Origin of the sequence: Embleya scabrispora, assembly GCF_002024165.1 — a bacterium.
Taxonomy (GTDB): Bacteria; Actinomycetota; Actinomycetes; order Streptomycetales; family Streptomycetaceae; genus Embleya; species Embleya scabrispora_A.
In genome coordinates, this window is the sequence record NZ_MWQN01000002.1 from 344,512 (window position 1) to 457,874 (window position 113,363).

Here is a 113,363-nt window from a genome sequence, read left to right on the forward strand (position 1 = left end):
TCGTGGAAGATGAACATCATCGACATATCGTTCTTGAAGGACTTGCCGGTCATGCGGTGCTCCGATTCGCGATCTGCCGATCTCGGCCGCGGTGCGCGGCGACGCGCGGTCGCGCGGCGTTGCCGCCGGGTGCCGTCGCCGGTCCGATCGGCTCGTGGTCGGCGGCTCGTTGCCGCCCGACACCTCACTGACGGATGCGAATCGACGAATGTGACCGATCGCGGCCGATCTTTTCCGGGGCTTCGGCTCGGCCGGACGAGCCGGTCGGGGCGGGTGGTGTCCGTCCTGTCGGACATCATGGGGGGATGAACACACACCGCCCACGAGGCACCTGCGGAGTGTGCGGGCGTCGGGTCGCGGTGACCGAGACGCACGCGGTCTGGCGGCACGACGATCCCGGACACGTGCGGGCCGGCGACGCGCCGATCTCCTGCCGGGGGTCCTGGACGCCCGCCGCCGAGCGGGCGCACGACCCGCTCGACGGCCACGAACAGCTCGCCCTGCTCGGCGCCGAGACGGAAATGGAAGCGGAGCGGAATCGGGAGGAGGCGGACGGCGAGCCGGCGGCCGTCTCCGCCGGGCACTTCGCCGGTCGGTGAGGCGATCCGGGCCGGTCGGCGGTCGGTGGTCGACTCTGGGTAGCCGGCTCTCGGTGGGCGGCTCTCGGCGCACCCACCGATCCGGTCCACCCGTCGTCGATCAGCCGACCGCCCCCGCTCGATTCCCGGTCACCGCGTCGGCGGTGGCCAGGAGTTCCGGGATGGTGCCGGTGAAGTCCGGGAACAACCGCAGCGCGACGATCCACGCCTCCACGTTCGTCCCCAGGTAGCGGTCGGCGAGCAGGTACGCCCGGGCACGCGGCGCGCCCGACGCCCAGCGGGCCGGCGACGTACGTCCGTCGGTGCCGGCGAGTATCGACAGCGCCACCGCCGCCGGGCGAGCGTGCTCCATCACGTCGGCGCCCGTCAGCCGGCCGGCGACCAGTGCCGTGTGCAGCCACGGTCGGTCGTCGCGGTTCGACCGCGGCAGGCCCTCGGCCAGCAGCGCGATCAGCAACTCGTTCGGACAGTCCGGCAGTTCGGCAAGCCGTGCGTGCAGCGCGGCGGGCAGCGGGGTGGTTCGGTGCGCCCGGATCAGCTCCGGCCACGGGATCGTGCCGCCGTCGTCGAGGATCCCGTCGACCCGGTCCGGCTGCTCGGAGTCGCCGCCCGAGCACAGGAACTCCACGATGTGCTCCGGGACTTCGAAGTCGGCCAGGCGCGCGCCGAGGACGGCCCGGCCGTCGCGGCGACCCAGGGCCTCCTCGATCTCGGCCCGTGCCTCGGCCGGGAAGTCGGCCTCGGCGAGCACTCGGCGCACCTCGTCCCGGCCGTGCCGCGCCCACACGCCGAGGATCAGCCGCAGTCGGCCCGCCTCCGTGCGCAGCGGCAGGCGGTTGACCACGATCCGGGCCACCTCGGCGTCGCCCGAGGCCATCCCGGCGGCGAGCCACCGGGCGCAGCGGCCCAGTTCGGCCGCCCACAGCAGGTCGGTGAGGGCCGTGGGTACCGGGCCGACCGTACCGTCGCGACGCACACCCGCGAGCAGCCGGGTGCGTTCCGTGCGGTCCAGGACCGATCCGGCGAACAGGCGCGCGTCGACGAGCGGGTCGTCCAGGTCGAGGAGCGCGTCCAGTTCCTCGGCGGTGAGGTCGGTCCGGGCGTCCGGGTCGGCGAACGCCGGCAGCGCGAACGGGCGCGCGACGGGCGGATCCAAACGCTCCCGGCGCGCCCGGACGGCCTCGACGGCCTCGAGCAGCACCGGGTCGCCCCCGGCCCGGACCGCGTCGGCCAACGGCCCCGGCACACTGGCCAACGAGCGCAGTGCCGGGCCGAGTTCGTCCCCGAGCCGGTCGACGAGTTCGGGCACGATGGCGGCGTCCGCCAGCGTGAAGACGGCCTTGACCACGGACGGGTCGATGGTGCTCACCGATGGTCCTTCCTGATCGGCGATCCGACGGTCGGGCGGTCGGGCGGGGTGGTCGGGCGGTCGGGCGGGCAGCCGGACAGTCGGCCGGCCGGCCGTTCAGACCTCTTCCCGCAGCGCCTCCAACGCGTTGCGCACGACGTCCGGATTGCGCTCGTAGTAGCCGAGTTGGCTCGACCCGTACGGCAGCTCCGCCACATACGCGGCCGCCGCCTGTTCCGGTGTGCAGCGCTCGGGGCCGACCACCTCGCGGATCACCACGATGCTCTCGGTCAGGCCGAGGGCGCGGCTGCGCAACCACCCCGCCAGTGCCGGCATCCCGCCGCGTGCCGCCTCGCGCCGACCATCCGGGAGCAGCGGCGCGAGCCACCGCAGTCGCCAGGTGTAGCCGTCGACGGCCGGGCCGTGCGCCTCCTCGGCGAAGACCGGGGCCAGCGCGGTGAGCAGGCGCCCCATGAACTCCTCGGCCGAGCCGCCGAAATGCGGGTACTCCTTGGCGAACTCGCTCCAGTCGGGATCCTGGTCGACCAGCGCGCCGGGCCCCACCCGCCGTCCGGCCCAGTGCGGTTCCGCCGCGACAAGGGTGGTGTGCAGGAGTTCGGCGCGCAGCGGCGTCGACTCGGCGAGCAGGACCGCGTCGTACAGGTCCTTGCCCTGCGGATAGGCGTCGGCGATCAGCCACAACAACTTCCACGCCAGGGACTGCTTACGCGTGGCGGCCAGGATCCGGTGCACGCCCGTGCCGTCTCGCCGGGGCACCTCGGTGTACGCGGCCGGCGAGGGCAGCGTCTCGGAGAAGACGAAGTCGAGTTGCACCGTCCCGGACGGCAGTCCGTCGGCCTGCCAGGGCAACACCAGTCGTCGGCCCGGGACGCGGTCGTAGGTCCAGATCTCGTCGTCGACCGCGCCGGCCGCGTCGATCCGTACCCCGCCCGCCGCACGCGCGTGCGCCTCGGCGGCGCGCCCGATCCCGGCCAACATCCGCTCCGTGCGCGGCTCGGCCAGTTCCCAAGTGGCCGGGACCACCACGAAATCCAGGTCGCCGGGCTCCCGGGCGGCCTCGCCGTACCAGGCGCGGAGCAGCATGCTCCCGCGCAGCACCAGGTGTTCGGCCCACCGGGAGTCCGCGATCGCCGCGAGCACGTGGTCGATCGCGCGGCGGCGCGCGGTGTGCCAGCGTTCGGCGGTCTCGGGTGTGGCGAACTGCGGTTCGCCGGCCCGCATCGCGCTGGCGTACTGCTTCAACGCCGGGTCGAACACGGCGCGTTGCACCACGCCGGGGCCGGCCGCAGCCAGGAGCGAGCGGGGCAACTCCTGTTGCTCACGGTCCTGTTCGCTCGGCGGCCCCTGCGGGAGGGTCAAGGTCTCGTCCCACGGCCCCCACCCGAGGTTGTACCAGATGTCGTCCTGGTCGCCGGTCATGTTCGCCCCCGTTCGTCGTCTCCGCCGCCGCGGCCCCGTCCGTATGCTCAGGCCGGATCGGCCGGCTCCGGCGCGCCGTCGGCGGTGAGGTCCTTCGCGTACCAGATCTCCGCGTATCGGCAGCTGTTGTGCGCCGGCACCTCGACGTAGCCGGTCCGGGTGTACAGGGTGCGCGCCTCGATCAGATCCAGCCGGGTGTCGAGCATGATGCGATCGGCGCCCAACGCCCGGGCGGCGTCGTCCACGGCGGCCATCAGACGCCGGCCGCCGCCGGTGCCGCGCAGGTCGGCGCGGACGAAGACGCGGGTGAGTTCGGCGGCGCCGTCGGCACGCAGCCGCACTCCGGCGCAGGCGGCCGGTTCGTCGCCGTACCGGCCGACCAGGAACACCCCGACGGGCGGCACGAGATCGTCGTGCGTGGTCTCGGCGAGGCCCGCCTCGATCTCGGCGGGGGTGGAGTCGCGGCCCTCGTGCAACCGGTAGTAGCGGTCGCTGACCTCGACGTAGTACGCGCGATGCAGGGCGAGTGCCTCGGGCGAGTCGACCGGGGTGGGAACGATCGTCCAGGTGCCGGTGCGGGTGGCGTGCGTCATGACAAGAGTGTCACCCGGCCGTCAATCCGTTTCGTACGGAGGGTGCTCGGCGGCGCGCTCCCGGGGCGGAGGTTCGCGCCGCCGACGGTTCACCAGCTCTCGGGCAGCGGTTTGCCCTCCGCGTAGCCCGCCGGACTCTGCACGCCCAGGAGCGCGCGCTCGTGGAACTCGGCGAGGTTGCGGGCACCCGCGTAGGTGCAGGCGCTGCGCACGCCGGCGCCGATCGAGTCCAGCAGGTCCTCGACGCCCGGGCGGACCGGGTCCAGGTACATCCGCGAGGACGAGATGCCCTCCTCGAACAGCGCCTTGCGGGCGCGGTCGAAGGCGGATTCGGTGGCGGTGCGCAGCCGGACCGCGCGGGCCGAGGCCATCCCGAAGCTCTCCTTGTACAGCCGGCCCTCGCCGTCGCGGTACGCGTCCCCGGGTGATTCGTAGGTGGCCGCGAACCACGAGCCGACCATCACGTTGGAGGCGCCGGCGGCCAACGCGAGGGCGACGTCGCGCGGGTACCGGACGCCGCCGTCGGCCCACACGTGTCGACCCGACCGGGCGGCCTCGGCGGCGCATTCGGCGACGGCGGAGAACTGTGGGCGGCCGACGCCGGTCATCATCCGGGTGGTGCACATCGCGCCGGGGCCGACGCCGACCTTGACGATGTCGGCGCCGGCGTCGATCAGGTCGCGCACGCCGGCCACGGTGACCACGTTGCCCGCGACGATCGGTACGGGCGGGTCGAGCGCCCGTACCGCGCGCAGCGCCTTGAGCATCTGCTCCTGGTGGCCGTGCGCGGTGTCCAGGACCAGCGTGTCCACGCCCGCCTCGATCAGGCTCGCCGCCTTGTGCGCCACGTCGTTGGTGATGCCGATCGCGGCGGCCACCCGCAGCCGACCCGCCGCGTCCACGGCCGGCGTGTACAACGTCGAGCGCAGGGCGCCGGTGCGGGTGAGTACGGCGACCAGTCGGCCGTCGGCGTCCACGATCGGCGCGAGCTTGTGCCGGCCCTCGTGGAGCCGGTCGAACGCCTCGCGCGGGTCGACCCCGTCGGGCAGCGTGAGCAGTTCCGTGGACATCACCCGCGCGAGCTGCGCGAAGCGGTCCACCCCCAGGCAGTCCGCCTCGGCCACGATGCCCACCGGCCGACCGTTCTCGGTCACCACGACCGCCCCATGGGCCCGCTTGGGAAGCAGGTTCATCGCCTCGCCGACGGTGTCGGTGGGCGACATCGTGATCGGGGTGTCGTAGACGAGGTGGCGTTGCTTGACCCAGGAGGTCACCTCGGCGACCACGTCGACCGGGATGTCCTGCGGAATCACCGCGAGCCCACCGCGCCGGGCAATGGTCTCGGCCATCCGCCGCCCGGCCACGGCGGTCATATTGGCCACCACGACGGGGATGGTGGTCCCGGTCCCGTCGGAGGTGGTCAGGTCCACATCGAGCCGCGACCCCACACCGGATCGCGACGGAACGAGGAAGACGTCACTGTAGGTGAGGTCATGGGGCGGAACCTGATCGTGGAGAAATCTCATGCCGCGGAACGTACCCACCCCGACGGCGGATATCGATCTTCAGAGCAAGCGGACTGCCGCCGCACACCGGGGGATTGGGCCCAGGCGCAGTCACCCCGGCCCGGCTTCGGCTGCGGACGACCGGCAACCGGCGCGGGGACGGCCCGAGCCGCCGGTCGACCGCCGCGAACGTTCGGGACTCCGAGCCGGGTGTTCCGACGAGACGGGCTGGTTGCTCACCGAGAACCGGCCGGCGACGGGGGGGCGGGGAGGGTGGTCGGGTCGAGTCCTCCGGGGCACCTTCCCGAGTGGGCGGGTGTTTCCGGCGGGCGTTGCGCCTGTGGTCGCGGGTGGCTGGTGCGGGGTTTGTCCGAGTCGATGGTGGGCCGCCGCCGGCGTTCGGGGCTCCAAGACTCGAAGCTCCCGACGAGACGGGCGCGTTGCTCACCGAAAACCGGCTGGCAGCGGAGGCAGGGTGGGTGGTCGGGTCGAGTCCTCCGGCGAGCCTTCCCGAATGGGCCGGGCGTTCCCGGCGGGCGTCGCGCCCTGGGTTGCGGGTGGCTGGTGCGGGGCTTGTCCGAGTCGGTGATGGGCCGCCGCCAGCGTTCGGGGCTCCAAGACTCGAAGCTCCCGACGAGACGGGCGCGTTGCTCACCGAAACCCGGCTGGCAACGGGGGGCAGGGGGGCGCTCGGGTCCAGTTCTCCGGCGAGCGTTCCCGAGTGGGTAGAGCGTTTCCGGCGTGTGTTGTGCTTGTGGTTGCGGGTGGCTGGTGCGGGGCTGGTCCGAGTCGGTGATGGGCCGCCGCCAGCGTTCGGGGCTCCAAGACCGAAGTTCTCGACGAGACCGGTGTGTTGCTCACCGAAAACCGGCTGGCAGCGGCGGGCAGGAGGGGGCTCGGGTTGAGTTCGCCGGGGAGCCTTCCCGGGTGGGTCGGGTGTTTCGGTGTGCGGTCGGCGTGTGGGTGGCGTGTGGGTGGCGAGGGGTGTCACGAAACCGGACGGCGTGAGGTGCCGTGGCGTCGAAGTGAGGGATAACCGCAGGTCAGCGTCAAAGAGGAGGCGTTTGAGGTGCCTCGGGATCCGGTTTCGGCTCTCGGTGGTCACTTCCGGTCCCCTCGACGACCTCCACGACGTCGCCGCGCGCGAAATCGACTGCCGACCAGGCAGTTCCGGTCTCCACACGCGCACCGAAAAGACCGGAACACCCCAAACCGGCACCCGACACCCGACTCTCCGCCACGACTGCACAAAACCGCAGGTCACAGAAACTCGAAGCCCACAACCACCCGCCGAGATCCGATTCCGAACCCCAACCCGGCCACCCCGCAACCACAAGCGCAACGCCCGCCGGAAACGCTTCACCCACTCGGGAGGGTTCCCCGGAGGACTCGACCCGACCACCCACCCTGCCCCCCGCTGCCAGCCGGTTTTCGGTGAGCAACACACCGGTCTCGTCGGGAACACCCTGTCTTGGAGCCCCGAACGCTGGCGGCGGCCCACCATCGACTCGGACCAGCCCCGCACCGGCCACCCGCAACCACAAGCACAACGCACGCCGAGAACGCCCGGCCCACTCCGGAAGGCGCCCCGGAGGACTCGACCCGACCACCCTCCCCGCCCCCCGTTGCCAGCCGGTTTTCGGTGAGCAACGCGGCCGTCTCGTCGGGAGCTTCGGGTCTCGGAGCCCCGAACGCTGGCGGCGGCCCATCACCGACTCGGACACACCCCGCACCGGCCACCCGCAACCACAAGCGCAACGCCCGCCGGAAACGCTCCACCCACTCGGGAACGCTCGCCGCAGGACTCGACCCGACCACCCACCCTGCCCCCACTGCCAGCCGGTTTTCGCCGACCAACATGCCCGTCTCGTCGAGGACTTCGAATCTCGGAGCCCCGAACGCCGGCGGCGGCCCACCACCGACTCGGACCAACCCCGCACCAGCCACCCGCAACCCAAAGCGCAACGCCCGCCGGAAACACCCGCCCACTCCGGAAGGCACCCCGGCGAACTCGGCCCGACCGCCCCCGCTCCCTCGTCGCCGGCCATCTCCGCCAAGCCACCCCCATCCCACCCCGCTCAGCCGCCACAACTCGCCGCGCGTTCCGGACGCTTGCTCGGCAGGCCGGCCGGTTCGGCTCGCGTGCACGGTGAGGGCCAACCGGCTGAGGCGGATCGGGTCGTGCCGGTTCGTCCGTGGTTCAGCTTGCCGGGACCGTCAGGTCCAGTCGGCTGAGGCGGGCCGGGTCGGCCAGGATGTCCAGGCTGACGATTCGGCGGGCCGCGAAGCCGAAGGCCAGGACCGACATCGGCCTGCCGGCGGAGATCGCCACCACCCCGGCCGTGCCGTTGACCAGTGCGGGGCGGGCGCTGTCGGCGATCTGGGCGAAGGCGAGTGCCTGTCCGGCCACCGTCGCCGCGCCGCGCACGATCGAGCCGCCGGGGCGCAGCGGGCCGCCGTCGGCGCGGGCCACCACGTCCGGGTCGAGCACCGCGACCAGCGCGTCGAAGTCGCCGCCGCGCACGGCCGCCAGGAACGCGTCGACGATCTCGCGCTGGACGGCAAGGTCGACGTCGGGGGACGGGGCCGCGCCCTGGACCCGGCGCCGGGCTCGGCTGGCGAGTTGGCGGGCCGCGGCCGGCGTGCGGTCCACGATCGGCGCGATCTCGTCGAACGGGACGGCGAACAGGTCGTGCAGGACGAAGGCCAGCCGTTCGGCGGGGGCGAGCGTCTCCAGGACCACCATGAGGGCGAGGCCGATCGAGTCGGCGATCAGGACCGATTCCTCGGGGTCGCCGGCGCCCATCCCGGTGATGATCGGGTCGGGCACGTGTACCTGCGGGTCCAGCGGCTCCTCGCCGCGGGAGCGGCGTGAGCGCAGCATGTCCAGGCAGACCCGGCCGACCACGGTGGTCAGCCAGCCGGCCAGGTTGTCCACCTCGTCCGGGTCGGACCGGCTGAGCTTGAGCCAGGTCTCCTGGAGCGCGTCGTCGGCCTCGGTCAGCGAGCCGAGCATGCGATACGCCACCGCCAGCAGGTGGCCGCGGTGCGTCTCGAAGCGCTCGGCCAGGAAGTCGTGTTCGTTCATCCGCATCACCATCGCCATCACCCCGTCCTCCGGTCGCGTCCTCGGTTCTCGTCGCGACTCTCACAGCCATGACGTTGCGACCAGGGCCGATGTGACAGCGCGGGAAGCGAGACACCCGGCCCTCGGGGTGCACGTCGGGGTGCGCGTCGAGGCGCCTCCGGGGTGTACGGGAATTGCCTTCGGCCCCGCTGTCACATTCGCCCTCGGCGATCCGTCAAGGCGGTGACGAACGAGTCCCGGCCCCCGCGGCCGGGGGCGGAACCGACGCGAACGTACGACGCGGCCGGTTCGGCGCATCCCCGCGACGACGCTCGGCGGTTTGCCTCCCGCGACCGCCCGGCGGAGGTGGGACCTGCCCTCGAACACCCGACACCGCGATCGCCACGGACGTCCGATCGCTCGATCATCCGATTCCGCATGGTTTAGGAGAAATGTGATGTCTGCCACCGATTCGGCGACGAGCCGATCCGGACCCGGCGTCGGCACCGGAGCGGTCCTGGCGTTCCTGTGCCTGGGCCAGTTCATGGTGTTCCTCGACGTGTCGATCGTGAACCTGGCGCTGCCGTCGATCAAGGCCGGCCTGGACATGTCGGAGGTGAGCCAGAACTACATCGTCACCGCGTACGGCACGGTCCTCGGCGGCTTCCTGCTGCTCGGCGGCCGACTCGCGGACACCTTCGGCCGCCGCCGCGTGCTGCAGGCGGGCTTCGTGCTGTTCGCGCTGGCCTCGCTGGTTTCGGGGCTGGCGCAGAACGGCACGATGCTGATCACCGCCCGCGGCTTCCAGGGCCTGGGCTCGTCGATGATCGCCCCCTCCGCGCTGTCCATCCTGACCAACACCTTCCCCGAGGGCGCCGAGCGCAACAAGGCGCTGGGCATCTGGGGTTCGCTCGCCGGCATCGCGTCGATCGTCGGCGTGATCATGGGCGGCCTGCTCGCGGACGGGCCCGGCTGGGAGTGGATCTTCTGGATCAACGTGCCGATCGGGCTCGGCGTCGCGTTCCTCGCCCCCAAGGTGCTGCCGGAGAGCGTGGCAGAGGAGCGTGAACACAAGTTCGACGTGGCCGGCGCGACCACCCTCACCAGCGGTCTGCTGCTGCTGATCTTCACCCTGGGCGAGGCCACCACGGTGGGCTGGGCCACCGCGCGGACCATCGGCAGCCTGAGCGGTGTGGCCGTGCTGCTCGGCGCGTTCGTGGCGATCGAGGCGCGGGCGGCGGCACCGATCCTGCCGCTGCGGGTCTTCCGGTTGAAGACGATGCGGACCGCGAACCTGTCCGCGATCCTGGTGTTCGGCATGTTCGGCGCGCTGTTCTTCTTCGCCAGCCTGTTCATGCAGGACGTGTACGACTACTCGCCGATGAAGGCCGGCTTCGCCTACGTGCCGCTGGCCGTCGCGGTCGCGGTCGGCGCGGGGGTCGCGTCGGGCCTGATCACCAAGGTCGCCGCGCGACCGGTGCTGATCGCCGGACTCGCGGTCACCACGACGGGACTGCTGCTGCTGTGGCGCGCCCCGCTGGACGGCCGGTACGCGGTCGACATCCTGCCCGCGTTCATCGCCCTCGGCCTCGGGTGCGGCATGTGCTTCGTCACCCTCCAGATCGCCGCGTTCGTCGGCATCAGCGAGGAGGAGGCGGGCATGGGCGCCGGCCTGATCAACACCAGCCAGGAGGCGGGTGGCGCGCTCGGCCTCGCCGTGATCGCCACCATCGCCTACAGCGGCTTCGCCGGCGACATGACCCGGGCGGCGGGCAACGTGCACAAGGTGCACGAGGCGCAACTGTCGGTCAATCACGACGCGTTCCTGTCCGCCGCAGTCCTGGGCGTGGTCGCGTTGCTCTTCGCGGCGCTGCTGATGCCCCGGGGCCGGGCGGCGATGAGCTCCGACCCGGCACCGGCGGCCGGTACGACTCCGGCCGGCGCGGCGGGCGGCGCGGACGTCACCCCCGCGATGACGGAGGCCGAGGTCGAGATCGAGGCCCGGAAGTAGCCCGGAAGCAGCCCTGGAGTTCCCGTCGAGGCGTCGCCCCGGGGAAGCGGCGCGGAGCGCGGCAGGCCGCTTCCGCTTCCGCTTCCACGGGAACGAATATCGTCACGCGCTAGGGTCGTGCCATGACTATTCGTAGCGCAACCGCACAGTGGCAGGGCACCATCCTCGACGGCGCCGGCACCATCCGCACCGGTAAGGGTGGCCTGGAAGGCGCCTATTCGTTCAAGTCCCGCTTCGAGGAGGGCGAGGGCACCAACCCGGAGGAGCTGATCGGCGCGGCGCTCGCGGGCTGCTTCTCGATGGCCCTGGCCAAGGGCCTGGGCGACGCCGGCTTCCCGGCCACGAGTGTGGACACCACCGCCAAGGTGCACCTGGACCGGGTCGACGGCGCCCCGACCGTGACCCGGATCGACCTGGAGAACACGGTCGTGGCCGCCGGGATCGACGAGGCCGAGTTCCTCAAGATCGCCGATGTCACGAAGCAGAACTGCCCGATCTCGCGGCTGCTGGCGCCGGGCGCGGAGATCACCCTGACCGCATCGCTGGGCTGATCGGAGCAGGATCCCCGAACCGCCGTCCGGGCTCGCGGGCCCGGACGGCGAACGACGGATGGCGGACGGCGGATGGCGGACGGCGGACGGAGGCCGGCGGAGCCGGGCTCGGCGCGACGGGATCCACCGACCCCACCGGCTCACGAAACCCGGTCCGGGCATCGACCCTGGCAGTCCAGGACACCTCGTGACCGAACGCCCCGCCCGGGCACAGCAGTTCGTCACCGGCCGAAAGGCGAGCAACAACCGACCGGCCCGGATGTACACGGCGACGATCGTGTCATAGGACGCTCGGACGGCGCGAAGGAAGCCGGGTCCATCCACGTCCACGCCGCGGCACCCCGACCGGCAAGGCGGACAACGCCGACCGACGGAAACGGCGGCGGACACACACCACCCACTCGCACCGCGAGATCGCACCGCCGGATGACGCCGCCGGATCACGTCGCCGGATCGCGAACACCTCGCCCGGTCACGGTCACATCGCCCCCTCGCCGCGCGTCAAAGAGGTACACGAGCGCGGACCTCCGGAGATCGAGGGCCGACTCCCCGCGCCACCCGAGCCGGCACAAGCGAGGAACCCCGTGCGCAACAAGGGCTTTCGACACGACATGTCGACCACATTCGCCATCCACGACGCGCTGCGCCGCGACCTGACGCGGATCGCCCACCTCGCCGCGCGCGGCGAGGACGAGGCGTGGCGCGTGTTGCGGTTCGCGGGTGGGTGGGAGATGTTCGAGCGCTACCTGCGGGTCCATCACGACGCCGAGGACGCCGCCCTGTGGCCGCTCCTGCGCCGCACGTTGGCGCACCGGCCGGACGAGTTGGCCCTGATCGCGGTGATGGAGGCGGAACACGCCACCTTCGACCCGCTCCTGGACGCGATCGACGCGGCACTTGCCGACCCGGTGTGGGGACCCGCCCGGCTCGGCGACCTCCTCGACGGGCTGGTCACCGGGCTGCGCGGACACCTGGCCCACGAGGAGGACGAGGTCCTGCCGCTCCTGGACGCGGTCGCCGGTGCCGAACAGGTGCACCGACTCGACGTGGAGCACGGCCGCCGCATCGGCTCCGGCACCTGCCGCTACCTGCCCTGGCTGCTGGACCAAGCGGATCCCGAGACGGTCACCACGATCCTCGGCCGACTCCCGGAATCCATCCGTCCGACCTACCTGAACCGGTGGCAACCGGCCTACGCCGCCCGCGACCTGTGGGGCACCCACAACCGATCGACCCTGGCCTCCTGAGCGGATCCGCCCCGAACGGGTGTGCGCTTGCGCACCACGGGCACGTTCAGTTCACTGTCCTCATGGGGAACGGGCCCGGTGTGGCGGCGACTTCGCTCGAAGGCTTCTGGCCGACGCGCCGCGTCCGCCTGTTCGACGAGTGGTGTCCGTGGGCCACGCCGCGTGTCGTCACCGCCCGCGTGGCCGCTCCGCGTCCGAACCCGCCCGGTCCCCGCGACACTTCGGGCGCCGGGATCGGGTGAGTCCCGCAACTCCCCAGCCGAAGGACCGCACATGTCCGTCACGGACGAACTCCTGGCCAACAACGTGGCCTACGTCGAGAACTTCACCGGCCCCCTCCCGCTCCCGCCCGCCCGGCACGTCGCCGTGGTGGCGTGCATGGACGCGCGGTTGAACGTGTACGCGATCCTCGGCCTCGCCGAGGGCGACGCACACGTGATCCGCAACGCCGGCGGGGTGATCACCGCCGATGAGCTGCGGTCGCTGACGATCAGTCAACGGCTGCTCGGCACCGAGGAGATCATCCTCATCCACCACACCGACTGCGGCATGCTGACCTTCGACGACGACGGGTTCAAGGCCGACATCGCGGCCGACACCGGCCTCAAGCCCGCTTGGGCGAGCGAGGCGTTCACGGACCTGGAAACCGATGTACGCCAGTCGATCGGCCGGATCAAGGCCGATCCGTTCATCGTGCACAAGGACCGTGTGCGCGGCTTCGTCTTCGACGTGGCCACCGGAAAACTCAACGAGGTCGTCTGACCCGCGACGCCGCTCCGGCCCGAGGAACGCACGCGGACCCTCGGGCCGGGGCGATCGTACGAGACGCCCGAGGGTTCGACGCGGCGTCTTCGACGCTCAGCAGGCGAACGGATCGGTCGGGTCGGTGGCGTCGCTCGGGTGGGCACGGTACGAAGGCCCGTTCGGCGGCGCCGCGCCGGGCCGGGGACCCGCACCAACGGCCGTGACCGCAGCAGGCGTCGAGGCCGTACCCGTCGCCGGACCGGCACCCGGCCCCGATCCGGTCCCGGCCGCCGGATCCCCACCGGCAGCCGACCCCGCTCCCGCGGCGACAGCCGCTTCCGTACCGCCCACCGCTCCCGCACCGCCCGCCGACCCGTCGCCGATCCCGCCTCCCACCGCCCGTGCCCCGTCCGGCTCGTCCTCGCCGCCGGCCGCGACCGCCTCGGCCTGTTCGCGCTGGGCGCGGAGCTTCGTGGCGATCGTGTCGGTGCGGGCACGCAGCGCACGGGTACGCTCGGCCGCCGCCGCGTCGTCCGCGCCGCCCGCCGCGGCGGCCTCGACCACCTCGACGCCGTGCGCCCGCGCGGTGGCCACCAGGCTCTCCGCGACGGCGGTCTGCCGAGCCAGCAGCGCGGTCGCGAACAGGCTTGCCCGCAGCGTGCGTTCCCGACCGAGCAGACCGCGGTAGGTGATCTCGCAGGCCACCGGCACCCGATCGATGCGCCGGTCGTCGGCCTGTTCCAGCGAGGCCAGGACGACGGTGAGCAACCCCTCCACGACCTTGGTAACCGCCCACTTGCGCCCCGGCAACGGCGGCAACACCTCGCGGATCCGGTCCACTTCCGTGTCCAGCGCCGCCGTGGTCATCGACTCGAACGCGTCGTGCGTGGTCAGCCGGACGACCTTCTCCCACGGGATGTCCTCCCCGTCGAAGCCGACCGTCTCGGGGCCGAACCGCACCGCGCCCAGGCCGTCGAGCAACCGCAGCGGCCGGGCGGTGATCGCGGGCACCTTCGGATGCCGACACACCAGCGCGCCGAGGGAGAACTCCCAGGCCAGGAAGGTGGGTGCGTTCGGCGCAGGCAGTGCGTCCAACGTCGCGTGCACCCAGTCGCCCGACGCTACCCGGGCCCGACCGGCCCCGATCCGACTCCCCACCGCGGCCCGCCCGGACGCCGCCGCGGAGCCCACCGCGCCGCCGATGCCCCGCAGTTGGTCCCGTATCGCCACGTCCCCGCTCCCCTCGCCGAACCACCCCGCGAACCCTTCATGATCACCTTAATCGCACCCACCCCCACCCGACCGGCTCAGGCGGCTCTCCGCTCGGCCTCGGGGCCGCCTCCAAGTCGCTTCCATGTGCCTTCCAGGACCACCCGGCGAGTGTTTTCCCCACAAGGCGACGACGGCCGGTCCCACCGGCCCGACACTCGGGAGAACACCATGAAGCTCAGGACCCTCACCACCATCCTGGCCGCCCTCGGCGGCGCCTTCATCATCTACGTCGGCCTCGCCTACCTGCTCGCCCCGCAGTCGACGGCGTCCGGCTTCGGCCTGCCCGGTTGGCCCGAGCACGAAGGCACCGGGTTCCTCGCCGTCAAGGGCGTCCGCGACATCGGCACCGGGCTGGTCATCTTCGCCCTCCTGCTGACCGGACACCGGCGGGCGCTCGGTTGGACGATGCTCGCCATGACCTTCATCCCGGCGGGCGACATGACGGTCGTGCTGAGCAACGACGGATCCGCCGGCACGGCCTTCGGCGTCCACGGCCTGACCGCCTGCCTGGTGGCACTCACCGCCGGCCTGCTGCTGCGCGAAGGCCCGACCCAGGCAGCCGCCCCCCTGCCCACCTCGACCACCCCGCGCGTGAGCGTCCCGACCACGCGTTGACCTCGCGCACGGGTGTGGGGCGCGGGACGGTCGGGCGTTCGGGTACCGGCCGACGGTGAGCGAGGCCGACCATGTGGCGTCGTCGGTGCACTGGCGGCGGGCCGATTCCCACCTTCACTCAGCGTGATCGTCCTGTTACGATTCGATGGCGCCATCGACCCCGCCCCACCCCAGAGGAGTCAGTCGACATGTACGCCAGCAAGGGCGATCGCCTCATCATCCACGGCCGGGTCGTCGGCCAACAGGACCACTCCGTCGAGATCGTCGAGGTATTGGGTCCGGACGGCACCCCGCCCTTCCGGGTCCGCGCCGCGAACGGCCACGAGACGATCATGTCCCCGGGCCCGGACTGCGTGGTCGAACACCGCCCGTCCTCCACCCAGGGGTAGCCTCGGACCCGTCGCCCGCCCCTCGTACGCGGGCGCACGATCCCGACGTCGGAGGAGCACCCGTGACCGACCCCGCGTCGCCGCCCGTCTTCGAACTCGGTACGGACGGGCCGCGCGCCGTGCTCGTCGGCGTGGACGGCAGTCGCACCTCCCTCCGCGCCGCCGACTACGCCCTCGGGCAGGCCCGCCGGGGCGACGCGGAGTTGGTCTCCGTCTACGTCCGCGCCCCGATGGGCATCGCCGCCACCACCGCCGAGGGGGCCGGCGTGATGGAGCAGGCGCACGAGTCGGCCGTGCACGAGATCGCCGACTACATCACGACACGGGCCGCCGAGTTGCGGGTACGCCACCGCTTCGTCGAGGCGTACGGCGACGTGGCGCACGAGATCGCCAAACTCGCCGACGAGGTCCGCGCGGACGCGGTGGTCGTCGGCGCCTCGGAACGATTCGGCCACCGCCTCGTCGGCTCGCTCGCGATCCGCCTGGTCCGCTCGGCCCGCTGGCCGGTCACGGTCATCCCCTGACGGCTTGGACTCCGGCCCACCCGAGGCCGGCGCCGGCGCGGTGGTTTGGTTCGACGTCCTGGGGCCCGCCCGATTCGGCGCGCTGTCCTTCCCCGAACCCGACGGCCTGTACCCGGACCGTCTGCGTGCCGCGCTGCGGGCGCTGACCGAGGCGTTCACCCTCACCGAACCGGGAATCACCGCACCCGTTCGGCACAGGCACGGGCACGGGCACGGGCACGGGCACGGGCAAGAAATCGACGCGACCGCGGTGCCCCGCCCGCACGTGCGCAGGCGGGGAACGGGTGTCCGGAGTCAGACTTGTCGAGTCCGAGCAATCCACCGTATTTGCGGCAAATCGGACCGAAGCGAGATCCGACGAAGGAGCGACATGCTCAGCACCGACTACGCGACCGGCGCACCCAACTGGCTCGACCTGGGCAGCCCCGACACCGACGCGGCGGCGCGTTTCTACACCACGATCTTCGGCTGGGACTTCCAGTCGGCCGGACCGGACGCCGGCGGCTACGGCCTCTTCCGGCAGGACGGCAAGCCGGTCGCCGGACTCGGGCCGTTGACCGAGGAGGGCGTCTCGTCCGCCTGGACCGTCTACTTCAAGAGCCCCGACGCCGACGCGACCGCCCGCGCCGTGACCGAGGGCGGCGGCCGGGTCCGGGTGGACCCGTTCGACGTGATGGAGATGGGTCGGATGTCGCCGCTCACCGACCCGGCGGGCGCCGATTTCGCGATCTGGCAGCCCGGCACCTTCCAGGGCGCCGAGCTGGTCGGCAAGCCGACCTCGTTGGCCTGGGTCGAACTGCACGGCGTCGAACTCTCCGCCGCGCTCGCCTTCTACGGGAAGCTGTTCGGCTGGCGCACGCAGCAGTTCGAGATGCCCGGCATGACGTACAACGTGCTGTCCACGGCCGAGGGCGACCAGCAGGCGACCTCCTTCGGCGGCATCGTGCCCGACCCGCACGGCCAGGACGCGCACTGGATCGTCTACTTCGAGGTCGCCGACCCCGACGACGTGATCGCCGAGGCGGAGCGCAACGGCGGCACCGTGACGATGCCCGCCGCCGACGTCCCGGACGTGGGCCGACTGGCGTGGCTGACCGACCCGTTCGGCGCACCGTTCGCCATCATCAAGAGCGTGGACCCGACCGCCTAGACCGCATGGCGCCGACGGGCGGGATCGCCCGGCCCGGCGGCGCCGCGATCGGCGTCCCGGGCCCGACGGCTCCGGGACGCCGACGGCGTTCGGCCCGGATCCCGGTACTCCTCGCGCGCCCCGCCCCCACCTCGCCGGGCCGCCCGTTCGGGTGGTCACCTGTTCGGCGGGCGCCGTGCGGGCGGCATACCACTACATTCTGGGCGACCATGGACGCACCGATGAGCAGCAGGGAGCCGCAGCCGCCCGTGGCCGGAACCGCGACACGGTCGCTGTTTCGTCAGATCGCGCTGCCCGTCGGCATCCTCGTCGTGGTCACCGTCGTGGACCTGTCGACCGGTTCGTCGATGGTGTTCTATCCGTTCCTGCTGCTTGCCCCCACGCTCGCCGCCGCCACCGCGCCGCCCCTGGCGATTCTCGTCATCGGCGCCGTGTCGCTGCCGCTGCGCTACTGGCTGGCCTCGGCGGACGGCTATCTCGGGCCCGAGTACCACGAGCTGTTCAACATCAGCACGTGGATGTACGTGATGGCCACGGCGCTGGCCATGTACCTGTCCGCCGCCCGGATACGGCACGAGCGGGCCCTGGTCGCGGTCTCGGAGGTGGCCCTGGCGGCGCAGCGCGCGATCCTGATGCCGCCGACCGACGGCCTCGGCGGCCTGCGGTTGGCGGTGCGCTACTTCGCGGTGGCCGAGGGGGCGGAGCTGGGTGGGGATCTGTACATCGCGCTCGACACCCCGTTCGGGGTGCGGCTGATCATCGGGGACGTGCTCGGCAAGGGGCTGGGGGCGGTACGGACCGCCGCGATCACGATCGGCGCGTTTCGCGAGGCGGCGTACGACGAGCCGGAACTGAGCGCGGTGGCCCGCCGGGTGGATGCCAGCGTGACCCGCAACGCGCCGGCCGACCGCTTCGTGACCGCGCTGCTCGTCGAGGTGCGGGCCGAGCAGGTGGCGTTCGTACACCGGGGCCACGAGCAGCCGGTGGCGATCCGGGCGGACGGCACCGTGCACGTGCTGGAGCCGCCCGATCCCGGCCTGCCGCTGGGTCTGGGCGAACTGGACCCGGGCACGCCGCCCGAGTGGGTGGTGCCGTTCGGCGCGGGCGATCTGCTGCTGCTGATGACCGACGGCTTCGCCGACGCCCGGGACGCGGGGGGCCTGCACTATCCGCTGGTCGAACGGATCGAGGCGCTGCTCGGCGGCGAGCGGCCGGTCGCGGCGGACCCGGTGGCCGCGGTCGAGCGGCTGGGCGACGACCTGCGGCGACACGTCGGCACGCTGCGCCTGACCGACGACGCACTGGTCCTGGCGCTGTGCCACCCGCCGGACTGCTGACCGCGTACGAGCCGCGTACCTACGACGCACTGGTCCTGGCGACTGCCGACCGCGTACAGGCCGCGTACCGGCTGCGTACCGACGACGCGCAGGCACCGGCGCCGGGCCGCCCACCGGACTGCCGACCCGGTACCGGCGGCGCACCGACCGTCGCCGGGCCCCCGCCGGCCCGCCCACCGCGTGCCGACCCGCGTGCCGGCTCCCGTGGCGCGGCGCCCCGCCGCCCTCGCCGGTCCGCCCGCGCGGGGACCGCCGTCCCTCGGTTCCCGCGCGGCGCCCTCGGCCGCTACTCCTCGATCGCGCCGCCCGTGCGGCGCAGGTGTTGCCGGAAGGTGTACGACGGATCGGCGGCGCGGCGGGACAGGTAGTCGGCGAAGGTGGTCTGCTCGCGCAGGGTGTCGCCGGAGCGGATGCGGCGGGCCTGTTCGCGTTCGGTGTCGTGGATGCGGTGGGCGGTGGCCAGGACCTCCTCGACCCGGTCGGCGGCGACGAACAGAACGCCGTCCTCGTCGCCGAACACCACGTCGTCGACGCCCACCGTGTGCGGCCCGACCCGGGCCGACGTCAGCGCCTCGGGCTCACGCTCGTCCAGCCGGGTCGGTCCCGGCGGGTATGCGCCGTAGCTGAACACCGGCAGCCCGATCTCGACCAGTTCCGGCGTATCGCGGTGCAGCCCCCACACCACCAGAGCCGCCACCCCCGCCGCCTCGGCCTCCAGCACGGCCAGGTCGCCCACACACGCCTCGTCGACCCGACCGCCGTTGTCGATCACCAGCACGTCCCCCGGCTCGGCCGCCCCGAACGCCTCCAGGAACACGTCCACGCTCCCGTAGTGCCGAACCGGCAACACCCGTCCGGCGATCCGCTGCCCGGCAACCACCGCCCGGATCCCGGGCGGGGCGATCCGCAGCGGTGCGTCGACCCGGATGCAGGCGTCGGCCACGAGGGGCGTGGACAGGTCCGCGAATGCCTTGAGCATGTGCGTTCTCCGTGACTCGGCACCGTCGGGGTCGACGGCGCGCCCGATGTCTCGCCCGGCCGCATCCGAATCCGGGGTGGGAGCCGGACGACGCGGGGCCTTCGGCGAAGGTAGCGCGGTTCACAGGGGTTGCACGAGGCGGCTTTCGTAGGCGACCACCACCGCCTGGACCCGGTCGCGGACGCCGAGTTTGGCCAGGACCCGGCTGACGTGGGTCTTGATGGTGGCGTCGGACAACTGGAGGCGGGCGGCGATCTCGGCGTTGGACAGGCCCCGGGCCATCTCGACCAGGACGCCGCGTTCGCGTTCGGTCAGGCCGCCCAGGCGCGGGTCCTCGGCGCCGGGGGCGGCGTCGTGTTCGGGCAGGCGGTGGGCGAAGGTCTCCAGGAGGCGGCGGGTGATCCGGGGCGCGACCACCGCGTCGCCGGCGGCCACCGAGCGGATCGCGGCGAGCAGTTCGGCGGGCAGCGCGTTCTTGAGCAGGAAGCCGGATGCGCCGGCGCGCAGCCCGGCGAACGCGTACTCGTCCAGGTCGAACGTGGTCAGGATGAGCACCCTGGTGTCGGGGCAGCGCTCGGCGATCAGCCGGGTGGCCTCGATGCCGTCCATGCCGGGCATCCGCACGTCCATCAACACCACGTCGGGACGGGTCAGTTCGGCCAGTCGCACGGCCTGCTCGCCGCAGTCGGCCTCGCCGGCCACGCTCATGTCGTCCTGGGCGCCCAGGACCATCGTGAACGCCATCCGCAGCAGCGGCTGGTCGTCCACCACCAGTACGTCGATGGCCACGTCAGGATCCTCCCGGGTCGGTCAGGTGCAGTACGGCCGACACGCGCCAGCCGCCGCCGGGCAGCGGCCCGGCCGCCACATCGCCACCGTAGACGGCGGCGCGCTCGCGCATGCCGGCGATGCCGCTGCCGCTGCCGGTGGTGGCCGCGGTGCCGCCGGTGCCGCCGACTGCGGCGAATGCGCGCGGGCGGCCGTCGTCGACCACGCTCAACTCCACGCGCTCGGGCGAACTCCACACCCGGATCCGGGCATTCGCTCCGGGTTGGGCATGCTTGAGCGTGTTGGTCAGGGCCTCTTGGGCGAGCCGGTACACCGCGAGCTGGGCGCCCTGCGGCACCTCGCGGGTGTCGCCCTGGATGGTCAGCGTGGTCGGCAGGCCCGCCGCGCGGACCTGTTCGGCCAGCGCGCCGAGGCGGGCCAGGTCGGGCTGCGGGTGTCGGGCGGCGTCCGGTTCGTCCTCGCGCAGCACGCCCAGGAAGCGGCGCATCTCGGTGAGCGCCTGCCGGCCGGTGCCGGAGACCTGCTCCATCGCCGTCGCGGATCGGTCGGGCGTGCTGCGCACGGTCATCGCGGCGGCGTCGGCGAGGGCGACCATCACCGACAGGTTGTGCGTGACGATGTCGTGCATCTCCCGCGCGATCCGCGCGCGTTCGGCCGCGACGGCGAGTTGCGCCTGCTGCTCCTGGTCGCGCTCCAGGCGGTGGGCACGGTCCTCCAGGGCGGCCAGGTAGTGGCGTCGGGTGCGCAGGTTCGCGCCGAGCACCACCGCCGTGACGGCCATCGCGCTCAGGCCGACGAACGCGCCGAAGCGATATCCGTCCAGGGTCCAGCGCCCGACGGCCAGCACGATGCCGAGTTCGACCACGGCCAGCGCGTACAGCGTCCGGCGCCGGTCGCGGGTGGCGGCCACCGTGTACAGCGCGATCAGCAGGCTCGCGTCGGCGCCGGTGTGCGCGTCGATGATCCACTGGACCAGGGCCACGCTCGCGATCACCGCGAACACCGCCTCCGGGGCCCGGCGGCGCAGCGCGAGCGGCAGGATCAGGGCCAGCCCGATCACCGACCAGCCGGACAGCCGCAGCAGGTGGCCGGCCTCGAAGATGAGCACCAGGCCCACCGCCACGGTGGTGTCGGCCCAGATCGGATGCCTGCGGGTGAAGGCCACCACGCGCGCCGGGACGGCGGCGAGCCCGTGCCCGCCGCCGTCCCCTCGCAGCGCCGTACCGATGCGCCGTGCCGTGCTCATGCGTCGCGCCTGCGCAACAACACCGCCGCTGCCGCGAGCGTCGCCGCGGTGTAGAGCGCGAAGACCGTGATGCCCGTGGTCGGGGAGAGCGCGTCGGCCGACGGATGCCAGCGGGTGAACGCCTGACCGGCCTCGCTGGGCAGATATCTGGTGATGTGGTCCTGCCACGCGGTCGGCAGGGCCTGCACCACCTGGGGCAGGACGAGCAGCAGGCCGAACACGATCGCGATGCCGCCGGCGGCGTTGCGGACGATGGCGCCGACGCCGAGCGCCAGGACGCCGGTGATCGCGAGGTAGAGGGCCACCCCGACCACCACGCGCGGCACGCCCGGGTCGCCCAGTGCGACGTCGATGTGCTCCTTGCTCAACACCGCCTGCCCGGCCAGGAACGCGATCAGGGAGGTGCCCAGCATCAGGACGAAGGTGACCGCGCCGAAGACCGCGGCCTTGGCCCACAACACGGGCAGGCGGTGCGGCACCGCGGACATCGTGGCCCGGATCGACCCGGTGGCGTACTCCCCGGTGATCACCAGCACCCCGAGTACGCCGATGGCCAACTGGGCGAGGTAGAGGCCGGTCAGGCTCGCGTTGGGCGCGGAGAACCGCGCGCGCTCGGCGGCGCCGGTGTCCGGCCAGCGGTCGACCGTGCCGGAGGTGACCAGCAGGCCGAGTGCGATCACCACGAAGACCGCGGCGACCAGGACCCAGAACGTCGAGCGCAGGCTGCGCAGTTTGATCCATTCGGCGCGGAGCACGCGGACGAAGGTGACTCGACCGCGCCCGGCGGCGCGGGAGGCGAAGTCGGGGGTGGGGGCGGGAGCGGGGGTGCCGGGGGTGATCGTGGTCGACATCAGGCGGCCCTGCCCCGGGTACGCGGGCCGGTGTGGGGGCGGGTGTTCGGGTCGGTGTGCGGGCCGGTGTCCGCGCCCGCGTGGGTGCCGCCGGTGCCGCTCGACGGGCCGCTCACCCGATACTCGACCGCGTCGCGCGTCGACTCCATGAACGCCTCCTCCAGGGACACCCGATGCGGGACCAGTTCGAACAGGGTGATGCCGTGCGCCGCCGCGATCCGGCCGATGTCGTCGCTGGAGACCCCGCTGACCTCCAATACGTCGCGCTCCTCGGTCGCGATCCGCACCTCGGGCCCGAACAGCAGCGCCCGCAGCCGGTCGGCGTCGGGGGTGCGGACCCGGACCTGGTCCGGCGCGGCGCCGGCGATGAAGTCCGCGACCGACGTGTCGGCGATCAGCCGGCCCCGACCGACCACGATCAGGTGCTCGGCGGTGAGCGCCATCTCGCTCATCAGGTGCGAGGAGAGGAAGACCGTACGTCCCTCGGCGGCGAGCGACTTGAGCAGGGTACGGATCCACAACACGCCCTCGGGGTCGAGGCCGTTGACCGGTTCGTCCAGGACCAGCGTCGCCGGGTCGCCGAGCAGTGCGGTGGCGATGCCGAGCCGCTGGCCCATGCCGAGCGAGAAGCCGCCGACGCGCCTGCGGGCCACGTCGTCCAGGCCGACCATCCGGATCACCTGGTGCACCCGACGGGTGGGGATGCCGGTGGTGGCGGCCATGGACAGCAGGTGGTGGTACGCCGAGCGGCCGGTGTGTACCGCCTTCGCCTCCAGGAGCGCGCCGACCTCGTGCAGCGGGGCGGAATGGTCGGCGTAGCGGCGGCCGTTGACGGTGACCGAGCCGGAGGTGGGGCGGTCCAGACCCAGGATCATCCGCATGGTGGTGGACTTGCCGGCGCCGTTGGGACCCAGGAAGCCGGTGACCACGCCGGGACGGACGGTGAAGCTCAACCCGTCCACGGCGGTCTTGGGGCCGTAGCGTTTGGTCAGTGCTTCGGCTGTGATCATCGCTGGGTCTCCGCGGCTCCGGTGCGTCGACGCCTCCCCGGGGAGGGCCGCCGGGCGGGTGCCCGGTATGCCATCGACGGTAGGGAATCGGTACGGCCGTGACGATCGCCGTGCGGACGAACCTTTCGGGCGTGGACGTGCGCCCGGAGGGTGAACGGGTCCGCCCCGGGGATGACGCGGGCCGGGTGCGCGGGTGGGGTGCGGGACGTGTGCCCGGGGCGGGTGCGGGTCCGGCGCCGCGGGTCGTCGCGCGTTCTACTCCGGCTGCGTCCGGGCGCGATGCAGGGCGAGTGCGGCCTCCGGTGGCTGCCACGCCGGATCGAGGTCGGCGATGGTGACGAAGGTGTCCATGAGCAGCATCACCAGCAGGTGGTGCACCTCCTCGCGGGTCAACTCCCGCCGGGCCAGCCAGTCCAGCGTGACCCCCTCGACGCAGTACAGCCAACCCACCAGCGCGGCGCGCGCGATCGGCGACAGGTCGACGCGGCCGTAGGCGCCGCCGGCGAGCGAGGTGAGCATCTCCTCGCGGACCCGTTCGCGGATGGTGAGCACGTCGGTGTCGAAGCCGACGCCGCCGCTGACCACGGTGCGGTAGGCGGCCTCGTTGCCCTGGGCGAAGCGCAGATAGCCGTCCAGCACCTTGCGCAGCCGGTCGGCCGCCGGTTGGTCGGCGTCGCTGCGGGCGCGGGCGACGAGGTCGGCGACCGAGTCCTCGATCACCGCGACGTAGTAGCCGCGCTTGTTCCGGAAGTAGTAGTAGAGCAGGCCCTTGGCGACGTTGGCCCGGCTCGCGATCTCGTCCACGGACAGCGCGTCGTAGGAGGTGTTCGCGAACAACTGGCGCCCGATGGCCACGAGTTCGGCACGACGGGCCTGCGAGCGCTCGGAGTCGGGCGGGGTTCGGCGACCCTCCGTGCGGGATCCTTGACTCTTGTTCAAATCGGGGCCTGGTTTCGGTCGCGGCGACGGCGGCGGGTACGCGCAGAGTATCGAAACGGGCGGGCGCTCGAAGTATTGACTTTTATTCAACACTCCCTACTGTGAGGTAACAAGACAGGTGACCAGAGAGGCAGCAAGAGTTCCCCACGAAGGAGCACCGTCATGTCCTCGGCTCCCCCCGACACACCGCTTCCCCGCCTCCCCCGCCTCGGCCGCCGATCGGCTCGAACCCCGGCCAGGGGACCGGCCGTTCGTGCCGACGAGCACCACGACCTCGCGCTCAACCCGCGAGACGTGCGCTTCGACTGGTCGCGCCTGCCGATGCACTGGGTCCCGCGGGAGCCGATGGCCACGCACACGATGAACGTGCTGCACCTGCTGCTCCCCGAGGGCGAACGCTGGTTCGTGCGCACCTTCCGGGAGGCGTTGCCGCTGGTAACCGACGAGCGGCTGCGCGAGGACGTGATCGGCTTCATCGGCCAGGAGTCCGTACACGCCGAGGCCCATCAGGGGGTGCTCGACCTGCTGCTCGCCAAGGGCCTGGACCCCGCGCCGTTCGTGCGCCAGGTCGAATGGCTCTTCCACCGCGTGCTCGCCGGCCGGGCCGACCTCACCGGCCCGGCCGGCCGCGAGCACCTGATCGAGCGGGTCGCGATCATCGCCGCGATCGAGCACTTCACCGCGTTCCTCGGCGACTGGGTGCTCAACGCGCCCGGCCTGGACCGGGCCGGGGTCGACCCGGTGATGCTGGACCTGCTCCGCTGGCACGGCGCCGAGGAGGTGGAACACCGCAGCGTGGCCTACGACTTGCTGGTCCACCTCGACCCGGGCTATCTGCGTCGGATGCGCACGATGGCGGTCACCGGACCGGTGCTCACCTGGATGTGGGTGCGCGGTGTGCGCTTCCTGATGCTGGCCGACCCCGAGCTCGAGGGCCGGGTCCGGCCCACGTGGCGCGCGTACGTACAGGCGTCGCGGCGCGGGTTGTTGCCGGGGCTGACCGGCGCGGCCCGCTCCGCCGCGCGGTACGTCAAGCCGCGCTACCACCCGACCCAGGAGGGCTCGACCGGGCAGGCCGTGGCGTATCTGGCCCGATCGCCGGCAGCTCGGGCGGCTGCCCGGTGATTCGCCGTACCCCCTTCGATCCGGACACCGAGGATGCCGAGGATGCCGATGAGCCCGTCCATACCACCGACTTCCGCGCCGTCGGGGCACTTTGGCCCGCCACCGCCCGCCGCGCCGTCGGGGCCGGTCACCCCGCCGCCGGACCTGTACGGCCGCGAGCGCGGCGACCGGATGATGCGGGCGCTGACCGTCCTCGGCCGCGTCCACACCGAGGTGGTCGCCCGTCGCGGCCGGCGTCCGGCCAGAGTGGGCGCGCCGAACGCCGCCGCCGTACGTCCCGAAGGACTCGAACTGGTGGTGCGCGAGCGGGTGGTCGAGGCCGAGGACGTGGTCTCCCTGCGGCTGACCGCGCCGGCCGGCGGCCGACTGCCCCGCTGGCAGCCGGGTGCCCACCTGCTCCTGCTGCTGCCGTCCGGACGCCGCCGGCACTACTCGCTGTGCGGCGACCCCGAGGACCGCTACACCTATCGGATCGCGGTGCGCCGACTGGCCGAGGGCGGCGGTGGATCGATCGAGATGCACGACGCGTTGCCGGTGGGTGCCACGCTGCGAACCGCCGGGCCGCGCAACGCGTTTCCGTTCGCCGCCGAACCCGCCGTGTTGTTCCTGGCCGGCGGCATCGGCATCACCCCGATCCTGCCGATGGTGCGGCGGGCCGCCCGGGTCGGATCGGACTGGCGGCTGATCCATCTCGGCCGGACTCGCGACTCGCTGCCCTTCGGCGCCGAACTGGCGGGACTGGGCGGCGCCGAGGGGCGGGTCGAGGTGCGTGCGGACGACGAGGAGGGGCCGCCCGACTGCGCCGAACTGCTCGGCCGTGCGCCCGTCGGGGCGGCGGTGTACTGCTGCGGGCCGGCGCCGATGTTGGCCGCCGTACGCACGGCCGTCGAAGCGGGTCCGGCCGGAGGTCTGCACTTCGAGCGTTTCGCGCCGGCGCCCGTGGTCGACGGCCACCCGTTCACCCTCCGCCTGCGGCGCAGCGGCATCGAGTTGCCGATACCGGCCGACCGGCCGGCGCTCGACGTGCTGCGTGAGGCCGATCCCGACACCGCCTACTCCTGCCGGCAGGGCTTTTGCGGCGTGTGTCGGGTCAATGTGGTGGCCGGCACCGTTCAGCACCGCGACCTGCGCCTGACCGACGACGAACGCGCGGCCGGCGCGATGCTGATCTGCGTCTCCCGCGCCGCCGAGGGCGAGCACCTGGTCCTCGACCTGTGACCCGCACGACCTCCCTTTCCCAAAGGCGGCGTTTGATGAGCACACGGCTACGGGTCGCGGCGGCACGCGTGCCCGGGGGCATGCCGGCGTTCCGGTACGACGAGGACGACCTGGAGCGATTCCGCGACGTGCAGCGGCTGGCGTATCGGTGCGCCGAGCGGGTCGCGGCCTGGATCGAACCGGGCGTCACCGAGCGGCAGACCGCCGCGCGACTCGGGCGGGAGTTGGCGGCGGAGGGTGTCCGGGACTGCTTCCACATCCCGTTCGTGTGGTTCGGCGACCGCACCGCGTTCCGCGACTTCCGTACTCCGCTGCAATTCTTCCCGAGCGGCCGGGTCCTGACCGAGGGCATGCCGTACGTGCTGGACTGCGCGCCGATCGTGGACGGGTACACCGGCGACATCGGCTACGCGGGCAAGGTCGGCGAAAATCCGGTCTGGGACCGGGTCGTGGCCGATCTCGGCGCCTACCGCGAGCTGATCGTGGCCGAGGTCCGCCGACGCAAGCCGCTCGACGACGTGTACCGGGCGGTGGACGCACTGACCGTCGCGCACGGCTACGACAACCGGCATCAGGTCTATCCGGGGCGGGTGATCGCCCATCAGGTCACCCGCGTCACCCTGCGCCGACCGATCGGGGTGAACGTCCTCGGCTTCGGTGTGCGCACGATTCGCACCCTCGGTCGGGAGCTGATCGCCGAGCGGCTGCACGGGCGTTCGCCGTTGTGGGCGGACGGTCGGGCATCGCGGCATGCGCCGACCCCGGGCCTGTGGGCGGTGGAACCGCACATCGCGCTGCGCGCGGTGGGCGCCAAATTCGAGGAGTTGCTGGTGGTCACCGACGACGACGCGTACTGGCTCGACGACGACGTGCCGCACGTGCGGCGGCTGCGCGAAGTGGGGTCGCGATGACGGCGGGGGCCTCCGAAGAGGTCGTGAACGAAGGCGTCGTGAAGGCCGCCCGGGCGGCGGACGAGGTCGGCAGCGTGCGCGCTCGATCCGTCGTCTCCGGTGGGGTCCGGCTCGCGGTGTACGAACAGGGGCCGGTGGACGGCCCGTTGGTACTGCTGGTGCACGGTTACCCGGACACCCACCACGTCTGGGACGACGTCGCCGCCGATCTGGCGCACGACCACCGGGTGGTGCGCTACGACGTGCGCGGCGCGGGGGCGTCGGGGGCGCCCGGGAGTCGATACGGCTATCGGCTGGAGCAGTTGGCCGCCGACCTGTTCGCCGTGCTGGACGCGGTGAGCCCGGATCGGCCGGCGCACCTGCTCGCCCACGACTGGGGTTCGATCCAGGCCTGGGAGGCGGTCACCGACCGGGCCGGGCCGCGCCGGATCGCCTCGTACACCTCGATCTCGGGGCCGTGCCTGGACCACGTCGGACACTGGGCCAGACGCCGACTGGCCCGACCCACGCCACGGCATCTGCGCCAACTCGCGGCCCAGTCGGCGCGTTCGTGGTACATCGCGGCGTTCCACCTGCCGATGCTCGCACCTGCGGCCTGGCGGTCGGGGCTCGCGGCGCGTTGGGGCGGGCTGTTGGCCCGGGCCGAGGGGGTGCGGCCGCGCGCGGGTCACCCGCAGGCCACGCTCGCCGACGACGCGGTGCGCGGCATCGCGCTGTACCGGGCCAACATGCTGCCCCGGATGCTGCTTCCGGGGCGGCGCGAGACGACCGTGCCGGTGCAGCTGATCACGCTCGCCGAAGATTCGTACGTCGGCGCTGCGTTGTCCGAGGACCTGGACCGCTGGGTGCCCCGATTGTGGCGGCGCACGATCGCGGCCGCCCACTGGTCGGCCCTCCTGGAGAAAGGCCCGACCGTGGCCCGGATGACCCGCGAATTCGCCGCACACGTCGACCACGGCACCACGACGCCCGACCTCGACGCGGCCCGGCGTCACGAACGGCCGCCGGGGAAGGACCCGTTCGCGGGCCGGCTCGCCCTGATCACCGGCGCGGGCGGTGGAATCGGCCGAGCCACCGCAGTCGCGTTCGCCGAACAGGGCGCCGACGTCGTGGTGTGCGACATCGACTCCGCCGGAGCCGAACGCACCGCCGAACTGGCCCGTCTGTACGGGCGTTCGGCGCACGTGTATCGCGTCGACGTGTCCGACGGCGCGGCCGTGGACGCCTTCGCGGCAAAGGTCGCGGCGGCACACGGCGTCCCGGACATCGTGGTCAACAACGCGGGCGTCGGCCACTACGGCACGTTCCTGGCCACCACCGACGCCGAGTGGAAGCGGGTGCTGGACGTCAACCTGTGGGGCGTCGTCCACGGCTGCCGGGCCTTCGGCACGCTGCTGGCCGAACGGGGCGAGGGCGGACACATCGTCAACATCGCCTCGGCGGCGGCGTACACCCCTTCCAAGATGCTGGCGGCCTACGCGACCACCAAGGCGGCGGTGGCCATGCTGTCGGACTGCCTACGCGCCGAACTCGCCGGATCCGGCGTGCGGGTGACCACGATCCACCCGGGCATCGTCAACACCGGAATCACCCGCAGCACCACCTTCTCCGGAATGAACACCGCCGACCAGGCCGCACACCGAGAACGAGCGTCCAGACTCTACGCCCGCCGCGACTACCCGCCGGAAAAGGTGGCGGACCGCATCGTAGGAGCCATCCGTCACCGCCAAGCCGTAGCCCCGATAACCCCGGAAGCCCGAGTCGCGTGGTGGCTGAGCCGCCTGTCCCCCACAACGATGCGACTACTGGCCCGCGCAGGCATCGCCTGACCAATCCCCGAGCATCCGGCGGCGGCCCACCCGTGAGGGCCCTGGCGGACCGACCCCACCGCCCCGCCCCGCGACGCGGGGCGGGTCTGGGCCGGCGGCCGGGGGCTTTGGTCAGATGTGTTCGGTGGGCTTGGGGACTCGCTGGGGGTCGGGTTCGTGGTGACGGTGGCGGGTTGTTGCCGCCACTGTCAGGGCCAGGAGTGTCAGGGCTGCGCTGGTTGCGAGGGGGGCTCGGTAGCCGAGGTCGGCGTTGATGGTCAGGCCGCCGAGCCAGGGGCCCAGGGTGCCGCCGATGTTGAAGGCGGAGGTGGCCAGGGCGCCGGATAGGCCGGAGGTGTCCTGGGAGAGGCGAAGTACGCGGGCGATCAAGGCCGTTCCGGTTGCGAAGGCGAGCATGCCCTGGATCGCGACCAGGGTGATTGCCGCCCACGGGGTGCCCGCCGTGTACGCGAACAGGGCCCAGCCGACGGCCGAGGCCACCATCCCCCACCCGATCACCCGGGTCGGATGCCGGTCGACGATCCGGCCCGCGATGGTGACGCCGACGAACGAGCCGACTCCGAACAGGGCGAGGGCGATCGGGACCCAGCCGTCGCCCAGGCCGGTGACCTCGGTGATCACCGGCTCGAAGTAGGAGAACGCGCAGAAGGTGGCGCCCTGGACGAGGGCCATCACCGACAGCGTCAGCAGCAGCGGCCGGGTGAGCAGGGCACGAAGTTCCCGACGGGTGTCGGCCGACGGGGCCGGCTGCGCCGGTGGCGCGTGGTCGGGGATGGTTCGGGCGATGGCGAGTACGGCCGGCAGCGACACCAGGGCCACCGCCCAGAACGCCGCGCGCCAGCCCCACCGGTCACCCAGGAGCGCGCCGGCCGGTACGCCGACCACGCAGGCGACGGTGACGCCGCCGACCACCACCGAGGTGGCGCGGGCCCGCTGTTCGGGTCGGACCAGGTCGATCGCGGTCACCAGGGCGACCGCCCAGAAGCCGGCGTTGGCCAGTGCGCCGACTACGCGGGTGGCCAGCAGGACCGGGTAGTTCGGGGTGAGCGCGCCCACCACGTGCGCGGCGATGAACAGGCACAGGAAGAACAGCAGTGCGCGGCGGCGTGGTTGCCGGCGACCGACCAGCGCCATCGCGGGCGCGCCCACCACCATCCCGACGGCGAATGCCGAGGTCAGCAGTCCGGCGGTGGGAATGGACACGTGCAGATCGTCGGCGATGCCCGAGAGCAGGCCGGAGAGCATGAACTCCGAGGTGCCCTGGGCAAAAACCGCGAGCCCGAGCACATATACGGCGAATGGCATGACGAAACCCCATGGACGTCCGATGGATTAACTCACGGCTCGACACCGGCGACTCCGGTGGCGGCCATGTCCGAGGACGCCCGCGGCCATTGCGGCCACGCGGCTTCAGCTCAGCGACAGGGGATCGGCCACCGGCTCACCGGCGGCCGTCGTCTGTCCGACTCGGGGTTGCACACGGGAGCGAAGCTACCAGTTCCGAGCACGGCGCCTCCACCGGGATTTCGCGCCACGCTCCGAGTGGCGTGTCCCGAAGAGAAGAATGGGCCGCTGTTCTCGGCCTCGATCGTGCAGGGAGCGGGTGCCGGTACCGGCGGGGCGCGATATCGCGTTGATCCTTCTCAAGCCCTCGTGCCGTACCCGGGTCTCGTTCGTCGTCGCGGCGACGCGGTCCGGTGCGCATCCGGAGACCTACCCGTCACATACGTCGGCGACGGCCGCAACAACGTGGCCCGGACCCTGGCCGTCGCCGCCGTCGAGCTCGGGCTCGACCTGCGTGTCCTGGCCCCGGAGCCGCTGCATCCGGATCCCGCGTCGATCGCCGAACTGCTCGCCGGGGCCGGGTCGTCGCGGGCCGCGATCACCGTCACCGCGGCGCCGGCGGAGGCGCCGGCCGGCTCGGCCGCGATGTTGGGCGACGTATGGGTGTCCATGGGCGAGGAGGAGACCGACCGTCGTATCGAGCTGCTGCGCGACCTGAAGGTCACACCCGAGCTGATGGCCCGCACCGGCCGCGCCGACACCGTCCACCTGCGCTGCCTGCCCGCCTTCCACGACCTGGAGACCGAGACCGCGCGGGCCCGTCCCGACCTCCGCGAGATGGCGGACGAGGTCTTCGAGGGCCCGCGCGGTCGGGTGTTCGACCAGTCGGAAAACCGCATGCACACCGCCAAGGCCCTGATGCAACTCACCATCGCGGGCTGAACGGTCGCGCACGCCCCAAGGAGTCCACCCCGATCGAACCGGCCCGACCGGGCCAACCGGCCCGGCCGTTCCCACCGACCACGCGGGCCCCACGAATCGCGCGGTCGTGCCCGACGACGGCGCCCACGAACACCGGGCCCCGGCGGGTGGCACCGCCGGGGCCCGTGATCGACTCGCCTCCCCCGGCGATGTCGATCAGATCCGCTGCCACAGAGCCGGCACGTTCGGCGGCTCCCATCCCGAAATTGCCGTATGCCCCTGGAGGCAGCGGTAGTTCTGGCCGCCATAGGACACCGTGGCACCGGCGGCGTAGTTGGTGCCCGCCCGCCAGGTACCGCCGGGCGGGTTGGTCGGCGGCTCGCTCGTGGGCGGCTGGCTGGTCGGCGGCTGGCTCGTCGGCGGGACTCCGGCGATGTTGAGGACGAAGTCGAAGGTCGCCTCCTTGCCGGGGTTGCCGTTGCGTACGTTCATCAACAGCCGCGCGTCGAAGATCGTGTCGGTGTTGTTGCGCGGCTCACCCGGGAAGTAGGTCTGCGTGGTCAGGATCCCGCGGTTGGGCGCCTGGACCTTCATGTGCAGGTGCCGAGTGCGGCCCGGGTACAGGCCCGGTACCACCGTGGTCAGCTTGTACGCACCCTGCGCGTTGGTGAACTGGTGGCCGCGGAAGGTGTATCCGACGTTGTCGTACTCGCCGTTGGTGTCCGCCTGCCAGAAGTCCAGCAGCACGTTGGCCAGTGGCTGACACGCGCGGTTGAACACGTAGCCGGACACCACCAGTGGCGTTCCGGCTCCGGTGAGCACCGACCGCTCCGGGGAGTTGGGCTTGAAGTACGGCCCTTCAGTCTGGTCGATGGTGGGCGCGTCGCCGTCGTGGCAGAACGGCGTCGGGGCCAACGGGCCGCCGCTGCTGCGCTGCGCCCGGGCCAGCGCGGGCACGCCGCCGATCAGCAGCGGCAGCGGAGCGGCGATCAGCGCCGCCTTGAGCAGATTCTTGCGGGTGATGCCGCGCCCGGCGGGCTCGTCCTGATCGGTGATCTCGGGGTCCATGGCGACCTCCTCGGCGAGGGGACGGGCGGGCAGCGTCGACGAATCGATCCGCCCGCTCGCGATTGGTCTGAACCTATGCTCGCCGGTCGCGGGCGTCGATGGACAAAGCACGGCTCTCGTGGTGCTTCGCGTTGATCTCGCGGCGATACTCCCCCGGGGTGCTCCCGGTCTCGCGACGAAAGAACCGGCAGAAGTACGCGGGGTCCGCGAAACCCACCCTGTCCGCGACCTGACGCACTGTCAGGTCACTGCCGGCGAGCAGCCGTTTGGCCTCCACCACCTGCGCCTGGCGAATGATCCGGCCGGGGGTGCGCCCGGTGGCGGTCTTCACCGCGTGGTTGAGATGGCCCACCGAGACGCCGAGGCGGTCGGCGTAGGCACCGACCGTACGCTCGACCGGATCCGGATCCGGCGGGCCGTCCAGGAGCCGGGCGAAGCGCTGGGCGAGCGCCGCGGTCGGCCCCGGATCGGGTTGTCCCGGATCCGAACGCCTCGCGTCCTGCCGGGAGTCGGGGCCGTCCCACACCGCCAGTCGGGCCGCACGCAGGATCAGCACATGCAGATACGCCTGGAGCACCGGGATGAATCCCACACCCTGTTCGGCGTATTCGCGACGCAACTCGGCCACCACGCCCAGTAGTCCGGGTGCCGCCTCCGGCGTGGGCCGCAGCCGCGCACAACCGGACAGGTCGCGGACGGTGTCCCGGTCCTCGGGGTGCGCGAACAGGAAGTCGTCGTTGAACAGCACGACCCAGCCCGTGAGATCCTGCATGCGATGCCAGAAGTGCACCTGGCCGGGGGCGATGAAGAACAACTGCGGCGGAGACACCGACCGGGGCACCAGATCCAATACGTGGGTACCGCGCCCGCCGGTGACGATGGCGATCTCGTAGAAGGTGTGCCGGTGTGGGAAATCGGCCCGGGACAGCGGGCCGATGCTGTCGAACGAGCCGACGGCGAACGGCAGGACGCTCGGCGCGGGCACCTCGAGGCGGTGCAGCGGAACCGCCGGGCGGAGCTGGGTGGACGCGGTCATCGGCGCCTCCCGGCGCCGGTGCGGCGGGTTGGTCGCGGGTGGGTGTTGCGTGCCATGTCGGCCCCCTGGCGGTTCTCGGACGATGCGGCCGGCGCTCGATCAGCGGTTCAGGTTAGGCCGTTCCGCGCCGACTGCCGGGCGGATCGCGCGGCAACGGCACGAACTGGCAAACCAAACCGTGTGCCACCTGCCGCAACGGCCGGCCGACGGGGTTCGCACCCCGCCCGACCGGCGCCGCCGCCGAGTTCGCTCGGCCCGCCCGCACCCGCACCCGGGCGAGCGGGAAGTACACCGCGCCGGAGACCACGATCGGCAGGAACCGACCCGGGTCGGCGCCGATCGTCCGGGCGCTCACCCATCCGTCGATCAGCGGTGAATGGACGGTCGGCAGACCGGGTGACCGTCCCGCACACCATGGCCACGATGCAGCTCACGTTCACCCCGCCGGTACCCCAGTAGCGGTTGCCGGGGGCGGTGGTGTGGATCGCGGTGTGGTCGTAGCGCCGGCGCCGCGACATGTCGAGCCGGCGAAGCAGGCGACGCGGCGCGGCCGGCGGGCCCGGCAAGGCGCTGAGCCGTCCCCGCCGGCTCGGGCGCACCGGACGGCGCGGGCGGCAGGCGGGGCCGGGCGGCGCCGGCAGCACTGTCGGCAGGCGCGGCGGGGGATTCGCGTCCGGCATGGGGCAACCGGGCGCCGGCTCGCGGTGGGGTCGCGAGCCGGCGTCCGGGCTTCGGGGGGCGATCGCGGCGGTGTCGGGGTGGTCCCGTGCGTCCGGCGGGAGGCACGGGACCGGTCCCGGCACCATGGCCTCAGCTGATCGCGAAGTCGTCGCCGTAGACCGAGCCCTGCCCGTACCAGCCGTGCAGGTAGACCGTCACGCTGCCGGACGCGCCGACCGTGAACGGCACGGTCAGCTTGGCCCACGTGGTCCCGGGCGAGGACCAGGTGCTGGCCGTCGCGCCCCCGCTCACGCCCAGGTAGGCGTAGTTGCCGCGAACCCAAGCGGTGAGGGTGTGGGTCGAGTTGGGGGCGAGTTGCAGGGTCTGCCGGCATTCCCCGGTCTGTGCCGCGCCGGCCGCCACCTCCAGGGCGTGCGTGCCGCCGTGCGTGGGCGTGGCGACCACCGCTCCGCCGGGCTGGCAGGTCCACGGAGCCAGCGAGCCGCTTTCCAGGTCGGCGTTGAGCAGGCCGCCGGAGGAGCCGTTGACGGTGAGTGTGTACACCGTGCTGTGCGTGGCCGACGGGCTGGTGCCGGTGACGGTGATCGGATAGGTGCCGGGGGAAAGGGCCGCGGTGGTGGAGATGTTCAGCGTCGCGGATCCGCCCGTGGTGACCGAGGTCGGGGTGACCGTGGCGGTGAGGCCGTTGCCGGTGCCGGACACGGTCAGTGCGATGGTTTCGGCCGCGCCGGCGGCGATCCCGGTGGTGAGTGTCGACGAGGTACCGCCGCCCTGCGTGACACTGCCCGACGCGGGACCGGCGGACAGCGTGAAGTCGTTGGTGACCGGCCCGGAGGTGATCTTCAGCGAGTAGGTCGCGCTGTGCGTGGCGGAGGCGCCGACCCCGGTGACGGTGAGCGGGTAGGTGCCGGGGGTCGCCGTCGCGGAGGCGCTGACGTTCAGCGTCGCGGATCCGCCCGCGGTGACCGTACCGGGCGTGATGGACGCGCTCACCCCGCTGGGGGCGCCGGTCACGGTGAGCGCGACGTTCTGCGCGCTGCCCTGGGTGACGGCGGTGCTGATCGTCGACGAGGTGGTACCGCCGAGCGCGACCGAGCCGGTGGTCGGATTCAGGGTGAGCGCGAAGTCGTTGGTGACCGGTCCGCCGCCGGTGAACGGCGCGAAGGTGTGGGTGAACTGCCATTGCTCCTGCGGGATTCCGGAGCAGTTGTCCTGCGCCGTGCCCCCCGGGCACGAGCCGTTGTCGCGCTGGAGGGCCCACATCGACAGGGTGCTGATGCCCTGCGTCTTGGCCCAGTCGACGACGGTGACCGCGTCGGCGGTGGTGAACGTCTCGGCGGGGCCGAAGTCGTCCACGCCGGGCATCACGGTGACGCCGACCATGGCCCACAGTTCGGCCTGGGTCTTGTTCGGGTACAGCTGGGCGAGTTGGTTCTTCAGGCCGGTCGCGGCGCTCTTCGCGTCGTTGGCCATCTGGTGCGGCTGGTTGTCGTAGTAGTCGAACGTCATGATGTTGACGACGTCGACCTTCGTGCCGTTGCTCACCGCGTTGCGCAGCACCGCGAGGCCGCTGTCGGCCAGGCCCGAGGTCGTGGTCGGCAGGGTGTACTGGACCTGCAGCGAGCGGTTGTTGCTCGCCGCCCACGCCTGGACCTGCTTGAGCGCCTTGTTGCGGCGGTCGATGCCGGCCGTGTTGGTCAGCGAGTTGTCCTCGATGTCGAGGCAGATGCGGCTGATGTCGTAGGTGGAGATCACGTTCTCCATCGCCGTCGCGATGGAGTTGACGTTGGTGCAGCTGTCGGCGATCTCGGTGCCGGTGTTGTCCGCGGTGTAGCCGCCGAACGACGGGATCACGTCGCCGCCGGCCGCGCGGATCCTGGCGATGTCCGCGCCGAACGTGGACTGGGCGATGGGCATTCCGGTGTCGCCGTTCCAGTACGGCGTACACGAGCCCTTGCTCGGGGTCTGGATGAAGGCCATGGTCAGGTACTTCGCGCCGGACTGGGCGGCCAGCGTCGCCGGGTTCTCCCCCGTCCACGCCTCGAAGTACGGCGCGAACACGCGGGTGGGCAGCGGTGTGGCGGCCTGTGCGTTTGCCTGTCCGGCCGTGGCGGGCGCCGCCGCGGTCGCCTGTGCGGTGGTCGACGTGGTTTCCGCGGCGGCATTCGCGGCGCCGCCCGAGGTCAGCACGAGGCCCAGCGACGCGGCGGCGGTGGCCACCACGGTCGCCAGGGTGCGGAGCGGACTTGGTCGTCGCATGGGTACTCCCGCTTTCTGAGGACGAGAAAGGGACGTGCGGAGCACTGCGGGGCGGGACGGTGGGTGCGGGGTCGGCGCGGAGGGGTGGAGCCGCGGGGGGACTGATCGGTCGAGGCGGGTGGTCGGTCGGGCGTCGCGCGGTCGGGACGGGTCGGCCCGCTCGGGACGGGCCGCGCGCTCGGGGCGTTACGGGCCGGCGCGGAAGGGACGGCCGCGCCGGCGGATCGGGGGGAGGGTCGGGTGGTGCGGAGGGGCCGGCCCCGGGACCGGGCCGGTGCGAGGAGGGGTGCCGGCCCCCGGGGGACGTGGGGGGCGGCGCGGTTTGGCCCACCTCCGGCCCGGCGGCGGTCGTCGGGTTGGTCGGGCCCGACGACTTCGTCCGGACCGGAGGTGGCATCTGTGGGGCGCCGGGCGCGCGTTCAGCGCCGAGCGCGGGCCTCCCGGCGCCGGTTGGTCAGCACGACGGCGCCGCCGGCGACGATGATCAACGCACCCGCGCCGGCCGCGCCGACCGTGGCCGGGTGCGGCACGCCCGTCGGACCTCGGTCCGGCACGGCGGCGGCGACCGGGGCCTCGTGGATGCGCCCGGCGGGTTCGATGTACGGCGCGCCGGTCTCGTGTGCGAGCGGCGCGGTCGCCGCCGTCACCCGCTCGGCGGCGGCCGGTGCGGCGGCGGCGCCGAAGACCACGTCGGAGCAGGAGTAGAACGCCTCGGGGCTGTCGGAGCGTTGGTAGATCACGTAGACCAAGTGGCGCCCGGACTTGTTTTGCGGCATCCGGCCGTTCATCACGAACGAGCCGTTGTCCAGGGGCGGATCGGTCTGGGTCAAGAACGGCGTGGCCTCCAGGTCGGACCAACGCAGCGGCACGGTGGGGTCGTAGCCGTCGCGGGTCACGAAGAACTGGAACGTGCCGCGGTGCGGCGAGGTGGCCCGGAACAGGAAGTTGAAGGTGCTGCCGGGGGAGACCGCGGTCGCGGGCCAGTCGGCGCGTGCCTGGTCGAATCCCTTGTACTTGTCCCGTCCGGCGCTGCACAGCTTGCCGTCGGGGATCAGCTGGTGGTGCCGACCGGCGACGTCCGCGAGGTTGACCTCGTTCCAGTCGTACACCGGCTGTGTGCCGCCGATCGCCACCGCGGCCTTGCACGCGGCGGACGTCGGGTTCTCCGGGTTCTCGGCGCGACACGTGCCGGTACGGCTGAGCGGGTTGCTGAGCGTGCCGTGCGCCTGTGCGGTTCCGGTGGCCAGCGCGGCGATCGTCAAGGGTGCCAGGCAGCAGGCCGCGGCGAATGCCGCGACCCTGCGGGGAGACTTCATGAAGCCCTCCGGGTAAGGGAGTTGCCGTTTGCGGGGGACGCACGAAGACCGCATGGACGTCATACGGGAGCCCTCGAACGCGGGTGGGACGGTCGGCGCGGTTGGAACCTGTCGGCACTGGTGGGACGGTCGGCGCGGGTGGGACGGGGATCCGAGGTGGCCGCGACGGATCCCGGTATTCCGGCGTACGGGTGCCGCCGCCTGCGGTCCGACGGGACAGGTATAGACCAATGACTGCGGCGCTACACAGATTCGTCGTGCTCGTCCGGTCGCGCAAGAGCGCGGAGCGGGTCTTTCCGATTCGATCGTGCCGATCAGGGTTCATTACTCCCCAACCGAGGCGTTGCAAAAGCCCGCGAAAAGTCGGGATGGCCTGCGCGACCTTGTTTCTGACGCTGCGTCAGATGTGTCGTCATTGTGCCGAGGAAAAATTTTCCGCGATCCGCGGCGGCCTTGCCAATACTTGCCGGGCCCGCCGAAAAAGTGCCCGAGACCCTATGGACGAGACCCGGGTTGGTATAGACCATTGCACCAGACACATCTCGAAGCGCAGTACGATCCGGCACACCGCCCGGCCGCGAGCGGTGGAGTGCGCCAACCGGCGGCGCACGCACGGCGGATCGCGTACCGTCCTCGTCCCCCGACTCGTGTCCCAGACGTGTCCAGGAGCCGGCTCGATGAACCCTGAGTTCCCCGCCCCGTCCCCCTCCCCGCGCCGCGACCTTCGGGCCGGCGCCCCTCGGCCCGGCAACTCCCTTTCTCCCGGAGCACGTTCCACAGGCACCGGACCGGCCGGGCGGCGGCTGCGCGCACTCGCCCGCGCCGTCGCCGTCACCGTTCTCGCCCCCATCGCGTTGGTGGTCCTGCCCGCCGGCGCCGCGCACGCCGCCTCCCCCGAGGCGACCTTCGCCAAGGCGTCCGACTGGGGCTCCGGCTTCACCGGGCAGTACACCGTCCGCAACCAGGGCACCGCCACGCTCACCGGTTGGAAGGTCGAGTTCGACCTGCCCGCCGGCACCACGGTCGGCTCCTACTGGGACGCGCTGCAGAGCGGTTCCGGCAGCGGCGGCCACTACGTGTTCACCAACCGCGAGTACAACGGCACCCTCGCGCCGGGCGCCTCGACCACGTTCGGCTTCCTCGGCGCCGGGCCCGGAGCTCCCGCCGGCTGCAAGCTCAACGGCAACCCGTGCACCGGACCGGCCACGCCGGACACCACCCCGCCGAGCACCCCGACGAACCTGCGGGTGTCCGCGGCCGGTTCCACGTCACTGACCCTGGCCTGGACCGCGTCCACCGACAACGACCGAGTCGCCGGCTACGACGTGTACGTCGACGGCGTCGCCCGCGCCGGCACCGCCGATCCCGGCACGACGCTGACCGGGCTGACCCCGGACACCGCGTACCGGATCAAGGTCCGGGCGAAGGACGCGTCGGGCAACGTGTCCCCGTTCACCCCCGAGCTGAGCGCCACCACCACGACGGGCGGCGGCAATCCGCCCGCGGGCTCCGTGCGCAGCGTCCCGTACATCGACATCACCGCACCCACCCCCACCCTGACCGACGTGGCGGCGGCCACCGGCCAGAAGCTGTTCACACTCGCGTTCGTCCTGGGCAGCAACAGTGGCTGCGACCCCAAGTGGGGCGGCACGATCGCCCTCGACGAGCCGCGCATCGTCAATCAGATCGCGGCGCTTCGGGCCCAGGGCGGTGACATCGTGGTCGCCTTCGGCGGCGCGGCCGGCCCCTACCTGGAGGCGTCCTGCGGCAGCGCCGACGCGCTCGCCGCCGCGTACACCAAGGTGATCGACACGCTCGGCGCCAAGCACCTCGACATCGACATCGAGGCGTCCATCCCGCTCGACACGATGAACAAGGCGCTGGCGAAGGTGCAGCGGGATCGGCCGGCCACCACGGTGAGCTTCACGCTGATGGTCCAGGGCGACGACTACGGGCTGACCCCGGCACTGGGCGTGGACCTGCTGAAGAACGCGCGGGACAACGGGGTTCGGGTCGACATCGTCAACCCGATGGCGATGGAGTTCGGCACGTCGCGCCCGGTGTGGGGCGACGCGGTGATCGCCGCCGCGGAATCGACGCTGCGTCAGATGAAGGAGATCTGGCCCGCCAAGTCCGACGCCGAACTGCGGGGCATGCTCGCGGTCACCCCGATGATCGGCCGCAACTTCAACGGCAAGATCTTCGTGCAGTCGGACGCGACCAAGCTGGTCTCCTGGGCCAACACCAACCACATCGCCCGACTGGCGTTCTGGTCGGTGGGTCGCGACAACGGCTCCTGCCCGGGCGGCGGGGTCTCCGCGACGTGCAGCAGCATCAGCCAGTCGCCCTACGAATTCACCAACCTCTTCAAGGGCTTCACCGGCTGAACCCCGTAGGGATCCGTCCGGATCCCATCCGAGGAAGAACCCGTGCCAGGCATCGATCGACCCCCTTTCGGTCGATGCCTCCCGAGCCCGGCGGCGACCACGCGACGCCGCCGGGCCCTCCTCGTTCACGGATCGCGGGTCGCGGGTCGACCGCCGGGTCGCCGGTCAGGGGTTGTTGAACCGGACCTCCGGGTTCCCCGGCGTCGGGCGGTCGAGCAGCGGTCGCGGCAGGTGCCGCAGGTGCCGGTCGACGAAGGCACCGAGGTAGGCACGGGTCAGGTCCAGCCCCCGCGCCCCCGGCAGGGTGGTCGCCGATCCGCCGCCGGGCAGGCCGAGTCGGTCCAGGAGGACCGGGAAGTCGCTGAAGCTGAAGTGGGTGGCGTTCGCCACGGTCAACCACCGCTTCCAGCCGTCCAGTCGGGTCCACGCCCGGTCCCAGCTCGGGTCGTCGCCGCCCGGCCGATGGATCTCGTCGTCGGTGCCGAAGAGCAGGAACGGCCGGTTGCCCAGGCCGGTTTCGGGCACGGCGGAGTGGAAGGCGCCGTCCATGTTCGCCCCCGCCCGAATCCGGGTGTCGCCGGCCATCGCCGCCGCCGCGCCCGCGCCGCCGATCGAATGGCCGGCCGCGCCGATCCGGTGCCGGTCGATGAGGTCGGCGTACCGCCAGGCCGGGTCGGCCCCCGTGAGGCGATCCACCACGAACGACATGTCCCGCCCCCGACCGGAGGTGGCCGCGACCAGGTCCTCCTCGCTGCGCACCTTCGTACAGGCCACGCAGGTAAGCATCCGGCCGCCGGGGAACGCGGTACCCACCGACTCGTACGCGTGGTCGATCGCGGCCACCACGTAACCCCGACTCGCCAGATCCTCGGCGAGGCCGGTGAGGGTGAACACGGAATAGCCGAATCCCGGGGAGAGCACCACCAGCGGATACCGGCCGGGCGCGGGACGGGCGTCGGCCCGCACGTCGGTGGCGGTCGTGCTCAACACCTCCGCGGGGAACACGTCCCCCATCCCGATGTCGGCCAACATCAGCCGCGCCTCGTCGACCGTGGCGTACCGCGCGGGTGTGCCGGTCCCGCGGCGGGCGGGGTAGTACATCCCGACCATCAGTTCACGCGCGCCCGCCTCGGGCACCCACGGATCGGTCCGACTCGAGTCGACGAGGTGCAGGGATTGCCGGCCGACCCCGTAGGGCCCGGTCGGGTGCGGCAACGAGATGCGCGCTCCGCCCGGCACGGGATCGGCGGCGAGCACGGTCCGCGCGGGCGGGGGCGAGGCGGCGGCGGGCAGGGCCGACGCGATCGGCAACACCAGCGCGAGCGCCGGTGGCAGCAGTTTGCGAATCAGTGAGAATGCGGGCATACCCCGAAGACTGGACGCTGCTCCGCCGCGGCGCATCACCCGTCGGTCGCAGTCGGTGACCGCGCTCGCCTCCATCCTGCGGCGCACCGGTCCCCCGCGCGGTCGGATCGGCCGATCGGACCACTTGCGGGTGGTTCGGCGGAGTGCTTCGGCGTGGCGCGGGAGCAGGGTGCCGGTGTCGCGGGGGGCGCCGGCGGATAGTGGAACGCAGGCGATCCCCCGGGCATCCGGTCACGTCCGCGACCGATGCCGCCCCATCTGGGAGAAGGCTCCGTGTCCGACACGCAGTTCAGCTACGTCATCTACATCCGCGCCACCCCCGAGGCGTTGTGGCGCGCACTCACCGAACGGACCGAGATCGAGCGCTGGTTCGACGGCTCCGGGCCGGAGTCGGACTGGGCCGTCGGCTCGACCGTGCGCTGGTCGATGTCACCCCGGATGGCCCCGCGAGACGCCGGTCAGGTCGTCCTCGCGGCCGAGCCGCCACGTCGGCTGGCGTACACCTGGCACAACTACGAGCCCGAGATCGCCGAGATGTTCGGGTGGAGTGCGGAGCAGTTGGCCGAGCGTCGGTTGGAGCCGGTGTCCAAGGTCGCGTTCGATCTGGTGCCGGTCGGCGAGGCGGTCGCGCTGCGCGTCCTGCACGACGGGTTCGCGCCCGGGTCGGAGATGTTGGCGAGCATTCGTGAGGGGTGGCCGATGATCCTGTCCAACCTCAAGACGGTGTTGGAGACCGACGAACCGCTGCGGTGGGCATAGCGCGGGCCCGCGTTCCGGGGCTCAGGGCGCCGGGCGGCGGGCGTCCGGGGCGGTGAGGAAGGACCGGACCACCTCGGTGAACGCGTGCGGCTCGACGGCGTGCACCAGGTGGCCGACCGGGATGGTGACGACGCGCACGTCGGGGAGGCGGCGGCTCCATTCGGCGATGCGCTCCTGCGGGATGTGGCTGCCCGATCCGCCGCCGACGACGAGGGTGGGGGCGGTGATCAGGCCGAGGCGGTCCCACCAGACGGGGTCGGGGCTGTCGATCTGCTTGCGGATGGCGATCACCATGTCCCAGTCGAAGCCGAGTTCGCCCTCCGGCCGCACCGGCGCGACCGCCTCGCGCGGGACCGGTACGGAGACGTCCTCCAGGACCAATCGCCTTACTCGGTGCGGGTGTTCCTGGGCGAAGAGGTAGGCCACGATGCCGCCCATCGAATGCCCGATCAGGTCCACCCGGGCCAGGTCCAGCGCATCCAGGAGGCCGAGGAGATCGTCCCGCATGAGTTCGAGCGAGTAGCTGCCGGGCCAGTCGCTGCGCCCGTGTCCGCGCAGTTCCACGACGTACACCCGCCAGGTGTCGGCCAGCCGGCGCGCTATGCGATCCCAGTCCCCGGCGTCCTCCCCGAGCGCGTGCAACAACACGACCGGCGGAGCGGAGGGATCCCCCCAGTGCTCGTGGACCAGCCGCACCCCGTCGACCTCGACCACGCCGACCACACCACTCGATTCACCCATATTCGGACCATACCGAGGACCCACACGCCAACGGAACAGGGCGCGAGTCACGGGGCCCAACACAAAGCGGAAGGGCGCGCAGCGCAGAGGCGAGCGCGAAGCGGGCGGGCGCGGGGCGCGGGAGCGAATGCGGAGCGGGTGGGCGCACCGGCGCGGAGGCGTGACGGAACAGGGCGCGGGACGCGGGGCCGGGCACGAAGTGGGCGGGCGTGGGGCATCAAGGCGACGGAGCGGGCGGGCGAACCGGCGGCGTGGTGCGGGCGTGTGGGCTCGGGTGGGGCGGTGTCGAGGGGCCGGGGGCGCGGAGGCCGCGGCTCGGCCGTGAATCAGGGCCGGGGGCGTGGCTCGGCGGAGCCGGCAGGCGCGGGGTCCTCGGCCGCGGAGCCGGCGGGCGCGGGGTCCTCGGGCGCGGAGCCGGCGGGCGTGCGGCCTTCGAGGTGCAGGAGGTTGGTCAAAAGGCCCGGGAAGCGGGCGTCGAACTCTTCCGCGCGCAGACGCAGCGTCATGCCCGTGCCGGTGTTGCGCTGGACGATCAGGCCGGCTTCCCGAAGCACCTTCCAGTGATACGAGCGGGTGGACTTCGAGCCGGGTACGGACAGCGCCGTGCACGGCAGTTCGCGATCCGGGTCGGCGGCCAGTGTGACCACCACGCCGCGCCGGTGGTCGTCGGACAACGCGGCGAAGACCGCGCTCAGCGCCACCTCGTCGAGTGACGGGTGGGGCATCTGAACAGGCATCCCGAATCCCACTCCTCGATCCGATCCCGGTTGCCGGCGTGTGCCGTCGGTGTCTACGGTACCTGGGTACGAAGATTTTCGAACCACCCCATGCGGAGTGCACTCATGACGAACACCCGTCCGACCGTCGCCGTACTGGGCACCGGCATCATCGGTGCCGCCCTCGCCCGCAACCTCGCGCGCGCCGGCTTCGCCGTCCGGGCCTGGAATCGCAGTCCGGAGAAGGCGGCGGCGCTGGTGGCCGACGGGGTGATCGCGGCCGAGACCCCGGCCGACGCGGTCACCGGCGCCGACTTCGTGCTCACCGCGCTCAACGACGGCCCGCGTGTGCTCGACGCGATGCGCGCGGCGGTCCCGGGGCTGCGCAAGGGCACGACGTGGGTGCAGGTCAGCACGGTCGGCGTGGATGCGTTCGACGAGCTGGCCGAATTCGCCCGCGCCCGGGGCCTGTTCCTGGTGGACGCCCCGGTCCAGGGCACCCGGGGACCGGCCGAGCAGGGGAAGCTGGTGATCCTCGCGGCGGGCGAGCCGGGGATTCGGGACCGGGTGCAGCCGCTGTTCGACACGATCGGGCAGCGCACCATGTGGGTGGGCGAGGACGGCACCTCGGGCGCCGCGAGCCGGCTCAAGCTCGTCCTGAACACCTGGGTCCTGGCGCTGACCCACGGCGTGGGCGAGACGCTGGCCCTGGCCAAGGGCCTGGACGTGGACCCGAAGCTGGTCTTCGACGCGATCACCGGCGGTCCGCTGGACAACGCGTACTTCCACCTGAAGGGCGCCGCCATCCTCGCCGACGAGTACACCCCGTCCTTCACCGTGGACAACGCGGAGAAGGACGCCCGGCTGGTCGTGCAGGCCGCGAAGCGCGCGGGCGTCCGCGTGGACGTCGTCGCGGCCGGCGCCGAACGCCTGCACCGCGCCTCCGAACAGGGCCACGGCGACAAGGACATGGCCGCCACGTATCTCGCCTCCTTCGAGGACTGACGGCCGCGCCGGGTGCCGCCGCGCCCACCGGGTTCAGGCTCGGGGGGTGCGGTCGGCGTCCGCCAGGCGGCGGGTGACGGTCGGGACGACCACGGCCGCGGCCACCAGGTGGGCGCCGCACAACACGAGCTTGGTCGGGATCACGGTGTCGCCGGCCAGGATCGGGCTGATCATGGACAGCGCGGTCAGGGCGACGGTGGTGCGCAGGTACGTCCGCGCCGGACGGGCCGCCCGGCGCGCGATCAGCACGGCGAGCAGCGTGCCGACGCTCATGGCCACCGCCACGCCCATGGCGAACATCCCCACGGTGATCGGCTCCGCCGTCGCCGCGCCGACGTTCCCGGCCCGCATCGGCGTACCGAGCCCGCGCGCGACCAGCCCGTACACCTCGGTGGCGACCGCCGCGACCGCCCCTGCGGCCACACTGACCAGCCACACCGGCCGGGTCGAGACGAAGGTCGAGGCAGAGGTCGAGGCCGGGATCGGGGTCGAACGGTCGTGGGCGGCGGGGCTGGTGACGGTCTGGGCGGTCATGGCGATCTCCTCGGGCGGTCGTTGCGTTGTCGTCACCGGGAAGTCGGAGCCGAACCCGGGCTCTCGACACCCCGCGCACAAACTTTTCCGCGCGATTTCAAGGCGACCCGAACCCCGGTCCCCGGTACGGGCGTAGGGTCGGTGGCATGGGTGGGCTCGTGGGATTCGCGATGGTCGCCGGCAGCCTTGCCGCCGCGGTGGGCGTGTGTCTGTGGCTCGCCGCCCGCGTGCGCCGCAGGGGCACCGGCGGCGCGGCCATTCGCGCCGCCATGTCCGCCTATGACGAAGCCCTGCACGGAACCGCGAACGACGCCTACGTGGAGATCCAGGTCCAGGCGCAGCGCAAGGTGCCGGTGCGGGCGCCCGACGACCCCTGGCGCTCGGCCCGATTCGACCCCGCCGGGCGGGACGACGACCGCACGGCGCCGCCGGCCCGAGCCCGCGCACGCCGCGCGGCGGTGCGCGGTCGGCTTCGGCGGTTGTGGTCGCGGCGCGCTTCCGCGGATCGGGACCCGGGCGGGGCGCCGCGACGGGTGGCCGCCGAGGCGACGGGCCCGCGCGTCGGTCGCCGGTTCGCCGCACGATCCCCGCACACCCGCCGGTTCGTCCTGCGTACGCCGACCGTCGGGCCCGTGCCGATCCCGGTCGGGTAGTTCGTCGCGGCCCCTTTCGGCGTGACGGCGTCGTCCTTCGCACGACGCCGTCCCCGCCCGCTCCCCCTGCGCCGGGCACTTCGGCATCTGCCGCCACCGCTCGGGGCACGGTAGTCCCGGCCCGACCGGGCGATCCCCGCGGCCCCGACTCCACCGACCAACCGGTCCTGCCGGCCCCGGGTCCGCCCCACACCACATCGCCGCGCCCGCACGGCCTCGCCGCCGACGCCGCGAAAAGTTGCCTCACCCGGCCGAATGCCCAGGCCCGGGCCCACGAACGCGCCCGTTGCCGCCCTAAGTTGTGGCTCGGAACTTAATTTCCTCCCATGTGAGGTCTGGCGAACACCCCGTGTGGCTATTACGTTGTCGCCCACAACATTTACGGCGCGGTCGCCGCATACTGTCGACCGCTCACCCCTGCGCACAGCTCCGCACGCCGCACCACTCCGTGACGCCATCACGTCCCCCGCCGGCCCCACCGGCGTGTGCCCGAAGGGATCCACCATGCGCAAGAGGTTCCTCGTGTCCGTCTCCGCCTGTGTGCTGGTCGCCGCCGGCACCCTGTCCGCCTGCTCGGACACCTCCGGTTCCGGATCCGGGTCCACCGGTGCCACCGGCGCGTCCGGTCCCGCCGGCGGCAACGGCAAGAAGGCGAAGATCGGCGTGATCCTCCCGGACAGCAAGACCTCGGGTCGCTGGGAGACCAACGACCGCAAGTACCTGACCGAGGCGTTCAAGGCCGCCGGCGTCGACTACGACATCCAGAACGCCCAGGGTGACAAGTCCCAGTTCCAGACCCTCGCCGACCAGATGATCACCAACGGCGCCACCGTTCTGATCATCGTCAACCTGGACAGTGGCACCGGAAAGGCCGTACTGGACAAGGCGAAGTCGCAGGGTGTGGCGACCATCGACTACGACCGGCTGACCCTGGGCGGCAGCGCCCAGTACTACGTCAGCTTCGACAACGTGAAGGTCGGCACGCTGATGGGCCAGGGCATCGAGAAGTGCCTGTCCGCCGCCGGCGCGCAAAAGCCCACCATCGCGATGCTCAACGGCTCGGCCACGGACAACAACGCGACGCTGCTCAAGCAGGGCTACGACGGGGTGCTCAAGCCGAAGTTCGACTCCGGCGAGTACGTGAAGGGCCCGGACCAGGCCGTCCCGGACTGGAACAACACCGAGGGCGCCAACATGTTCGAGCAGATGCTCACCCAGTCGCCGAACATCTCCGGCGTGGTGGCCGCGAACGACGGCCTGGGCAACGCGGCGATCTCGATCCTGAAGAAGCAGAAGCTCAACGGTCGGGTTCCGGTCACCGGTCAGGACGCGGAGACCACCGCGCTGCAGAACATCCTGGTCGGCGACCAGTGCATGACCGTCTACAAGGCGATCAAGAAGGAGGCCGACGCGGTCTCCGGTCTGGCCGTGGCGCTGGCCAAGGGCCAAAAGCCCAGCGTGCCCGCCACCGTGCGCGACCCCGAGGGCAAGCGCGACGTGCCGTCCGTACTCCTGGAGCCGCTGGCGATCTACAAGGAGAACGTCAAGGACGTCGTCGCCGACGGCTACGTCACCAAGGACACCCTGTGCACCGGCGCCTACGCCGCCAAGTGCACCGAGTTCGGCGTCAACTGACCGTACGGGCCCCGCGATCGCGCCGGAACCGACACCCACGAGGGTCGGTTCCGGTCGGCGCGTCCCACCCCTGCCGCCCCCAAGCGAGGAGCCCGCATCGTGGCCCTGTCCCCCACCCCCGCCCCGCCGCCCGCGGCCAATCCCGTGCTCGAACTGCGCGGCGTCAACAAGAGCTTCGGCGCCGTCCACGTACTGCGCGACGTCGACCTGTCCGTGTACGAGGGCCAGGTGACCGCGCTCGTCGGCGACAACGGCGCGGGCAAGTCGACCCTGGTCAAGTGCATCGGCGGGATCCACACCGCCGACTCCGGCGAATACTTCTTCGACGGTGCGCCGGTCACCGTGCACAGCCCGCGCGACGCGTCCGACCTGGGCGTCGAGATCGTCTACCAGGACCTCGCCCTGTGCGACAACCTCGACATCGTGCAGAACATGTTCCTCGGTCGGGAACGCCGGCGCGGCTGGGTGCTCGACGAGGACAGCATGGAGCAGATCGCCGAGGAGACCCTGGCGGGCCTGTCCGTACGCACCGTCTCCTCGATCCGCCAGCGCGTCTCCAGCCTCTCCGGCGGCCAGCGCCAGACCGTGGCCATCGCCAAGGCGGTGCTGTGGAACAGCAAGGTCGTGGTGCTGGACGAACCCACCGCCGCGCTGGGCGTGTCGCAGACCGCGCAGGTGCTCGAACTGGTCCGCCGGCTCGCCGACAACGGCCTGGCCGTCGTACTCATCTCGCACAACATGAACGACGTGTTCGCGGTCGCCGACCGGATCGCGGTGCTCTACCTGGGCCGTACCGCCGCCCAGGTCAACGCGGGTGAGATCACCCATTCCCAGATCGTCGAACTCATCACGTCGGGACAGACCGAGGCATTCGGTCCCGGTGCCGGTCGAAACGGAGTGAACCGATGACGAGCAGCGCCCTGCCTCTCGCCGACGGCGGCAGCGGAACCGGTGCCCCCGAATCGCCGGTGGTCGCACACATCAAGGACTACCTCGCCCGGCTGCGCGGCGGCGACACCGGCGCGATGCCCGCGGTGCTCGGCCTGGTCGTGCTGTGCACGGTCTTCGCCATCATGCGCCCCAAGTTCCTCAGCGCGGGCAACTTCGCCAACCTGTTCACCCAGGGCGCCGCGGTCACCGTGATCGCGATGGGGCTGATCTTCGTCCTGGTCCTGGGTGAGATCGACCTGTCCGCGGGCTTCGCCAGCGGGGTGTGCGCGGCGGTGCTCGCCGTGCTGCTCACCGAACACGACTGGCCCTGGTATGCCGCCGTACTCGCCGCGCTGGTCGTGGGCATGGTGATCGGCCTGGTCCTGGGTGTGCTGGTGGCCAAGGTCGGCATCCCCTCCTTCGTGGTCACCCTCGGCGCGTTCCTGGCCTTCCAGGGCGTGTCGCTGCTGCTGGTCAAGGGCGGCACCAACGTGCCGGTGCGCGACTCGACCATTCTGGCCATCTCCAACCGCAACCTCGCCCCGATCGTCGGCTGGCTGCTGGCCGCCGCCGCGGTCGCCGGATACGGGGTCGTGCACGTGCGCCGCAACCGCAGCCGGGCGCGCCGCGGGCTGAGCGCCGAGCCGATCGCGATCACCGGCCTGCGGATCGGCATGCTCGCCGTGCTGGTCGGCCTCGCCGTGTACGTCCTCAACCAGGAGCGCAGCCGCAACACGGTGATCTCCTCGCTGCGGGGCGTGCCGATCGTGGTACCGGTGCTGGTGATCCTGCTCCTGGTCGGCACGTTCGTGCTGCGCCGCACCCCGTACGGGCTGAGCCTGTACGCGGTGGGCGGCAACCGCGAGGCGGCCCGGCGGGCCGGGATCAACGTGGACCGGGTGCGCATCTCGGCGTTCGTGATCTGCTCCACGATGGCCGCGATCGGCGGCATCGTCGCCGCCTCGCGGGCCAACTCGGTCGACTCCAACACCGGCGGCAGCAACGTGCTGTTGTACGCCGTGGGCGCCGCGGTGATCGGCGGCACCAGCCTGTTCGGCGGCAAGGGGCGGGTGTTGGACGCGGTGCTCGGCGGCGCGGTGGTCGCGGTGATCGACAACGGCATGGGGCTCATGGGGTACAGCGCCGGCGTCAAGTACGTTGTGACCGGCGTCGTGCTGCTCCTCGCCGCCGGGGTCGACGCCCTGTCGCGGCGGCGGGCCGAAGCCGCCGGGCTGCGGTGACGCCGCCCTCCCCCTCGATCGACGCCACGGATGAGAAAGGCAGGGTCCGCAGCCCGATGCGCGCAGCGCCCACCCAGGAGGACATCCGCAGGCAGAACCTGGGGGCGCTGCTGCGCCATGTGCACGTGCTCGGCCCCACCTCCCGGGCCCGGCTGACCGCCGGCATGGGCCTGAACCGCAGCACGATCGGCGCGCTGACCACGGAACTCGCGGCTGCCGGGCTGATCGTCGAGGAGGCGCCGCGCGACACCTCCGGCGGCGGGCGGGGCCGGCCCTCGCTCGTGGTCCGGGCCCAGTCGCAGCGGGTGTACGTGTACGCCTTCACGATCGGCGTGGACCGGTTGGTCGCGGCCCGGGTCGGGCTCGGCGGGGTGGTCCTGGACCGCCGCGAACTCCAGCGCCCGGGCAGCGGGTTCTCGCCGAAGGAGGTGGCCGAGGCGCTCGGCGGGTTCGTCGCGCAGATGCGACTGAGCGCGCCGCACGACGGGGCGTGCGTGGGCGCGGGGGTGGCGGTGTGCGCGATGGTGCGCGGCTCGGACGGCACGATTCCCGAGGGGCCCACCCAGGACTGGCGCAACGAGCCGCTGGGGGAGCGGCTTTCGGCGGCGATCGGGTCGGTGGTCATGGTCGGCAACGACGCCGACCTGGGGGTGGTGGCCGAGCACACCCGGGGCGCGGCGGTGGGCTGCGACGACGTGATCTACCTGCACGGCGACGTGTGCATCGGCGGCGGCATCCTGTCCGCCGGGCGGCCGGTGGCCGGCGGCGACGGGTACGCGGGCGAGGTCGGGCACATGGTGGTCAATCCGGACGGCCGGCCGTGTCGGTGCGGGGCGCGCGGGTGCTGGGAGGCCGAGATCGGCGAGTTCGCGCTCACCCGGGGCACCGCGAAGCACGCGATCGGCGGTCTGGCGGAGGCGGCGGCGCGCGGCGACCACGACGCGGAGGAGGGGATGCGCCGGGTCGGCGACTGGCTCGGCCTGGGCGTGGCCAACCTGGTCAACATCCTCAACCCGCAGATGGTGGTGTTCGGCGGCACGCTGCGCGAGGTGTACCTGGCCACCGCCGCGCAGGTGCGCAGTCGGCTCAACCGCACCAGCCTGTCGGTCACCCGCGAACACCTCAAACTGCGCACGGCGGCCCTCGGCGACGACGCCCCGCTGTACGGCGCCGCCGAACTGGCCTTCGCCCGCCTGCTGGACAACCCCCTGGAATCGGGGCTGGCGCCGGCGGCGGGGTAGGGGGCCCGGCGGCGGGATACGGGGTGAGGCGTCGGCGGCGCGCGCCCACGATCGGGTGGACTCGGCGCGCCGAATCCGCCGTCCGGGTGACCGTTCGGGGCGCCCGGCGTGGCGCGCCCTGTTTCATGGTCCCCGTGCGGGCCGCCGAGTCCGGAGGATGCATCGCGCCCGAGCATCCCCCGAACCCGGCGGCCGGCGCCCCGAAGCCCTCGACGCCCCACCGGCGTTCGGCGCCGGCGCCGCCCCCGCCCCGGGGCGGGTTTGCCGCGTACGATCCCGGGCAGCGGGCGACGGAGCGGCGATCCACGAGCAGCACCGGGAGTCGGCATGGCCACGAGCACCCTCCGCGACCGGGTCGCACTGGTCGCCGGAGCCACCCGAGGCGCCGGCCGCGGCGTCGCGGTCGAACTCGGCGCGGCCGGCGCGACCGTGTACGTCACCGGCCGCAGCACCCGCGGGCAACGCTCCGAGTACGACCGCCCGGAGACCATCGAGGACACCGCCGATCTGGTCACCGCCGCCGGCGGCCACGGTATCGCGGTGCCCACCGACCACCTGGAACCGGCGCAGGTCCGGGCGCTGATCGAGCGGATCGACGCCGAGCGGGGTCGCCTCGACGTGCTGGTCAACGACATCTGGGGCGGCGAGAAGTTGTTCGCCTGGGACACCCCGCTCTGGGAACACGACCTGGACGACGGGCTGCGCATCCTGCGCCTGGCCGTGGACACGCACGCGATCACCAGCCATTGCGCCCTGCCGCTGCTGCTGCGCACGCCCGGCGGCCTGGTGGTGGAGATGACCGACGGCACCAACGCGTACAACCGCGACAACTACCGGGTGTCCTTCTTCTACGACCTGGCCAAGTCGGCGGTGTTGCGGATGGCCTTCGCGCTCGGCCACGAACTCGGCCCGCGCGGCGCCACCGCCGTCGCCCTCACCCCGGGATGGCTGCGCTCGGAGATGATGCTCGACGCGTACAAGGTGACCGAGGCGAACTGGCGCGACGCCCTGAAGGTGCAGCCGCACTTCGGCATCTCCGAGTCCCCGGCGTACGTGGGCCGAGCCGTGGCGGCGCTGGCCGCCGACCCCGACGTGGCCCGCTGGAACGGGCAGTCCCTCTCCAGCGGGCAACTCGCCGGCGTGTACGGCTTCACCGACACGGACGGCAGCCGCCCCGACGCCTGGCGCTATCTGGTCGAGGTCCAGGACCGCGACCTGCCCGCCGACCAGACCGGTTACCGCTGATCCCCCACCCGACTCGACCCACCGTGCGCACCCGGGCTCAGCCCATGGTGAGCACCGCCTCGCCCCGAACCCGACGGCCGAGCAACATCGCGGTGGCCTCGCCGACGCTGCTCCAATCCGGCTGCCAGTCCACGAGGGCGTGCGGTCGCCCGTCCGCGACCAGGCACACCACGTGGGCCGGCGAGATGACGCAACAACCCGGTCAACAGCGCCCGCCGACGTTGTTCACCACCACGTCCAGCGTGGCGTCAAGGTCGCCGGGGCCGGCGAGCACCCGCTCCGCGCCGGACTCCGCCAACCCCTCGCCCCGCTCGGGACCGCCGAGTGACCACGCCCGACCACACCTTGATTTACGACGACAGCACGCACGAAAACCACTCCCACGATCGGGTCCACCTACCGTCGAACCCCAACTGCCCCACCCCGACGGCATTCCGTCCCGCCGGGTGGTAATCAGGTGTCCAGGTGCTCGTCGAAGACGCCCACGAGGATGCGACCCCCGTACTCGGGAATCGGAAGGGAAAAATGCACACGGTCGACGTTCCACAATCGCTTGCCGTGCCATTCACAGCGGTGAAGCACACCTTGGTACTCGACGTTTCGTTGCTCCCATGCTCTCGCGTTCTTCTTCGTCTGCGGACTCTCCGGTGAAATGTCGAAGCCGCGTGCCGCAAACTCGGCGATGACGCGGCTCTGGTCACCCTTGTGTCGCTCCAGCGCGTCGCCGAAGTGGTCGTTCAGGAGGCCGAGTAGTTCCACCAACCAGGGCAGGATCTCGGCGTAGTCGCCCTTGAAGCGACGGAAGTCGAGTGCGTCGGCGAAGATCAGGTCTGCGAACGCGCTGCCTGCCAAGTGAAGGAACGCATCCGGTGGCACGCACTCCCGTACGAGGATTCCCCGTCGAAATCCGGTCAACTCGTCGACATCGGTCAGAACGTGGAGGTCCACTGACTCGTGCCTGTGGACCACAGTGATCCATCCCGATGGCCAGAACCCGGTCGACAGGACCAAACACGACATCGCGCGCCCGGCAACGGCCTGCGCAAGGGCGTGCGCCATGCCCCACGAGGGTTCACGTTCGACGCCTGCCACGACGACAGGTTGGGGAATCTCGTCGTCCCGAGGCTCGATCGTGCGGCACTTGTCCACCAATGTGGCCAGCCGCACCCGGGCATCCCGGGACACTATTCCATCGGATGCGTACCGAAGCGTCGCGAGGGTAATCGAACCCCAGCACGGCACGTCGTACGCCAGGTCCATGATGGCCACCTGCCGTCCGTCCGCCAGTTCTTCCAATAAATCGGCGAACGTGTCCACACAACGCACCAACTGGACGTCGGTCAGGCCGCGGCAATCCAGGCCGGCCTCGTCGACCACTACACGATAGGAGTCATCGCCGGCGTCGGCGCGCATTGGCCAGCCTTCCCAGATCACTCTCGATTTGGTCGAAGAATCCCGTTGGCCAGTGGTCCAGTTCGCCCTTGTCGTTGATCCGGATAGGCGTGGTCCCCTCTGTATCGAAGTAGTGCACCACCATGTCCTCGGCGCGGAGCGAGCGGTCCTCCGCAACGGCGAGCCTCGCGCCGTTCACCATGTGATCGCTGTGGGTCTCCACCACGACTTGCACGCCGCTTCCCGCGATGCGGGCCAGAAGTCGGCCCAGTTTGGATTGCCCGGCAGGGTGCAGGTGCGCCTCGGGATTCTCCACCAGCAGCATGTCTCCAGGTCGGGTCAACAGACCGGCGACAATCACCGGAAGCGCGTACGAGATCCCGAATCCGGTGTTGACCGGGCGGATTTCCGCCCCGTAAGGACCGACTTCCTGAAATCGGATCGTACTTGCCATGATGCCCGCCGCCCATTGCGCGGTGATGCGAATGGGGCGAATAATCTCGGACGCCCAAGCCTCCGCCTGCAAACGCGGAAAGGCACTGCCCGCACGAGGATGCCGAAGTTCCTCTCGCACGGTGAGTCTCGTGCTCACCTGCCTCATCTCACGCAACGCGAGAACCTGGGCCGTGAACTCTCCCTGGGTGCCGACGCCGATGACATCGGGTTCGAGAGCGGAGACGGTCAACACGTCACGAGGGCCCAGCCGTTCGGCGGCAAGATAGGTGAACCCCCCGGCGTCGTTGCCGACGCTCGGAACCGGACCCTCGGGACACGACTTCACCGTCAAGTACAGGGCTTGTTCTTCATCCGGTACGCCGAAAAGGTAGTCCCAACGGCCGGGCTCGGTTGCCGAGCTCTCCAGCCGAATGGCGATTTCCGGATTCGGAGCGGCCGGATGCAGCAGCTCATGAGCCTCCCCCAACGCAAGCCCGTCGGTCCCGTTCAATTGCACGCTGCGCTTTCCCGGCGTACCGGACGCTTGCCGGGCCAGCAGCAGGGATTGCAGGACGGTGCTCTTACCACCACCGTTCACGCCGGTCAGCACGGTCAGCGGTCGCAGGACGAAGGATGCCTGTTCGAAACACTTGAAGTGCGAGATCGCCAGGGACTCGATCACAACCCCGCCCGCAGGTCCACGGCGGCCGCCTCGAACCGATACCCCACCCGGCGCCGGTCCGCCGTGGAGGACGTGATGGCGTCGAGGTAGGTGACGTCCTCTGTCATCCGCGCGCGAGCCGCATCGACGATGTACTGCCGGCGTCTACGAAGGTCATCCGCTTTGTAGTCGGCAACAGCAATGGACCAGGTCTCGAAGAGAGCCCTATTGATGGGATTACGGCCATCGACACCGAGCGGCCACTTCCGAAAGGTGTATTGGCCAAACAGCAGGTACGCGTTTCGCATCGCCGTTTCGAAGGCACTCTCGAGTTGATCGACCCGCGCGTCCGAAACATCGTCTGGATTATCGAGCATCCGAGTGGCGGTCATCAGAAAGGTCTCCATCACGGGATGCCTTGCATAGGAGTCCAGGCCACACAACCAAAAGGCCGCGAAACGCAAAGCCATCTCGCGGTCGTTCATCCTGATATGATCGGTGAGTCCGTTGGTGGCTGCAGCAAATGCGTCCGTGTGCGTCATTCGCTTCAGAATCTCACGGCTGCGCGGCTTGCTCATGCAATGCCGGATCTCCTGTGCATTGAGCGGGGTTCCACCGGTGTTGATCCGCTTGAAGATGTCATACATGACATCGGGCGGCGTGGTCGGATCGATCACATTGACGACCAACTGCGTGTTGTGCATCCGGCGTTGCCATTGCACCGCCAGATCGGAGAATCGGAGGCCTTCCACCGCCGACAGGTACTCGACACCCTTGAGTAGGAAGCCGGCGTCGCCGCCGCGTACAAAGTCGTGCAACGTGGAGAGTCGTTGAAGTCCGTCAACGACGTGAAAGGCGCCATCGGAATCCTCGGCGAAGTAGAAGGCCGGCAGGGGAATCTGCAGCAGGACCGACTCCACAAGGAGTGATTTCTGACGGGCACGCCAGACCTGACCTCGCTGGAAGTCCGGTGCAAGCTCCAACGATCCCTCGTCGATCTGATCCAGGATGTTCCGCAGCGAGAACTGGCTCGTGTTGACGCGGATCTGCTCCGGATTCCACGGCCGCTCGATCTTGGAGCCGTCGGCATCGGAGGTCTCGACTTCCACATCCAACGGCTGACCCTCGAAGACGTCCTCCACCACGAGCGGCGCCGTCTGCTTTTCCTCCGAATTCATGGCGGCATCCTACGGGCGCAGTGCCCTCCAAGGGTCGATCCCGTCGTACCCGCGCACTGGTGGTCGTCGCGCGCGGGAGCAGGGCAGGGCCGAGCTGAGTCAGCCGCCGAGGACGGCAGGGACAGGGCGCGGTGTGGGTGGTGCGAGTGGGGGCGAGGGCGTTGCGGATCCCGTTGAGGTGCGAGGCGCGCCGATGCAGTTCAGCGCGACGACGCAGTAGCCGTTGCTCTTCGCCGGCGGCGACAGTGCCTGCCGGCTGTCCGACATGTTGCCGGGCGTGCCGTGTAGCAGGATCACCGGACGCGGGTGTGCGGCACTCGGTCGACAGTCGAAGGCACGTGGGTGCGTCGTCCACCGTGTGGCGTAGCTGGGGGCGGGGTGGATCGGGAAGGGTTTCGAGGGGCGTCGGCCCCCGGTGATCGACCGATGACCGATCCGGTTCGGGTGACCCCGCGCGGTGCCCGCCGACGCAGGACGGTGGCCGGCCGATGAGCGAAGCGGTGGTCGAGGTGGAGCGCGGGCGGGCGTTGCGGCGGTTGATCCCGCTGCTTCCGGCGCTGCTCTACTTCACCATCGTGGCCGTCGACTTCGGCACTCCGGACGAGTTCCGGACGGACACGATGTTGTGCCTGGTGCCGATGACCGCGTCCGCGCTGGTCCCGGTGCGCCCGACGGTGGTGTACGCGATCCTGGCCGCGGTGACGTTCCTGGTCCTGGACCCGTGGCTGGCGCCGGCGGGCTACGAACACGACTGGGCCGGGTTCGTGGTGGTCGTGCTCGGCGGGGCGATCGCCGCAACGACGGTGTGGCTCCGGACCCGATTGCAGGAGCGGGTCTCGCGCCTGGGCAACGTGGTCGAACACGTCCAGCGCGCGCTGTTGCCGCCGGTGCCGCCGGTGGTGGGCGGGATCCGGGTCGAGCGCAGCTACCTGGCCGCCGAGCGGGACGCGGAGGTCGGCGGCGACGTCTACGACGTGGTGGACACGCCGTATGGCACGCGCGCGTTCATCGCCGACGTGCAGGGCAAGGGGCTGACCGCGGTGGGCGCGAGCGCGGCGCTGGTCGGCACGTTCGACGAGGCGGCCCACGCCGAGCCGGAACTGTGGCGGGTCGGGCGGCGCATGGGCGCCGGGCTGGAGCGCTTCGGCCGCAACCAGGTACTGCTGGGCGAGCCGGACACGGACTGGTTCGCCACCGCGCTGATCGTCGGGTTCGACGGGGACGGCCGGGTCGAGCCGACCAACCACGGGCACGAGGCGCCGGCGGTGATCGGCCCGTCCGGGGTGCGCTGGTTGCAGGTGCCGCCGGAGTTGCCGCTGGGCCTGGCCGGACTGGCGCCGGCCGAGGAACGGGCGCCGACGTACCGGTTCCGGATGACCCCCGACGAGTCGTTGCTGCTGTACACCGACGGCACCACCGAGGCGCGGGACGCCGCCGGCCGGTTCTTCCCGCTGCGCGAGTGGGTCGCCCGGAACGCGGACCCGAACCGGTCCGCGGCCGAGTTGTTGGCCGGTCTGCAACAGGCGCTGCTCGCACACGTGGGCGGGCGGCTCACCGACGACGCGGCGCTGATGGTGCTGCGCCCGGTGGCGGCGGAGGCGGTGGGCCCGTAGGGTAACGGCCCCTCGGACGCCGACCCGGCCCGGGATCGCCACGAAGAGCGGAATGGCCGGCCACGGGCCGCCCGGGGGGTGCGGGCAGCCGATCGCGCACCACCTTGTTCGCGTCGGGATCGGTGATCGTGTCGCTGCCGGTGGCCTCTCCGAGAGAAAACGCTGCGGTCGGTTGGGCACCGGGACTACCGTCGGCACAGCGACACGAACGCACAACACGACCGGTGCGAGTCGGCGCACGTCCGACGCTCGGGACCGGGGATGCGACGGGGGCGGGGTCGTGCGGAATCGTACGTGTGGGTGGGCGCGCGTCCTGGTGGTGCTCGCGCTGCTGGGCGCGGGGACCACGGAGTGCGCGCGCGGACCGGGTGGGCGGCCGGTGATCGAGGTGGACGCGCCGACGGCCCTGGTGGATCGGGCGGTGCACATCCGGATCGGCGGGCTGTCGGCCAGGGAGAGGGTCGGCGTCGATCTTCGTGCGGTGGACGTCGAGGGAGAGCCGTGGCGCGGCCACGCCACGTTTCGAGCGGACTCCCACGGGGTGCTCGACCTGGACACGGCGACACCCCTTTCGGGTACCTACCGGAAGCCGGACGGCATGGGGTTGTTCTGGTCGATGAACCCGAGGTCGGGTGATCCGGAACAGGCGTACTTCCGCCCGCCATACCGCGGGAAGAGCGACTTCGACCTCACCCTCACGGCCGCGGCCAACGGCCGCCGCCCCGTCTCCCGGACGCTGACCAGGAAGTGGACGGAAGCCGGCGTGAGTGCCAGGGATCTCACCCTCGCCGCCGACGGGGTGGTGGGCACGCTCTTCCTGCCCGCACCCGGTACCCACCGACGCCCGGCCGTGGTCGTCTTCGGCGGTTCGGAAGGAGGGCCCGGTCCGGCAACCGACGGCGCACTGTTCGCCGCACACGGCTACCCGGCCCTGGCGCTCGGCTACTTCCATGCCCCGGGCCTGCCCGACAAGCTGGCGAACATTCCGCTGGAGTATTTCCGTGCCGCCGTGCGCATCCTGGCCGGCCAACCGGGCGTCGATCCCGATCGCATTCTGGCCCAGGGATACTCGCGCGGCAGCGAGGCCGCCCTGCTGCTCGCCGAGCACTACCCCGATGTCGTGCACGGCGCGATCGTGTATGCCCCGTCCGACATGGTCAACGACGGGTTCCCGGACTACAGGCAGCCCGCCTGGACCAAGGACGGCAAGGCCGTCGTCGGGGGACATATCCACCTCGACCACGTCGCCGGCCCGGTCCTGGCCATCGCCGGCGCCGACGATCGACTGTGGCCGTCGGCGAACGCGGCCCGGTCGATCGTCGAGGACCTCGATGCCCGCGGGAACCCCCACCCGCACCGGGCCCTGATCTTCCCCGGTGCCGGGCACGGCGTCGGCACCTTTCCCTATCTCGCCGCCGGCACCCGGTTTGCCCACCCGTTGACGAACGAGGTGCTCGACGATGGCGGCTCCCGGGCCGCCAACGCCGCCGCCCGAGAGCAGGGTTGGCCGCAGGTCCTCGCCCTGCTCGCGTCCCTGACCCGCTGAGCGGGGATGCACCGGGGGACGACCGACCGCTCAGCGGATACGCAGCACCAACTTGCCCGTGTTCGCCCCGGTGAACAGGCGCAGCAGGGTCTCCGGGAAGGCCGTGACGTCGCCCTCGACCACGTCCTCGCGTGCGCGGAGTCGGCCGTCCGCGAGCCACCCGGCCAGCTCCGCCGTCGCCTCCGGGTAGCGGTCGGCGTAGTCGAAGACCACCATGCCGGTCATCGACGCCCGGTTGACCAGCAGGGAGAGGTAGTTGCTCGGGCCCGGAGCGGGTTCGGTGTTGTTGTACTGGGAGATCGCGCCGCACACGATCACCCGCGCGCCCCGGGCCAGCCGGGTCAGCGCGGCGTCCAGGATCGTGCCGCCGACGTTGTCGAAGAACACGTCCACGCCGTCGGGGCAGTGCTTGCGCAGCGCGGCGGGTACGTCGTCGTTCTTGTAGTCGACGGCCGCGTCGAAGCCGAACTCCTCGGTCAGCGTGCGGCACTTGTCCGGTCCGCCGGCGATGCCCACCGCACGGCAGCCCTCGAGCTTGGCGAGCTGGCCGACCACGCTGCCCACCGCGCCGGCCGCGCCGGACACCAGCACGGTCTGTCCCGGCTGCGGGCGGCCGATGTCGAACAGGCCGAAGTAGGCGGTCAGTCCGGTGGCGCCCAGCACGCCCAGGTGGGTCTCGGGCGGGGCGATGCCCAGGTCCACCCGGCGCACCCCCTCGCCGTCGGTTTCCGCGTACTCCTGCACGCCGAACCGGCCGAACACGTGGTCGCCGACCGCGAAGTCCGGATGCCGCGAGGCGAGCACGCGGCCGATCGCGCCGGCGCGCATCACCTCGCCGATCCGCACCGGCGGGATGTACGAGCGCACGTCGTTCATCCAGCCGCGCATCGCCGGGTCGAGCGAGATGTGCGAGACCTCGACCAGGAGGCGCCCGTCGGCCGGCTCGGACACCGGTTCGGCGGTCAGCTCCCAGTCGGTGGGCGCGGGCAGGCCGGACGGGCGCGCGGCCAGCCTGATCTGACGGTTCGTGGCGGCGGGCGTGGTCATACGGGACGCAACTCCTTCGTCGTGGACGTGCCGGACGGGTGGACGAACGGGCGGGTGGACGCCGGACGGTCAGGGCACGACCAGGGAGAGCGTGTCCGCGACGCACGCCGGCTTCGCGACGCCCTCGATCTCGATGGTGTGCCGCACCGTCAGCCGCACGCCCTGTGCGGTCCGTACCGCGTCCACCAGGACGGCGTGGTCGCGGATCCGCGCGCCGACCGGCACCGGCGCCGGGAAACGCACCTTGTCCGAGCCGTAGTTGACGCCCATCCGCACCCCGCGCACGGTGAACAGGTCGGCGGCCAGGACGGGGATCAGCGACAGGGTGAGATAGCCGTGCGCGATGGTGGTGCCGAACGGGCCGTCCTTGGCCCGCTCGGGGTCGACGTGGATCCACTGGTGGTCGCCGGTCGCGTCGGCGAAGGCGTCGACGCGTTCCTGGTCGACGGTCAACCAGTCGCCGGTGCCCAGTGGTTCGCCCTTGGCCGCGAACACCTCGTCGACGTTCTCGAACACACGCATGGTGGATGCTCCTTCGGGATGGACCCGGGCCGGGGGTGGCCGGCCCGGGCGTCTCGGGGTTCGAGCGCGGTCAGCAGAGCGGCCCGCCGGCGACGTAGATCACCTGGCCGGAGACGAATCCCGCGTCCTCGCCGGTCAGGAACGCGATGGTGTTGGCGACGTCCTCGGGGCGGCCGACTCGGCGGACCGGGATCTGCTGGGCCGCGGCGTCCTGGAACGCCTCGAACTCCATGCCGACGCGGGCCGCGGTGGCCGCGGTCATGTCGGTGACGATGAAGCCCGGCGCCACCGCGTTGGCGGTCACCCCGAACTTGCCCAGCTCGAAGGCGAGGGTCTTGGTGAAGCCCTGGAGTCCGGCCTTGGCCGCCGAGTAGTTGGCCTGCCCCCGGTTGCCCAGCGCGGACGAACTGGAGAGGTTGACGATCCGGCCCCAGCCGGCGGCGGTCATGTGCGCCTGGACCGCGCGGCTCATCAGGAACGCGCCGCGCAGGTGCACGTCGATGACCGTGTCCCAGTCGCCGTCGGACATCTTGAACAGCAGGTTGTCCCGGATCACACCGGCGTTGTTGACCAGCACGGTCGGCGCGCCGAGGGTGTCGGCCACGCGCGCGACGGCGGCGTCCACCTGGTCCCCGGCGGTGACGTCGGCGCCGACCGCGAGGGCCGTGCCGCCGGCCTCGACGATCGCGGCGACGGTGTCGGCGCAGGCGGCCTCGTCCAGGTCGAGCACGGCCACGGCCCTGCCCTCGGCGGCGAGTCGGCGGGCGGTGGCCGCGCCGATGCCGCGCGCGGCGCCGGTGACGATGGCCACGCGCGAGGTGGTCGCGGTCGCGGGGGTGTTCTCGGTCATGGGTGCGGGGTCCTCCGGGTCGTCGCCGGCACGGGGCGGCCGGCGAATACGGCGCTTCCGACCGCCTCGGGAGCGACCCGCGCCCGTCCGGCCGAAGGCGCCGACCGGGCGTTGCTCACGGGTCCCGGAGCGGGGAGTAGCGGGATTCTGCTGTGCGGTAACGGTACCGACCGGTCGGTATCAAGGCTAGAGCGCGCCACGAACTCGTTCGGGTCGAACAGGCGCCGGGGGCGCGAACGTAAGGAGGCGCGGGCCGGGGGCCGGCGGGTGTCAACCGTGTCGCAGCGCCGCGAGTTCTCGGCCGAAGGCGACGACCACGCGGCCGCCCGGGGCCACGGTCAAGGCATCGACCGGGAGGGGGAACAGGAGGCGCGGGCCGATCGGGGTGTGGGTGGTCAGGTCCCACACCTGTACGGTGCCGCGCACCTTGGTCGGGGTAGTCGCGGCGGTCGCGGCGGTCTCCGTGGTCGCGCCGGTGGAGCCGCCGGCAACCACGATCGGGCGGCCGGCCAGTACGCCGGTCGCGACGGCGGAGACTTCGGCGGCCAGCGGTGCGCCGATCGGCTCGCGGGTGGCCAAGTCCCAGACCCGCACCGCCTGTCGGCTGCCGGTGACCGCGATCGGGCGGCCCTGGACGACGGCGGTGGCCACGTCCGTCACCGCGCAGGAGTGTCCGGTCAGCGGTGGGCCGAACTCGGCGCCGGTGGCCAGGTCGATCACCCGTACCGCGTGGTCCGCGTCGCCGTCCCGGACCGGCTCGGGGCCCACGATCGCCACCGGACACCCGTCCAGTTCGGCCGTCGCCACCGCCCCCACCGATCCGGTCAGCGGTTCGGCGACCGGCAGGCCCGTGGCCGGATCCCACACCCGTACGCCGGCCGAATCCCCGGTGACCGCGACGGGGCGGCCGGCCACGGTGGCCCGCGCGGCGCCCACCCACGCGGTCCGGCCGACCAGGGGCCGGCACAACTGGCGGCCGCCGTCCAGGTCGAACACCCGTACCGTGGCGCCCCAACCGGCCGTCCCGGCGACCACCACCGGCCGGCCGCCGACCAGCGCGGTCGTCACCGCGGCCACCCGTCCGTCGTGCCCCGCCAGGGGTTCGCCGAGGGATCGTTCGGGGACCAGGTCGCAGATCCAGACCCCCTCGGGCTCGCCGTCCGCCCGGCCGGTCGGCCGCGCGGGCGGGTCGGTTGCCGTCCAGGGGCCCGTCACCCAGTCCGGCCGCCAGCGCGAAGGCGGTTCGCGGTCGGCCGGGTCGGCGGGAGGGGAGGTCGCCGACGTGTCGTCGTCGATCGTCGCGAGCCAAGAGATCTCGCCCTGCGCAACGTTGGACATATCACCATTGTGCCCGCCGGTGCCCGCCACGTGCACGGTCTCCGGCGCGATGCGCCGGCCGAAAACCGGCGCCGCCGGCGGGGCGTGACGGCGACCGAACGGCGGCGCTCAGGCCCGGACCGTCAACACCACCTTGCCGTCCGTCGCGCGCGATTCCAGGGCGGCGTGCGCGGCCGCGGCCTCGGCCAACGGGAACGCGGTGATGGCCGGCACCATCGTGCCGTCGGCGGCGGCGCGCAGGGCTCGGGCGGTCAATTCCGGCCAACCGCCGGCGGGGACCATGTTCGGGCCGATCGCCCAGGTCGCGGTCAGTTGCCGCTCGATCAGGTCGCGCGTGGTGATCTCGGTCGGCTCGCCCGCGGCCCAGCCGTGGAGGAGGAACCGGCCGCCGGGGCCCAGGAGTTCGAGGGCCTGCCGGCCGAGCACGCCGCCGACGCCGTCCAGCACGACGGTGGGTTCGCGGCCGTCCGACCCGGCCCGCACCCGCTCGGGCCAGTCCGCGTCGCGGTAGTCCACCGCGATGTGGGCGCCCAGCGCACGCACCTTGACCACCTTCGCCGGTCCGCCCGCGACCCCCACCACGCGTGCCCCGGCGGCCCGCGCGGCCCGGACGAACAGGCTGCCCAGGCCGCCCGCGGCGGACATCACCAGAACCACGTCCCGGGCGTCGATCCGGGCCACCCCGAGCACACCCTGTGCGGTGGTGCCGGTGGTGATCGCCGCGACCGCCTCGGCGGCCCCCAGGCGGTCGGGGATCGCATGCACGGCGGCCAGGTCGGCGACCGCCCGCTCGGCGTACCCGCCGCCGTCGCCGAGTCGCGCCACGACCCGACGGCCCAGCCACTGCGCGGCCACCCCCGGCCCGACCGCCCCGACCACGCCGGCCACCTCGCCGCCGGGGGTGGTCGGCAACGCCGGCGGCCGGTGCGGGCCGATCGCCTCCCCGCGCCGAAGCCTGGTCTCGATCAGATGCACACCGGCGACCTCGACGTCGACGCGCACCTGTCCCGCACCGGGCCGAGGGTCCGGAACCTCTTCGAACCGCAGGTTCTCGGCCGGGCCGAACGTGTGCAGCCGGATCGCGCGCATGGGGGACTCCCGAGTTCGAAGTGGGCGCCCGCGATCCGAAGGACCGGCGGGCGCCGCGTACCGGAGCCACTATGAAAGGTGAAGCCGACTTGAGGTCAACCCGAGCCGGCGAGCGCAACCGGCCGTCGCCGACCGGCGTGGACGGTGTGCGCGGCGGCTGCCGCCGTCAGGGGATGATCTTCATATGGATCAGATCATCTTGATGTCCGACCCGCTCGTGGCGGCCGTCCCCGTCCGCGATCGTGGCGAGCCGCTGGTGGACGTGCGTGCGGACGGCTCGTTGCCGGTGGACCCGCGCCAGGCGGAGTGGGCCGCCGCGTACACCTTCCTGCGCGTCGGCGTGCTCGATCGGCTGATCAAGGCGCAGGCGGCGCTGCCCGACGGGCTGCGCCTGCTGTTCGTCGAGGGATACCGGCCACCGGCGCTGCAACGCCGATACTTCGAGGAGTACGCCGACGAGCTGCGCGCCGCGCACCCCGACTGGGACGCCGACCGCGTCCACGTCGCGGCCAGCCGCTACGTCTCCCCGCCCGAGATCGCCCCGCACAGCGCCGGCGCCGCGGTCGACCTGACCCTCGTCGACCCGACCGGCCGCGAACTCGACCTCGGCACGCCGATGAACGCGAGCCCCGAGGAAAGCGCCGGCGCCTGCTACACCGCCGCCGAGAACATCACCCCGCAGGCCCGCGCCAATCGCGCCATCCTGAGCACCGCCCTGACCGAGGCCGGCTTGGTCAACTACCCGACCGAGTGGTGGCACTGGTCCTACGGCGACCGCTACTGGGCCCTGCTCACCCACGCCGACGCCGCCCTCTACGGCCCCGCGAACTACCCTGACCCACCCCCACCGAGCCGGCACCCGTCGACCGACGGTCCAGGCGAGCCGGACGCTCGGGCAGCCCGGTGATCGACATCGCGGATCGGATCTTCGTACGTCGGCCGGCCGGCGATCCCCGGTAGCAATCGGGGCAAGAGTGCGCGCTTCGGGCATGGGAACGGACATTCGGGTGTACGCGACACGTCATCTGTTCTTCGCCCCTTGGTTCCCCCCGGACTGATGAACTCGGCATCGTCGGCAACGCGTCGACCTCGAAGGAGGAAAAATGCCGGATCTGCGTTTGTCCCGTCGTCATCTCGCGTGGGGGGCAGCCGCCGTGTTGGCCGCCGGCGTCGCCGTACCCGGCGCGGCGTCGGCGTTCGGTCAGGCGGATCGAGCCCGGCACGCGATCAAGGACGGTCAGGCCAGGAACGTCATCATGCTGCTCGGTGACGGGATGGGCGACTCCGAGATCACCCTGGCCCGGAACTACTCGGTCGGCGCGGCCGGTCGACTGAACATGGACGGGTTCCCGCTCACCGGCGCGTACACCACGTACGCCGTGGACAAGAACAAGCGCCCGGACTACGTCACCGACTCGGCCGCGAGCGGCACCGGGTGGGCGACCGGGCAGAAGACGGTCAACGGCCGCATCTCCAAGACCCCGGACACCGACAAGGCGCTGCCCACGATCCTGGAACTGGCCAGGAAGAACGGCTACGCCACGGGCAGCGTCACCACGGCCGAGCTGACCGATGCCACTCCGGCGGTCCTCCAGGCGCACGCCACGGACCGCAGCTGCCAGGGCCCGGCGGACATGGCCAAGTGCCCGACCGACACGATCGCCGCGGGCGGCCCCGGCTCGATCGCCGAGCAGAGCGTCGCGGGCGGGTTCGACGTGCTGCTCGGCGGCGGCAAGGCCCGCTTCGACCAGACCATCACGCAGGGCCCGTTCGCGGGCAAGACCGTGCTCCAACAGGCGCGGGAGTCGGGCTACCAGGTCGCCACCGACGCCGACTCGCTCGAGGCCGCGCGGGCCGGCAAGCCGGTACTCGGCCTGTTCGCGCCGGTCAACGTCCCGGTCGAGTGGACCGGCAAGGCCGCCGCGGTGGGCGGTACCGAGCCGCAGCGCTGCATCACCTCGAACCCGAACCGCCCGGCCGGCACGCCGACCCTGGTGCAGCAGACCGCCAAGGCGATCGAGCTGCTGGAGGCCAAGCAGTCCGGGCGCGGCCACGACCGCGGCAAGGGCTTCTTCCTCCAGGTCGAGGGCGCCTCGATCGACAAGCAGGACCACGCCGCCGACCCGTGCGGTCAGATCGGTGAGACCGTCGCGTTCGACCAGGCGGTCAAGCTCGCCCGCGCGTACGCGGCCAAGCACCCCGACACGCTCGTGGTGACCACCGCGGACCACGCGCACACCAGCCAGATCGTGCCGCTGGACGCCACCCCTCCGGGTCTGTCCTCGACGCTGGTCACCAACGAGGGCGTGCAGCTCAAGGTCAACTACTCGACCAACACCCCCGGCAAGTCGCAGGAGCACACCGGCACCGAGGTGCGCATCGCGGCCCAGGGCCCGCAGGCGTTCCGCGTGCTCGGCGTGACCGACCAGACGGAACTGTTCAACACGTTCCGAGCGGCACTGCGACTGCGCTGACGCACGCGGCACCACCGTCGGGGAACACACGCCGTACGGCGGCCCCGGCCGCAAGACCGCGGCCCGCAGGCCCTCCCGCCCGCGGGCCGCGGCACGCTCGGCGCCCGATAGCGTTGGGCGCATGGTCGACATCGGCAGGCTGACCCCGGCGGATCGCGCGGACTGGCAGGTCCTGTTCGAGGGGTACAACACCTTCTACGAACGCACCCTCGCCCCCGAGCTGTTCGACCGCGCCTGGACCGCGTTCCAGGCGGACACCCGAATGCACGCCCTGGGCGCCAAGGTGGACGGAAAGCTCGTCGGCATCACACACTTCCTGGTGCACGCGAGCACCACCGCACCCGACGTCTGCTACCTCCAGGACCTGTTCACCGCACCCGAGGCCCGCGGCAGGGGCGTGGCCCGCGCGCTGATCGCCGCAGTGACCGAATGGGCCCGCGACCACGAGTGTTCCCGGGTGTACTGGTCCACCCACCAGGACAACACCACCGCCCGCCGGCTCTACGACAAGGTGGCCCTCAACCGCGGCTTCATCCTCTATCAGATCAGCCTCTGACCGCGACCTCCCGGCTCGGGGCGGGCACGGCGGATCAGTCGCCGGGCTGCGTCAGTTGCGCGGCCAGGACTTCGGGGGCTCGGGCCAGCGACGGGCCGTACCAGGTGAGGTATCGGCCGTCGACCAGTGCGACCGGCAGGCCGGGGAACGCCTCCGGGCCGTCCTCGGCGGTGAAACGGTAGGGCTCGTCGGGGAGTACCACCAAGTCCGGCTCGGCGGCGCGGAGTTCGTCGACGGTGACCTTCGGCCAGCGTTCGGCGTGCTCGGCGAACACGTTCGTCAGGCCGAACCGGGCCAGCACGTCGGCGGCGAAGGTGTCCCGGCCGGCGACCATCCACGGTCGCCGCCACACCGGGACGATCGCCCGACGCGGCGGGGCCGCCGGCAGTCCCGCCCACGCGGCCCGGCAGGCCGCGAGCCAGGGCGGCGCCGGCAGTCGGCAGCCGTGCACGAGCATGCGCTCCAGCGCGGTGAAGGCCTCGTCCAGGCCGCGAACCCGGGTGACCCACACGGCGATTCCGGCCGCCCGCAGCGCGGCCAGATCGGCCGGGCGGTTCTCCTCCTCGTTGGCCAGGACCAGATCCGGGGCAAGGGCGCGGATGGCGTCCAGGTCCGGGTTCTTGGTGCCCCGGATCCGGACCACGTCCAGCTCGGCGGGATGCGTGCACCAGTCGGTGGCGCCGACCAGCAGGCCGGGCGCGCTCACCGCGACCGCCTCGGTGAGCGAGGGCACCAGCGAAACCACGCGCCGCACCTCGTCGGGTACCGGCACGGGCAGATCGAGATCGTCACGCATGCCCCGACCCTATGGGGGTGACGAGTCGGTTCGGGAGCATCGTTCTAGGGTGGCGGCATGATCACCAGCACCGAGAACACCGTCGCCCGGAGCGGACCCGGCCTGTTCGACGCGTTGAGCGCCGACGCGATATCCGACGTCGCGGGCCTGCGCGAGCTGTACGAACATCCCGGCGCGGTCGCCGCCGCCAAGGAGATGGACCGGCTCACCGAGAAGACCCGCGCACTGGTCGGCTGCGCGTCGTTGGTCTTCGTCGCCAGTACCGACGCCGCCGGCCGCTGTGATGTCACCCCGCGCGGCGGCCCGGCCGGTTTCGTCACCGTGCTCGACGACCGCACCCTGGTCATCCCCGACGCCACCGGCAACAAGCGCCTCGACACGCTGCACAACGTGGTGACGACCGGCCGGGTCGGCCTGCTGTTCGTGATTCCCGGGCGCACCACCACACTTCGCGCCAACGGCCGCGCGTGCGTGTCCGCGCGGCCGGAGTTGCTGGCACAGCTCACGCCGGTGGGCAAGCCGCCGGTCAGCGCGCTCGTGGTCGAGGTGGACGAGGTGTACCCGCACTGCCCCAAGGCGCTGCTGCGCAGTTCGGCCTGGAAGCCGGACGGCTGGCTGCCGGCCGACGCCCAGCCGAGTTCGGCCGAGGTGACCCTTGCCCAGCTGCGCATGCCCGGGTTGACCATCGAGGCCGTCCGGCAGGCGGAGGAGGACTCGTTGAAGTACCGGTACGAGTAGCCTGCGGCGACGCCCGGGGTACCGAATCCCGTCCAGCCGGCCCGTCGGCCGGCCGATCCACCCTTGGAGTACGCGTGGATGCCCAGACGCCCGCCGATCCCACCGTGCTGCACCCGATGCCGGGGCAGCCGCGCGTGGTCCTGCTCAAGCCGCTGGTGACCTCGCCGCTGATCGAGGTCGGGGACTTCTCCTACTACGACGACCCGGACGATCCCACCGCGTTCGAGACCCGCAACGTGCTCTACCACTACGGGCCGGAGCGGCTGGTGATCGGGAAGTTCTGCGCGCTGGGCGAGGGCGTGCGGTTCGTGATGAACGGGGCCAACCACCGGATGGACGGACCCTCGACCTTCCCGTTCCCGATCATGGGCGGGTCCTGGGCGCAGCACTTCGACCTGATCTCCGGCCTGCCGGGACGGGGCGACACGGTGGTCGGCCACGACGTCTGGTTCGGCTACCGGGCCATGGTGATGCCCGGCGTCCGGATCGGAAACGGCGCGATCGTCGCCTCCGGTGCCGTGGTGGTGGACGACGTCCCGGACTACACGATCGTCGGCGGCAATCCGGCGAAGCCGATCCGTACCCGGTTCGGCCCGGAGGACATCGCGCGCCTGCTCGAACTGGCGTGGTGGGACTGGCCGATCGAACACATCACCCGGCATGTCCGGACCATCGCGTCCGGCACGGTCGCCGAGTTGGCGGCGGTCGCGCCGTAGCCGAACGCTCGACCTCCGCCCCTATCCGGCCCCGGCCCCGTCGGCCGCCAGCAGCGCCTGGGCGATCCGACGGGCCCGGACCGCCGGCGCGGGGGTGCGCTCCCGCAGCGCGGTGACGATCGCACCGTCGACGAGCAGCGCGAACTCCCGGGCCAACACGGCCGGTTCCGAGACCTGCGCGGCGGCCAGGAGCTGTTCCAGGTAGGCGACCACCCGCTCCTTGTGGTCGGCCGCGACGCGGTGCGCCGGACCGTCCGGGTCGGCGGACTCCACCATCGTGTTGATGAACGCGCACCCCCGGAAGTCGTTCCGCGCGAACCGCTCGGCGAGCGCGTCGAAGACGGCCGGGGGGCCGCCGCCCAGCGCCTCGACCCGCTCCGCCAGCCAGGCCCGCCAGCGCCGGTCGCGAGCTTCCAGGACGGCGACGACGAGGTCGTCCTTGCCGGGGAAGTGCCGATACAACGAGGCCCGGCCGACGCCGGATTCGGCCAGGATGCGTTCGATGCCGACGGCCCGGATCCCCTCGGCGTAGAAGAGTTCCTCGGCGGTGGCGAGCAGGCGGTCTCGGGCTTTGACGGGCACCTTCGGATCCTAACCCCTCTTGACCGTAAACGGTACCGATCAGTACCGTCTGCAAAACGGCACCGATCGGTACCGTTTTCGACGGGACATCGCAAAGAGAGCCACGGGGGTCCGCATGTCGTCCACACCCGCGCCCACGCCCACATCCACGCCCACATCCACACCCGCGCCTACGTCGCCCGGGGCGACCGACGCGCATACGGATCTACTGGCACGGGTCGAGAAGCAACTCGGCCGCGTGCCGAATCTGTACGCGGCGCTCGCGAGCGGTCCGGCCGCGCTGGAGGGCTACCTCGCGATGCGCGACCGGCTCACCCGAGGTGTCCTGCGGGCGCGCCTTCGGGAGCAGTTGGCGCTGCTGATCGCGCAGGAGAACGAGTGCACCTACTGCGTCAGCGCGCACTCCTACCGGGGCGCCCTGATGGGCCTGACCGAGGACGAACTGCGGGAGACCCGGGACGCGCGCGACGCGGACCCGCACGCCGACGCCGTGCTGACCTTGGCCCGGCGAATCGTCCGCACCCGGGGCCGGGTCGGCGAGGAGCACCGGTCCACGGCCCGCGCGGCCGGGGTCACCGAGGCCGAAGAGGCCGAGATCGTCGCGCACATCGCGCTCAACACGCTGTCCAACTACTACAACCACCTGGCTCGGCCCGAGCTGGACTTCCCGGAGGTGACCGCGTGACCCGCACCTGGCACGCCGCGTCCGTCGAACTCGTCGACGGCTACTCGGTACGAGGCGCCGACGGCGTACCCACCGCCTCCGTCCCGATCGCGCGCGTCGCGATCGAGGGCGGCTTCGCCCACCTCGACATCCCCGGCACCGGTCTCGTCCAGGTCGTCTCCGCACCGGCGGTACGGCTGATCACCTACCGGGAGGAGCCGGAGAGCTGAGCACGCGGCGCGGCCGGCGACGTCGACATCGTCGCCGGCCGCGCCGGCGGAGGCACGCGCGGGAGAAGGCGGTACGGATGTGCGGATGCACCGATGAGTTTTCCCGGCCCGCACGGTCCACCCTCCGAGGACTCGAACCGCATCCAGAGGAGCACCCCATGACCGTGGATCTGCACTCGCCGGCCGCGACCGTCGCCCGTCTCGCGGCGGACCTGCCGGACGACCGGCTGGACGATCCGACCCCGTGTGCGAACTACGCGGTTCGGGATCTGCTCTCCCATCTGGTCGGCCTGACCATCGCGTTCCGCGGCGCGGGCCGCAAGGATCTGGGCCCGACCACCGCCACCGCCCCGCCCGCGAAGATGCCCGACCTCGATCCGGACTGGCGCACGATCCTGCCGCGCGAGCTGGACGAACTCGTGGCCGTCTGGCGGCGGCCGGACGCGTGGGAGGGAATGACCCAGGCCGGCGGGGTGACCCTGCCCGCCGAGGTCATGGGACTCGTCGCACACAACGAACTCCTGCTGCACGGGTGGGACCTGGCCCGCGCGCTGGGCCGTGAGTACACCGTGGACACGGCGAACCTGGAGGCCTCGTTGGTCTTCCTCACCCCGGCCCAGGCGGCGGCCGACCCCGATCTCCCCGACCCGGACGCCATCTTCGCGCCCCCGGTGGCGGTTCCCGCGGACGCGCCGCTGCTCGACCGGGTGGTCGCCATGGCCGGCCGCAGCCCGTCGTGGCAGCCGGCGTAGGCGCGCCGCACGCCGGGGACGCGCCGCAGGCCACGGCCGCGCCGCAGCCGGACCACCGGTGCGCTCAGCAACCGCTCGCCGCCGCGTCCGCCACCCGCTCGCGCGCCTCGGCCAGGTCCGCCTCGGTCGGCGCGTCGTCCTGGGTCAGCCGCAGGCGCCAGTAGCCCGCGAACTCGACCGCCCCCCTGGCCAGCCCGCGCTCGTCGACCAGGTGCCGGCGCAGCGCCCGGACCGTCCCCGCCTCACCCGCCAACCAGGCCCGGGTCGACCCCTCCGGCAACCGGGCGGCCCGTAGCGCCGCCGGCAGCAGATCACCGTGCCCGGCCGGCACCGCGCCGCGATGCAGCCAGTGCGTGGTGAGCCGGGCCCGGGAGAAGAAACGTTGCTCCTCGGCCGCGTCCACCACCTCCGCGTACACGATCGCGTGCGTGGCCTCGGGCAACGCCGCCAGGATCGAGCCGATGGCGGGCAGCGCGGTCTCGTCGCCGACCAGCAGATACGTGTCGGCGGTGCCGAGCGGCCGGGCGTAGGCCGCCGAAGGGCCGTAGCGGGCGAGGACGTCGCCGGGGCACGCCGTCTCGGCCCAGCGGGTCGCCGGCCCGGCGTCCGGGTGCAGCACGAAGTCGACGTCGATCGCGGCGCGTTCGGGGTGGTGGGCGCGGACCGTGTAGCTGCGCATCCAGGGGCGTTCGGCCTCGGGGATGGCCAGGAACGCCCCGTACCACCGCCCGAGGTCGTCCGGATCCTCCTGCGGCAGCAGCGGCGCGTGTTGTCCGGGGCGTGGGAAGCACAGTTTGAGCTGTTGATCGGGCCAGGTCGCGAAGTCGTCGCCCAGCCCCTCACCGGTGAAGCTCACGCGCGTCATGCGCGGGGTGATCCGGGTGACCTCGGTGACGTGGAGAAGAGAAACGAGCGGTGATCCGCCCATGGCGCAAACCCCCATGAATGCGTCGATTGACGACGGTTGGGTGAACCGACTTGGGTAGGTTTAGCAAAAAATCTCGCAACTTTGTCAAGGCGGTTCCGCGGAAAGATTCGACACCGGGGGATCGGCGCCGGGTGATCGACATCGGCGACCGACGCGGGAGCTCGCACACCCGCGCGCCCGCAAGGGGTCGAAGGCCGGGCGATACGGTGCCGGGAGAGATCGTCGGGGTGTACGGACGCCGGTGAGCCGCGAACGGGGCGGGTTGCCGGGAGGTCGCCGCCGATCGGCTCTTTCACGGACCCGAAGGGAACGACGCACCATGACGCCGCACGCGCAGCCCCCGCAGCCCTCGCCCGAGGACACCGTGCTGGTCGACCGGATCGGACCGGCGGGCCGGCTCGGTCGGATCACCCTGAACCGGCCGCGCGCGATCAACGCGCTGGACCACCCGATGGTGCGCCGGATCACCGCCGCGCTCGACGAGTGGGCGCGGGACGACTCCGTCGCGGCCGTACTGATCACCGGCGCCGGCGAGCGCGGGCTGTGTGCGGGCGGGGACATCCGGGCGATCCGCGCGGACGCGCTCGAGGGCGGCCACGCGGCGCGCGAGTTCTGGCGCGACGAATACCTGCTCAACGCGCGGATAGCGGCGTATCCGAAGCCCTACGTCGCGATCATGGACGGTGTGGTGATGGGCGGCGGCGTCGGCGTCTCGGCACACGGCGACGTACGCATCGTCACCGAACGCTCGACGGTGGCCATGCCGGAGACGGGGATCGGCTTCGTGCCGGACGTCGGCGGCACCTACCTTCTCTCCCGCGCCCCCGGCGAACTCGGCACCCATCTGGCGCTCACCGCCGGCGCGATCGGCGCCGCCGACGCCATCTCGTGCGGGCTGGCCGACCACTTCGTACCCTCGGACCGGCTGCCCGCCCTGCTCGACGCGCTGGCCGCCGGCGACCCGGCCGAGGTGGCGGCCCGCCACGCCGAACCCGCACCCGCCGGCGTGCTGGCCGAGCGGCGCGCCTGGATCGACGCGTGCTACGCGGCGGACGCGGTCGAGGAGATCCTGGACCGGCTGCTCGACAGCGGCGAACCGGCGGCCAAGGAGGCGGCCGAGGTGATCGCGGCCAAGTCGCCGACGGCGCTGAAGGTGACGCTGGCGGCGCTGCGCCGGGCGCGGCGGGCCGCGTCGCTCGGGGCGGTGCTGGACCAGGAGTACCGGGTCTCGTGCGCGGCGGTGACCACGCCCGATCTGGTCGAGGGTGTACGGGCGCAGGTGGTGGACAAGGACCGCCGGCCGCGCTGGTCGCCGGCGACGCTCGCGGAGGTCGGGGCGGCCGACGTGGAGGCGTTCTTCGCGCCGCTCGGGGAGCGGGAGTTGGGACTGGGCTGAGCAACGCCGGGCGGCGGGCCCGGCCGCGCTCCCCGCGCTCAGTGGTGGAAGCCGGGCGCCGCGCCGTCGGTGGGCATCGGGCCGGAGAGGCGCTCCAGGAAGTCGGTCGCGGCGCGGATGTCGTCGAGCAGGTCCCTGGCCAGGTCCATGCCGAGCCCGTCGCGGACCACGATCCGCTGCACGGTCGTGTCGGCCAGATTGTCCGGCATCGGGTAGGCGGGCACCTGCCAGCCCTTCATGCGCAGTCGGTCGGACAGGTCGTACAGGTTCCAGTTGTCGGTGTGGCCGGGCTTCAGCCGCCACGCGAACACCGGGATGTCGGAGCCGTCGTTCCACAACTCGAACGCGTCCATCGCCCCGATCGAGTCGGCGAGGTGCCGGGCCACGTCCTGGGACGACTTCTGCACGGCCCGGTAGCCGCTGCGGCCCAGGCGCAGGAATTGGTAGTACTGGAGCAGCACCTGGGCGCCGGGGCGGGAGAAGTTCAGCGCGAGGCTGGGGGTCTCGCCGCCGAGGTAGCTGACCTTGAAGATCAGGTCCTCCGGAAGCAGGTCGGCGGTGCGCCACACCACCCAGCCCAGGCCCGGGTAGACCAGGCCGTACTTGTGTCCCGACGTGTTGATCGAGTGCACCCGCTCCAGCCGGAAGTCCCATTCCAGGTCGCTCTGCAGGAACGGCGCGACCATCGCGCCCGAGGCGCCGTCGACGTGGATCGGCACGTCGAGGCCGGTGTCGCGCTGGATTCGGTCCAGGGCCTCCGCGATCCGCTTCACCGGCTCGTAGGCCCCCGTGTAGGTGACGCCGAGGATGGCCACCACGCCGATCGTGTTCTCGTCCACGTAGGCGGCCAGGTCGTGGCCGTCGAGGGTGCGGTGCTCCTCGCTGATCGGGACGAAGCGCGGGGTCACGTCCCAGTAGTTGCAGAACTTCTCCCAGACCACCTGGACCGCCGAGCTCATCACCAGGTTCGGCCGGTCGGTGGGCTTGCCCGCCGCCCGGCGGGCGTGTTGCCAGCGGCGTTTGAGCGCGAGGCCGGCCAGCATGCACGCCTCGGAGGAGCCGACGGTGGAGGTGCCGATGGTGTGCGTCGGGTCGGGGGCGTTCCAGAGGCCGGCGAGGATCTTCCAGCAGCGGTCCTCGATGATCGCGGTGTGCGGGTACTCGTCCTTGTCGACCATGTTCTTGTCGAAGGACTCGGTGTACAGCCGGGCGGCGTACTCGTCCATCCAGGTGCCGACGAAGGTGGCGAGGTTCTGGCGGGCGTTGCCGTCGAGCATCACCTCGTCGTGCACGATCCGGTACGCGGTCTCCGGCAACATCTCGCCGATCGGCATCCGGTAGCGCTCCACGGCGACCGCCTCCCCGGGGCGGGCGAAGATCGGATTGACCGCGACGACGTGCTCCTGCGACATGAACGGCCCTTCGTGGCGAGGTGCGGACTCGCTTCCACGCTCGGCGGGCGGGGGTCCGGCCACAAGCGGGGCGGCCCGAAAGGGTGGGCGGGGCCTCGGGGGGTGGGCCCTGGGGAGACGGGGCTTAGGGCTCGGGCTCGGGGGACGGGTGCCCGGGCCGTTCCGGGGCGGCGTGCGGGTATCCCTAGGCAGCCTTAGACCTCTCCGGGGGCCTACTCGGGGCGTAGGGATGGGGCATCCGCCCGATGTCCCGGGGCTGCCTGGGCCGCGAAGCTGTTACCACGAACCGGGGAGGCCGGGTCGGGGGAAAGCGGGAGACGGTCATGATCGAGTACGAGATGTTCAAGGCGCGCGAGCGGGAGATCCTGGCGGACGCGGAGCTCGCGGCGCTGCGGCGGACGGCATGGCGGCAGCGGCGGGCCGAGGCCAGGGTGCGCCGGGCCGAGCGGGCGGGAGCGGTGGCGCTCACCACGCTCGCGGTCCTCGAACCGGCCCACGACATGCACCGTGGGCTGCACCTGTTGGCGCGGTGAATCATGCTTCCGATGCATGGCGCTCGTCCGCCGGGCACAGGGGACTCGGCGGGCAGCACGGCATCGGGGACACGGGAGCCGGCGGGGCGGCGCGCGGGGGTCGCCGTTGTCGCGGCGACGGCCCCGCCCCGGCGGCTAGGACGCGGGTTCGGGAGCCTTGGGGTCGCGTCGGGTGACCACGATGTGCGCGGTGGGCGGGGCCGGAGGCCGCTCGGGGGTCTCCGGGCGGGGACCGGCCGTGCGGTCCGGGCCGAATTCCAGGGCGACCACGTGTTCGCGCAGGGCGCGGTCGAGCAGTACGACGGAGGCCGCCTCGGGGACGACCGCGGCGCCCTGTACGGACAGCGCCAGCAGCAGCCGGGTCAGGCCGCGCCGATGCCGGTCGAAGACCCGGCCGGGCACCCAGCGTCCGCGCTTCTCCTGTCCGGCCAGCGCGTCGGCGGCGTCCACCGCGAGCAGGACCAGGTGCAGTTCGCGGCGTTGCCGATCGGCGGACCTGGCCAACCACCGGCGCATCCACGATCGGCTGCCGCAGTCGTGCACGAGGACCGGCCTCCCGCTCCGCACGTGTGCGCGCAGCCGCCTGACGTGTTGCAGCCGCACCCACGGGCGGTACACCGCGTACGGCAACCAGGGGGGCATCCGATCCTGATACTCGACGTGCGCCGTACGCGGGTCGACCACGACCGCCGATCCGGACCAGCGGTTCAGCAGCGTGCTCTTGCCGCTCCCCGGCAGCCCGGAGACCACCACGACGGCGCCGGCGGGATATCCCAGGACGGCGGGCCCGTGCGCGCGCCCCCGCAGATCGACGAGCCCGCGCGGTCGCATCAGTCCACCGGATCCCCCGGCCGGCTCCTCCCCCGCACCCACCCGGTCCGCCCCCTGCATCTCGCCCACCGCCACTTCCCCCGCCCGTGCCGCACCCGACGACATCCGCCTCCGCCGCGCCCCTCGACGCTTCGGCACAACTCCCCGGCGCGACAGGACCCGCGGTCGGGCGCGACACCAGCGGACATCCTCACAGGTCGCGCCGCTCGCCGCCCGCTCGGGCCCGCCCACGACTCGACGAGGAGATCGGCACCGCGGCCGGGCCGGTCGACTCCCCGTGGACGCCTACCGGTCCCTGACGATCAGGCCCAGGACCTGGGCGAGCGCCGGGGCCAGGTCGAAGAGCTGGGCGCTGTCCACGGTCGCGCCGCGCAGTGCGTCGATGCCGGACGCGAAGCCGAGCGCACTCGCCTCGCGCAGATCGACCCTGGTCAGCACCGCGTTGTCGAGGCGGACCCGCTCCAGGGTCGAGCCGGGGAAGCGCAGGTCGGTCAGCGTCGCGCCGGCGAAGTCCACGTCGCGCAGCAGGCAGTCCACGAAGGAGACCTCGCGCAGCTTGGCCCCGCGCAGGTTGACCGAGTCGAACTTGCAGTTGTGGAAGACCACTCGGCGCATCCCCGCACCGAAGACCTCGAGACCGGCCAGGACACACGCGGTGAACTCGGCGTCCATCCACGTCGTTTCCGCGAGGTCGGTGCCGACGATGCGGGCGGCGTGCAGCCACACGTCGTCGAATCGGGCACGGCGATAACGACCGCCGTCGAAGCTCACCGAGGAGAAGGCCGACGAGGTGAACGCGGTACCGCCGCCCTCCACGTCGACGAACACGCCACCGTCGAAGTGTGCGAACTCGTGGTCGCCTTCCCGGTCGAGTTCGCCGTCGAACGCCACGAGCCGGTGGGCGTATGGCAGTTGGTCGAGGTCACGAGGGGCACGGGCGCGCATCAGGCATCCTCCACGAACGCATCATCGGGACCGGGTCCCGCGGCTTGCCCGCCCACGACCGTCGCCGATCGGGGCGCGGCGGGGCGGGGGTCCATGCCTATCGCGCGACGCCGGGATCCACCGAATCGACACGGTCGTGGGCGCGGCGCACGGCGGTATCCGCGACTCCGAGCCGGGCCATCGCCGAATATGACGATATCGTCCCAAAAAGTTTGAGTGATGCAGGTCACATCCCGTCGCATGGAGCCGTGCCACGCGCTCTCCCGGTCGGCGCTCGGACACCAACTCCTTTGTCTACAAGGCCTGTTCTCGGCGAGTGTCGGCGTCCGGCGGCGGGGGCGACCGGCCCGCGCCGGGTTCCGTGAGAACGATCGTGCGGCGGACGGGGGCTTACACCATCTCGATCCCGCACGTGCCGAGCGTCGGCGCGGGCGTGTTCGTCGGAGTGTCAGGATTGGGGGATGGGTGAAGCCGGCGGGGATCAGGGTTATCTGTTGGACAACCGGCAGGCCGAGGCCGGGGTTCGGTTTCGCGCGCTCGCGGAGTTGTTCGACCCGGTGACGTTTCGGCACGTGGATCGGCTCGGGATCGGGGCCGGCATGCGGTGTTGGGAGGTGGGCGCCGGCGGGGCCTCGGTGCCGGTGGGGCTGGCCGAGCGGGTCGGGCCGACGGGGGCGGTGGTCGCCACCGACATCGACGTGTCCTGGACGCGGGACGTCGCCGGCGGTGTGATCGAGGTGTTCACGCACGACGTCGCGGTCGATCCGCCGCCGACCGGTGGCTTCGACCTGGTGCACGCCCGGCTGGTCCTGATCCACGTCGCCGACCGCGCCGAGGCGCTGCGCCGGATGGTCGAGGCGCTGCGGCCCGGCGGCGTTCTGCTCGTCGAGGACGCCGACCCGATGTTGCAACCACTGGCGTGCCCGGACGAGTCGGGCCCGGAGCAGCGGCTCGCCAACCGACTCCGGTCCGACGTCCGCACCCTGATGGCGGCGCGCGGCGCCGACCTGGCCTATGGCCGGACCCTGCCCCGCCTGCTGCGCGCGGCGGGGCTGGACGACGTACGGGCCGACGCGTACTTCCCGATCACCTCGCCGGCGTGTGCCGTACTGGAGGCGGCCACGGTGCGGCAGGTCCGCCATCACCTGGTCGAACAGGGTCTGGCGGACGACGAGGAGATCGACCGCCACCTGGCCACCATCGCCGCCGGCCGGCTCGACCTGGCCCTGGCGCCGATGATCTCGGCGTGGGGTCGCCGCCGATAGGCCGACCCCGTGCGGTGCGCGTGGGCGTTGTCGTACCGTGGCGTCGTACCGATGAGTATCCTATGGAAACCAAGGAGGCGGGCATGGCCGCGGACGGCGGTGTGGTGGCGGTGTCGCGGAGCGGCGGACACACGTTTCGCAAAGGGAATGTCGAGGCCATCCGCCTCCTCGCGGGCCTCGGCGTGGAGGGCGACGCCCACCTCGGCGTCACCGTGCAGCACCGATCCCGGGTGGCGGCCGACCCCACGCAGCCCAATCTGCGCCAGGTACACCTGATCCACGCCGAGTTGCACCGGGAACTGGCCGCCGCCGGATTTCGCGTCGCTCCCGGGGAGTTGGGAGAGAACGTGACCACGCGCGGGATCGACCTGCTCGGCCTGCCCACCGGCACGCTGCTGCACCTGGGCCCCGAGGCGGTGGTCGAGGTGACCGGACTGCGCAACCCGTGTCCGCAGATCAACACCTTCCGTGCGGGCCTGCTCAAGGAGGTCGTCGGTCGGGACGAGGCGGGCAACGTGGTGCGCAAGGCGGGCATCATGGGCGTGGTCCGCACCGGCGGCGAGATCCGACCCGGCGACCGCGTCCGGGTCGAGTTGCCCGCGCCGCCGCACCGTCCCCTCGAACGGGTCTGAGCCCGGCGACGCCACCACCCACCGCTCAGTACACGTCCCGCACGTAGCGCCGCTCCCCGACCATCTGCCGTACGTACGCGTCCGCTTCGTCCTCGGACCGCCCTCCGTGGGCGATCACGATCTCGCGCAGTGCCCGGTCGACGTCCTTGGCCATCCGCCCCGCGTCGCCGCAGACGTAGACGTGTGCGCCGCGCGACAACCAGTCCCACATGCGCGGGCCGTGTTCGCGCATCCGGTCCTGGACGTAGATCTTGGCCCGCTGGTCGCGGGAGAACGCCAGGTCGAGCCGATCCAGCAGCCCGACGCGGCGGAACTCGGCGAGTTCGTCCCGGTAGTAGAAGTCGGTGGCCCGCCGCTGCTCGCCGAAGAACAGCCAGTTCGGCCCGGTGTGACCACGCGCCTGCCGATCGGCCAGGAAGCCCGGGAACGGCGCGACGCCCGTACCGGGACCGATCATCACGGCGGGCGCGGTCGGATCCGTCGGCGGCCGGAAGTGCGGGGAGCGGCGCACGAATACCGGCACCGGCCCGTCTGCGCCCAGCGTCGCGAGATGCCCGGAGCACACCCCCTGCCGCTCGGCACCGGCCTCGTTGCGATAGCGCACCACGGACACGGTGATCCGCACCTCGCCGGGGTGCGCGAGCGGGCTGGAGGAGATCGAGTACAGCCGCGGCTCCAGCCGCTTGAGCACGCCGGCCCACTCGACCGGATCCGCGCGCACCCCGAACTCGCCGATCACGTCCACCGCCTGGCGGCCCCAGCTCCACCGCGCGAGTTCGTCCCGGTGGCCGGCCCGCAGCAGCCGCTCCAGGTCCCGGTCGTGGGTGCGCTCCGCGACGAACCGGAGCAGTTCGGGGGTGATCCGGGCGATCTCGAACCGGCTCCGCAGCGCCTCGCCGAGCGGGAGTTCGCCCAGGTCCGGCACGGGGATCGGGGTCGCCGGGTCCAGGCCGGTGGCGGCCAGCCATTCGGCCACCGCCTCCGGGCGGTTGACCGGCCATACCCCGAGCGCGTCCCCGGGCTCGTAGTCCAGGTCGCCGTGTGCGCCGCCGCGCGTATCGAAGGTGAACTGCCGTACCTCCTTGGCGGATCCGGGCAGGCCGAGCAGTCGATCGCCGATCAGCAGGGCGGGGAAGGGGGTCGCCTTCGTATAGCCCACGGCGGCCGGCGGCGACGGTGCCCCGGCCACCGGGCCGGGCAGGCGGGTCGCGGCAACGGCCGTCGTCGTTGCGGTCTTTGCCGTCATCGCGGTTGTCGCGGTCGTCGTGCTCGCGTCCGATGTCGGCCTCGTGCCGAGCGCGGCCAGTACCCCGTCCAGCCAGCTCGCGGCGGTTCGGTCGTAGTCGGGTTCGCAGTCGGCGCGTGGCGCGATCCGGGTGCCGCCGAGTTCGGCCAGCCGCTCGTCCAGGCGTCGGCCGTGGCCGCAGAAGTCGGCGTAGCCCGAGTCGCCCAGGGCCAATACGGCGTAGCGCAGCCCGTTCACCTCCGGCCGCCCGGCTCCGGTCAGCGCCGCCCAGAACCCGGCCCCGTTGTCGGGCGCCTCGCCGTCGCCGAAGGTGCTGGTGATCAGGAGCACGGGTATCCCGCTGGGCAGCGTGTCCGGGCTGTGCTCGGTCATCTCGCGCACGACCGGTCGCCGCCCGGCCTCGGCCAGGCGGCCGGCGATCGAGCCGGCCAGCTCGGCGGCGTTGCCGGTCTGCGAGGCCCACAGCACCAACACGTCGCCATCGTCCGGGATTTCGACCACCGGATCGGCGACCACGACTGATCCGGCCATCGCGGCGGGCGTCTCGATGGTTCGGGAGAACAGGCCCGCCAGGAGCCCGTTGACCCACGGCACCCGGGCCGGGGCGATCGGGGCCCGGTCGGGCAGCACCGGGACGCCGGGTGCCCGGGTCGTCGCGGATCCGGCCGCGCCCGCGAGGAACCCCGCCAGGTAGCGCCGCTCCTCGTCCGTGTACACCGGCGGCGCGAGGTCGCCGAGGCCGAGCAGCGTGGCCGCGGCGCGGATGTCGGGGTCGGTCGGGGCCGACGGCGGTGCGTCGGTGGCCGGGTCGGGTCCCGACGCCGGGGTCGAGGGCGCGGGCGGGTCGGGGCGGACCGGGCCCGCCACCTTGGTCAACGCCACCGCGCAGGACTTGAATTCGGGTTGGAAGGAGATCGGGTCGACCGCGTCGTTCGTGACCGCGTTGATCCCGAGGAACGCGCCGAACCGGTCGTTCCAGTGGAAGGGCACGAAGCAGTTGCCCGGTCGGACCCGGTCGGTCGGCCGGGCGGGCAACACCACGCGCCCGCGTCGGGAGGACACTTCGACCGCGTCGCCCGCCTCGATGCCCAACTCCAGCGCGTCCTCGGGATGGATCTCCACGAACGGCGCCGGATCGAGGCGGTTGAGCGCGTCGATTTTCCCGGTCTTGGTCATGGTGTGCCACTGGTGCTGCACGCGGCCGGTGTTGAGCACCATCGGGTAGCCCCGGTCGGGTAGTTCGGCGGGCGGCAGATGCGGCCGGGCGAAGAACACCGCCCGCCCGCTCGCGGTCGGGAAGCGCGGTCGGCGGCGGGTGTGCGCCGCGTCGTCCGGTTCCCCGGCATCCGCCGGCAGGTATCGAATCGGGTTGCGGTCCGGCCCGTCCGGGGCCGAACTCGGCCACTGCACCGGTGTCTCGCGCAGCCGCTCGTGGCTCACCCCGCTCAGGTCGTAGCCGGTACTCGGGTTCGGGGCCCGCCGGAGTTCGTCGAACACCTCCTCGGCACTGGCGTAGTCGAAGGCGTCGGCGAAGCCCATCTCGCTCGCGACGCGGGCGATGATCAGCCAGTCGGGCAGTGCCTCGCCGACCGGGTCGACGGCCTGCCGGGACAGCGTGAGGTTGCGTTCGGAGTTGACCATGACGCCCTCGGTCTCGGCCCACATCGCGGCGGGCAGCACCACATCGGCGTACGCGTTGGTCTCGGTGTCGGCGAACACGTCCTGGGCGACCACGAACTCGGCCGCCCGCAGGCCCGCGATCACCGCCTCCCGGTTGGCCACCGAGGCGACCGGGTTGGTGCAGATGATCCAGCACGCCTTGACCTCGCCCGAGGCCATCCGGGCGAACAGGTCCACCGTGCCGCCGCCCGCCTCCGCCCGCAGCGTCCCGGCGGGCACCTCCCACAACCGCTCGACGAACTCCCGGTCCTCGGCCACCAGCACCGAGCGCTGGCCGGGCAACCCGGGCCCCATGTAGCCCATTTCCCGACCGCCCATCGCGTTGGGCTGTCCGGTCAGCGAGAACGGCCCGCTGCCCGGTCGGCAGATCGCGCCGGTGGCGAGATGCAGGTTGATCAGCGCGTTGGTGTTCCAGGTGCCGTGGGTGCTCTGGTTGAGCCCCATCGTCCAGCAGCTGGTCCACTCCCCCGCCGCGCCGATCCACCGCGCGGCCCGCCTGATGTCCTGCTCGGCCAGGCCGGTCAGCTCGGCGACCCGGTCCGGCGGGTAGTCCCGCAGGAACTCCGGCATCGTGTCCCAGCCCTCGGTGCACTCGGCGATGAACGCGGAATCGGTGTCGCCGTTCTCCACGAGCAGGTGCAACAGGCCGTTCAGCAGCGCCAGATCGGTGCCGGGACGGATCCGAAGGAACAGGTCGGCCTTGGCGGCGGTGGCGGTGCGGCGCGGGTCGACCACGATCAGCTTGGCGCCCGCCCGGACCCGGTCCATCATGCGCAGGAACAGGATCGGGTGGCAGTCGGCCATGTTGGCGCCGATCACGAGGAAGACGTCGGCGTGTTCGAAGTCCTGGTACGAGCCGGGCGGCCCGTCCGCGCCGAGCGAGAGTTTGTAGCCGCTTGCGGCACTGGCCATGCACAACCGCGAGTTCGACTCGATCCGGTTGGTGCCGACGAAGCCCTTGGCCAGCTTGGTGACCAGATACTGGGCCTCCAGGGTGAGTTGGCCGGAGACGTAGAAGGACAGCGCGTCCGGGCCGTGCGCGTCCAGGATCTCGCGCAACCGCCGGGCGGTCGTGCCGATCGCCGCGTCCACTCCGGTCGGCGTCGGCGCCGCGTCGCGCTCGGCGCGGACCAGTGCGGTGGTCAACCGGCCCGGGGCGGCGAGCAGTTCGGCGCTGGTGGCACCCTTCGTACACAGCCGGCCCCGGTTCGTCGGGTGCGCCCGGTCGCCGCGTGCCTTGAGCACGGTGCGTCGGCCGGTCGCGGAGTCGACGGCGATGTCGAGGAGCATGCCGCAGCCGACCCCGCAGTACGAGCAGACGGTCCGTACGGTGTCGTCGGCCGCCTTCGGCTCCGATCCCGACACGGGCGACACCCCTTTCCCGGTATTGTCTGCGACTTTCGATACATGGCGATTCGCTCGGTTTCGCGCCCGCGCACACCGACCGCGCGGCGCGGGTGCGGTCGGTGCGGGCGAGCCCCGTGTCCGGGACGCTAAAGAGCGGCGGTTTCGTGAACGTCACACGCCCCCGCGTCCGGGGTTACGTCGACCGCACAGCCGCCCGGGTGCCACAGTGAGGCGGGCCCTGGTCGAGGCGCGGCAGGCCGCCGGGCCTTCGAGGCGACGCGGTTTCGTCGCCCTGGGAAGCATTTTGACTACCTAGCGCATCGATCACTCGTGGTCAATTCACGAGTTCTCGTGACAATACGGCGCACTCGGTCGCCCGCGAGGATGGCGCGGAAACGACGGTGCCGAGTGGGACGGTCGAGGCGAGGACGCCGATCGGGTCGGTCATCGCGAACGTGCCGACGTGGTCGGCGGTGGGGACGGTGGCATGGGCTCGGCCGAGATGGGGCACGATCGGGGACCGGCCGGTGAGGTGTGTGTCGGTGCCCGGTCGGTGCCGCTGGGCGTGCTCCTGGACGACTGCCTCCGGGACGTCCGGAAGGCCGGCGCGGATCCGGCCGACGGCGAATACGCGGCGGCCCGCCGGGCGTTCCTGGCCGCCGGGCTGGCCGCGCTCGATCGGGCCGCCGACCGTCGGGTGCGGCGGACCAGGTGGATCCAGGTCGGAGTGACCCCCGTGGCCGACGCCGAGGGCCGACTGTACGGGCAGTTGGCGGAATCGGCCCGCGAGCTGCTGGCCGGCGGCGTCGCCACGGACTTCTTCTATCTGCACAAACCGCCGGGGGTCAGGATCAGATTCGCCGTGCACGGCGACGCGGCGACGGCCGAGCGACTGCGCGAGATCGTGTCCGCGCGGGCCGACGACTGGCTGCGCGAGCATGTGGTGCGGCATCGGGAACCGGGCGGATACGAGCCGGAGGCGCACCTGTTCGGCGGTGAGGTCTCGATGCGCAGCGTGCACCGCCTGTTCACCGCCGACTCGCTGGCCTGGCTGCGCTTCCTGGCCGACGACGCCCGCGCGTTGCCCGCGTGGGCCTACTCGCTGATCCTGCTCCGCGACGTGCTCGACGGCGTCGGGGTGGCGGGTTGGGAGGACCGGGACGTGTGGGACCGGGTGCGGCGCGGCACCGGGCGCGGCCTGCCGGCGGACGTACCGGACGCGTGGCGGGAGACGGCGGTCCGGATCCGGGCGCACTGGCGCGCGATCGGGGCACTGCGCGACGCGCTGCCGGAACCGCTGCGCGCGGCGGCCGTACGGCATCGAGTCGAGGTCGCGGCCGAGGCGGAGCGGTGGACGCGCGGCTACTTCGCCACGGAGGAGGCCGAGGTGGGACCGAGACAGGCACTCGCGTACTACACGGTGTTCCACTGGAATCGCGGCCGACTGGCGCTGCCGACCCAGTGCCTGCTCGCGGACGCGCTCGCCGGACGGACCCGCTCGTGACGCCGGGGCCCGAGGCCGCCACCCGCACCCCCGCCAGCACCCGGGGCGCCGACACGTCCGCCGACGCCGCCGTACGCGCCCTCGCGCGCTCCTTCCTGGCGACCTACGCGCGCCGCGGACGCGGTGGCGGGCCGTGGGCCGAGCCGGGGCCGGTGGTGCTCGCCGTACTGCTCGCCCGCACCGGCGACGCCGAGGACACCCTCGTCGCCCGCGCGGCGGTGCGCCGCTGGGCCCCGGACGCGCTCGCTCGCCGGGTGGGGCATTCGGGCCTGCACGACGGCGGGTTGGCCGGGATGGTGGTCGGGCTGCGCCTGGGGGCGACTCTGCATCCGCCGCTGGCCTCGGTCGCCGAACGGGTCCGGGTACGCCTCGCCGCCCGCTGCGCGCGCGACCCGTGGCGGCGGACCGGAGTCGGCTTCGCCGACTACGACCTGGTCAGCGGACCGGCGGGGATACTCCTCGGGCTCGGCGCGGGCGGCGCGGACGTCGGCGTCCCGGGCGGCTCGGGGGCCGGGGTCGGCGCGCTCGTCGCGCACCTGGCCGGCCTGTGCGCCGAGCCGGGGCTGCGCCGGCTGCGGATCGCCGAGTTCTCCGGGCAGCCCTGGCCCGCGCGCTTCCTGGGCCGGGTCAATCTGGGCTTGGCACACGGCGCGCCGGGGGTACTGCTCGCGTTGACCGCGGCGGCGCGGGCGGCCGGGGATCGTGCGGACGAGATCCTGGAGCCGCTGGCCGCGGCGGCGGGGTGGGTCGCCGGGGCGGCCGTTCCGGACCCGAACGGGAATGCGATGTGGGGTCCGGTCGCGGGCGGGCCCGGCGCGGCCGGTGGGGCCGGCGGGGCCGAACGCGCCGCCGGTCATCGCGAGGGCTGGTGCTATGGGACTCCGGGGGTGTCGTGGGCGCTGTGGGAGGCCGCACAGGTACTCGGCGACGCGGAGGTGCGGCGCCGCGCGGAGGATGGGTTCCGCTCGTCGGCGCGCCGATTCCCCCTGGAGCGCCGCCTGTTCGACGGTGGCGTGGCCGACCGCCTCGGCGTGTGCCACGGCGCGGCGGGCGTACTCGCCATCGCCGACGCCTTCGCCCGCCACGCGGGCCTGCCGGAGGCGATCACCCTGCGCACCCGCCTGACCGGCGAGATCCGCGCCGAACTCCTGTCCTTCCCCCGCCTATTCGCCCCGGCCGACACCACCCTCCTCGGGCTCGCCGGCACCCTGGCCGTCCTGCTCACGCCGACCTCGGGCGACCGGGGCTGGCTGCGGTGCCTGGGGCTGCGGTAACGCCCGATGGGATGCGGGTCGGCGTGGTGGGGGTTCGGACCGGTGTCGGGGGTGGATCCAGTCGACGGCGAGTTCGGCGGCGTAGTGCCGGCCCGCCTGGTCGACGATCGGCCATTCCTCGGGTGGGCCCGGGGTTTCGGTCAGTTCCAGGCAAGGGGTGTCGGCGGGGAGACGGTCCAGGAGGGTGCGCAGGACCAGGGGGCTGTCGGTGCGGACGAGCAGTTCCGGCGCGCCGAGGGCGATGCGTACGTAGACCAGGTCCGGGACGCCGAGTTCGTCCAGCGTGCGGCGCCAGGCCAGGTAGCGTTCGGCGGCGCTCCCGACAACGAACGGGCCGGCCTCGATCCGCCACCGCTTCGGCGCGGTCACCGTGCCGTCGGCGCAGGTCACCCTCGGGTACACGACGGCGCAGGTGTCGTCGGCGAGCCGCACCCGGGCCGGCACCGGCTCATGACGCCTGGTCAGATCCCACCCCTGCGCCCCCGCCAGGGCCAGCAGCAGCCGGCCGCGCGGGTCGCCGCGCCCGATCACCGCGCAGGAGCCGTACACGGGTACCCGCCACGCCGCCTCCCCCGCCCGCCCCAACCACGGCCGCAGCCCGCCGTCCACGGTCACCGTCAATCCCGCCGGCCCCTCGCCGCCCAGGTCCCGGGGATCGGCGACCTCGTCCGTCAGCGGTGGATGCAGCGCCGCGTCGGGATTGGCCGCGTCCCGCCCGACCACCTCGATCGCCTCGACACCGTCGGGCAACGCGCGCCGCAACCACGCGGCGGCACTGGGCGGCGGGTCGGGGTGGGCCGGGCCCGAGCCCTCGGCGGCCTCCGCGAGCAGTGCGTGGTGCAGGCCGGCGAACGGCATCAGATGGGGCAGCCCACCGCCGAGCCAGACCGCGCCGGCGACGGTCGGCCGCACCAACACGCTGCCCCACGGCCCGGGACCGCGAGCGCGCCCCGCCGTCGACGGCGCACCGTCGGCCAACCGCCCCAGTAGCCGCACCCGTTCCCGCTCGGCCGTCCCGTCGCGGCCGTGCCGGGCGAGCAGCAGCCCGATCGCCCGTCGAGTGCCCTCGCGCAGTTCGTCGCACCAGTACACCCGCCAAGGCAACCGCACGGAGAACACCAGCAGATCACCTTCGGGCCGCCCGGGTACACCGGCCCACTCCCACATCCGATGAATCTCCGCCTCCGCCGCCGCCACCGACTCCGCGACCTCCATGGCCGACGCCGAGTGGTAGCGCGCCCCGAGTCGGTCACAGGCGGACCGCAACCGGCGCAGCCCGCTCTCCCACACCGCCGCGTCCGCCGCGTTCAACGACCGACCCGCCACCTCCAGGGCCGTCCACGCGCACGCGGCCCGCAACGGCAACGCGGGCGCCGGTCGCCCCGCGTAGCCGGGCCCGTCCCCGAGCCGATCGAGCACCCTCCCGAACGGCACCACGGAAGGGCACACCCGAAGCACCCCCGCCGCACCCTCCACCACCAGCCCCGGGCCCGCCCGCCCGGGCCCGCCGCCCTCCGGCGTCACCCGCACCGATGCCACCCCGCCCACGCGCCCGCCGGAGTCGGCCGGCCGGCCGCGCGCAGGAGGTAGCGCAGGACCGTGTCCTCGGTACGGCGGCGGCGCTTGTCGGCGGGGGCGGACTCCGGCGCGCCGGCCCAGTGACGGGCGACCTCCCGATGGGCGAGGACCAGGGCCCTGGCGAAGCGGGGTTCGTGGGTGAGCCGCCACAGAGCGTGCCGTTGGCGGGCCAGTTCGGCGGCGTACTCGGCCTCGAACGCCGCGCGCGACCGCGCCAGTTCGGTGCGATCGGCGGCATCGGCCGCCAGGAGCCCAGTCAGTTCGGGATCCCCGATCACGGGCAGCGCACCCCAGGGGGCGTCGCCGCGACCCACGGCCCGGCGCACTGCCAGGAGGCGGTGGCGCGCGGCGGGGTCGGCCACGTGCGGAACGGCCGCGTGCAGGCGGGCGAGCAGCGTGGGTCGGCGGGCCGCCAGTGCGGCGACGCGGGAGACGATCCCGGCGGCGCGTACGGTCAACCCGGGCGCGGCGAACGTGTCCAGTGTCTCCACCGGCCACGCCGCCGCGCGCAGCAGCGCCGTGGGGGCCACCTCGACCGGCCACTCGGGCCCGTCGTCATCGGCCGGAGCCGTCACCCGTGCCCCCGGATAGGCGTCGAGCCGGGCGTCACCGGCAGGCCGGTGACGCCCGGGATGCGGTGTCTCTTCCGCTACCAGCAACACATGATGGTCGACGGCGGGTCCGCCGCCTCGGCCATCTCGCCGACGTCGATCTTCGGCATCTCGCCCTCGTACCGGACGAACCCGTTCGAGCCGCCCAACGGGCTCGCCTCCGCGGCGGCCAACGTGGCCTCCGCGTAGACCAGTTCCTCACCCGTGACCCGGCACGCCTCCAGGAGTTCGTCCCGGAGGAAGTACACCGCTCCTTCCTTGCCACGCAGTAGCGTTCCCCGGGTGTGTGCGGTCGGCTGGTCCAACTCTTCGGACATGTGTGCCACTTCCCTTCCCTGTTCGACGACCCGGCCCTGATGCGCGGGTCCACCGATGTGCGTCGGCGCGATCGCGCCGAGGTCAGCGCAGCTTGAGCTGCTTGAAGTGCCGTTTGCGCCCACCCGGTACCGGCCGGATCCGGCTGCGGCCGTGGAAGAAGGCCCAGTTGTCGAAGATCACCACCGTGCCGGCGGTCCAGTGCACGCCGAACATGGCGGCCGGGTCGTACATCGCGTCCAGCAGGTCCTGGATCGCGCCGCGCACCGTCTCGGATCCGACCGCCTCCGCCGACCCGGTGTAGCGCCAGCGCAGCACCTCGGCGCCGAAGTCGCGGAAGCAGAACACCGGCAGCCCGTCGCGCCGGGAGAACATCGGCGGCCCGGTCGGGAAGTCGTGGCAGTTCGTGGCCGCCAGCACGTCCAGTTCGAGCGCGGACAATTTCGCCTTCACCGCCGCCATGGGTACGAACACCGTCTGCCCGCCGCGGTCGCGTTCGGGTGGCTCGACGCACATCAGGGCGATCAGGCGGGGCTGCTTGGACAGCGGATGCACGGCGATCTCGGTGTGCAGGTTCAGGTGGTTCGCGGCGATCAGCGCCAGGTCGTAGCGGGTGGTCCCGGGTTGGTCGTGGCGCAGGTTGAGCACGGCGCGCCGCTCCACGTAGGGCCGCAGTTCGGCGTTGATCTCGGTCTCCATCACGGCGCCGAGCGCCGCGCCGAGGGCGAGGAATTCGGTGGTGCTCGGGCAACGGTCGAAGTCGAGCCGGACGATGCCGCGGCGGGCCAGCGCGGTGCGCACCAGCGGTACGGTGCGCGCGATCGTGTCGGCGACCATCCGCAGCCGGGGCAGTCCGTCCGGTTCCGGCAACCAGCGCGCGCCGTCGAGCAGGATCTCGCGGTGCGCGACGTGCGGGTGACAGGGCTGTTCGACGAACGAACCGGTGAGCGTCGCGGGCCGGTCGTCGAGGCGAGGTACGAGGGCGGCGGGCATGGTGTCCTCCCGAATCGGGGCGGCGGGGGCGAAGTCGGGGTCGGCGGCGGGCGGATCAGTCCCGGGACAGCGGCGCGGCGCCCGCGACGATCGGTTCCCGGGCGTCGTACGGCCAGCGGTGACCGGCCCGCCGGATCGGCACCGGGGCCCCCGCCACCTCGTGGACCGCGTCGCCCGGCCGCAGCAGCAGTACGTCGACGGCGGAGCCGAGCAGGCCGCCCGGCATCTCCGTGCGCCGCCGGGCCGCGGTCGCGACACGTTCGGGACAGGGGTCGAACCCGTGGGCCTCGCCGCCGGTTTCGTCCAGTCGGGGACCGAGTCCCGCCCGCCAGTACCACGGCGCGCCGCCGTCGGCGTACGGCACGAGCAGCCGGGCGCCCCAGCGTTCGGCGATGTCGACCGCCTCGTCCGGGGTGGTCATCAGCCGTTGTCGGCAGTTCCACTGGTCGGGCGGCACGAACGCCAGGTAGCGCGCGACCGAGGTGAACAGCAGCTGCACCGGGTACATCAGCCAGCCCCGGTATCCGCAGAACACCGCGTCGACCGGGCCGAGTCGGGTGCGCGCCTGGGCGGCGACCTCGCGCACCTCCCCCTGCGCGTCGCGCCCGGAGTCGGCCAGGAAGGCCGCGGATCCGGTCGGGGTGCGGACCAGGTAGGTGTTGCCGTGATTGCGGATGCCCGGGTGCAACACCGGTCCGTCGGTGGGCTGTTCGCCGTGGAAGGGCAGTGCGTGCACCTCGATGTCGCCGATCGTGGTGCGCTGCCACCAGTCGAGTTCGACGACGTGCTCGAAGCCGAGTTCCCGGATCCGGCGGGCGAGGTCGACGGTCAGTACGGTCTCCCGCTCCACGCGCGGTACCACCACGCGGGTGTCGGGCGGCAGCCGCAACAGGGAGGCGGGCGCGAAGTGGTCGGGGTGGGAGTGGGTGATCAGGACCGCGTCGACGCGGCCGAGGTCGGCGGGCCGCAGCGGCTGGTAGTCGGGCGGATGGGCGCGGTCGTGCGCGAAGAACAGCGGATCGACCACGACGGCGCTGCGCCGCGAACGCACCACGACCGTGTTGTGCCCGACGAACTCCAGCTCGCCGCAGGCGGGTTCGGCCTGCGGATCGGCCACGGCCGGCAGCACGAACCCCTCGTCGCGCAGCACGTCCAGGAACGTGGCGGCGCGCGGATCACCGCCCGCGACCACGCTCGACCCGGCCGCCGTCTCCTCGACCGGCGCGCTCAGCGCGGCGATCAGCGTGTGCACCCACGGCCAGTCGTGGTCGCCGAACTCGAACCGACGGGCCCGACCGTCCGCGGCGGCGCTGACGGTGAGCCCGCGCGGGCGGGCCCGGGCCGGGTCGGGGAAGAGCAGGTCGGCCCGCAACTCCCAGGCCGGGCCGATCGTTCGGCCCGGACGCGCGGTCCGCCGGAAGGCGGGCTCGGCGACCGCGCGCCGGAGCAGTTCGGGGCCCATCCGGACCAGGTCGTCGAATCCGTGCCGCCGTACGTGCCGCAGCACCGGCGCGAACATCTCCCGCGCGGTGGCCTCGGGCCGCGCGCCGACGGGACTTCCGAAGGGAGTCGAATCCGCATAGTCCACCTGCAACGCGACGTCGTCGCGCAAACGCCACTCGGGCATCGCCGTTCCCCCATGCCTGCCGCACTCGGGCCGTGTCCGCGACCCGGTCGCGACCCGTCATCCGTCCACACACACAGCGTGCGGCGGCAGTGACTCGGTGTATTGTCACGGGTATTCGGGGCCGGCGCACGGCGCATCGGTGTGTTAGCGCCCCGGGCGACCGTCTCCCGGGGCCATCGCCAGGCGGATCAACTCCGCCCGGGTGGCGACGCCGAGCTTGGTGCGGATCCGGCGCAGATACGCGTCGACGGTGTGCACGGAGATCCCCATGCAACGGGCCGTCCGCGCATAGGTGTCGCCCTGCGCGACGTGCCACAGCACCTGCAACTCGCGAGGCGTCAGCGCGGCTTCGGCCACGGCCGAGAACCCGCCCTCGCCGGGAAGATGACACATCCCCGCCCCCTGGCCGGTTCCCGTACCGATCCCCGTGTTCCGGCCGCCGGCCCCGGATCGGAACGATCCGAGCGAAACCGGCGGCCCTTCCAGTCGAGCAGCACGGCGATGCCCGGGCACGCAAACGGCACTTCTTTAACCCGAACGCACCATTTATCACACAGGGATGACAGGGATCAGGCCTGCGGTCCGTCGGCGGCGCCGGCGATGGCGGTCAAGGCCTCGGTGACGTATGCGTCGACGGCCGCCTTGTCGATACCCAGGCCGCCGAGGACGCCGTCGGCGTCGCCCTCGAACTCCAGGAGCGCGAGCAGGACATGCTCGGTGCCGACGTAGTTGTGACCCAGGCGCAGCGCCTCGCGGAGGGTGAGTTCCAAGACCTTGCGGGCCGCCGCGTCGTAGGGGACGAGGTCGGGCACCGTCTCGGCGGTCGGCGGCAGTTCGGCGCGGGCCGCCTCCCGGAGCGCGTCCAGCGTGACGCCCTGGGCGACCACGGCCGCGGCGCCGAGCGAGGCGGGGTCGGCGATCAGGCCGAGGATCAGGTGTACCGGCCCGATCTCGGTGTTGCCCGCCGCGTGCGCCTCGTTCTGCGCCACCACCACCAGGTTGCGGGCCCGGGCGGTGAACCGGCCGAAGCCCTGGCGCGGATCGAGTTCGGATTCGCCGGCGGCCTTGGGGACGAAGCGCTTCTGCGCCGCCTGCTTGGTGACGCCCATACTGGCGCCGATGTCCTTCCAGGACGCGCCGGAGCGGCGGGCCTGGTCCACGAAGTGGCCGATGAGGTGGTCGGCCACCTCGCCGAGGTGATCGGACACGATCACCGCGCCGGACAGTTGCTCCAGGATGTCGGAGTGGGTCTGCTTGATGGTTTCGATGAGATCGTCGAGCCGGACCGGGTTGGTCATGCGCGTGGGATTCTCCATTCGTCAACCGTAGGTTGACCGACCCGATTGGTCAACCCTTGGTTGACGGCTTGTCGGCGCCTGCCGGTCGACGTCTAGCGGTTCCCGGTGTTCGGTGATTCCGGCGACTCGGACGGCCCGTCCAGCGTCGAGCGCACCGAGCGGACCTCCCGCCGCACGTCGGAGAACACGTCCCGCGGCTCCTCGACCTCCGCCGACGCAACGGACCCGACCGGGCCCGTACCCGACCCCGCTCCCGCCCCCTCCGAGCGCATCGACGCCGCCAACGCCCGCAGTTCGGCCGCGATGTGCGCCGCCGCCTCCGGCGAGGGCGGCGGCGCGCCGTGCGCGGTGTGCACCGCGGCGGCCGTGCCCGTGTCGATCACCCGCTCCACCGCCACGATCAGCGGCCACCAGGCCGCCGCCCGCGCACCCGCCGGCGGCGGTTCGCCGAGCGCGCGCTGGAACTCGGTGCGCACGTCGGACAGATCGCGATAGATCCGCCGCCGGGTCCGGGCCCGGGCAGCCTGGTCGGTGTTCTCGTCGAACGCGCACTCGATGTAGCGCGCGGTGTCCTCGATCGCGGTGGCCAACCGCGCGCCGACCCGGGTGTGCCAACTCTCCGGCCACAACGCATAGCCCACGACCAGCACGATCGCGCAACCGATCAGGCTGTCCACCAGGCGCGGCGCGAGCAGCCCGACCCCCTGGTGGCCCAGCAGATCGGACAGGATCAGGATCAGCGGCGTGATCACCGCGGTCTGATAGCCGTAGCCGCGCCGGGACAGTATCGGCAGCGCCGCCGCGAGCACGAGCACGACCGGCACCTCCCATCCCCCGCGCGGCACGAACTCCAGGATTCCGCCGGCCACCACCAGCCCGGCCGCCGTACCCAAGGCGCGCAGCAGGGCCCGGGAGAAGACCGAGCCGAAGTCCGGTTTGAGCACGAAGGTGACGGTCAGCGGCACCCAGTACGAGCGGGGTACGTCCACCACGGACACCAGCGCCTGGGCCACTCCGATGCACAGGGTCAGCCGCAGCCCGTACCGCCACGACTCCGCCGACACCAGCAGAGCGCGCGCCCCGGCCGCCACCCGCGCGGGCAGCGCACCCGGACGACCGACCCGGTCGGGCACCCGGTAGGCGCCGGACAACGTCTCCCGGGCGTGGGCGATGGCGGCGGCCACCGCTCGATCGGCCGGAGCGCGGACGCCCGAGCGGTCGGCCGATCCGACGGGGACCGTACCGCCGCGCACCGCCGCCGCGACCTCGCGCACGGCGGCCACGTCGGCCTCGGCCGGCGAGCGCTGCTCGGCGTGCGTCGCGGTGCCCGCCTCGACCAGCGGGCCGACCGCGTTCAGCAGCGCGACCAGGCGCGACATGCCGCGACTGCGGCCCGGTGCCACCGCCCGCCGGCCGAGCAGCAGGTCGTACGCGTGGTTCAGGGTCAGCGTCACCTCGGCCCGGGCCGGCTCCCACTCCTCGGTGCCGGCCGCCGCCAGCAGGTTCGCGGTCGCGTCGTACGCGTCGGCGACCGCGTCCCGTTCGGGGACGCGCGAGCGCGCGGGCCAGGCGAGCAGCGCCATCAGCAGCACCAGCCCGGCCCCGGCCAGGGTCAGCATCGGCGCGCGCCACCACGGCGAGGGCATCGGCAGGCCGGCCCCGATCACCGCCATCAGCAGCAGGTTCAGGCCGGACGCCGAGGCCACCGCGCCGATCGTGCTGATCATCCCGGCGATCAGGGCAAGCATCGTGAGCATCGCGACGGCGGACCAGCCGTGTCCGAACTGCGCGCTGCCGAGCGCGAGTCCGATCGCGCCGACGATCTGCGGGACGGCGATGTTGAGGACGCGCAGCCGGTACGCGTCGGCGGTGTCGCCGAAGACCGCGCCGAGCGCGCCGATGGCCACGAGCGCGCCGGAGGCGGTGTCGTCGACGAGCACGCCCACGGCGAGCGGCGCGCCGATGCCGATCGCGGCGCGCACGGCGGCGGCCTTCGGCATCGGGCCCGGGGTGGCGCGCAGGGTCAGGGCCAGCCACTCCGGCGGCGCGAGGCGGCCGGGACGGGCGGGACGGGCGGCAGCGCCGTCGGGCCGCCCGTCGTCGCCGGGGTCCGCACGTTCGGTCATCGTCATCACAGGATCCCGAACGAGGCGAGGCGGAGGGACAAGGCGCGCGGAGCCGGATGAGTACGGCATTCCGCTGCCGGCTCCACGGTAGCGGCCGGCCGGCGGCGGCCGGCCGGCGCCCCGGCCGCGACCGCTCAGCCCGCGGCGGACTTGCGCGCGTGTACGAAGAGTTGTTCCTCCGGCCCGGCGGCGGGGTGTCGGGGATGGAACACGCTGACCCGTTGACGCAGGATCTCCAGGCCGGCGGCACGCAGGCGCACGAGCAGTTCCTCGCCCGCGTGGCTGGTCACCCGGGCCCGGTGACCCAGCCAGTCGATCTCCACGCCGTCCGCCTCGGCCGGCACGGTCGCGAACGCGAGCAGCCCGCCGGGCACGAGCCGGGCGCCCAGGCGTTCGAGTTGGTGGTCCAGGTCGGCGCGCGGCAGTTGCAGGAACGGGAAGAACGCGCAGACCGCGTCCCAGGCCGCGTCGTCGTCGACCAGGTCGCGGGCGTCCACCTGCTCGAAGACGGCGCCGGGAACCCGGGCCCGGGCCAGTTCGACCATGGTCGCCGAGACGTCGATCCCGGTCACCCGGTGACCGGCCGCGGTCAGCCGCTCGGCGGTCGGCCGGCCCGTACCGGACCCGATGTCCAGCACCTTCGAGCCGGGCGGGAGTTCGGCGATCAGCCAGTCCAGCGCGGCCAGTTGTTCGGGCAGATCGGCGAACGCGGTCTCGTAGTCGGCCCCGATGGCGTCGAACAACGCGGCGGCGGGAGAGCGTGCGCCGTGTGCCGACGGGGAGGGCGAAACGGGATGGGGGGCCATGGGAACGGCGTCCTTTCCTCCGTGGGAAGGGCGGGAAGAGCTGGGGACCACGTGGGAAGCGCGGAGGGAGCGGACCTAACGCCGCAGCAGGATGCCCCGGATGAACGCCGCCTGCCCCGCGTGTTGGAGGTCGTCGCCGATCACGCTGACCAGCCGTACGCCCAGGGTGACCGCCGGCGTCCACGCCTCGTCCACGACCCGATCCAGGTCCGCGGGCGTCAGGTCGCGGACGTACCCGACGGTCTGCTCGTGTACCGCGTCGTAGTAACCGGTGAGCAGGTCCGCCGAGTCCACCCGCACCGCGGCCACCGCCTTCGTGTCCTGCCCGTAGCCGATCGCCCGGACCGGGAAGGGCAGTTCGAAGCGCTTGTGCCAGTCCTGCGCGGTCCACACCTGCTCCAGGCCCGCGACGTCGGCGACGTGGTCGTCCTGGACCCGGGCCAGGTGCCAGATCAGCCACGCGATCGAGTTCGCGTCGTCGTCCAGTCGCTCGGCCAGTTGGCCGGGGGTCAGATCGGCGACCGCCTCGTGCACGACCTCGCGCACCCGGTCGAATGCGTCGACCAATAGCTCCGCGCTGTTCATCGAACCCCTCGCTCCACTCGTTCCGCCGGTGTGCCGTCTGTGTGGTCCGCGTCGTCCCGCTCGTCTGCTACTCCTGCCCCGTCCGCTCCCCGTCGTACACCTGCCGCGCGGGCGGCGATCGGCGCTCGTCGGCTCACTCGGGGTCTCGGTCCGGATGTCGCGACTGCTGCGCGGGGGTGAAGTCGGCGACGAGGGAGCGGAAGGCCGCGCGGTAGACGCTCGGGGTGGTGCCGGTCGCGCGCAGGAAGTGGGCGCGCAGGTTCGCGGGGGTGCCCAGGCCGGTCTGCGCCGCGATGCGTTCGACCGGGTCCTCGGTGCGCTCCAGCAGCCACTGGGCGCGCTGGATCCGGATGCGGAGCAGGTATTGCAGCGGGGAGAGCCCGGTCTCGGCCCGGAATCGCCGGGTGAGGCTGCGCACGCCCAGTCCCGCGCGGCCGGCGATGTCGGCGAGCGCGATCGGGTGGTGCAGGTTGGCCGCCAGCCACGTGGTGGTCGGTTCGAGGCTGCTGCCGGGTGGCGTGTACGCGCTGTGCGCGGCGTCGTCCGGGCCGTCGGCGTCGACCTCCTCGGCCGGGGCGTGCAGGTGCAGGAACAGTTGCCGCTCGGTCTCGATGGCCACGCCCATGCCGTAGTCGAGCGTGACCAGGTCGAGGTACAGATCGACGCCGCCGAACACGCCGGCGGCGGAGTGGAAACCGCCGTCGGCGACCACCTCGCCCTCGGGGTCGACCTCGATCCGGGGGTGCCGTCGAGCCAGTTCCCCGGTGTACCGCCGGGCGGTGGCCGCGCGCCGGCCGTCCAGGAGGCCGGTGGCCGCGAGGGTGAACGTCCCGGTGCCGACCGCGCCGATCCGACCGCCGCGCGCGGCGACGCCCCGCAGCGCGGCTGCGATCTCCGGCGCGGGTTCGTCGCGAAAGGCCGCGTGCCCCGGGATCAGGACCGTGTCGGCCTCCTCCAGCACGGCCGGATCCCAGTGCGCCTCCACCCGGAAGGCCCCGGGTTCACCGGTGGCCGCGAAGCCCGGGGCGGTACAGATCCGCAGGTCGTAGGCGACCGGTGGGTGATGCCGAGCGGCGGTGCCGAAGACCAGTCCGGGGGCGGTGAGCTGATGCCCGGGGATTCCGTCGAGCGCGAGCACGGCGATCACTGGCATGTCCGGAATCTAACCGAGGACGACATCGAGGCGGCTGTTTCGAGCCGATCGCCGCGCCGAGGATGGACAACACGGGGCCGGACGCGGGAGACGTCCGGTCCCGGGTACGGCCGCCGCACCCCTGTGCGGCCGATACTCCCTCCACGAAAGGTCACCACATGCGCGCAACCACCTCGCGTTCCACCGCCGACACCGGCTCCGCCCCGCGCCGCCGGCGCGGCCTGGTCGCCAAGGCGCTCACGGCCACGGGAGCCGCACTGGTGCTCGGCACCACGGCCTTCGCCGGCAGCGCCGGGGCGATCGTCAACGGGCAGGACTCGACCGAGAAGTACCAGTTCATGGCCTACGTCCCGATGAAGGCGGCGGGCGTGGACGCCGGGTGCGGGGCCACCCTGATCGATCGGCAGTGGGTGCTCACCGCGGCGCACTGCGTCGACCGTGAGCTGCCGATCGAACTGGCCGGGACGGTGCGGATCGGCAGCGAGAACCGCACGCAGGGCGGCACCGTCCGCAAGATCGACAAGATCGTGATGCACCCCGGCTACTCGCAGCCGGCCGAGGAGGGTGGGTACAACGTCAACGACCTCGCGTTGATCCGCCTGGACCGGCCGGTCAAGGAGAAGCCGATCAAGCTCGCCAAGCAGGCCGGGCCGGTGGGCACGCCGACTCGACTCCTCGGCTTCGGCACGATCGTCGACCCGGACAGCCTGGAGAACGCGGTCTTCCCGAACCGGCTCCAGCAGTTGGACACCCGCCTGGGTACCAGCGCCGAGTGCAACGGCCGCACCGACGGCACGCGCCTGTGCACGGTCAGCCGCAAGCTCGATGCGATGGCCTGCTTCGGCGACTCCGGTGGCCCGCAGATCCAAAAGAACCGCGCCGGCCGGTGGGAGCTGATCGGCACCACCTCGGGCGACGGCGACGGCAAGCCGGGCTGCGCGACGGGCCCGGGTCTGTACACGAACGACACCGCGTACAAGAGCTGGATCCACAAGACGATCCGCGGCAACAAGTAACCCGACCCGCCACCCTGAACGCCCGGCCCGCCCGACGTGGGACACCCCCGCGTCGGGCGGGCCGGGCGACGGCCGCGTGGCGTGTCGAGGTGGTGCGCGGCTTCGAGGGCCGCGGGTGGTTGGATTCGGTCATGTCGGTCATCGCCGTGCTCGCCCTCGACGGGGTTCCCGGGCACCAGCTCACCGCCCCCGGGCTGGTGTTCGGGGTCGCCGGGCGCGAACACCGCGGCGTCGAGTACGAGATCAGGATCTGTTCCGGGCCCGGTATGCGGGCGACCGGCGGCCCGGCCGGGTTGCGGATCGGCGCGCCGTACGGACTCGACGCCCTCGCGGACGCGGACGTCGTACTGGTCCCGGGCCACGACCGCCACCGGGACGCGCCGCCGGCCGGCGTCCTCGCGGCACTGCGCGCGGCGGCGTCTCGCGGCGGCCGGATCGCCGCCGTCGACACCGGGGCCTTCACCCTCGCCGCGACCGGACTCCTGAGCGGACGCCGAGCCACCACCAACCGCCGCCACACCGACGAACTGGCCGAACTCCACCCCGACATCGACGTCGACCCCCTCGGCGTCGCGATCGAGGACGGCCCCTTCCTCACCGCCGCGGGCGTCTTCGGCGGCGTCGACGTGTGCCTGCGGCTCCTGGCGCACGACCACGGCCGGCGGGTGGCCGAGGCGACGAGCCGGGAACTGATCACCCCGCTGCACGTGTACGCCGACGACGTGCAGGAGGCGATCGCCCGGGAGGTCGCCGACAGCGTCGGTCTGGACCCCACGCTGCGCTGGATGCGCGACCACCTCCACGATCCGCTCACCGTCGCCGGCCTCGCCGCCCACGCCCGGACCAGCGTCAGCAGCCTCACCCGCCGCTTCCACGCGCACACGGGTCTGAGCCCGCTGCAATACCTGCTCCGCCTGCGCCTGGAAGAGGCCCAACGCCTGCTCCGGGAAACCGACCTTCCCGTCGAACTGATCGCGGACCGCACCGGCTTCGCCGCACCGGCCGCCATGCGCCGATACTTCCGCGCCCTCGGCGACACCACCCCGAGCGCCTACCGCCGGGCCTGCCGGGCCGCCGAGAACCGATCCCGCCGCCGGCCCGGATCCGACTGAGGCCGACCCGGGTGGGTGTGGTGCGCGCGGACGGGTCGGGCGCGCTACTTGGCCTCGGCGTAGGTGTGGGTCGCCGTCGGGACCAGGGGCAGCAGGACCGGGGTGTCGCCGAAGACCAGGGTCCGGGCCTCCTCCGCCGCCTCGGTGATCGCGGCGGATACCGCGTCGGTCAGGTCGGCGGGGCTGTGCACGATGAACTCGTCGTGTTGGAAGAAGACCAGATGCGGGCGGCCCGACGGGGACGCGTCGTAGCGGGCGAGCCGGCGGCGCAGCGCGGCGAGCAGGGCCAGCGCCCAGTCGGCGGCACTGGCCTGGATGACGAAGTTGCGGGTGAAGCGGCCCCGGGCGCGCGTCGATTTGGCGCCCGCGTCGTCGGCGCGGTCGGCATCGGGTTCGCCGCTCGCGCCGGCCTCGGCGAGGTCGAGCCAGGCGGAGGAAGGCGGCGGGCAGGTACGCCCGAGGCGCGACCGTACGATGCCGCCCTCCTCGCCGGTGCGGGCGGCGGCCTCGACGTAGCCCATCGCGTCCGGATACCGCCGCCGCAGGGTGGTCAGGAGCGGGCCGATGTCGCCGCTGGTCTGCCCGTACATCGCGCCGAGCAGGCCGAGCTTGGCCTTGGCCCGATCGCCCTGGAAGGCGGCCTTGGCCAACGCCTCGTACAGGTCGCCGGCGGCGGCGGAACGGGCCAGCCCGGCGTCCCCCGACATCGCGGCCAGCACGCGCGGCTCCAACTGCGCGGCGTCGGCGACCACCAGCCGCCAACCGGGGTCGGCCACGACCGCGCCGCGCAGGACGCGCGGGATCTGCAGCGCGCCGCCGCCGCGTCCGGCCCAGCGGCCGGTGACGACGCCGCCGACCACGTACTCGGGGCGGAATCGGCCGCCGCGCACCCAGGTGTCCTGCCACGCCCACCCGTGCGCGGCGTGCAGGCGGGCGAGTTCCTTGTACTTGATCAACAGGGCGGCGGCCGGGTGGGCCACGTCGCGCAGGTACCAGGTGCGGGTGGAGGTGAGCCGTACGCCCTGATCGGCGAACGCCTTCATCACCTGCGGATGCGAGTCGGGGTTGAACGCCCGTCCGCCGAGCGCCGCGCGCAGTTGCTCGGCCAGGTCGACGAGGTGTTGCGGCGGCGCGCCGGCGACCCGGGGCCGGGCGCCGAGCAGTTCGGTGAGCAGCGCGTCGTGTACGTCCACCCGCCAGGGCAGCCCGTCGGCGGCCATCTCGGCCGCGGCCAGCCCGCCGGCCGACTCGGCGGCGACCAGGAGCCGGAAGCGGGAGCGGCGGGCGGCGTCCTCGATCGCCTCGATGCGGCGCACCTGGTCGGCGTGCACCGCCACCACGGCCTCCAGCGCGTCGACGCCGGCGGGCAGCCGCAGCCGATCGGGCACGAACAGGCTGTCCTGCGCGTCGGCGGCACCGATCGGCAGGTCGTCGGGCACCGGCAGGCCCTTCAGCCGGGCCCAGGCCGCGCCCAGCGAGCGGGGTTCGCCGACCCGCTCCTCGTGCGCGAGCAGCAGCGACTCGACCAGCGCGAGGTCATGGCAGCGGCTCACCCGGGAGGGCAACAGCGGCGCATACGCACTCTCCGCCGAGGCCCACACCCATCGGGGCGGTACCGGCGCGGCCTCGAAGTCGGCCACCGCCGCGACCAGATCGGCCACATGGACGGCCGCCCCGAGTGGCACCCCGTCGTCCCCGAGCGGCCGCAGCCACCCTCCGTGCCCATAGGCGTCGGCCGCCACCGCCACGCGGGGCGCCCTCACCCGCACCACGCCCTCGGCCGGGCCCGGTCGACCGGGGCACGGCACACCCCGCACCGAGTCGAACCCACGGCCGACCTCCTCCCGCCGCACCGAATGCGCACGAACCACCCACAACCGGCAAGACCGCCGACCGACGAACACTACCTGCCGCCCCCGACAGAGACGGCGCCGACGCGAACGGGGGCGCGGGCGGGCGGTCGGTCAGGGGGAGGCCGCGTAGCGGTCGGCGGCGGCCATGGCGCGGTCGTGCAGGGACGCGCGCAACGACCGGGGGGCCAGTGCCTCGGCGTCCGGGTCCAGTTGCCACAGGGCCCATTCGGCGTGGCGGGCGTCCTGGAAGGTCACTTCGAGGCGCAGTCGGCCGTCCGCCTCCGGCTCCTCGGCGCGCACGGCCAGCGCGGTGGCCAACAACTCCTCCCGCCGTGCCGGGTTCACCCGCACCTGCACGGCGAATTGTTCGTCGGCCAGGAACTGCGCACAGCGTTCTCGCCAGATCCGGTCCAGGTCGACCCGGTTCGGCCGCTCCGCCGGTTCGGGAAGTTCCTCGGCGGCCAGCACCCGGGACAGGCGGTATGTGCGGTCCTCGCCGGCTCGGGTGGCCAGCAGATAGCCCCGATCGCGCACGGTGACCAGGCCGATCGGGTCCACCGTGCGCCACGTCGGCTCCCCACCGGCGGCCGCGTAGTGGATCCGGAGCCGGTGTCCGGCCAGCACCGCGCGCCGGACCTCGATCATCGCCGTACCGGGCACCTCCTCGGCCGGCGACCGGCGGGAGAGCAGGTCCGTCTCCGGCTCGACGAGAAACCGCTGCGCCGCGTCGTTCGCGGTGGCCCGATGGCTTTCGGGCAGCGCGTCGACCACTTTGCGCATCGCCGAGGCGAGCGCCGACCCGAGGCCGAACACCTGCTCGCCGCGCCCCGATCCGGCGGCGAGCAGGGCGAGGGCCTCGTCGTGGTTCAGCCCGGTGAGCTCGGTCCGGAAACCGGGTGACAGCACGAACCCGCCGTGCCGACCGCGCTCGGCGTACACCGGGACGCCGGCCGCGGACAGCGCCTCGATGTCGCGCAGCACCGTGCGCGTGGACACCTCCAGCTCGTCGGCCAGCGTGGCGGCGGTCAACCGACCGCGCTGCCGCAGCAACAACACCAGCGAAACCAAGCGATCCGCGCGCACCTCGAGAATTTTATCGGAATACCTGACCAAGGATGTCGTGATTCATTGCGAGGCTCTTCCCACGACGTCGGAGGCGGCCGTCGGGCCGCCGGACGTACGTATTTCCGACACCTGTGAAACCTGCGAATGGAGCCGACGTGGCAATGGAACGAACGGCAGTCAACCCGGTGACGTGGTCGACGGAGCTCGGGTTCAACCAGGGAGAGGTCGTCTCCGGGCACACCCGGACCCTGTACTGCTCCGGGCAGACCGCGATGAGCGCCGAGGGCAAGCCGGAGCACGACGGCGACATGGCGGCGCAGTTGGCGCTGACCCTCGACAACCTGGAGGCCGTTCTCGGCGAGGCCGGCATGTCCATCGCGAACCTGATCCGGCTCAACGTCTACACGACCGACGTCGATCTGCTCTTTCGACACTATGGCGTGCTGGCGTCACGATTGGGCGCCGCCGGGGTGGCGCCGACCACCACGATGCTCGGCGTGACCCGGTTGGCGATCCCGACCCTGATGGTCGAACTCGAGGGGACCGCGGTCGCCTGACGCGGACTCGGCGCACGAAGCGGGGCGCCGCCGACGGGCCGACGCCGCCCCCGCCCGAGGGCACGCCGCGCGCGGGTCGCGTGGCGTGCCCTCGGGCGGGTCAACCGGCTTTGCGGTGGGCGGCGGGGCGGGGCTCCGCGCAGTCGTGGCCGGCTCCGTCGGCCTCGCGCAGGAGTGCGATCAGGTCGCTTCGGGCTCTGGCGACGCGGGAGCGTACGGTGCCGATCGGGCAGCCGGCGATGACGGCCGCCTCGGCGTAGCCGAAGTCGAGCACCTGGGTCAGGACGAATGCCTCCCGTCGGGCCGGATGCAGCGCGCCGAACAGGTCGTCGAGGGCCAGGCCCTCCTCGAAGCCGGGACGGGTGATGTCCTGACGGCGTTCGGCGACTTCCACCCAGTCGTCGACGGCGGCGGTACGGGGCCGCGCGGCCGCCGCGCGGTACCGGTCGACGACGGTGCGTCGGGCGATGGACAACAACCAGGTCCGGACCGAGGACGCCCCCGTGAAACGCGGCAGCGCCGTCCAGGCCCGCAGGTACGTCTCCTGGGTGAGGTCGTCCGCGCTCTGGACATCGGTCAGGTAGGCGACGAAGCGCCATACGTCGCGATGCGTGCCCCGGACGAAGTCGTCCACGGCCTCCGGGTCACCGGCCGCACCGGCCAGGGCCCGCGCGGTCAGGTCGAAATCGGGCGTCGAATCCCCCGAGCGGCGGGAGTCGAGCGGGGTCACCGAGGCGGTGCGGTCGCCGCGCGGGGCTTCGGTAGCGCGGGACGGATCGGGCGTGGGCTGTGCGGTACGGCGCCCCGGGGGGCGCAGCATCACGGTCGTCGCGAGGGCCGGCGGTCGGTGTTCGGGCCGGTGTTCCGGTCGGGTGACAGGGTGGAGAGCAGACATGGTCCACGTCCTCGTCATGCGGGCGGCGATCGATCGGCGCCGGGCGGATCGATGCCGAGCGGGTGGAGGGGCGCGCGCCGGGAGCCGAGTGCGGCGGTGCCTGCGACTCGGACTCGACGACGCTGCGATGGAGCACCCGAGGACACACCGGGCCGGCTCGTACATTTCGGCAACGGCGTGAAGAACCGCACCATGGCCGCGAGAACCGGGGAACGTCTCCCGGTCACGACACCGGTGTCACTCGGGTGATCGGTACGCCTGAATCCACCGGCCACGATGCGACGACGGCCGGAGGCGCCGACGCGCACGCGGGACGCGCCCGGATCGGGCGGGGTCACCGTGCCGAAGGCACCACGGACCCGGCCGTCCCGCGCGGACGTGCGTGCGCCGGAGCGCACACGGGTGGACGTCGGTGGACGTCAGGCGTACAGCGCCGCCGGCGGCCCTCGACCCGGTAGCGGTCGGCTGACCCACTTGGGGACGGCCCGTACCCGACGCCGGCTCGCCCTCGGCATCGCGGGGCGGCCGGTGGCGATCGGCGACGTCCAGGCGCCGAACAGCGCGAGCACCACGGTGCCCGCCATCGTGGCGAGCAGGCGCAGCAGTCGGAAGACCGCCTTCTCGCCGTGCCGCAACCACAGGCCGCACCCGAGCGCGGCGAGCACGTGTGCGGCGAACATTCCGGTACCGCCGTGTCCCAAAACGGACATCAGCGCACTGTCGTGGTTCATCCCGCCCATCCCGGAACCGGAACCGGCAGCGGAACCGGCCGTGTGGTGCCCACCGGAGCCGGACGGCGGTCCGCCGAAGCCGGCCGCCGCCGGGGACTGTCGGGCCAGGTCCGGGTCCAGCCGCATCCGGATCAGCAGTTCGGCCACCGAGTGGGTCGGCGCGTCACCGGGGCGGTCGTCGTTGCACAGCAGGACCTGGAGCCATTCGGAGCGAAAGCGGGCCGCGCCGGTCGGCTCGGCGACCGGTTGCCGGGCCAGTGTGAACAACGTGTGCAACCCGGCCTGGGCGGCCAGTACGGCGGCCGTGATCGCACCCAGACCACGTTCGCGATCGGCCACGGCCCAGGCCAGTACGCCGATCCCGGCCCCGGCCCCGACCGGGGCGACCCAGTGCACCGGGGCGTCGGACATCAGTGTGTGCCCGAACAGCGCAAGCAACACACAGACCACCGCGAACATCGCGGCGCGAACGGCTCGAAGCACGGACCGGGCAGGCATGGTGAGCCTCATATTCCCATCCACGGGCGCCGATCGGACCCGGGGGTGGCCACCCACTTCCCGAACTTCTCCCGAACCCCGCCGAAACCCGGACCGAACTCGACCCCGAATCCGCCCGGAAGCCGATCGGAACCGGCACAGGGTCGGCACGGAATGGGCACGGAGTCGGCGCGGAATCGACGCCGAGGGCGGCAACCCCCCGCCGCCTGCCGCCGGTCCGCGTCGTCCCGAGCGTCCACCGGGAGTCCGCGCGAATCGTGTCGTCCGGGAACCAGGCATGATCGCCGGCCGACTACCGGGGTGCCCTCGCCCGCCGAACCGATCCCTGGAGCCCGATTCATGCCCGTGTTCGCCGGTGGACCCGACCCCCGGGATCGCCCCCGGCACCCGCGCCTGCGCCCGCCGTTCCGGCCACGGGCCGCCGGAGTCGCCGGAGTTGCCGAGGTCACCCCGGATTCGCCCTCGCGTCCGACGGCGGCGTCGCGTCGGGCCGGCTCGGCGCCCGGTACGGTGCTCGCCTTTCTCGGCCTGCTCCTGGTGCTGTTCGCCGTCGCGTTCACGATCGGCCGCCAGGCCGGCCCCGTGGCGCCCGACCTGCGCAAGCCGGGTCCGCCCGGGGCGCCGGTCAAGATGGGCGACGAGGGCGGCGGTCACGGCCGGATGGGCCTGGGCGGACCCGACGCCCGCCCCCGCGCCTTCGGCGCCGCCCTGTGACCACCTCCACCCGACCGATCACCACCGATGTGACCGTGTCCGGCATGACCTGCGGCGCCTGCGTGCATCGGGTCGAGCGCCGGTTGGCCAAACTCGACGGCGTCACCGCCACGGTCAACCTCGCCACCGGCCGGGCCCGCGTCGTGCATCCCGCGTCCCTGCCGGTGATCGACGTCATCGCGGCCATCACCGCCGCCGGCTACGAGGCGACCGTGGCCGGCCCGACCCCCGCCGACGCCGCCGCGACCGGCCCGGCCGTCGAGGCGATCGACCACGGTCGGCGCAACCTCCTGATCGTCGCCGCGCTGGCGCTGCCCGTACTGGTCCTGTCGATGGTGCCCGCGTGGCAGTTCACCGACTGGCAGTGGTTGTGCCTGACGCTGGCCGCGCCGGTGGCCACGTGGGGCGCCTGGCCGTTCCATCGTCGGGCCCTGCACGGACTGCGCTACGCGGGCGCGACCATGGACACCCTGGTCAGCCTCGGCGTACTCGCCGCGTTCGGCTGGTCCCTGTGGGCCCTGTTCGGCGGCGGCGCCGGCGAGCCCGGGATGCGGATGCCCTTCACCCTGCTGCCGCCCGCCGCCGGCGACGAGGCGCACATGTACCTCGAAGTCGCGGTCGCCGTGCCGCTGTTCGTCCTGCTCGGCCGCCGGCTGGAGGACCGGGCCCGGACCCGGACCGGCTCCGCGCTGCGCGAGTTGGCCGCGCTCGTCCCGGACCGGGTCGCCGTCCTGCACCCGGGGCCCGGCGGGAAGACGGTCGAGGTGACCGTGCCGACCGCGTCCCTGACGGTAGGTCAGGTGTTCGTGGTCCGGCCCGGCGACCGGGTGCCCGCCGACGGCGTCGTGGTCGACGGCCGCTCCGCGCTCGACGTGTCCCACCTGACCGGGGAAAGCCGCCCGATGGAGGTCGGCCCCGAGGACTCGGTGCCCGGCGGCAGCGTCAACGAGGGCGGCCGGATCACCGCGAGGGCCACCGCGGTCGGCGCGGACACCCGCCTCGCCCGGATCACCGCCGCGGTGGAGGAGGCCCAGGCCGGCAAGACCGGCGCACAGCGGCTCGCCGACCGCATCGCGGGCGTGTTCGTCCCGTCCGTACTGGCCGGCGCGGTCACCGTGCTCGGCTTCTGGCTCGGCGCCGGCGGCGACCCGCAGGCCGCGGCCGGCGCGACCATGGCCGTCCTGGTGGTCGCCTGCCCGTGCGCCCTCGGCCTGGCCACGCCCACCGCGATCCTGGCCGCCACCGGGCGCGGCGCCCGCCTCGGCGTGCTGATCCGCGAGCCCGCCGGCCTGGAACGCCTGCGCCGCGTGGGCACCGTCGTGGTCGACAAGACCGGCACGCTGACCACCGGCGGCATGAGCCTGCTGCGCTGCGTGGCCGCGCCCGACGTCGACCCGGACGAACTGCTCGCCCGGGTCGGCGCGGTCGAGTCCGCGTCCGGGCACCCGATCGGCCGGGCCCTCACCCGCGCCGCCACCGAACGCGCGGGCGCCCTGCCGCCGGTCGCCGATTTCGCCTCGGAGCCCGGAATCGGCGTACGCGGCCTGGTGGACGGCTCGCGGGTGGCCGTCCTGCGCCCGGGCGTGGAGGACGTCACCGCGCTGCCGGCCGGCCTGCGCGCCGCGCTGTCCGAGGCGGACGCCGCCGGGGACACCGCGGTCGTCGCGACGGTCAACGGCGTGCCGGCGGGCGTGCTGGTCCTGGGCGACTCGGTACGCCCGGAGGCCGCCGGCGCGATCCGGGCGCTGGATCGGCTCGGCGTCACGGTGATCCTGGCCACGGGCGATCGTCCGGGGCCGGCCCGGGCGGTGGCCGACGCGGTGGGGATCGACGAGGTGCTCAGCGAGTTGGACCCGCACGACAAGGCCGAACTCGTCCGCGGCCTGCGGCAGGACCAGCCCGGACGGGCCGTAGCGGTGGTCGGCGACGGCATCAACGACACGATCGCGCTCGGCGAGGCGGACCTGGGCATCGGCATGGGCGGCGGTACGGCGGCGGCTATCGGCGTCGCCGACGTGACGCTGGTGCGCGACGACCTGGGCGCGCTGGCCGACGCGATCCGGCTCTCCCGGCGCACGACCGGGACGATCCGGGCCAACCTCGGCTGGGCGTTCGGCTACAACGTGGTGCTGATCCCGATCGCGGTGACCGGGCTGCTCAATCCCATGCTCGCCGCCGCCGCGATGTCGGTCAGCTCCCTCGCGGCGGTCACCAACAGCCTCCGGCTGACCCGATTCCGGGCCGGCCGCCCCGACGACGCGAAGCGGGACCGGACATGAAGCCCCTGGCCGCACCGAAACCGCCGACCGTACCCGGGCCCCTGGCCGCGTTGAAGTCCGTCGCGGGCCCCGTCCTGGCCGCCGCCCTCGCGCTGGCCCTGCTCACCGTCTGGACCGCGACCGGCCGCGCCGGCAGCGCGCCCAAGCTCTCCATCAGCGACGGTCGGGTACACGTGGCCACCAACGCCGACGCCACCTCCGCCTACTTCACCATCCGCAACACCGGCGACGCGAACGACGAACTGGTCTTTGTCAGCACACCGATCACCACCGATGTCGGCTTCAGCTTCCACACCTACACGGGCTACGCCGGCCGCATGTGGATGACCAAGGCCCTGCCGATCCCGGCGAACGGCCTGCTCGGCATGACCGCGAGCGGCGCGAACATCATGCTCGGCACACCCCCCGGGCTCACCCCCGGCCAAACCGTCCCCTTCACCCTCCACTTCCGCCACAGCCCACCGATCCACACCACGGCCGTGGTGATCCGCCCGGGCACCTGGACCCCGAGCCGCACCTCCTGACGACCTCGGCCCGCGGACCGCGCGGCGGCAACCCCGACCCGGTCCGGCGGATCCGGGTGGCGGTCCGCCGGTAAGCGCAGCCCCGGCACGTTCGTCGGGGCCGATCGCGGACAATGGACGGATCGTCCCGGGCCGACCGCCGCCCCTCGGCCCGGCTCCCCCACCCCGTCAGGAGTCTTCGCACCGTGCCCGAGCAGCGCGAACCCGCAGCACCCGGCCCCGACCCGGTCCTCGTCGACGCGCGTGCCGAAGCCCTGCGCGCCGACTGCGCGAACTGCTTCGCGCTGTGCTGCGTCGCGCCCGCCTTCGCCGCCTCGGCCGACTTCGCCATCGACAAGCCCGCCGGCCGCCCCTGCCCCAACCTGCGCGGTGACGACTTCGGCTGCGGCGTGCACACGCGCCTGCGCACGATCGGCTTTCCGGGCTGCACCGTCTACGACTGCTTCGGCGCGGGCCAAAAGGTCGCCCAGGTGACGTATGCCGGGCAGGACTGGCGCCGGGCGCCGCACACCGCGCAGCAGATGTTCCGGGTCTTCCCGGTCATGCGTGACCTGCACGAACTGCTCTGCTACCTGAACGAGGCGCTGTCCCTGCCCGCCGCACAGCCGGTACACGCCGACCTCGGCGCCGCCTACGACGAGACCGAACGGCTGACCCTGGGCGGCCCCGCCGACCTGTTGCGGGTCGACATCATGGCGCTGCGGCAGCGGTACAACCCGCTGCTGCTGCGCGCGAGCGAGCTGACCCGCGCGGCCGTCCCGGGCCGCCGCAAGGACCGCCGCGGCGCGGACCTGATCGGGGCCCGCCTGGGGGGCGCCGACCTGCGCGGCGCGAACCTGCGCGGGGCGTACCTGATCGGCGCCGACCTGCGCGGAGCCGACCTGCGCCTGGCCGACGTGATCGGCGCCGACTTCCGCGACGCGGACCTGCGCGACGCCGACCTGCGCGACGCCCTCTACCTGACCCGGTCCCAACTCGACGCCGCCAAGGGCAACTCCCGAACCAGGCTTCCCGACGCCTACACCCACCCCGCCCACTGGATCCGGACCGGGTGATCCCCCCATGCGCCGGCGCGCGCTCAGGGGTGGCTCGCGCGGACCTGGTAGATACCCGGAGCCACGCGGTTGGAGTGGGAACGGCTCAGCGGGGCCAGGGTGTCCGGCCAGATCGTGGTGCGGGACCAGATGACGCCCGCCAGCAGGGGGAGGTCCAGGTGGTCGACGCGGGACAGGTCGGTGTCGGAGGCGTCGATGGGCTCGGCGCGGATCTCCGCCTCCAGGCACGTGGCGAGGCGGGCCGCGGAGGCCGCCGCCGTAAGGGCCGCCGCGGCCGGGATCGTTCGGCCCGGCTCGGCCGATTCGCGTAGGCGTTGCCGGGCGGCGTCCAGGGCTCGGCCGCTGTCGGCCAGTGCGGTGACCAGGGCCTCGGCGAGTGCGCCCGGTCGCGGGGGGACGAGGGTCGGGAGCAGGGTGAGGCGGTTGCCCAGGCAGCGGGCCTGACCGGCGGCCAACGACAGCGCGATCAACGCCTCCGTGCGACGGTGCCACGCGTCGCCCCGGCACGGCGACTCCAGTACCCGGAACGCCCGGCCCACCGCCGCCCGATGCCCGAGGACCCGCTCACGGATGTCCCTGGCCCGTGCCCGCAGCACGATCGCGGTCCGCACCGGGCAGGGGTCGGGCGGCACGAGCGAGTCCGCGCTCGCGGACGGCGCGTGCTCGTACCCGTCGCACATGGCCCGGCCCAACTCGTCGACCAGGTGCGCCCAGGCCAGGCGTTCGGCGGCCGGGTCGGCATCCGGGTCCGCGGTCGACAACGAGCGCAGGTCGCGTTCGGTGAAGACACGCCGTTCCTCGTCGGAAATGCTCATCGAGCCGCCTCCTGCTGTCGCAAGTCGAACCACCACGTCGAACCGCACGTCGAGCCAGAGGACCGAACGGACAGGGGCCGAACACACAACGCCGAACCACGGATCGAACGCGAACGGCCGGGGCGAGTGCAAAGGGCGGCCGGGAGCCGTCCGGCACCGGGCTCGAAGTCGCACGTGGCCGGCACGGCCGGCGGGATCTCGAGGATGAGAAAGGCGCTTTGTAAACAAAGCCACACGCTTATCCTCGTCCCTCAAGGTATCAGCCGGGCCCCGGTTTGCTCCATGGATACAACACCCTCGGTTACGCCACGGATCTTCCGTGTCACCGTTTCCCGCCGGGCGCACGCATGGCGCGCGTCGAGCGCACGTCGAGCGCGCCCCGAGCGACCGCCCGGAAGCCGAGCCGCGTCCACACCGCCCGTCCCCGCGCGCCCGGCCCGGGTCACGGCGCCCGCAGCACCTTCGCCAGCGCGTCCAGCGTGCCCGGCCAGGCGTGTCCGGGCGAGGCCGCGAACCCGACCAGGACGCCCTCCTCGGGGGCCGGTCCGTGCCACAACTCGCGGACGCCGCGCAGCGCCATCCCGCACGCCGCGGCGCGCGCGAGCACCAGGTCCTCGTCCGGTCCGCCCGGCGGCAGCGTCATCAGCACATGCAGCCCGGCCGGCACACCGCGGAACTCCCGTCCGAAAGCGGCTCGTTCCGTGCCGAAGCGGCGCACGAGCTGCTCGCGTCGCCGGCGATAGCTCAGCCGCGCCGCGCGCACGTGCCGCTCGTAGTCGTGCCGGTCCAGCAGATCCGCCAGCACCGACTGGCCCAGCCCCTGGGTGTGCCAGTCGGCCCGGTGCTTGGCCCGCACCACCGGTTCGACCAGGTGTCCGGGCAGGGCCAGCCAGGCCAACCGCAGCCCCGGCCCCAACGTCTTGGACACCGACCCGCAATACGCCACATGCTCCGGCGCCATGCCCTGCAACGCGCCGACGGGCTGCCGGTCGTAGCGGAACTCGCCGTCGTAGTCGTCCTCGACGATCAGCGCGCCGCTCGCCCGCGCCCACGCGCACACCCGGTGTCGGCGTCCGGGTCGCAGCGGCACGCCGGTCGGATACTGGTGCGCCGGCGTCAACACCACCGCGCCGAGCGCCGGATCGGCCAACGGCTCGAAGCGCGCCCCCTCGGCGTCCACCGGCAGCGGCACCACCGCCGGCCCGGCGCGGCGGATCACGTCCCGGTACACGTTGTGCCCGGGGTCCTCCATCCCCACCGCACGCACCCCGGCCTCGGCCAGGACGCTCGCGAGCAGTGCGATCGACTGGTAGAAGCCCGAGGTGACCACGATGCGATCCGGCGTGGTCAGCACTCCTCGGGTGCGGCCGAGGTGTTCGGCCAGCGCGGTGCGCAGTTCGAGCCTGCCCTGCGGATCGCCGACGCCGTGCACCGCGAGCGGCGCGGCGGTGGTGAGTACGCGGCGGGTGGAGCGCAGCCAGGCGGCGGTCGGGAAGGCCGACACGTCCGGCAGGCCCGGGCGCAGGTCGAACCGGGGCGCGATGGTCTCCGGTGCGCCGTGCGAGGTCTTCGGCACGGCCGGTCCCGGCAGGTCGGCGACCCGGGTGGCGGCTCCCTGCCGGGCGATCAGGAACCCTTCGGCGACCAGCTGGTCGTAGGCCGCGGTGACCGTCCCGCGGGCGAAGCCCAGGTCGGCGGCGAGCCCGCGCGTGGACGGCAGCGCGGCACCGGGCGCCAGCCGCCCGCCGCGGATGGCCGCCCGCAGGGCCCGCTCCAGACCGACCCGGCGGCCCTCGGCGGTGTCCACGTCGACGTGCAGGTCGATCGCGGCGGCCACACCGCCCGCGTCGGGCGCACCGGTCGCCGCGTCCACCGCGTCCGCCGCGCTCACGGAACTGGACCAATCCTTCGGCATTTCACTGGATCTTAACCCTGGTCCGGTGGCGCCCGTAGCGTCTGCGTCATCACGACCGGTTACACCGGAACAACGTTTCCCCTCGCCCTCAAGGACCGCCCGATGATCGTGTTCGCGCATCTCAGTGACACCCACCTCGACGGCAGCCGGCGGGCCGCCAAGCGCACCCGCGCGACGATGGAGCACCTGAACGCGCTTCCCTTCGACCTGGACGCGGTCCTGGTCACCGGCGACATCGTGGACCACGGTTCGCCCGCCGAATACGACGAGGCCCGCGCCGTGTTGGCGTCCAGGCACCCGCTGCTGATCCTGCCCGGCAACCACGACGTACGCGGACCCTTCCGGAAGGGGCTGCTCGACGAGCCCGCCGACGACGCCCCGATCAACCGGGCGCATCGTACGGAGCGCGCGGTGTACGCGCTGTGCGACTCGTCGATCCCGGGCCGTGACGACGGTCTGATCGCCGACGAGACGCTGACCTGGTTGACCGGGGTGCTGGACGAAACCCCGTCCTCCGTACCGGTGTTCGTGGCCTTCCACCACCCGCCCGTGGAGTTGGGCATCCCGACCATCGACGCGATCCGCCAGTTCGGCGCGGACCGCCTCGCCGCCGTGGTCGCCGACCGGCCCAACGTGGCCGCACTGCTGTGCGGGCATGCGCACACCCCCGCGGCCACCACGTTCGCCGGCAAGCCGTTGATCGTCGCCCCGGGCGTGGTCTCCACCGTCAACCTGCCGTGGGAGCGCGCCGACGAGGACGCGCC

The 113,363-nt window shown here is 72.7% G+C and carries 104 protein-coding genes (2 of these 104 only partly in view); 48 read left to right on the forward strand and 56 right to left on the reverse strand.

Annotated elements, in window-relative coordinates; all coding sequences use genetic code 11:
• Positions 1–53, reverse strand: the 5' end (the start) of a protein-coding gene (locus B4N89_RS32020; RefSeq protein WP_078979973.1) for a hemerythrin domain-containing protein. The gene continues 607 nt to the left of window position 1, outside the view; only the first 53 of its 660 coding nucleotides appear in the window; the start codon lies at positions 51–53; its stop codon lies off the left edge, out of view.
• Between the two features lie 252 nt (positions 54–305).
• Between B4N89_RS32020 and B4N89_RS32025 the strand changes: the two genes are divergently transcribed.
• Positions 306–599 carry a hypothetical protein gene (locus B4N89_RS32025; RefSeq protein WP_143658158.1) on the forward strand — a complete coding sequence of 98 codons (294 nt, stop codon included), beginning with the start codon at positions 306–308 and terminating at the stop codon, positions 597–599.
• Positions 600–699: 100 nt separating this feature from the next.
• Here B4N89_RS32025 and B4N89_RS32030 read toward each other — a convergent pair whose 3' ends face one another.
• From B4N89_RS32030 to B4N89_RS32050, 5 genes are all read right to left on the reverse strand, one after another.
• On the reverse strand, positions 700–1,968 hold the full coding sequence (locus B4N89_RS32030) for a hypothetical protein (protein WP_078979975.1): 1,269 nt from the start codon (positions 1,966–1,968) through the stop codon (positions 700–702).
• A gap of 96 nt (positions 1,969–2,064) precedes the next feature.
• A complete protein-coding gene (locus B4N89_RS32035) occupies positions 2,065–3,387 on the reverse strand; it encodes a nucleotidyl transferase AbiEii/AbiGii toxin family protein (RefSeq protein ID WP_078979977.1) in 1,323 nt (440 codons plus the stop codon).
• 47 nt (positions 3,388–3,434) lie between these two features.
• Positions 3,435–3,980, reverse strand: coding sequence for a GNAT family N-acetyltransferase (locus B4N89_RS32040; protein WP_078979978.1), 546 nt, complete (start codon positions 3,978–3,980; stop codon positions 3,435–3,437).
• Positions 3,981–4,069: 89 nt separating this feature from the next.
• Positions 4,070–5,506, reverse strand: a complete 1,437-nt coding sequence (locus B4N89_RS32045) for a GuaB1 family IMP dehydrogenase-related protein (RefSeq protein WP_078980655.1) — start codon at positions 5,504–5,506, stop codon at positions 4,070–4,072.
• Between the two features lie 2,179 nt (positions 5,507–7,685).
• Positions 7,686–8,573, reverse strand: coding sequence for a sigma-70 family RNA polymerase sigma factor (locus B4N89_RS32050; RefSeq protein WP_078980656.1), 888 nt, complete (start codon positions 8,571–8,573; stop codon positions 7,686–7,688).
• Positions 8,574–9,009: 436 nt separating this feature from the next.
• Here B4N89_RS32050 and B4N89_RS32055 point away from each other — a divergent pair, with 436 nt between their 5' ends.
• The 4 genes from B4N89_RS32055 (at position 9,010) to B4N89_RS32075 (ending at position 13,123) form a co-directional block, all read left to right on the forward strand.
• On the forward strand, positions 9,010–10,563 hold the full coding sequence (locus B4N89_RS32055) for an MFS transporter (RefSeq protein WP_078979979.1): 1,554 nt from the start codon (positions 9,010–9,012) through the stop codon (positions 10,561–10,563).
• Positions 10,564–10,685: 122 nt separating this feature from the next.
• Entirely contained in the window at positions 10,686–11,114 is a 429-nt protein-coding gene (locus B4N89_RS32060; protein WP_078979980.1) for an OsmC family protein, read from the forward strand.
• Between the two features lie 611 nt (positions 11,115–11,725).
• Positions 11,726–12,361, forward strand: a complete 636-nt coding sequence (locus tag B4N89_RS32065; protein WP_078979981.1) for a hemerythrin domain-containing protein — start codon at positions 11,726–11,728, stop codon at positions 12,359–12,361.
• 273 nt (positions 12,362–12,634) lie between these two features.
• Complete coding sequence (locus B4N89_RS32075; protein WP_078979984.1) at positions 12,635–13,123, forward strand: beta-class carbonic anhydrase; 489 nt, start codon at positions 12,635–12,637, stop codon at positions 13,121–13,123.
• Between the two features lie 96 nt (positions 13,124–13,219).
• Here the strand turns inward: B4N89_RS32075 and B4N89_RS32080 are convergent, their stop codons facing one another.
• A complete protein-coding gene (locus B4N89_RS32080) occupies positions 13,220–14,335 on the reverse strand; it encodes a hypothetical protein (RefSeq protein WP_078979986.1) in 1,116 nt (371 codons plus the stop codon).
• A gap of 210 nt (positions 14,336–14,545) precedes the next feature.
• Between B4N89_RS32080 and B4N89_RS32085 the strand changes: the two genes are divergently transcribed.
• The 5 genes from B4N89_RS32085 (at position 14,546) to B4N89_RS32105 (ending at position 18,392) form a co-directional block, all read left to right on the forward strand.
• Complete coding sequence (locus B4N89_RS32085; protein ID WP_078979988.1) at positions 14,546–14,992, forward strand: DUF4267 domain-containing protein; 447 nt, start codon at positions 14,546–14,548, stop codon at positions 14,990–14,992.
• A gap of 188 nt (positions 14,993–15,180) precedes the next feature.
• Complete coding sequence (locus B4N89_RS32090) at positions 15,181–15,381, forward strand: DUF1918 domain-containing protein (RefSeq protein ID WP_078979989.1); 201 nt, start codon at positions 15,181–15,183, stop codon at positions 15,379–15,381.
• Positions 15,382–15,443: 62 nt separating this feature from the next.
• Positions 15,444–15,905, forward strand: coding sequence for a universal stress protein (locus B4N89_RS32095; RefSeq protein ID WP_078979990.1), 462 nt, complete (start codon positions 15,444–15,446; stop codon positions 15,903–15,905).
• A 370-nt stretch (positions 15,906–16,275) separates the two neighbouring features.
• Positions 16,276–17,055 carry a VOC family protein gene (locus B4N89_RS32100; RefSeq protein ID WP_078979991.1) on the forward strand — a complete coding sequence of 260 codons (780 nt, stop codon included), beginning with the start codon at positions 16,276–16,278 and terminating at the stop codon, positions 17,053–17,055.
• A gap of 221 nt (positions 17,056–17,276) precedes the next feature.
• Positions 17,277–18,392 carry a PP2C family protein-serine/threonine phosphatase gene (locus B4N89_RS32105; RefSeq protein WP_161500890.1) on the forward strand — a complete coding sequence of 372 codons (1,116 nt, stop codon included), beginning with the start codon at positions 17,277–17,279 and terminating at the stop codon, positions 18,390–18,392.
• 286 nt (positions 18,393–18,678) lie between these two features.
• On the opposite strand, the gene B4N89_RS32110 is transcribed toward B4N89_RS32105, so the two are convergent.
• From B4N89_RS32110 to B4N89_RS32135, 6 genes are all read right to left on the reverse strand, one after another.
• Positions 18,679–19,371, reverse strand: coding sequence for an RraA family protein (locus tag B4N89_RS32110; RefSeq protein ID WP_078979993.1), 693 nt, complete (start codon positions 19,369–19,371; stop codon positions 18,679–18,681).
• Between the two features lie 120 nt (positions 19,372–19,491).
• Positions 19,492–20,160: a response regulator gene (locus B4N89_RS32115; protein ID WP_078979994.1), complete on the reverse strand. Its 669-nt coding sequence runs from the start codon at positions 20,158–20,160 to the stop codon at positions 19,492–19,494.
• A gap of 1 nt (position 20,161) precedes the next feature.
• Positions 20,162–21,406: a sensor histidine kinase gene (locus B4N89_RS32120; protein ID WP_235619035.1), complete on the reverse strand. Its 1,245-nt coding sequence runs from the start codon at positions 21,404–21,406 to the stop codon at positions 20,162–20,164.
• On the reverse strand, positions 21,403–22,257 hold the full coding sequence (locus B4N89_RS32125; RefSeq protein ID WP_078979995.1) for an ABC transporter permease: 855 nt from the start codon (positions 22,255–22,257) through the stop codon (positions 21,403–21,405). Before B4N89_RS32125 ends, B4N89_RS32120 begins: the two co-directional genes overlap by 4 nt.
• Positions 22,257–23,267: an ATP-binding cassette domain-containing protein gene (locus B4N89_RS32130; RefSeq protein WP_078979996.1), complete on the reverse strand. Its 1,011-nt coding sequence runs from the start codon at positions 23,265–23,267 to the stop codon at positions 22,257–22,259. The genes B4N89_RS32125 and B4N89_RS32130 overlap by 1 nt, the downstream gene beginning before the upstream one ends.
• Positions 23,268–23,522: 255 nt before the next feature.
• Positions 23,523–24,206, reverse strand: coding sequence for a TetR/AcrR family transcriptional regulator (locus tag B4N89_RS32135; protein ID WP_078979997.1), 684 nt, complete (start codon positions 24,204–24,206; stop codon positions 23,523–23,525).
• A 162-nt stretch (positions 24,207–24,368) separates the two neighbouring features.
• On the opposite strand from B4N89_RS32135, the gene B4N89_RS32140 reads away from it, so the two are divergent.
• The 4 genes from B4N89_RS32140 (at position 24,369) to B4N89_RS32155 (ending at position 29,289) form a co-directional block, all read left to right on the forward strand.
• A complete protein-coding gene (locus tag B4N89_RS32140) occupies positions 24,369–25,331 on the forward strand; it encodes a metal-dependent hydrolase (RefSeq protein WP_078979998.1) in 963 nt (320 codons plus the stop codon).
• Between the two features lie 171 nt (positions 25,332–25,502).
• Positions 25,503–26,549, forward strand: coding sequence for a PDR/VanB family oxidoreductase (locus tag B4N89_RS32145; protein ID WP_101897396.1), 1,047 nt, complete (start codon positions 25,503–25,505; stop codon positions 26,547–26,549).
• Between the two features lie 35 nt (positions 26,550–26,584).
• Positions 26,585–27,460 (forward strand): M24 family metallopeptidase, encoded by an 876-nt coding sequence (locus B4N89_RS32150; RefSeq protein ID WP_078979999.1) that lies wholly within the window; start codon positions 26,585–26,587, stop codon positions 27,458–27,460.
• Positions 27,457–29,289 (forward strand): SDR family oxidoreductase, encoded by a 1,833-nt coding sequence (locus B4N89_RS32155; RefSeq protein ID WP_078980000.1) that lies wholly within the window; start codon positions 27,457–27,459, stop codon positions 29,287–29,289. Before B4N89_RS32150 ends, B4N89_RS32155 begins: the two co-directional genes overlap by 4 nt.
• Positions 29,290–29,400: 111 nt before the next feature.
• Here the strand turns inward: B4N89_RS32155 and B4N89_RS32160 are convergent, their stop codons facing one another.
• Positions 29,401–30,594: a Cmx/CmrA family chloramphenicol efflux MFS transporter gene (locus tag B4N89_RS32160; protein WP_078980001.1), complete on the reverse strand. Its 1,194-nt coding sequence runs from the start codon at positions 30,592–30,594 to the stop codon at positions 29,401–29,403.
• Positions 30,595–30,660: 66 nt separating this feature from the next.
• On the opposite strand from B4N89_RS32160, the gene B4N89_RS52730 reads away from it, so the two are divergent.
• The gene (locus B4N89_RS52730) at positions 30,661–31,515 is read left to right on the forward strand and encodes a hypothetical protein (RefSeq protein WP_078980002.1); all 855 of its coding nucleotides are present in this window, start codon (positions 30,661–30,663) and stop codon (positions 31,513–31,515) included.
• Between the two features lie 195 nt (positions 31,516–31,710).
• Here B4N89_RS52730 and B4N89_RS32175 read toward each other — a convergent pair whose 3' ends face one another.
• From B4N89_RS32175 to B4N89_RS32195, 5 genes are all read right to left on the reverse strand, one after another.
• Positions 31,711–32,562 (reverse strand): carbohydrate-binding protein, encoded by an 852-nt coding sequence (locus tag B4N89_RS32175; RefSeq protein WP_078980004.1) that lies wholly within the window; start codon positions 32,560–32,562, stop codon positions 31,711–31,713.
• 73 nt (positions 32,563–32,635) lie between these two features.
• Entirely contained in the window at positions 32,636–33,598 is a 963-nt protein-coding gene (locus B4N89_RS32180; RefSeq protein WP_201261042.1) for an AraC family transcriptional regulator, read from the reverse strand.
• Between the two features lie 112 nt (positions 33,599–33,710).
• The gene (locus B4N89_RS32185; RefSeq protein WP_078980005.1) at positions 33,711–33,953 is read right to left on the reverse strand and encodes a hypothetical protein; all 243 of its coding nucleotides are present in this window, start codon (positions 33,951–33,953) and stop codon (positions 33,711–33,713) included.
• Between the two features lie 455 nt (positions 33,954–34,408).
• Complete coding sequence (locus B4N89_RS32190) at positions 34,409–36,538, reverse strand: glycosyl hydrolase family 18 protein (protein WP_078980006.1); 2,130 nt, start codon at positions 36,536–36,538, stop codon at positions 34,409–34,411.
• A 419-nt stretch (positions 36,539–36,957) separates the two neighbouring features.
• Complete coding sequence (locus B4N89_RS32195; protein ID WP_078980007.1) at positions 36,958–37,854, reverse strand: lytic polysaccharide monooxygenase auxiliary activity family 9 protein; 897 nt, start codon at positions 37,852–37,854, stop codon at positions 36,958–36,960.
• Positions 37,855–38,531: 677 nt separating this feature from the next.
• Between B4N89_RS32195 and B4N89_RS32200 the strand changes: the two genes are divergently transcribed.
• Positions 38,532–40,241: a cellulose binding domain-containing protein gene (locus B4N89_RS32200; protein WP_078980008.1), complete on the forward strand. Its 1,710-nt coding sequence runs from the start codon at positions 38,532–38,534 to the stop codon at positions 40,239–40,241.
• Positions 40,242–40,406: 165 nt separating this feature from the next.
• Here B4N89_RS32200 and B4N89_RS32205 read toward each other — a convergent pair whose 3' ends face one another.
• Positions 40,407–41,606: an alpha/beta hydrolase family protein gene (locus B4N89_RS32205; protein WP_101897397.1), complete on the reverse strand. Its 1,200-nt coding sequence runs from the start codon at positions 41,604–41,606 to the stop codon at positions 40,407–40,409.
• A 273-nt stretch (positions 41,607–41,879) separates the two neighbouring features.
• Between B4N89_RS32205 and B4N89_RS32210 the strand changes: the two genes are divergently transcribed.
• Positions 41,880–42,365, forward strand: a complete 486-nt coding sequence (locus B4N89_RS32210; protein ID WP_078980009.1) for an SRPBCC family protein — start codon at positions 41,880–41,882, stop codon at positions 42,363–42,365.
• A 21-nt stretch (positions 42,366–42,386) separates the two neighbouring features.
• On the opposite strand, the gene B4N89_RS32215 is transcribed toward B4N89_RS32210, so the two are convergent.
• Both B4N89_RS32215 and B4N89_RS32220 read right to left on the reverse strand, forming a co-directional pair.
• Complete coding sequence (locus B4N89_RS32215; RefSeq protein WP_078980010.1) at positions 42,387–43,106, reverse strand: alpha/beta fold hydrolase; 720 nt, start codon at positions 43,104–43,106, stop codon at positions 42,387–42,389.
• A 326-nt stretch (positions 43,107–43,432) separates the two neighbouring features.
• Entirely contained in the window at positions 43,433–43,843 is a 411-nt protein-coding gene (locus B4N89_RS32220; RefSeq protein WP_107504192.1) for an ArsR/SmtB family transcription factor, read from the reverse strand.
• Between the two features lie 105 nt (positions 43,844–43,948).
• Between B4N89_RS32220 and B4N89_RS32225 the strand changes: the two genes are divergently transcribed.
• Positions 43,949–44,827 carry an NAD(P)-dependent oxidoreductase gene (locus B4N89_RS32225; protein ID WP_078980011.1) on the forward strand — a complete coding sequence of 293 codons (879 nt, stop codon included), beginning with the start codon at positions 43,949–43,951 and terminating at the stop codon, positions 44,825–44,827.
• A 33-nt stretch (positions 44,828–44,860) separates the two neighbouring features.
• On the opposite strand, the gene B4N89_RS32230 is transcribed toward B4N89_RS32225, so the two are convergent.
• Positions 44,861–45,361, reverse strand: a complete 501-nt coding sequence (locus tag B4N89_RS32230; protein WP_078980012.1) for a DUF6069 family protein — start codon at positions 45,359–45,361, stop codon at positions 44,861–44,863.
• Between the two features lie 146 nt (positions 45,362–45,507).
• Here B4N89_RS32230 and B4N89_RS50860 point away from each other — a divergent pair, with 146 nt between their 5' ends.
• The 6 genes from B4N89_RS50860 (at position 45,508) to B4N89_RS32260 (ending at position 52,306) form a co-directional block, all read left to right on the forward strand.
• Positions 45,508–46,014, forward strand: a complete 507-nt coding sequence (locus tag B4N89_RS50860; RefSeq protein WP_201261043.1) for a hypothetical protein — start codon at positions 45,508–45,510, stop codon at positions 46,012–46,014.
• Between the two features lie 504 nt (positions 46,015–46,518).
• Positions 46,519–47,649, forward strand: coding sequence for a sugar ABC transporter substrate-binding protein (locus tag B4N89_RS32240; RefSeq protein WP_078980013.1), 1,131 nt, complete (start codon positions 46,519–46,521; stop codon positions 47,647–47,649).
• 99 nt (positions 47,650–47,748) lie between these two features.
• On the forward strand, positions 47,749–48,558 hold the full coding sequence (locus tag B4N89_RS32245) for an ATP-binding cassette domain-containing protein (protein WP_235619037.1): 810 nt from the start codon (positions 47,749–47,751) through the stop codon (positions 48,556–48,558).
• The gene (locus B4N89_RS32250; protein ID WP_078980014.1) at positions 48,555–49,820 is read left to right on the forward strand and encodes a sugar ABC transporter permease; all 1,266 of its coding nucleotides are present in this window, start codon (positions 48,555–48,557) and stop codon (positions 49,818–49,820) included. Before B4N89_RS32245 ends, B4N89_RS32250 begins: the two co-directional genes overlap by 4 nt.
• Before the next feature lie 56 nt (positions 49,821–49,876).
• Positions 49,877–51,061 carry an ROK family protein gene (locus B4N89_RS32255; RefSeq protein ID WP_078980015.1) on the forward strand — a complete coding sequence of 395 codons (1,185 nt, stop codon included), beginning with the start codon at positions 49,877–49,879 and terminating at the stop codon, positions 51,059–51,061.
• A 327-nt stretch (positions 51,062–51,388) separates the two neighbouring features.
• Positions 51,389–52,306: an SDR family oxidoreductase gene (locus tag B4N89_RS32260; RefSeq protein WP_078980016.1), complete on the forward strand. Its 918-nt coding sequence runs from the start codon at positions 51,389–51,391 to the stop codon at positions 52,304–52,306.
• A gap of 37 nt (positions 52,307–52,343) precedes the next feature.
• On the opposite strand, the gene B4N89_RS52735 is transcribed toward B4N89_RS32260, so the two are convergent.
• The 4 genes from B4N89_RS52735 to B4N89_RS32275 form a co-directional block, all read right to left on the reverse strand.
• Positions 52,344–52,478, reverse strand: coding sequence for a hypothetical protein (locus B4N89_RS52735; RefSeq protein WP_268812557.1), 135 nt, complete (start codon positions 52,476–52,478; stop codon positions 52,344–52,346).
• Positions 52,479–52,759: 281 nt separating this feature from the next.
• Positions 52,760–53,719 (reverse strand): hypothetical protein, encoded by a 960-nt coding sequence (locus B4N89_RS32265; protein ID WP_078980017.1) that lies wholly within the window; start codon positions 53,717–53,719, stop codon positions 52,760–52,762.
• Positions 53,697–54,815, reverse strand: a complete 1,119-nt coding sequence (locus B4N89_RS32270; protein WP_078980018.1) for an AAA family ATPase — start codon at positions 54,813–54,815, stop codon at positions 53,697–53,699. The genes B4N89_RS32265 and B4N89_RS32270 overlap by 23 nt, the downstream gene beginning before the upstream one ends.
• Positions 54,812–55,972, reverse strand: coding sequence for a DUF262 domain-containing protein (locus B4N89_RS32275; RefSeq protein ID WP_078980019.1), 1,161 nt, complete (start codon positions 55,970–55,972; stop codon positions 54,812–54,814). Before B4N89_RS32275 ends, B4N89_RS32270 begins: the two co-directional genes overlap by 4 nt.
• Positions 55,973–56,460: 488 nt before the next feature.
• Between B4N89_RS32275 and B4N89_RS32280 the strand changes: the two genes are divergently transcribed.
• Positions 56,461–57,585: a PP2C family protein-serine/threonine phosphatase gene (locus B4N89_RS32280; protein WP_078980020.1), complete on the forward strand. Its 1,125-nt coding sequence runs from the start codon at positions 56,461–56,463 to the stop codon at positions 57,583–57,585.
• A 280-nt stretch (positions 57,586–57,865) separates the two neighbouring features.
• A complete protein-coding gene (locus B4N89_RS32285) occupies positions 57,866–59,131 on the forward strand; it encodes an acyl-CoA thioesterase/BAAT N-terminal domain-containing protein (RefSeq protein ID WP_235619038.1) in 1,266 nt (421 codons plus the stop codon).
• A 30-nt stretch (positions 59,132–59,161) separates the two neighbouring features.
• Here the strand turns inward: B4N89_RS32285 and B4N89_RS32290 are convergent, their stop codons facing one another.
• The 5 genes from B4N89_RS32290 to B4N89_RS32315 form a co-directional block, all read right to left on the reverse strand.
• Positions 59,162–60,178, reverse strand: a complete 1,017-nt coding sequence (locus B4N89_RS32290) for an NADP-dependent oxidoreductase (protein WP_201261044.1) — start codon at positions 60,176–60,178, stop codon at positions 59,162–59,164.
• Positions 60,179–60,247: 69 nt separating this feature from the next.
• Positions 60,248–60,700 carry a MaoC family dehydratase gene (locus B4N89_RS32295; protein WP_078980021.1) on the reverse strand — a complete coding sequence of 151 codons (453 nt, stop codon included), beginning with the start codon at positions 60,698–60,700 and terminating at the stop codon, positions 60,248–60,250.
• A 70-nt stretch (positions 60,701–60,770) separates the two neighbouring features.
• Positions 60,771–61,550: a 3-oxoacyl-ACP reductase FabG gene (gene fabG / locus B4N89_RS32300; protein ID WP_078980022.1), complete on the reverse strand. Its 780-nt coding sequence runs from the start codon at positions 61,548–61,550 to the stop codon at positions 60,771–60,773.
• A gap of 270 nt (positions 61,551–61,820) precedes the next feature.
• A complete protein-coding gene (locus tag B4N89_RS32305) occupies positions 61,821–62,888 on the reverse strand; it encodes a WD40 repeat domain-containing protein (protein ID WP_101897398.1) in 1,068 nt (355 codons plus the stop codon).
• A 108-nt stretch (positions 62,889–62,996) separates the two neighbouring features.
• Positions 62,997–63,977 carry a zinc-binding dehydrogenase gene (locus tag B4N89_RS32315; RefSeq protein ID WP_078980025.1) on the reverse strand — a complete coding sequence of 327 codons (981 nt, stop codon included), beginning with the start codon at positions 63,975–63,977 and terminating at the stop codon, positions 62,997–62,999.
• A gap of 184 nt (positions 63,978–64,161) precedes the next feature.
• Here B4N89_RS32315 and B4N89_RS32320 point away from each other — a divergent pair, with 184 nt between their 5' ends.
• The 3 genes from B4N89_RS32320 to B4N89_RS32330 all read left to right on the forward strand — a co-directional run bounded on the left by B4N89_RS32320 (position 64,162) and on the right by B4N89_RS32330 (position 67,007).
• Complete coding sequence (locus B4N89_RS32320; RefSeq protein ID WP_078980026.1) at positions 64,162–64,884, forward strand: M15 family metallopeptidase; 723 nt, start codon at positions 64,162–64,164, stop codon at positions 64,882–64,884.
• 196 nt (positions 64,885–65,080) lie between these two features.
• Positions 65,081–66,451: an alkaline phosphatase gene (locus tag B4N89_RS32325; protein WP_078980027.1), complete on the forward strand. Its 1,371-nt coding sequence runs from the start codon at positions 65,081–65,083 to the stop codon at positions 66,449–66,451.
• 121 nt (positions 66,452–66,572) lie between these two features.
• Positions 66,573–67,007, forward strand: coding sequence for a GNAT family N-acetyltransferase (locus tag B4N89_RS32330; protein WP_078980028.1), 435 nt, complete (start codon positions 66,573–66,575; stop codon positions 67,005–67,007).
• A 34-nt stretch (positions 67,008–67,041) separates the two neighbouring features.
• Here the strand turns inward: B4N89_RS32330 and B4N89_RS32335 are convergent, their stop codons facing one another.
• Positions 67,042–67,803, reverse strand: coding sequence for a helical backbone metal receptor (locus tag B4N89_RS32335; RefSeq protein WP_078980029.1), 762 nt, complete (start codon positions 67,801–67,803; stop codon positions 67,042–67,044).
• 57 nt (positions 67,804–67,860) lie between these two features.
• On the opposite strand from B4N89_RS32335, the gene B4N89_RS32340 reads away from it, so the two are divergent.
• Both B4N89_RS32340 and B4N89_RS32345 read left to right on the forward strand, forming a co-directional pair.
• Positions 67,861–68,541: an MSMEG_1061 family FMN-dependent PPOX-type flavoprotein gene (locus tag B4N89_RS32340; RefSeq protein WP_078980030.1), complete on the forward strand. Its 681-nt coding sequence runs from the start codon at positions 67,861–67,863 to the stop codon at positions 68,539–68,541.
• Between the two features lie 116 nt (positions 68,542–68,657).
• Positions 68,658–69,257, forward strand: coding sequence for a CatB-related O-acetyltransferase (locus tag B4N89_RS32345; RefSeq protein ID WP_078980664.1), 600 nt, complete (start codon positions 68,658–68,660; stop codon positions 69,255–69,257).
• A 21-nt stretch (positions 69,258–69,278) separates the two neighbouring features.
• Here B4N89_RS32345 and B4N89_RS32350 read toward each other — a convergent pair whose 3' ends face one another.
• Positions 69,279–69,839, reverse strand: coding sequence for a TetR/AcrR family transcriptional regulator (locus tag B4N89_RS32350; protein ID WP_078980031.1), 561 nt, complete (start codon positions 69,837–69,839; stop codon positions 69,279–69,281).
• A 115-nt stretch (positions 69,840–69,954) separates the two neighbouring features.
• Between B4N89_RS32350 and B4N89_RS32355 the strand changes: the two genes are divergently transcribed.
• The 3 genes from B4N89_RS32355 (at position 69,955) to B4N89_RS32360 (ending at position 71,485) form a co-directional block, all read left to right on the forward strand.
• A complete protein-coding gene (locus B4N89_RS32355) occupies positions 69,955–70,524 on the forward strand; it encodes a carboxymuconolactone decarboxylase family protein (RefSeq protein WP_101897399.1) in 570 nt (189 codons plus the stop codon).
• A complete protein-coding gene (locus B4N89_RS48085) occupies positions 70,521–70,733 on the forward strand; it encodes a hypothetical protein (RefSeq protein ID WP_101897400.1) in 213 nt (70 codons plus the stop codon). The genes B4N89_RS32355 and B4N89_RS48085 overlap by 4 nt, the downstream gene beginning before the upstream one ends.
• A 158-nt stretch (positions 70,734–70,891) precedes the next feature.
• Entirely contained in the window at positions 70,892–71,485 is a 594-nt protein-coding gene (locus B4N89_RS32360; protein WP_078980032.1) for a TIGR03086 family metal-binding protein, read from the forward strand.
• 64 nt (positions 71,486–71,549) lie between these two features.
• Here the strand turns inward: B4N89_RS32360 and B4N89_RS32365 are convergent, their stop codons facing one another.
• A complete protein-coding gene (locus B4N89_RS32365; RefSeq protein ID WP_078980033.1) occupies positions 71,550–72,413 on the reverse strand; it encodes a siderophore-interacting protein in 864 nt (287 codons plus the stop codon).
• A 319-nt stretch (positions 72,414–72,732) separates the two neighbouring features.
• On the opposite strand from B4N89_RS32365, the gene B4N89_RS32370 reads away from it, so the two are divergent.
• Positions 72,733–73,809, forward strand: a complete 1,077-nt coding sequence (locus B4N89_RS32370; RefSeq protein ID WP_078980034.1) for an enoyl-CoA hydratase/isomerase family protein — start codon at positions 72,733–72,735, stop codon at positions 73,807–73,809.
• Between the two features lie 38 nt (positions 73,810–73,847).
• On the opposite strand, the gene B4N89_RS32375 is transcribed toward B4N89_RS32370, so the two are convergent.
• Positions 73,848–75,221: a glutamate decarboxylase gene (locus B4N89_RS32375; RefSeq protein WP_078980035.1), complete on the reverse strand. Its 1,374-nt coding sequence runs from the start codon at positions 75,219–75,221 to the stop codon at positions 73,848–73,850.
• A gap of 323 nt (positions 75,222–75,544) precedes the next feature.
• On the opposite strand from B4N89_RS32375, the gene B4N89_RS32380 reads away from it, so the two are divergent.
• The gene (locus B4N89_RS32380) at positions 75,545–75,754 is read left to right on the forward strand and encodes a hypothetical protein (RefSeq protein WP_078980036.1); all 210 of its coding nucleotides are present in this window, start codon (positions 75,545–75,547) and stop codon (positions 75,752–75,754) included.
• 135 nt (positions 75,755–75,889) lie between these two features.
• Here the strand turns inward: B4N89_RS32380 and B4N89_RS32385 are convergent, their stop codons facing one another.
• Both B4N89_RS32385 and B4N89_RS32390 read right to left on the reverse strand, forming a co-directional pair.
• Entirely contained in the window at positions 75,890–76,645 is a 756-nt protein-coding gene (locus tag B4N89_RS32385) for an AAA family ATPase (protein ID WP_101897438.1), read from the reverse strand.
• Between the two features lie 225 nt (positions 76,646–76,870).
• Positions 76,871–77,530 (reverse strand): pentapeptide repeat-containing protein, encoded by a 660-nt coding sequence (locus tag B4N89_RS32390; RefSeq protein WP_078980037.1) that lies wholly within the window; start codon positions 77,528–77,530, stop codon positions 76,871–76,873.
• 461 nt (positions 77,531–77,991) lie between these two features.
• On the opposite strand from B4N89_RS32390, the gene B4N89_RS32395 reads away from it, so the two are divergent.
• Both B4N89_RS32395 and B4N89_RS32400 read left to right on the forward strand, forming a co-directional pair.
• Positions 77,992–78,795 carry a methyltransferase domain-containing protein gene (locus B4N89_RS32395; protein ID WP_078980038.1) on the forward strand — a complete coding sequence of 268 codons (804 nt, stop codon included), beginning with the start codon at positions 77,992–77,994 and terminating at the stop codon, positions 78,793–78,795.
• A gap of 62 nt (positions 78,796–78,857) precedes the next feature.
• Positions 78,858–79,427, forward strand: coding sequence for an MOSC domain-containing protein (locus tag B4N89_RS32400; protein ID WP_235619039.1), 570 nt, complete (start codon positions 78,858–78,860; stop codon positions 79,425–79,427).
• A 25-nt stretch (positions 79,428–79,452) separates the two neighbouring features.
• On the opposite strand, the gene B4N89_RS32405 is transcribed toward B4N89_RS32400, so the two are convergent.
• Positions 79,453–83,718: a bifunctional nitrate reductase/sulfite reductase flavoprotein subunit alpha gene (locus tag B4N89_RS32405; protein WP_078980667.1), complete on the reverse strand. Its 4,266-nt coding sequence runs from the start codon at positions 83,716–83,718 to the stop codon at positions 79,453–79,455.
• Positions 83,719–84,187: 469 nt separating this feature from the next.
• Here B4N89_RS32405 and B4N89_RS32410 point away from each other — a divergent pair, with 469 nt between their 5' ends.
• Positions 84,188–85,204 (forward strand): thiopeptide-type bacteriocin biosynthesis protein, encoded by a 1,017-nt coding sequence (locus tag B4N89_RS32410; RefSeq protein ID WP_235619040.1) that lies wholly within the window; start codon positions 84,188–84,190, stop codon positions 85,202–85,204.
• Positions 85,201–86,478, forward strand: coding sequence for a lanthionine synthetase LanC family protein (locus tag B4N89_RS32415; RefSeq protein ID WP_078980039.1), 1,278 nt, complete (start codon positions 85,201–85,203; stop codon positions 86,476–86,478). The genes B4N89_RS32410 and B4N89_RS32415 overlap by 4 nt, the downstream gene beginning before the upstream one ends.
• Here the strand turns inward: B4N89_RS32415 and B4N89_RS48090 are convergent.
• The 11 genes from B4N89_RS48090 to B4N89_RS32470 all read right to left on the reverse strand — a co-directional run bounded on the left by B4N89_RS48090 (position 86,368) and on the right by B4N89_RS32470 (position 97,570).
• Entirely contained in the window at positions 86,368–88,008 is a 1,641-nt protein-coding gene (locus tag B4N89_RS48090; RefSeq protein ID WP_161500892.1) for a hypothetical protein, read from the reverse strand. The genes B4N89_RS32415 and B4N89_RS48090 overlap by 111 nt on opposite strands.
• Positions 87,999–88,715, reverse strand: coding sequence for a lantibiotic dehydratase (locus B4N89_RS52740; RefSeq protein WP_161500893.1), 717 nt, complete (start codon positions 88,713–88,715; stop codon positions 87,999–88,001). The genes B4N89_RS48090 and B4N89_RS52740 overlap by 10 nt, the downstream gene beginning before the upstream one ends.
• A complete protein-coding gene (locus B4N89_RS32430; protein ID WP_078980042.1) occupies positions 88,706–88,984 on the reverse strand; it encodes a hypothetical protein in 279 nt (92 codons plus the stop codon). The genes B4N89_RS52740 and B4N89_RS32430 overlap by 10 nt, the downstream gene beginning before the upstream one ends.
• Positions 88,985–89,066: 82 nt before the next feature.
• Entirely contained in the window at positions 89,067–89,975 is a 909-nt protein-coding gene (locus B4N89_RS32435) for a TauD/TfdA family dioxygenase (RefSeq protein ID WP_078980043.1), read from the reverse strand.
• 55 nt (positions 89,976–90,030) lie between these two features.
• A complete protein-coding gene (locus B4N89_RS32440; protein ID WP_078980044.1) occupies positions 90,031–91,602 on the reverse strand; it encodes an MBL fold metallo-hydrolase in 1,572 nt (523 codons plus the stop codon).
• Positions 91,603–91,746: 144 nt separating this feature from the next.
• Positions 91,747–91,995 (reverse strand): response regulator transcription factor, encoded by a 249-nt coding sequence (locus B4N89_RS32445; RefSeq protein ID WP_078980045.1) that lies wholly within the window; start codon positions 91,993–91,995, stop codon positions 91,747–91,749.
• 176 nt (positions 91,996–92,171) lie between these two features.
• Complete coding sequence (locus B4N89_RS32450) at positions 92,172–92,918, reverse strand: Clp protease N-terminal domain-containing protein (protein WP_078980046.1); 747 nt, start codon at positions 92,916–92,918, stop codon at positions 92,172–92,174.
• A gap of 74 nt (positions 92,919–92,992) precedes the next feature.
• Positions 92,993–95,032 (reverse strand): FUSC family protein, encoded by a 2,040-nt coding sequence (locus B4N89_RS32455; RefSeq protein ID WP_078980047.1) that lies wholly within the window; start codon positions 95,030–95,032, stop codon positions 92,993–92,995.
• A 128-nt stretch (positions 95,033–95,160) separates the two neighbouring features.
• Positions 95,161–95,832: a class I SAM-dependent DNA methyltransferase gene (locus tag B4N89_RS32460; protein ID WP_078980048.1), complete on the reverse strand. Its 672-nt coding sequence runs from the start codon at positions 95,830–95,832 to the stop codon at positions 95,161–95,163.
• Positions 95,833–95,907: 75 nt separating this feature from the next.
• Entirely contained in the window at positions 95,908–96,417 is a 510-nt protein-coding gene (locus B4N89_RS32465) for a mycothiol transferase (RefSeq protein ID WP_078980049.1), read from the reverse strand.
• A 133-nt stretch (positions 96,418–96,550) separates the two neighbouring features.
• On the reverse strand, positions 96,551–97,570 hold the full coding sequence (locus B4N89_RS32470; protein WP_235619042.1) for a GlxA family transcriptional regulator: 1,020 nt from the start codon (positions 97,568–97,570) through the stop codon (positions 96,551–96,553).
• A gap of 158 nt (positions 97,571–97,728) precedes the next feature.
• Here B4N89_RS32470 and B4N89_RS32475 point away from each other — a divergent pair, with 158 nt between their 5' ends.
• The gene (locus B4N89_RS32475) at positions 97,729–98,586 is read left to right on the forward strand and encodes a S1 family peptidase (RefSeq protein WP_078980051.1); all 858 of its coding nucleotides are present in this window, start codon (positions 97,729–97,731) and stop codon (positions 98,584–98,586) included.
• Positions 98,587–98,717: 131 nt separating this feature from the next.
• Entirely contained in the window at positions 98,718–99,698 is a 981-nt protein-coding gene (locus tag B4N89_RS32480) for a GlxA family transcriptional regulator (protein WP_078980669.1), read from the forward strand.
• A gap of 44 nt (positions 99,699–99,742) precedes the next feature.
• Here the strand turns inward: B4N89_RS32480 and B4N89_RS32485 are convergent, their stop codons facing one another.
• Both B4N89_RS32485 and B4N89_RS32490 read right to left on the reverse strand, forming a co-directional pair.
• Positions 99,743–101,461 (reverse strand): bifunctional 3'-5' exonuclease/DNA polymerase, encoded by a 1,719-nt coding sequence (locus B4N89_RS32485; RefSeq protein WP_235619043.1) that lies wholly within the window; start codon positions 101,459–101,461, stop codon positions 99,743–99,745.
• Between the two features lie 201 nt (positions 101,462–101,662).
• The gene (locus tag B4N89_RS32490) at positions 101,663–102,634 is read right to left on the reverse strand and encodes a helix-turn-helix transcriptional regulator (RefSeq protein ID WP_078980052.1); all 972 of its coding nucleotides are present in this window, start codon (positions 102,632–102,634) and stop codon (positions 101,663–101,665) included.
• Between the two features lie 143 nt (positions 102,635–102,777).
• On the opposite strand from B4N89_RS32490, the gene B4N89_RS32495 reads away from it, so the two are divergent.
• Positions 102,778–103,173 carry a RidA family protein gene (locus B4N89_RS32495; RefSeq protein WP_078980053.1) on the forward strand — a complete coding sequence of 132 codons (396 nt, stop codon included), beginning with the start codon at positions 102,778–102,780 and terminating at the stop codon, positions 103,171–103,173.
• A gap of 100 nt (positions 103,174–103,273) precedes the next feature.
• On the opposite strand, the gene B4N89_RS32500 is transcribed toward B4N89_RS32495, so the two are convergent.
• Complete coding sequence (locus B4N89_RS32500; RefSeq protein ID WP_414646436.1) at positions 103,274–104,068, reverse strand: sigma-70 family RNA polymerase sigma factor; 795 nt, start codon at positions 104,066–104,068, stop codon at positions 103,274–103,276.
• Between the two features lie 419 nt (positions 104,069–104,487).
• On the reverse strand, positions 104,488–105,282 hold the full coding sequence (locus B4N89_RS32505) for a hypothetical protein (protein WP_143658160.1): 795 nt from the start codon (positions 105,280–105,282) through the stop codon (positions 104,488–104,490).
• Positions 105,283–105,636: 354 nt separating this feature from the next.
• Here B4N89_RS32505 and B4N89_RS32510 point away from each other — a divergent pair, with 354 nt between their 5' ends.
• The 4 genes from B4N89_RS32510 to B4N89_RS32525 all read left to right on the forward strand — a co-directional run bounded on the left by B4N89_RS32510 (position 105,637) and on the right by B4N89_RS32525 (position 109,869).
• Positions 105,637–106,011 carry a hypothetical protein gene (locus B4N89_RS32510; protein ID WP_078980055.1) on the forward strand — a complete coding sequence of 125 codons (375 nt, stop codon included), beginning with the start codon at positions 105,637–105,639 and terminating at the stop codon, positions 106,009–106,011.
• Positions 106,008–108,290 (forward strand): heavy metal translocating P-type ATPase, encoded by a 2,283-nt coding sequence (locus B4N89_RS32515; protein WP_268812558.1) that lies wholly within the window; start codon positions 106,008–106,010, stop codon positions 108,288–108,290. Before B4N89_RS32510 ends, B4N89_RS32515 begins: the two co-directional genes overlap by 4 nt.
• On the forward strand, positions 108,287–108,814 hold the full coding sequence (locus tag B4N89_RS32520; protein ID WP_078980056.1) for a copper chaperone PCu(A)C: 528 nt from the start codon (positions 108,287–108,289) through the stop codon (positions 108,812–108,814). Before B4N89_RS32515 ends, B4N89_RS32520 begins: the two co-directional genes overlap by 4 nt.
• Before the next feature lie 185 nt (positions 108,815–108,999).
• Positions 109,000–109,869, forward strand: coding sequence for a pentapeptide repeat-containing protein (locus tag B4N89_RS32525; RefSeq protein ID WP_235619044.1), 870 nt, complete (start codon positions 109,000–109,002; stop codon positions 109,867–109,869).
• 23 nt (positions 109,870–109,892) lie between these two features.
• Here B4N89_RS32525 and B4N89_RS32530 read toward each other — a convergent pair whose 3' ends face one another.
• Both B4N89_RS32530 and B4N89_RS32535 read right to left on the reverse strand, forming a co-directional pair.
• On the reverse strand, positions 109,893–110,684 hold the full coding sequence (locus B4N89_RS32530) for a hypothetical protein (protein ID WP_078980058.1): 792 nt from the start codon (positions 110,682–110,684) through the stop codon (positions 109,893–109,895).
• A 442-nt stretch (positions 110,685–111,126) separates the two neighbouring features.
• Complete coding sequence (locus B4N89_RS32535) at positions 111,127–112,509, reverse strand: PLP-dependent aminotransferase family protein (RefSeq protein ID WP_235619118.1); 1,383 nt, start codon at positions 112,507–112,509, stop codon at positions 111,127–111,129.
• 192 nt (positions 112,510–112,701) lie between these two features.
• Here B4N89_RS32535 and B4N89_RS32540 point away from each other — a divergent pair, with 192 nt between their 5' ends.
• A protein-coding gene (locus tag B4N89_RS32540; RefSeq protein WP_078980060.1) for a metallophosphoesterase crosses the window boundary here: on the forward strand, positions 112,702–113,363 show its 5' portion. 91 nt of this gene lie beyond the right edge of the window; only the first 662 of its 753 coding nucleotides appear in the window; its start codon is at positions 112,702–112,704; its stop codon lies off the right edge, out of view.

Coding starts and splice junctions, on each gene's coding strand:
- B4N89_RS32025 (WP_143658158.1), top strand. CDS start 306: ATGAACACACACCGCCCACGAGGCACCTGCGGAGTGTGCGGGCGTCGG.
- B4N89_RS32035 (WP_078979977.1), bottom strand. CDS start 3,387: ATGACCGGCGACCAGGACGACATCTGGTACAACCTCGGGTGGGGGCCG.
- B4N89_RS32040 (WP_078979978.1), bottom strand. CDS start 3,980: ATGACGCACGCCACCCGCACCGGCACCTGGACGATCGTTCCCACCCCG.
- B4N89_RS32045 (WP_078980655.1), bottom strand. CDS start 5,506: ATGAGATTTCTCCACGATCAGGTTCCGCCCCATGACCTCACCTACAGT.
- B4N89_RS32050 (WP_078980656.1), bottom strand. CDS start 8,573: ATGAACGAACACGACTTCCTGGCCGAGCGCTTCGAGACGCACCGCGGC.
- B4N89_RS32055 (WP_078979979.1), top strand. CDS start 9,010: ATGTCTGCCACCGATTCGGCGACGAGCCGATCCGGACCCGGCGTCGGC.
- B4N89_RS32060 (WP_078979980.1), top strand. CDS start 10,686: ATGACTATTCGTAGCGCAACCGCACAGTGGCAGGGCACCATCCTCGAC.
- B4N89_RS32065 (WP_078979981.1), top strand. CDS start 11,726: ATGTCGACCACATTCGCCATCCACGACGCGCTGCGCCGCGACCTGACG.
- B4N89_RS32075 (WP_078979984.1), top strand. CDS start 12,635: ATGTCCGTCACGGACGAACTCCTGGCCAACAACGTGGCCTACGTCGAG.
- B4N89_RS32085 (WP_078979988.1), top strand. CDS start 14,546: ATGAAGCTCAGGACCCTCACCACCATCCTGGCCGCCCTCGGCGGCGCC.
- B4N89_RS32090 (WP_078979989.1), top strand. CDS start 15,181: ATGTACGCCAGCAAGGGCGATCGCCTCATCATCCACGGCCGGGTCGTC.
- B4N89_RS32100 (WP_078979991.1), top strand. CDS start 16,276: ATGCTCAGCACCGACTACGCGACCGGCGCACCCAACTGGCTCGACCTG.
- B4N89_RS32105 (WP_161500890.1), top strand. CDS start 17,277: ATGAGCAGCAGGGAGCCGCAGCCGCCCGTGGCCGGAACCGCGACACGG.
- B4N89_RS32110 (WP_078979993.1), bottom strand. CDS start 19,371: ATGCTCAAGGCATTCGCGGACCTGTCCACGCCCCTCGTGGCCGACGCC.
- B4N89_RS32120 (WP_235619035.1), bottom strand. CDS start 21,406: ATGAGCACGGCACGGCGCATCGGTACGGCGCTGCGAGGGGACGGCGGC.
- B4N89_RS32125 (WP_078979995.1), bottom strand. CDS start 22,257: ATGTCGACCACGATCACCCCCGGCACCCCCGCTCCCGCCCCCACCCCC.
- B4N89_RS32130 (WP_078979996.1), bottom strand. CDS start 23,267: ATGATCACAGCCGAAGCACTGACCAAACGCTACGGCCCCAAGACCGCC.
- B4N89_RS32140 (WP_078979998.1), top strand. CDS start 24,369: ATGTCCTCGGCTCCCCCCGACACACCGCTTCCCCGCCTCCCCCGCCTC.
- B4N89_RS32145 (WP_101897396.1), top strand. CDS start 25,503: ATGATGCGGGCGCTGACCGTCCTCGGCCGCGTCCACACCGAGGTGGTC.
- B4N89_RS32150 (WP_078979999.1), top strand. CDS start 26,585: ATGAGCACACGGCTACGGGTCGCGGCGGCACGCGTGCCCGGGGGCATG.
- B4N89_RS32155 (WP_078980000.1), top strand. CDS start 27,457: ATGACGGCGGGGGCCTCCGAAGAGGTCGTGAACGAAGGCGTCGTGAAG.
- B4N89_RS32160 (WP_078980001.1), bottom strand. CDS start 30,594: ATGCCATTCGCCGTATATGTGCTCGGGCTCGCGGTTTTTGCCCAGGGC.
- B4N89_RS52730 (WP_078980002.1), top strand. CDS start 30,661: ATGTCCGAGGACGCCCGCGGCCATTGCGGCCACGCGGCTTCAGCTCAG.
- B4N89_RS32175 (WP_078980004.1), bottom strand. CDS start 32,562: ATGGACCCCGAGATCACCGATCAGGACGAGCCCGCCGGGCGCGGCATC.
- B4N89_RS32180 (WP_201261042.1), bottom strand. CDS start 33,598: ATGACCGCGTCCACCCAGCTCCGCCCGGCGGTTCCGCTGCACCGCCTC.
- B4N89_RS32190 (WP_078980006.1), bottom strand. CDS start 36,538: ATGCGACGACCAAGTCCGCTCCGCACCCTGGCGACCGTGGTGGCCACC.
- B4N89_RS32195 (WP_078980007.1), bottom strand. CDS start 37,854: ATGAAGTCTCCCCGCAGGGTCGCGGCATTCGCCGCGGCCTGCTGCCTG.
- B4N89_RS32200 (WP_078980008.1), top strand. CDS start 38,532: ATGAACCCTGAGTTCCCCGCCCCGTCCCCCTCCCCGCGCCGCGACCTT.
- B4N89_RS32205 (WP_101897397.1), bottom strand. CDS start 41,606: ATGCCCGCATTCTCACTGATTCGCAAACTGCTGCCACCGGCGCTCGCG.
- B4N89_RS32215 (WP_078980010.1), bottom strand. CDS start 43,106: ATGGGTGAATCGAGTGGTGTGGTCGGCGTGGTCGAGGTCGACGGGGTG.
- B4N89_RS32220 (WP_107504192.1), bottom strand. CDS start 43,843: ATGCCTGTTCAGATGCCCCACCCGTCACTCGACGAGGTGGCGCTGAGC.
- B4N89_RS32225 (WP_078980011.1), top strand. CDS start 43,949: ATGACGAACACCCGTCCGACCGTCGCCGTACTGGGCACCGGCATCATC.
- B4N89_RS32230 (WP_078980012.1), bottom strand. CDS start 45,361: ATGACCGCCCAGACCGTCACCAGCCCCGCCGCCCACGACCGTTCGACC.
- B4N89_RS50860 (WP_201261043.1), top strand. CDS start 45,508: ATGGGTGGGCTCGTGGGATTCGCGATGGTCGCCGGCAGCCTTGCCGCC.
- B4N89_RS32240 (WP_078980013.1), top strand. CDS start 46,519: ATGCGCAAGAGGTTCCTCGTGTCCGTCTCCGCCTGTGTGCTGGTCGCC.
- B4N89_RS32250 (WP_078980014.1), top strand. CDS start 48,555: ATGACGAGCAGCGCCCTGCCTCTCGCCGACGGCGGCAGCGGAACCGGT.
- B4N89_RS32255 (WP_078980015.1), top strand. CDS start 49,877: ATGCGCGCAGCGCCCACCCAGGAGGACATCCGCAGGCAGAACCTGGGG.
- B4N89_RS32260 (WP_078980016.1), top strand. CDS start 51,389: ATGGCCACGAGCACCCTCCGCGACCGGGTCGCACTGGTCGCCGGAGCC.
- B4N89_RS32265 (WP_078980017.1), bottom strand. CDS start 53,719: ATGCGCGCCGACGCCGGCGATGACTCCTATCGTGTAGTGGTCGACGAG.
- B4N89_RS32275 (WP_078980019.1), bottom strand. CDS start 55,972: ATGAATTCGGAGGAAAAGCAGACGGCGCCGCTCGTGGTGGAGGACGTC.
- B4N89_RS32280 (WP_078980020.1), top strand. CDS start 56,461: ATGAGCGAAGCGGTGGTCGAGGTGGAGCGCGGGCGGGCGTTGCGGCGG.
- B4N89_RS32290 (WP_201261044.1), bottom strand. CDS start 60,178: ATGACCACGCCCGCCGCCACGAACCGTCAGATCAGGCTGGCCGCGCGC.
- B4N89_RS32295 (WP_078980021.1), bottom strand. CDS start 60,700: ATGCGTGTGTTCGAGAACGTCGACGAGGTGTTCGCGGCCAAGGGCGAA.
- fabG (WP_078980022.1), bottom strand. CDS start 61,550: ATGACCGAGAACACCCCCGCGACCGCGACCACCTCGCGCGTGGCCATC.
- B4N89_RS32305 (WP_101897398.1), bottom strand. CDS start 62,888: ATGTCCAACGTTGCGCAGGGCGAGATCTCTTGGCTCGCGACGATCGAC.
- B4N89_RS32315 (WP_078980025.1), bottom strand. CDS start 63,977: ATGCGCGCGATCCGGCTGCACACGTTCGGCCCGGCCGAGAACCTGCGG.
- B4N89_RS32320 (WP_078980026.1), top strand. CDS start 64,162: ATGGATCAGATCATCTTGATGTCCGACCCGCTCGTGGCGGCCGTCCCC.
- B4N89_RS32325 (WP_078980027.1), top strand. CDS start 65,081: ATGCCGGATCTGCGTTTGTCCCGTCGTCATCTCGCGTGGGGGGCAGCC.
- B4N89_RS32330 (WP_078980028.1), top strand. CDS start 66,573: ATGGTCGACATCGGCAGGCTGACCCCGGCGGATCGCGCGGACTGGCAG.
- B4N89_RS32335 (WP_078980029.1), bottom strand. CDS start 67,803: ATGCGTGACGATCTCGATCTGCCCGTGCCGGTACCCGACGAGGTGCGG.
- B4N89_RS32340 (WP_078980030.1), top strand. CDS start 67,861: ATGATCACCAGCACCGAGAACACCGTCGCCCGGAGCGGACCCGGCCTG.
- B4N89_RS32345 (WP_078980664.1), top strand. CDS start 68,658: ATGCCGGGGCAGCCGCGCGTGGTCCTGCTCAAGCCGCTGGTGACCTCG.
- B4N89_RS32355 (WP_101897399.1), top strand. CDS start 69,955: ATGTCGTCCACACCCGCGCCCACGCCCACATCCACGCCCACATCCACA.
- B4N89_RS32360 (WP_078980032.1), top strand. CDS start 70,892: ATGACCGTGGATCTGCACTCGCCGGCCGCGACCGTCGCCCGTCTCGCG.
- B4N89_RS32365 (WP_078980033.1), bottom strand. CDS start 72,413: ATGGGCGGATCACCGCTCGTTTCTCTTCTCCACGTCACCGAGGTCACC.
- B4N89_RS32370 (WP_078980034.1), top strand. CDS start 72,733: ATGACGCCGCACGCGCAGCCCCCGCAGCCCTCGCCCGAGGACACCGTG.
- B4N89_RS32375 (WP_078980035.1), bottom strand. CDS start 75,221: ATGTCGCAGGAGCACGTCGTCGCGGTCAATCCGATCTTCGCCCGCCCC.
- B4N89_RS32380 (WP_078980036.1), top strand. CDS start 75,545: ATGATCGAGTACGAGATGTTCAAGGCGCGCGAGCGGGAGATCCTGGCG.
- B4N89_RS32385 (WP_101897438.1), bottom strand. CDS start 76,645: ATGCAGGGGGCGGACCGGGTGGGTGCGGGGGAGGAGCCGGCCGGGGGA.
- B4N89_RS32390 (WP_078980037.1), bottom strand. CDS start 77,530: ATGCGCGCCCGTGCCCCTCGTGACCTCGACCAACTGCCATACGCCCAC.
- B4N89_RS32395 (WP_078980038.1), top strand. CDS start 77,992: ATGGGTGAAGCCGGCGGGGATCAGGGTTATCTGTTGGACAACCGGCAG.
- B4N89_RS32400 (WP_235619039.1), top strand. CDS start 78,858: ATGGAAACCAAGGAGGCGGGCATGGCCGCGGACGGCGGTGTGGTGGCG.
- B4N89_RS32410 (WP_235619040.1), top strand. CDS start 84,188: ATGGGCTCGGCCGAGATGGGGCACGATCGGGGACCGGCCGGTGAGGTG.
- B4N89_RS32430 (WP_078980042.1), bottom strand. CDS start 88,984: ATGTCCGAAGAGTTGGACCAGCCGACCGCACACACCCGGGGAACGCTA.
- B4N89_RS32435 (WP_078980043.1), bottom strand. CDS start 89,975: ATGCCCGCCGCCCTCGTACCTCGCCTCGACGACCGGCCCGCGACGCTC.
- B4N89_RS32440 (WP_078980044.1), bottom strand. CDS start 91,602: ATGCCCGAGTGGCGTTTGCGCGACGACGTCGCGTTGCAGGTGGACTAT.
- B4N89_RS32445 (WP_078980045.1), bottom strand. CDS start 91,995: ATGTGTCATCTTCCCGGCGAGGGCGGGTTCTCGGCCGTGGCCGAAGCC.
- B4N89_RS32450 (WP_078980046.1), bottom strand. CDS start 92,918: ATGGAGAATCCCACGCGCATGACCAACCCGGTCCGGCTCGACGATCTC.
- B4N89_RS32455 (WP_078980047.1), bottom strand. CDS start 95,032: ATGACGATGACCGAACGTGCGGACCCCGGCGACGACGGGCGGCCCGAC.
- B4N89_RS32460 (WP_078980048.1), bottom strand. CDS start 95,832: ATGGCCCCCCATCCCGTTTCGCCCTCCCCGTCGGCACACGGCGCACGC.
- B4N89_RS32465 (WP_078980049.1), bottom strand. CDS start 96,417: ATGAACAGCGCGGAGCTATTGGTCGACGCATTCGACCGGGTGCGCGAG.
- B4N89_RS32470 (WP_235619042.1), bottom strand. CDS start 97,570: ATGCCAGTGATCGCCGTGCTCGCGCTCGACGGAATCCCCGGGCATCAG.
- B4N89_RS32475 (WP_078980051.1), top strand. CDS start 97,729: ATGCGCGCAACCACCTCGCGTTCCACCGCCGACACCGGCTCCGCCCCG.
- B4N89_RS32480 (WP_078980669.1), top strand. CDS start 98,718: ATGTCGGTCATCGCCGTGCTCGCCCTCGACGGGGTTCCCGGGCACCAG.
- B4N89_RS32495 (WP_078980053.1), top strand. CDS start 102,778: ATGGAACGAACGGCAGTCAACCCGGTGACGTGGTCGACGGAGCTCGGG.
- B4N89_RS32500 (WP_414646436.1), bottom strand. CDS start 104,068: ATGTCTGCTCTCCACCCTGTCACCCGACCGGAACACCGGCCCGAACAC.
- B4N89_RS32510 (WP_078980055.1), top strand. CDS start 105,637: ATGCCCGTGTTCGCCGGTGGACCCGACCCCCGGGATCGCCCCCGGCAC.
- B4N89_RS32520 (WP_078980056.1), top strand. CDS start 108,287: ATGAAGCCCCTGGCCGCACCGAAACCGCCGACCGTACCCGGGCCCCTG.
- B4N89_RS32530 (WP_078980058.1), bottom strand. CDS start 110,684: ATGAGCATTTCCGACGAGGAACGGCGTGTCTTCACCGAACGCGACCTG.